This is a genomic window from Pseudomonas sp. FP2338, assembly GCF_030687515.1.
Taxonomy (GTDB): Bacteria; Pseudomonadota; Gammaproteobacteria; order Pseudomonadales; family Pseudomonadaceae; genus Aquipseudomonas; species Aquipseudomonas salomonii.
This window is the reverse complement of record NZ_CP117436.1, coordinates 4,881,774-4,993,242: the sequence shown is the minus strand read 5'-3', so window position 1 is coordinate 4,993,242 and position 111,469 is coordinate 4,881,774. Positions and strand designations below refer to the sequence as shown.

The following is a 111,469-nucleotide window of genomic DNA, read 5'->3' as shown; positions in this document are numbered from 1 at the left end:
ACCGCTGCCAAAGACTTCCTGGCGGACGCCAAATCCGGTGGCCTGCAGCCAAGTATGGCCCACAACATGGCCACTACCCTGGCGGTACAAGGTGCGTTCTTTGATGTCGTGACCAACTACATCAACGACCCGAAAGCCGACCCGGCCGACACCGCCAAGAAACTCGGCGCTGCGATCAAGTCTGCCAAGTAACGGTTAGCACGGCTGGTCCTTGTGAGGGGAAACCCCCTGACCCCTCACAAGGCTTGCTTCTGTAGTCTTTTTTCCCTGTACTGGATTTTCCCATGAGTTCTGTTGCTGTGTTCAGCAAGGCCTCGCCGTTCGATGCGCTACAGCGCTGGCTCCCTAAACTGGTGCTGGCACCGAGCATGTTCATCGTACTGGTGGGCTTCTACGGCTACATCCTGTGGACATTCGTGCTGTCGTTCACCACGTCCACGTTCCTGCCCAGCTACAAATGGGCCGGTCTTGCGCAATACGCGCGGTTGTTCGACAACGACCGTTGGTGGGTGGCGAGCAAGAACCTGGCGCTGTTCGGCGGGATGTTTATCGGCATCACTTTGGTGATCGGCGTGACGCTGGCGATTTTCCTCGACCAGAAGATCCGCCGCGAAGGTTTTATCCGCACCATTTACCTGTACCCGATGGCGCTCTCGATGATCGTGACCGGTACGGCCTGGAAATGGCTGCTCAACCCGGGCATGGGCCTGGACAAACTTCTGCGTGACTGGGGCTGGGAAGGCTTCCGTCTCGACTGGCTGATCGACCCTGAACGCGTGGTGTACTGCCTGGTGATTGCCGCTGTGTGGCAAGCCTCGGGCTTCATCATGGCGATGTTCCTGGCCGGCCTGCGTGGCGTTGATCAGTCGATCGTGCGCGCCGCCCAGATCGACGGTGCCAGCCTGCCGCGTATCTACTGGAGCGTGGTGCTGCCAAGCCTGCGCCCGGTGTTCTTCAGTGCGGTGATGATCCTGGCGCACATCGCGATCAAGAGCTTCGACCTGGTAGCGGCCATGACCGCCGGCGGCCCGGGCTACTCGTCCGACCTGCCGGCGATGTTCATGTACTCGTTCACCTTCAGCCGTGGCCAGATGGGCATGGGCTCGGCCAGTGCAATCCTGATGCTCGGCGCGATCCTCGCGATCATCGTGCCTTACCTGTATTCCGAGCTGAGGACCAAGCGCAATGACTAGTCTCGCCTCCAAACCTGCCATCAGCCTGAGTCGCATCGCGATCTACGCGGTGCTGATCCTCGCCGTGCTGCTGTACCTGGTGCCGCTGGTGGTGATGCTGCTGACCAGCTTCAAAACCCCGGAAGACATCAGCACCGGCAACCTGCTGAGCTGGCCGACCGTCGTCACCGGCATCGGCTGGGTCAAGGCCTGGGCCACTGTTGACGGCTACTTCTGGAACTCGATCAAGATCACCGTTCCGGCGGTACTGATCTCCACCGCCATCGGCGCGTTGAACGGCTATGTGCTGTCGTTCTGGCGCTTCAAAGGTTCGCAACTGTTCTTCGGCCTGCTGCTGTTCGGCTGCTTCCTGCCGTTCCAGACCGTGCTGCTGCCGGCGTCGTTCACCCTCGGCAAGATGGGCCTGGCCAGTACCACCACGGGCCTGGTGTTTGTGCACGTGGTCTACGGGTTGGCGTTTACTACACTGTTTTTCCGTAATTACTACGTGAGCATTCCTGACGCGCTGATCAAGGCGGCACGGCTGGACGGTGCAGGATTCTTCACCATCTTCCGTCAGATCATTCTGCCGATGTCGACGCCGATCATCATGGTCTGCCTGATCTGGCAGTTCACCCAGATCTGGAACGACTTCCTGTTTGGTGTGGTGTTCTCCAGCGGCGACTCGCAGCCCATTACCGTGGCGCTGAACAACCTGGTCAACACCAGCACCGGGGCCAAGGAATATAACGTGGATATGGCGGCGGCGATGATCGCCGGGCTGCCGACCCTGCTGGTCTATGTGATCGCAGGCAAGTATTTCGTGCGCGGCCTTACGGCCGGCGCGGTCAAGGGGTAATCATGGCTACGCTTGAACTTCGCAATGTAAACAAGACCTATGGCGCCGGCCTGCCCGACACCTTGAAGAACATCGAACTGTCGATCAAAGAGGGTGAGTTCCTGATTCTGGTCGGCCCTTCGGGTTGCGGTAAGTCGACCTTGATGAACTGCATCGCCGGCCTTGAGACCATCACCGGCGGCGCCATCATGATCGGCGACCAGGACGTGAGCGGCATGAGCCCCAAGGACCGTGACATCGCCATGGTGTTCCAGTCCTACGCGCTGTACCCGACCATGAGCGTGCGCGAGAACATCGAGTTCGGCCTCAAGATCCGCAAGATGCCCCAGGCCGATATCGATGCCGAAGTGGCGCGCGTGGCCAAGCTGCTGCAGATCGAGCACCTGCTTAATCGCAAGCCGGGCCAGCTTTCCGGTGGCCAGCAACAGCGTGTGGCCATGGGCCGCGCCCTGGCACGGCGGCCGAAGATCTACCTGTTCGACGAACCGCTGTCCAACCTCGACGCCAAACTGCGCGTCGAGATGCGCACCGAAATGAAACTGATGCACCAGCGTCTGAAAACCACCACTGTGTACGTCACCCACGACCAGATCGAAGCGATGACCCTGGGCGACAAAGTGGCGGTGATGAAGGATGGCATCATCCAGCAGTTCGGCACGCCCAAAGATATCTACACCAACCCGGCCAACCAGTTCGTGGCGAGCTTTATCGGCTCGCCGCCAATGAACTTCGTCCCACTGCGCCTGCAGCGCAAGGACGGGCGTCTGGTGGCGCTGCTCGACAGCGGCCAGGCGCGTTGCGAACTGGCACTTAACGTCAGCGATGCCGGCCTTGAAGACCGCGACGTGATCCTGGGCCTGCGCCCGGAGCAGATCATGTTGGCGACCAGCGACAGCGACAGTGCTTCGAGCATTCGTGCCGAAGTCCAGGTCACCGAGCCAACCGGCCCGGACACTCTGGTGTTCGTGCAGCTTAACGACACCAAAGTCTGCTGCCGCCTGGCGCCCGATGTGGCGCCGCAGGTGGGCGAGACGCTGACCCTGCAACTGGACCCGTCCAAGGTCTTGCTGTTCGACGCCAAAACCGGCGAACGCCTGGGCACTGCTGCCTCATTGCCTGCACACGGGCATGCCGACAATGTGGCCCAATTCAAAGGCCGCTGAAGCAGATAAGTTATTGTTTTAGATAAAAATGTAACCCGCGTTAGATAAAAACAGTTTAATAACAATAAAGACGAGGATGTAGGGATGAAAAAGCAACACAATAACACTCGGCTGATCTGCCAACTGTCAGCAGCAGCAGCCCTGGTATTGTCCGCCAATGCGATGGCGGCCGATGCATTCAGCGCCGATTCCAAGTGGATGACCGGCGATTGGGGTGGCGAGCGTACCAAGCTGATCGAGCAAGGTATCGACATCAAGGCTGACTACGTTGGGGAAGCTGGCGCTAACCTGCACGGTGGCTACAACGATGACAAAACCGGTCGCTACGCTGACCAGTTCGGTTTAGGCGTTGCGCTGGATCTGCAAAAGCTGTGGGGCTGGGATAACACTCAGGCCAAGATCCAACTGACCAACCGTAACGGTCAGAACATTTCCAATGATCGTATTGGCGACCCGCGTCCAAACTCCGGCACTTTGAGTTCGTCTCAAGAAGTGTATGGCCGTGGCCATATGGTGCGTTTGACCCAGTTCTGGATCCAGCACCAGATGTTCGACAACAAGTTGGACGTAAAACTCGGTTACTTCGGCGAAGGCGAAGACTTCAACACCTTCCCGTGCGACTTCCAGAACCTGTCGTTCTGTGGCTCGCAAGTGGGTAACTATGTAAACACCTGGTACAACTGGCCGGTCGCCCAGGCTGCTATCCGCGTGAAGTACAACATCACGCCTGAGCTGTATGCGCAAATCGGTGCGTACAACCAGAACCCGTCGCAGCTGGAGCATGGCAATAGCTTCAAGCTCAGCGGTAGTGGCACCAAAGGTACGGTCATCCCTGTGGAATTGGTGTGGTCGCCTAAGGTCAATGGCTTGCCGGGCGAATACCGTGTGGGTTTCTACAAGAGTGCGGCTGATGCCAGCGATGTCCGTGAAGACATTAATGGTAACGATGCAGCCACCACTGGCTTGCCTTACCGTACCCGCAGCAGCAAAACCGGTTATTGGGGCGTTGTGCAACAGCAACTCACCACCCATAACGGCGACGCTTCGCGCGGTTTGAACATTGCGGCCAACGTCACGTTCCACGACAAAGACACCAACGTCGTCGACAACTACCAGTCGCTGATGCTTGTGTATAAAGGGCCATTTGACGCACGTACCAAAGACGACGTCGGTATCGGTGTTTCGCGCATTCATGCCAACAGTGACGTGAAGAAAAACTCTGAATTGCTCAATGCCGCAGGCGGTTTTACCGATTACGACCAAGCGGGGTTCGCCCCGCTGCGTAACACCGAGTACAACGTCGAACTCAATTATGGCTTCCACGTCACCAACTGGCTGACCGTACGCCCGAACCTGCAATACGTCAAAAACCCGGGCGGTATCAAAGAAGTCGACAACGCGCTGGTAGCGGGCCTGAAAATTCAGTCTACGTTCTAACGCTGTTGCGATAAGCTCCTTCTCTCTGTGCGCATTTTGCGGGTAGCCATGGCTACCCGCTTTTTTTGGGCAGCACTGCACAACCTTTGTGGGAGCTGGCTTGCCTGCGATCGCATCGCCTCGGTCGCTCAGACAAACCGAGTCGCCCGCATCGCAGGCAAGCCAGCTCCCACAAGGGGAACCAAGGTTTGAGCAACATTGAATTCCAGGACCGTGGCACATGCATGAGCATCCGCTGCAACGTTTTTTCAAATCCTTGCGTGAACAACCGGTGTTCGCCTGGGAGCGCTTTCAGATGCGCGACGTGTTGGTGATCGACCATCCGCTGTGCCAGGCGGTGTTCAGTCGCCAGGGCGCGCAATTGCTGCACTTTCAGCCCACCGGCCAGAAACCCTGGCTGTGGTGCGCGGCCAAGTGGCCGCAGGTCGGCGCCATCCGGGGTGGCGTGCCGGTGTGCTGGCCTTGGTATGGGCGCCATCCGAGCGAGAACGCGTGGCCGTCCCATGGCTGGGCGCGGCTGATCGACTGGAAACTGCTCGACAGCAGCACCGACGACGACGGCGTGCGCCTGCACTGGCAATTGCAGCTGTGCGACTGGCAGGTCGACCTGCACGCGCACTTAGGCGAAACCCTTGAGTTGCGCTTGAGCACCGAGCACCAGGACGAGTTGCCGTGCCAGTTGAGCCATGCGTTGCACGCTTATTGGCGTATTGGTCACGTCGACGAGATAGCGCTGTCTGGGCTTGACGGTGCGCAAGGTTATGACCAGCTCAGCCGTCAGGTTTGCCAGCAGGAAGGCGAGCTGCGGGTAGACGGCGGCTGCCAGCGGGTGTTCCAGCATGAGGGTGAGTTGCAGCTCAAGGACCACGCCTGGCAACGCGAGCTGTGCATCGACACCGGCGACAGCGCTGACACCGTGGTATGGCATCCAGGCAGCCGGCCGTTGTTGGGCGTGAGCTTTAACGAGGCGTCGGGGTTTGTGTGTGTGGAGTCGGCGATGGCGGCAGCCAGCCTGGCGCCGGGGGAGCGGGCGCATTTGAGTTTGCAGGCGCGGGCCGGAGCCTGAGGGCCCTTGTGGCGAGGGAGCTTGCTCCCGCTGGGGCGCGAAGCGGCCCCAAAACAGGCCGCCGAGTTCTTTCTGAAGGAGTGCGATGACCTTGTTGGGGCCGCTGCGCAGCCCAGCGGGAGCAAGCTCCCTCGCCACAGGAGGCTGGTGTGGCCTTAGTTAAACTCATCCCCCACCGGATACCGGCTGTCATTCAAGCTCTCTTTGATCTTGCGCAGATGCGGCTGGAAATCCACCCCGCGGCGCAGGGTCATGCCGGTTGCCAGCACGTCCAGCACCGTTAGCTGAATGATCCGCGACGTCATCGGCATGTAGATGTCGGTGTCTTCCGGCAGCGGGATGTTCAGGCTCACAGTACTGGCCTTGGCCAACGGCGAATTCTCGGCAGTTACGCCCAGCACCGACGCGCCGTTTTCCCGGGCGATACGCGCCACTTCCACCAGCTCCCGGGTGCGCCCGGTGTAGGAAATGATCACAAACAGCTCGCCCGTATGCGCCACAGACGCGATCATGCGTTGCATCAGCACGTCGGCATGGGCAGTCACGGCCAGGTTGAAGCGGAAGAACTTGTGCAGCGCATCCATGGCCACCGGTGCCGAAGCGCCGAGGCCGAAGAAGTGGATCTGCCGCGCCTGGATCAACAAATCCACGGCCTTGCTGATCAGTGCCGGGTCGAGGGCCTGGCACGCACTGTCCAGGGAGGCAATGGCGCTGCCAAAGATCTTCTGGGTGTAGGCCTCAGGGTTATCATCGGCTTCCACGGCGCGGCTGACATACGCCGCACCACTGGCCAGGCTTTGCGCCAGTTGCAATTTAAGTTCAGGGTAACCGCTGACGCCGAACGAACGGCAGAAACGGTTGACCGTCGGTTCACTGACCGAAGCGGCTTGGGCGAGGGCGGCGATCGAGAAGCGGGTTGCCTGCTGTGGGTTTTGCAGGATGACCTCGGCGACTTTTTTCTCGGCCTTGTTCAATTCTTCGAGGCGGTTCCGGATCTGTTCCAGAAGATTTCGCACGCGGTCCATTCAGTCTTTCCTTCGGGCGACGATGCAAATAAAGGGCGGTAACCAATCGACGAGTGGCCCTTTGCGGTGGCCTATCCTACTGAGGGTAGCTGAACACCACCACTCGGAATGCGTATTTCGGGAAAATGTTGTGGTTATTACTACATTTTTCCTTGAGTGATGCCTTGAAAAAAGGTATTTGTAGCTTAACTTGATAAAAGAACAAACATCATGCCTTCGATAACCGTAGAACCCTGCACCTTTGCCCTGTTTGGCGCCTTGGGTGATCTGGCGCTGCGCAAGTTATTTCCTGCCCTCTACCAACTCGATGGCGCCGGGCTGCTGCACGACGATACGCGCATCCTGGGCCTGGCCCGTGAGGCCGGTTCCGAGCAGGAGCACCTGGCCCATATCGAAAAAGAACTGCGTAAATACGTCGGCAAGGAACTCGATGAGTCCGTGGCCGCGCGCTTCCTGGCGCGTCTGGCCTATGTGCACGTCGACTTCATGAACGCCGCCGATTATATCGCCCTGGCCGAAAAGGTCGGTGCCGAACAACGCCTGATCGCCTACTTCGCCACCCCGGCGGCGGTGTATGGCGCGATCTGCGAAAACCTCGCCAAGGTCGGCCTGGCGGACAACACCCGCGTGGTGCTGGAAAAACCCATCGGCTCGGACCTGGAATCCTCGCGCAAGGTCAACGACGCCGTGGCGCAGTTTTTCCCGGAAAACCGCACCTATCGCATCGACCACTACCTGGGCAAAGAAACCGTCCAGAACCTGATCGCGCTGCGTTTCGCCAACAGCCTGTTCGAAACCCAGTGGAACCAGCATTACATTTCCCACGTGGAAATCACCGTGGCCGAGCAGGTCGGTATCGAAGGCCGTTGGGGTTACTTCGACAAGGCCGGCCAACTGCGCGACATGATCCAGAACCACCTGCTGCAGCTGCTGTGCCTGATCGCCATGGACCCACCGGCCGACCTGTCCGCCGACAGCATCCGTGACGAGAAGGTCAAGGTGCTCAAGGCGCTGGCGCCGATCAGCCCGGAAGGCCTGACCACCCAGGTAGTACGCGGCCAGTACATCGCCGGCTACAGCGCCGGCAAGCCGGTGCCGGGCTACCTGGAAGAAGAAAATTCCAACACCCAGAGCGACACCGAGACGTTTGTCGCCCTGCGTGCCGATATCCGCAACTGGCGTTGGGCCGGCGTGCCGTTCTACCTGCGTACCGGTAAACGCATGCCGCAAAAGCTGTCGCAGATCGTCATCCACTTCAAGGAACCGTCCCACTACATCTTCGCCCCCGAGCAGCGCCTGCAGATCAGCAACAAACTGATCATCCGCCTGCAGCCGGACGAAGGTATTTCCTTGCGTGTGATGACCAAAGAGCAAGGCCTGGACAAGGGCATGCAACTGCGCAGCGGCCCGCTGCAACTGAATTTTTCCGACACCTATCGCAGCGCGCGGATTCCCGATGCCTACGAGCGGTTGTTGCTGGAAGTAATGCGCGGCAATCAGAACCTGTTTGTTCGCAAAGATGAAATCGAAGCCGCGTGGAAGTGGTGTGACCAGTTGATCGCCGGGTGGAAAAAATCCGGTGATGCGCCCAAGCCGTATGCGGCGGGGTCCTGGGGGCCGATGAGCTCGATTGCACTGATCACGCGGGATGGGAGGTCGTGGTATGGCGATATCTGAATTGAAACTGCCTCAGGGCGTGACAGCCCATGAGTACCGCACGCCGGTGTTGCTGGCCGATGGCCTGGCCAATGACGTGGCCGAGCAACTGCGCGCGGCCATCAGTGCCCGTGGCGAAGCGACCCTGGTAGTGTCCGGTGGCCGCAGCCCCGTGGCGTTTTTCCAGAACCTGGCCAAACAAGGCCTGGACTGGTCCAAGGTCACCATCACCCTGGCCGACGAGCGCTGGGTGCCGGTGGAACACGCCGACAGTAATGCCGGCCTGTTGAAAAAGTATTTGCTCCAGGGCCCGGCGGCCAAGGCCAAGTTCCTCAGCCTGTACAACGTTGCCGCGAACCTTGAAGACGCCGCCGAACTGGCCGATCGCCAGTTGGCAGAGCTGCCTGCTATTGATGTGCTGGTACTCGGCATGGGCGATGACGGCCACACCGCATCGCTGTTCCCCAACAGCCCCAACCTGGGCGAGGCGCTCAAGCCCGACGGCACGCGCCGTTGCTGGCCGATGCTGGCCCCGACCGTGCCGCACCAGCGCCTGACCATGAGTCGCGCGCTGCTGGCCACGGCCCATTACACCGTACTGTCGATTTCCGGCAGTTCGAAATTGACCACCTTGAGCGCCGCGCTGGCCAGTGATGACGTTGCTGCCATGCCGATTCGCGCGTTTTTGCAACCTACTTTAGAGATTTACTGGTGCCCATGAGCCAAGGATCAGCCGCTATGAAAAGCCCTCAACCGACCGTATCCATGGCGGACAAAGTTGCCCTGATCGACAACCTCTGCGCCAAGGCGCGGATCCTGCCGGTAATCACCATCGCCCGCGAACAGGACATCCTGCCGCTGGCCGATGCCCTGGCAGCCGGCGGTTTGACCGCATTGGAAGTGACCCTGCGCTCCGAATTCGGCCTCAAGGCCATTCAGGTGCTGCGCGAGCAACGCCCTGAACTGTGCACCGGTGCCGGCACCGTACTCGACCGCCACATGCTCGAAGCGGCCGAGGTGGCCGGTTCGCAATTTATCGTCACCCCCGGCATTACCCGCGACCTGCTGGAAGCCTCGGTGCACAGCCCGATCCCGCTGCTGCCCGGCATCAGCAATGCTTCCGGCATCATGGAAGGCTATGGCCTGGGTTATCGCCGCTTCAAGCTGTTCCCGGCTGAAGTCAGCGGCGGCGTGGCTGCAATCAAGGCCCTTGGCGGCCCGTTCGGCGAAGTCAAATTCTGCCCAACCGGCGGCGTTGGCCCGGCCAACATCAAAAACTACATGGCGTTGAAAAACGTGATGTGCGTGGGCGGTAGCTGGATGCTGGACCCTGAATGGGTCAAGAACGGCGACTGGGCCCGTATCCAGGAAGTCACCGCACAGGCGCTGGCGCTGCTGGACTGATCTGAATTTACCGAATCGTTGTTGCTGTGCTTAACGGCATTTTTGCGGTGCACTTGGTCGGTGTACCGCTTTTTTTTGCCTGCAAAAAACCTTGAGGTTCACACTGGTCCAAATGTGGGAGCTGGCTTGCCTGCGATGGCATCAACTCGGTGTGCCTGATGTACCGAGGTGTCTGCATCGCAGGCAAGCCAGCTCCCACAGAAAAGCAGCTCTTCAGTGCATGCAAATCCGCAGCCGACCTCATATTTAAAACTACATGCGGTCAACTGTGGGAGCGGGCTTGCTCGCGAATGCGGTGGGTCAGTGACAGATGAATCAACTGATACACCGCATTCGCGAGCAAGCCCGCTCCCACATTTAGACCGCATTGCATCAGGTAGATAGGCTTTTGCCTTGCACTTGATCTGGCTTTTGCTTCAACCACTCAGGTCGGCTTTCAGGCCGCCGTGCTCTGCTTTTGATCTTGATCTGCTTTTGATCTGAGGCGCCCCGTTAACCACGATGGCCGAACGCAGGCTTGAATCCGTGGGTAACCCGGCAGGACGCCGGGTTAGCCGCGCTGGGCCAAGGATGGCCCATCGCGGCGGCCCACGGATTCAAGCCGGAGTGAGGGCACACCGAGCCTAAGCGAGGTGCCGAGTGGTGGGGCGAAGACTTTTTGGTTACTTTTGGGGCGTTTGCCAAAAGTGACCCGCTGTAAGAGCGGAACCATACTCAGCCGTTACCCAAATAACGGATATACACACCCACTGCGACGATAACCCCCCCCAAAAAAACTATATGTGTAGATGCCTATGCTGCGATGGCGGTGGGTCAGGTTAGGATGTATTAACTGATACACCGCCATCGCAGGCAAGCCAGCTCCCACAATTTTAATCGGTGCTTAACTCAGTTATTGCATTAACCAGCACATCGATGTCTGCCGCCGACGTCACCAGCCCAGGCGTCACCCGAATACAGGTTCCAAACGCCGCACCCGTGCGCGTGGTGGTAAACAGGTCGTACTCCTTGAGCAGTCGATCCGCCATCTCCTGCTGATCCCGCCCAGTAAACTTGAACGCCGTAATCGCGCAATACAGCCGCGGATCATCCGGCGTCAGCACCTCAATCCCCGGCAACCCGCGCACCTGGCTCACCCAACGATCCCGCAGGTAATTGACCCGCGCGCCCTTGGCCACCGAGCCGCCCAGGTTGCGATGTTCCTCCAGCACCAACGGCAAGGTCATCAACGCTGGAAAATTCGGCGTGCTGTAGGACGTGCGCGCACGCACGTCGCTGGCGGGGTAGTGAAACTCGCCCATGTCCGGGTCGATATCGGCCAGGCGCTCCGGGGCGATATACAGAAAGCCCAGGGTCAGCGGCGCACCGATCCATTTATGCAGGTTGAATCCGGCGAACTGAATGCCCAGCTCGGCCAGGTTGAATTCAATCTGGCCCAACGCATGGGCGCCATCCAGAATCATGTCCACGCCATGCTCACGCGCTGCCTTGGCAATCGCTTCGACAGGCATCACCAGGCCGGTGCGGTGGGTGACATGGGTCAGCGCCATCAGCTTGAGGCGCGGGTACTGCACGAACGCATCGCGATAGGTCTGCACCAGGCTGTCGAAACTGGCCGGGTGGGCGTGGGCAAGTTCGACGACTTCCACACCGCGAACACCGGCCAACCAGCGCATGGCGCCTTTGACCGTGTCGTACTCCAGATCACTGATCAGCACCTGATCGCCCGGCCTCAGGCCGTTGTAGTTACGGATCAGCGACTGTAAAGCCTCGGTGGCGTTGCGGGTGAAGGCGATCGCGTCCGGGTCCGCATCGATCAGCGCGGCGAGTTGGCGACGGATCTCAACGTTTTCACCCTGCTCGAAGCGCTGGCGCACATACAGCGAGTTGCTGCGGTTGATGAACGCAACATGCTCCAGATACTGCGCCTGTACAGCACGGCTCATGCGCCCGAAGTAACCGTTTTCCAGGTTGATCGGGCCGGGCTCCAGCTCGTAGCGCTGGGCGATGGCGTGCCAGTGACGTTCGTTGTCTGCATTCCTTGGCATAGCGTGCGCTCTTTAATGACGGGGGGCAGGTTTGCCGTGTTTTACGCGCAGCGGTTCCAGCAGTTCGGACAGGCCGTTGTGGTCGATTTCCTGCATCAAGGCCAGCAAACCGCCCAGCTCGCCGTGAGGAAAGCCTTCACGGGCGAACCAATTCAGGTAAGGGCCGGGCAGGTCGGCGATGATGCGTCCCTTGTACTTGCCGAAGGGCATTTCGCGGGTGATCAGCAATTCGAGTTTTTCGGGGTTCATGGGCTTCAAGGGTTGGCGTCAGTCCTTGGAAAATACAGGCATTCTGCATGAAGGCCAAATGACAGATCATGCAAATAACGTAGATACAGATGGTTCAATATTTCGTAAGTTACTGAAATATATAAATAAAGTAATTTTTCAAAACCTGGCACGGGCGCTGCAATCATTAAGACAACCTTCTAACCCGCACAAGGAATTGAAAAATGACTGACATCAATAAAGAATCGATCTCCGTACTCAACGACCTGATCCAGACCAGCAAAGACGGTCAGGAAGGCTTCAAAACCTGCGCTGAAGATATCAAGCACCCAGAGTTGAAAGCGCTGTTCACCAAGCGTGCTGCTGACTGCGCCACCGCAGCAGCCGAGCTGCAAACAGCCGTACGTGCCCTGGGCGGCGATCCGGAAGAATCCGGTTCGGTTGCCGGTGCTTTGCACCGTGGCTGGGTCGACGTGAAGTCGATGGTCACTGGTAAAGATGAAGAGGCGGTGCTGAACGAAGCCGAGCGCGGTGAAGACCACGCCCTGAAGGCTTACAAGGAAGCGATCGAGAAGATCAACAAGCACAACCTGCTGGGTATTCGTGACCTGGTTGAGCGTCAGTTCCACGGCGCACAACGTAACCACGACCAGGTGAAAGCCCTGCGCAACCAGGCTCGCGCTCAGTCGTAAGCACATTGATGTAACTGCTTATGCTGTAACTGAATGTGGGAGCTGGCTTGCCTGCGATAGCATCACCCCGGTGTAACTGATACACCGAGGTGTTTGTATCGCAAGCTTGCCAGCTCCCACATTTTTTTGTATTAACGTTGAGGCTGCACTCAGCCAATGCTGATCGGCGGCAACTCGGTCAATGTCACCACCTGTTGCTTGCGCGGCGCGAGAATTTCCGCCTCGCCGTCCACCACCAGCTCATCGCGCTGGTTGAATACGCGGGTGGCGATGCGCACGCGAAACTTGGGCAATTTCTCCAGAATTTCCAGGCGCACGGTCAAGGTGTCGCCGATTTTCACCGGCTTCTGGAAGCTCATCTGCTGGCCAATGTAGATAGTGCCCGGCCCAGGCAGCTCGCAGGCTACCGCCGCACTGATCAGTGCGCCGCTGAACATGCCGTGGGCGATACGCTCTTTGAACATGGTCGCCTTGGCGTACTCCGCATCCAGGTGTACCGGGTTGTGGTCGCCGGACATCGCCGCGAACAGCTGGATATCGCGCTCTTCAACGGTCTTGCTGTAGCTGGCGGTCTGGCCGACTTCGAGGGCTTCGTATGGGGTGTTGGTAACCTGGGTCATCTAAAGGTGCATCCTGTGGCTAATCGGTAATTTAATAAGCTGATTTTAAAGGAAAAAGTTATTCGCAGCGCGCCGGCCTGCGTAACGTCAGGGCCTGCTCGAGCCACTTCAGCACATCCGCTGTCACTTCATCGCGGTTGGTTTCGTTGAACACTTCATGACGCGCCTGCGGGTAGATATTCAATTGCAGGTTCTGGCAACCGGCCTCACGCAGGGCATGGGCCAGGCTTTTGAGACGTTTGCCTTCACTCACCGGATCACATTCGCCGCCCATTACCATCATCGGCAGGCCCGGATCGATCTGTGCGAGGTTGGACGCTTTGCTGATCTGCTGCAAGCCACCCAGTAAGTCGATCCACAACTGGTTGGTGCAGCGAAAGCCGCACAACGGGTCGTTGATGTACGTGTCCACCTCCAGCGGGTCGCGGCTGAGCCAGTCAAACGCGGTGCGATTGGGCTTGAACGCCTTGTTGAATGAGCCGAATGACAGAAAGTCGATCAGCGCACTGCGTCCGCGCAGGCCTTGGCGCGCGCGCTCCAGGCGGGCAATGACGCCGGCGGCGCGGTACAGCGCCACCGGCTGGAAATTCGAACCGCTGAGAATCGCCCCATCCAGGCTCGCGCTGTGGTGCAACAGGTACGCCTGGGCGATATAGCTGCCCATGCTGTGGCCCAGCAAGATGATCGGCAGGCCCGGCTGCTGCTGGCCGATGTGCTGGTTCAGGCTGGCGAGGTCGCCCACCACTTTGTTCCAGCCATCCTTTTCGGCGTACAGCCCCAGCGTGCCTTCGTCGGCGGTGCGGCCATGGCCGCGCTGGTCAAGTGCGTACAGGCCGTAGCCGGCTGCGCACAGCGCTTCGGCCAGGCGTGCATAGCGCCCGCTGTGTTCGGCCATGCCGTGGGACAGCATGATCATGGCCTTGGCAGGCCCGTCCGGCAGCCATTGATTGACGTACAGGCGGCTGCGGTCATTCGCGGTCAGCCAGAAGGTGCTGTGGTTCATAGCGCTTCCTTTGCTCAGGGTCGTTGCAGTGTATAGCTCATCTGGCCAGGGCTGGTGTATCTGCCTACACGTTAGGGGCAAGATTCATACAATAAATGACACAGTTGCGCGTATTTGCCTGTTTGGCCATAGCTGCTAACGTCCCCAAAGCTCCGCTTTTTATATCAATGAGAAAGCGGCCGGACACACTCAGGTACGAGGACAAGAATAATGCAACCTGATTTCTGGAATGACAAACGCGCGGCGGGCGTTCCCAATGACATCGACCTCACTACCTACAAATCGGTGATCGAAGTCTTTGAACGCTCCTGCAAAGCCTTTGCCGACCGTCCGGCGTTCAGCAACATGGGCATCACCCTGACCTACGCCGAGCTTGAGCGCCAAAGTGCCGCGTTCGCCGGCTACCTGCAAAACCACACCGACCTCAAGCCTGGCGAGCGCATCGCGGTGCAGATGCCCAACGTGCTGCATTACCCGATTGCGGTGTTCGGCGCACTGCGCGCCGGGTTGATCGTGGTCAACACCAACCCGCTGTACACCCCGCGTGAGATGCGCCACCAGTTCAAGGACGCCGGCGTGCGCGCGCTGGTCTACCTCAACCTGTTCGGCTCGCGGGTGCAGGACGTGTGCACCGACACCGAGATCGACTACCTGATCGAAGCCAGGATGGGCGACTTCATGCCCGCCGCCAAAGGCTGGCTGGTCAATACCGTGGTCGACAAGGTCAAGAAAATGGTCCCGGCCTACAGCCTGCCACGTGCGGTGTCGTTCAAGCGCGCCTTGCGCATGGGCGCGGGCCAGGCGGTGGTTCGCCACCCGGTGACCCTGGAGGATATCGCCGTGCTGCAATACACCGGCGGCACCACCGGCCTGGCCAAGGGCGCGATGCTCACCCACGGCAACCTGGTGGCGAATATGCAGCAGGCGCGGGCGTGCATGTCCCAGGTCACCGACGATGGCCAGCCGCTGGTGAAGGAAGGGCAGGAGGTGATGATCGCGCCGCTGCCGCTGTACCACATCTATGCCTTCACCGCGAATTGCATGTGCATGATGGTCACCGGCAACCACAACGTGCTGATCACCAACCCGCGTGACATCGGCGGGTTTATCAAGGAACTGAAAAAGTGGCGGTTCTCCTGCCTGCTCGGGCTGAACACGCTGTTCGTGGCACTGATGGATCACCCCGACTTCAAGACCCTGGATTTCTCCCATCTCAAGATCACCAACTCCGGTGGCACCGCGCTGGTCAAGGCCACTGCCGAGCGCTGGAAGGCACTCACCGGTTGCTCCATCGGCGAAGGCTACGGCCTCACCGAAACCTCGCCGGTGGCCAGCACCAACCCCTACGGCAATCAGTCGCGGCTGGGCACCGTGGGCATTCCGGTGCCGGGCACGGCCATGAAAGTGATTGATGATGAAGGCCGCGAGCTGCCCTTGGGCGAGCGCGGAGAGCTGTGCATCAAAGGCCCGCAGGTGATGAAGGGTTACTGGCAGCAACCCGTGGCGACCGCCGAAACCCTGGACGCCGAAGGCTGGCTGAAAACCGGTGATATTGCGGTGATCGACACCGATGGTTTTGTCAGCATCGTCGATCGCAAGAAAGACCTGATCATCGTCTCGGGCTTCAATGTGTACCCCAACGAGATCGAAGACGTGGTGATGGCGCATCCAGCCGTGGCCAACTGCGCGGTAATCGGCGTACCGGACGAACGCACCGGCGAGGCGGTGAAGCTGTTTGTGGTGGCGCGCGCCCAAGGCGTGAGCGTTGACGAGTTGAAGGCGTACTGCAAAACCAACTTCACCGGGTACAAGGTGCCCAAGCACATTGTGTTGCGTGAGTCGCTGCCGATGACGCCGGTGGGCAAGATTTTGCGCAGGGAGCTGCGTGACATCGCCTGATGTGAAATGCAATAAAAAATGTGGGAGCTGGCTTGCCTGAGATAGCGATGTATCAGTCACCCGATTTATCGGCTGAATCACCGCTATCGCAGGCAAGCCAGCTCCCACATTGCTATTTATCGCTCTGTAAAGCCCATTCCAGAGCCATTTCTTTGTTTATAGAATCTTTGCTCTAAAAATGACCACTAGATATTCTTGAGTCATGTTTATGACTGTAGGGCCTTCTTTTGGCTCTAGGCGGCCCTTGGCAAAGCTGCTACTCTCGGCGCGCTTTGTGACTTCTCGGCCTGCTTGAAAGCGCCAGACTCACCTAAAAAAACATACACCAATAATAATCGCATCAAATGCGATGATGAATTCGCGTCGCTGAGGAGTGGGCTTCCATGAACGAAGACTTTTGGAAGGATAAGTACCCCGCCGGGATTGCTGCAGACATCAATCCAGACGAGTATCAGAATATTCAGGCGGTACTGAAACAGTCCTGCCAGCGCTTCGCCGACAAACCGGCTTTCAGCAACCTGGGCAAGACCATCACCTACGGTGAACTGTACGAATTGTCCGGCGCGTTCGCCGCCTACCTGCAACAGCATACCGACTTGAAGCCGGGCGATCGAATCGCCGTGCAACTGCCCAACGTCCTGCAATACCCGGTGGCCGTGTTCGGTGCCATCCGTGCCGGGCTGATCGTGGTCAACACCAACCCGCTGTACACCGCGCGGGAAATGGAACACCAATTCAATGATTCCGGGGCCAAGGCCCTGGTTTGCCTGGCGAACATGGCGCACCTGGCTGAAAAAGTTGTGCCCAAGACCGCCGTCAAGCACGTGATCGTCACCGAAGTCGCTGACTTGCTGTCGCCGTTCAAGCGCCTGCTGATCAACAGCGTCATCAAGTACGTGAAGAAAATGGTCCCGGCCTATCACTTGCCCAAGGCGATCAAGTTCAACGACGTGCTGGCCAAGGGGCACGGTCAACCGGTCAACGATGCCAGCCCCGCCAGCGGCGATGTGGCCGTGCTGCAATACACCGGCGGCACCACCGGCGTGGCCAAGGGTGCGATGCTCACCCACCGCAACCTCGTCGCCAACATGCTGCAGTGCAAGGCACTGATGGGCTCCAACCTCAACGAAGGCTGCGAGATCCTGATCACGCCGCTGCCGCTGTATCACATCTATGCGTTCACCTTTCATTGCATGGCGATGATGCTGATCGGCAACCACAACATCCTGATCAGCAACCCGCGCGACCTGCCGGCGATGGTCAAGGAACTGTCAAAGTGGAAGTTCAGCGGGTTTGTTGGCCTCAACACCTTGTTCGTGGCGCTGTGCAATAACGAAGCGTTCCGCAAGCTGGACTTCTCCGCGCTCAAAGTCACCTTGTCGGGCGGCATGGCCCTGCAACTGGCGGCGGCTGAGCGTTGGAAAGCCGTGACCGGCTGTGGCATCTGTGAAGGTTACGGCATGACCGAAACCAGCCCGGTGGCCACCGTCAACCCGATCCAGCATATCCAGATCGGCACCATCGGCATTCCGGTGCCTTCTACCCTGTGCAAAGTCATCGCCGACGACGGCACCGAGTTGGCACTGGGCGAAACCGGCGAGCTGTGTGTGAAAGGCCCGCAGGTGATGAAGGGCTACTGGTTGCGCGATGACTCCACCGCCGAAATGCTCGACAGCGAAGGCTGGTTGAAGACCGGTGACATCGCGATCATCCAGCAAGACGGCTACATCCGCATTGTCGACCGCAAGAAAGACATGATTCTGGTCTCCGGTTTCAACGTCTACCCCAACGAGCTGGAAGACGTGCTGACAACCTTGCCGGGCGTGCTGCAATGTGCGGCCATCGGTGTGCCGGATGAAAAATCCGGTGAGCACATCAAGATCTTTATCGTGGTCAAGCCAGGGGCGACCCTGACCAAGGACCAGGTGATGGAACACATGCGCGCCAACGTCACCGGCTACAAAGTGCCCAAGGCCGTGGAATTCCGCGATGCATTGCCGACCACCAACGTGGGCAAGATCCTGCGCCGTGAGTTGCGTGATGAAGAGCTGAAGAAGCTCGGCCTAAAAAAGTAACCGATAAAAAACCCCGCTGATGCGGGGTTTTTTATTACCTGGATTGGAATGCAATCCAAGGTGGGAGCTGGCTTGCCTGCGATAGCAGTGGATCAGCTAGCCCAACTGTGACGGGTATACCGCCATCGCAGGCAAGCCAGCTCCCACATTGTTTTAACCGCGTTCTTACAAGGCAAACTGCGCAAAACCCACACCAGCACCGGCCGGGCGTACATCCTTCAAGAACGAATCCTTATCCGCGCTCAGCTCCAGGGTAATCTCCGGCTTGCGCTTGCCCGCATTGCGCACCACCAGCCCTTCGATGTGTTCGCGCAGGAACGCCGTCGGCACCTTCAGGTGCAGCAACTGGTCAGTTTCAGCGTTGTGCATCAACAAGTGAACCCACTCGTACTGGCCCACACCAATGCGCACCAGCGGCAGGTCGAACCACCAGATGTTGCGTTTGCTGTCCAGGTCGGTGAAGTGGCAGTTGTTGACGCCGAGTACGGCACCGCCCAGTTCCTGGTTTCTACGGGCGATGGCCTGTGCTTTATTGAGTTTCATAACCTTCCTACGGGATCTGTTATTCAGCGTTATAGCCTGAATGTGCCGGGCATTCTCGTGGGTTGGCAGCAAAACATAAAGCCAAACCTGTTCGCTGCGATGAAATGCGCGCTGAAAAATAATTGAAACTCTGCCGAACGGCCGCCGGTCAATCTTTAGGTAATGACCAAAACCCTTGATTGTTCTTTCGGAGAAATACCATGAGCAGCACATCGGATAAGGCAAAAGGTTTGGCCAACGAAGCCGTTGGTAACGTCAAGCAAGGCGTTGGCAAGGTAACTGGCAACGACAAACTGCGCGCAGAAGGCGTGGTTCAGGAAAAGAAAGGCGAAGTGCAGAAAGCTGTCGGCGACACCAAAGATGCGGTAAAAAAAGCCGTCAAGTAAGACTCAATCGCCGGCTGGATTCATGCAGCCCGACGGCCATCCACGGATGGCCGTTTTTGTGTAAAACGTGCAACTAAAGTTTGGAAATTGTTTCAAAGTCGCCAAATGGGCTACTTTGATGTAGAAAACGGCCCCTGAGTCGCCCACGACCTCACCCTTTTGCGGCGAAAGGAGACGCTATGATTTTTCCGGTACTAGACGGCCTCAAGCTCCACAAAGTGCTGGTGCGCACCGTCAAGGAATTCGTCGATGACGAAATGCCCACCTACGCCTCGGCACTGGCCTACCAGATGCTGTTTTCGCTGTTTCCCTTCCTGCTGTTCCTTATTGCCCTGATCGGTTTCCTGCACCTGCCGGACTTTTTCACCTGGCTGCGCATGCAGTCGGAACTGGTGTTGCCGCCCCAGGCGCTGGAGCAGGTCAACCCGGTGATCGACCAGTTGCAGCAGTCCAAGGGCGGTTTGCTCTCGGTGGGTATCGTGATCGCGCTGTGGACCGCCTCGGCCGGTGTACGCCTGATGATGAGCGCAATGAACGCCGCCTACGACGTGGTCGAAGGCCGGCCGATCTGGAAGCGCTTCCCGCTGTCGATCTTCTACACCGTCGGCATTGCCGGCATGCTGCTTGCCGCCGCCGCGTTGATGGTGCTCGGGCCGCAGGTGATGGAATGGCTCGCCGGGCAGATCGGCATGCAGGAATTCGTGGTCACGCTGTGGACTATCCTGCGTTGGCCGCTGATCGTGATTCTGCTGATGTTCGCCGTGGCCCTTATGTACTACGTGATGCCCGATGTTGAGCAGAAATTCCGCTTTATCACCCCAGGCTCCGTACTGGCTGTGGTGGTGTGGATCATCGCCTCACTGGGCTTTGGCTATTACGTCAAAACCTTTGCCGACTACAACGCCATGTATGGCAGTATCGGTGCGATCATCGTCCTGCTCCTGTACTTCTATATTTCCGCTGCCGTGTTGTTGCTCGGCGCGGAGATGAATGCCGTGATCGAGCATATGTCGGCTGAAGGCAAGGACCCAGGGGAAAAGGAATTCGATGAAGACAGCCACACGGATGAAAAACAGCACGTCTCAGGCCTCGGCCGGGACCACTCCAAGCCCACTACCGATGAAGTCTGATCGATGATCCGTGAAATCCTGAAAATGGGCGACGAGCGCCTGCTGCGCATCGCGCCACCGGTTCCGCCGGAAATGTTCGACAGCCCTGAGCTGTGGCAATTGATTGATGACATGTTCCAGACCATGGAACACGTCGGCGGTGTCGGCCTGGCCGCCCCGCAGATTGGTGTGGACCTGCAGCTGGTGATCTTCGGTTTCGAGGCCAGCGAACGCTATCCGGACGCGCCGCCGGTGCCGCAGACCATCCTGATCAACCCGCTGATCACGCCGCTCAGCCCGGTGCTCGAAGAAGGTTACGAAGGTTGCCTGTCGGTACCCGGCTTGCGTGGTGCGGTGGATCGTTACCAGCAGATTCGCTACGAAGGTTTCGACCCCAAGGGCGAGCCGATTGTGCGCGTTGCCGACGGCTTCCATGCGCGGGTGGTGCAGCATGAGTGCGATCACCTGATCGGCCGTCTGTATCCCTCGCGAATTACCGACTTCAGCAAGTTCGGGTTTATCGAAGTGATGTTCCCGGATATGGACCCCGCGGCTGACGAGTAATTTTCAGACGCGCTCATATCTAAATGTAGGAACTGGGCTTGTGTGGGAGCTGGCTTGCCTGCGATAGCATCGCCTCGGTGACACTGATAAACCGAGGTGCCTGCGCAGGCAAGCGAGCTCCCACATAAGTCAGCTCCCACATTTGGATTGCATTCCAGACAGAATCATCGGGCGGGTTTAACGAACCGCAACGTCATCCGATCCGACTCCCCAATTGCCAGATACCTGGCCTTATCCTGCTCCCCATACCGCAACGATGGCGGCAACGTCCACACGCCGCCCGGGTAGTCCTTGGTGTCCTTGGGGTTGGCATTCACCTCGCTCTGGCCGGCCAGCTTGAACCCGGCGTCCGTCGCCAGCTTCACCACTTGCGCCGTGGTCAGGTAGCCGCTGTCCTTGATCGCTTCCAGGTCCGCGCCGTCCTTGGCCCGGTGATCTTCCACGCCCAGCACACCGCCGGGTTTGAGCACCGTGTAGAACGCGTTGAAGGTCGCCGGTGCGGTGCCTGCGTCGACCCAGTTATGCACATTGCGAAAGGTCAGCACGGCGTCCACCGAAGCCGGTTTGCCGAACACCGGGGCTTTGGGGTTGAACTCGACGACGTCGGCCTTGGCATAGCGCGCAGGGTCGGCGGCGAATTTGTTTTTCAGGTTCTGTTCGGACGTCGCAGCATAAGCGCTGCTGCTGGCGGCTTGCACGGCGGCGATGTAATGCCCGTGGTCCTTGAGCAGCGGCGCGAGTATTTCGCTGAACCAACCGCCACCCGGGGTGATTTCGATCACGCTCTGTTTGGCGCTGAGGCCAAAGAACTCCAGGGTTTGCTGCGGGTGGCGGTAACCGTCACGCGCGCTATTGGCCGGGTCGCGCCAACTGCCGGCCAGCACGCTGGCGTACTGCTCGGCGGTAATCGGCGCCTGCGCTGCCTGGCTTAAAGCCGGAGCGAGGAGGGCGGTAAGAGACAGCGCTGCAAGCGTGTTTTTCATGATCATCCTGTAAGGGGCCACTGTGCTGTCGAGGCTAGCACGGGCCTTGCACGGGGCGATCACACATTATCCGCAGTGGTCCTCACTAACGGTTCTAAGCCCATGGCGATCATTGGTTTGTTGCGTTTGTAGCGCACCAGGCGCTCACCCAGGGATTGAGGCAGGGTGGTTTCCTGGGTGAAACCCATACGCTGATACAAGCCCTCCAGCTCCGGATGACACAGCAGCCACACCCTACCTTCCACATCAGCCACTGCCGCAGCGATCAACCGCGCCGCCAGCCCGTGGCCGCGATAGGCCGGGTCGACAAACACGCCGGTCAACCATTGCCCACCCACCACAGGTGTCAGGCACAGCCCGGCGACAATCTCGCCGTCGCGCGCCACCCACAAGCGCCCGCCCTTGAGCGCCTTCATCGAGGAATTATGGCTGCGGTAAAACTTGTTCAGCAGCGGCCACAGTGGCTCTGCCAGCAGTTGGAGGTGCAGTTCGGGCATGGTGTTTGGGCAACGTAATCAAGGGCCGCCGATTATAAGCGCCTTCTGCCGGGCAATAGGTGGTATACCCAGTGTTACATCCCCTTCACGTGGAGCATGCATCATGGCCAAAGGTATGGATTCAAAGAAAGCCGCGAAGAAAAAACCGGCAAAGACCGCCGATGAAAAACGCGCCGAGAAAAAAACCAAGAAGTCCGAAGCCGGCCTGTTCGGGCACTGAGTTACAAGCTTAGAACCAAACGATCTGCAAGATTTTTGCGCCTCACTGCACAGAGCAGGAAACACCTGCTCTGAGCTGCCGATGGCCAACTACCTTGATCTGACCCACCGCCGGGAAATCGAAGCCCTGGCACGCAGTTTTACCGCAATGACCGAATGGCCGACCTGGCTGTTGCTGATCGGCGTGTACGCCGGCTGGTTCGCCGTGATCCTCGCCAGCCACTGGCTGGGCCTGTGGCTGAGCACGGTGCTGCTGGTCCCGCTAGTGACACTCTGGCTGTCGGTGCAACACGAATTGCTGCATGGCCATCCCACCCGTTCGCCCCTGATCAACAAACTGCTCGGCTACGCGCCTTTCGCCGTGTGGTATCCCTATACGCTCTACCGCGACAGTCACCTGTTGCACCACAACGACGAAGACCTGACCCTGCCGGGCATCGACCCGGAAAGCCGCTACCTTAATCAATACCAATGGGATAACAGCTCGTTATTCAAACGCGGGGTGCATTGGCTGACCAAAACCGTACTCGGACGTTTTCTGCTGGCATCGCCGCTGGCCATCGCGCGGTTGGCGCGTCATCAACTCCAGCGCCTGCCCCAGGTGTGGCCGATGTGGCTGGCCCACGGCGGCGTGACAATCCTGATGCTGAGCTTTATTGACCATTACAGCGCCATTGCGGTGTGGCATTACCTGCTGCTGGTGACCGCGCCGGCCTTGTCCCTGGCGTCGATCCGTTCCTACTATGAACACCGCCCACACCTGCAGCCGGAACAGCGCACGGTGCTCAACGAAGCGTCCTGGCCGTGGACCTGGCTGTTCCTCAATAACAACCTGCATCTGGTGCACCACGACTTGCCCAAGTTGCCCTGGTATCTGCTGCCCACGGTCTACCGGGCGCGACGTGAACAATGGGTGGCGCGCAGTGGCGGCTTTCTGGTGCAAGGTTATGGCCAGTTGATCAGCCGCCACGGCCTCAAGGCCATCGACAGCCCCCGGCACCCTTTTGCGTGAGAGACGACCATGAGTGACCACTACGCCGAGTTGTTGATGTACGTCGCGCCCGCAGCGGTGCAACAGGCCAACCAAGCGTGGCTGACGCGCATTTTCGAGCGCCTGAACCTGAACCGCCGCAACGCCGACCACCTCGACCTGCAAGGCCTGTGGCTCGCGCCCGAACTGCTGGTGACGCAAACCTGCGGCTACCCGTTGATGACCCAACTACTCGGCAAAGTGCGCGTGATCGGCCGCCCGCGCTATGAGCTGGCCCACAGCCGCCAGGGCGGACATTGCAGCCTGCTGCTGACCCGCGACGACAACCCGCGCACTCAGCTTGCGGACTTTTACGACAGCCGCGGCGTGATCAACGGCCACGACTCCAACAGCGGCATGAACCTGCTGCGCGAGCGCCTTGCACCGCTGCACCGCGAAGGCCGTTTCTTCGCCAGCGTCGGCATCAGCGGCGCCCATCGTGAAAGCCTGCGCTGGCTGCGCGAAGGCCGCGCCGACCTTGCGGCCATCGACAGCGTTACCTACGACTACCTCGCCCGTTTCGCCGCCGAAGAAGTGGCGGGGCTGCGCATCATCACCCACAGCGCGCCGAGCCCGACCTTGCCCTTCATCGGCCCGCTGCACTTGAACGATGAGCAAGCCGCGCACATTCGTGACGTGATGAATCAAGCGTTGCAGGATCTACCGCACGTGGTCGAAACCCTCGGCATCCAGGCAGTCCTGCCTGCCAGCGAAGACGACTACCAAGTCCTGCTGAACTATCAGCAATACGCCGCCACCGCCGGTTACCCGCACCTGCGCTGATCGTTCCCGCGCTCCGCGTGGGAGCGGTAAAGCTTTAATAAGGTTATATAAAAATACCTTTTAAATATTATTAAAGAATAAGTAGCCTTGCTAGGATCGCTCCACCGGAACACCGGACATAACGCGCAACCTCTCAGATGGAGCCACTATGTCCGGCGCCGACACTTCTCACCGCGATTACGTGGGCGGATTGTTCCGCAGTCATTACGACTGGCTGTGCAGTCGTTTGCACCGCCACCTCGATTCCCGTGCACACGCCGAAGACATCGCCGCCGACACCTTCGTGCAGCTGTTGACTTCACCCGGCGTGCTGCCGATTCGTCAGCCTCGCGCCTTGCTCACCACCATCGCCCAGCGTTTGATGTACCAACTGTGGCGGCGCCGTGACCTGGAACACGCTTATCTCGACGCCCTGGACAACGACGAAACCTCCAACGCACCGTCGCCCGAAGACCTCGCGCAAATGCTCGAGGCCCTGCAGGCCATCGACCAATTGCTCGACGGCTTGCCGGCCAAGGTCAAGGCGACCTTTTTGCTTTCGCAGCTCAATGGCCTGACCTATCCCGAGATCGCCGCCGAGCTGGGCATTTCCCCACGCTCGGTCAGCGACTACATGGCCCGTGCGCTCAACCGTTGCCTGCGCCAGACGCCAGGCCAGCCATACAGCTACCGGTCACCGACCGCGCCGGAAGGGGCGTTCTACTGCACGCGGCTCAGTTATGACTTTTAAACAACTTGAGTAGCACACCCATCCAGTGTGGGAGCTGGCTTGCCTGCGATAGCGATGTTGAAGCCACCATCGCCATCGCAGGCAAGCCAGCTCCCACCGTTGATCTCCTGTGTTCCGGAAAATGAGGTTCTGCATGAAAACAATTAAAAACCTGCTCGGTGGCTCGCTGCTGGCACTTGCTGTCCTGACGCAGCCAGCCCAGGCCGCCGACGCCATCAAACCTATCCACTTCGGTGACATCACCTGGGAAAGCGGCAGCCTGATCACCGAAGTGCTGCGCCTGATCGTCGAAAAAGGCTACGGCCTGCCTACCGACACCTTGCCCGGCAGTACCGTGAGCCTGGAAGCCGCCTTGGCCAAGGATGACATCCAGGTGATCGGCGAAGAATGGGCCGGGCGCAGTCCGGCGTGGGTCAAGGCCGAGGCCGAAGGCAAAGTATTCGGCCTGGGCGACACGGTCAAAGGCGCCACCGAGGGCTGGTGGGTGCCCGAATACGTGATCAAGGGTGATGCCGAGCGCGGCATCAAACCGCTGGCGCCGCAGCTTAAGTCGGTGGCCGACCTGGCGCGCTACAAAGACGTGTTCCGCGACCCGGAAGACCCGAGCAAAGGGCGCTTCCTCAACAGCCCCACCGGCTGGACCTCGGAAATCGTCAACAGCCAGAAGCTCAAGGCCTATGGCCTGACCGACACCTTCGTCAACTTCCGCACCGGCTCCGGCGCGGCACTGGATGCTGAAGTGGCCTCCTCGATCCGTCGTGGCAAACCGGTGTTGTTCTACTACTGGTCGCCGACGCCACTGCTCGGCCGCTTCAAGCTGATCAAGCTCGAAGAGCCGCCGTTTAACGCCGACGCCTGGAAAACCCTGGCCGACGCCAACAACCCGCACCCCATTGGCACGCGCTCGATGCCTGCGCATTTGGCGATTGGCGTGTCGGCGCCGTTCAAGGCGCAATACCCACAGTTAGTCACCTTCTTTGAAAAAGTCGACCTGCCAATCGACCTGCTCAACGGCATCCTCGCGCAGATGAGCGAGAAACGTGAACAGCCGCGCCAGGTCGCGCTGGCGTTCCTCAAAGAGCAGCCGCACGTGTGGCAGCAATGGGTGCCTGCGGATGTCGCGGCCAAGGTCAAGGGAGCGCTCTGATGTTCAAAATCCTCGCTGCTGTTGTTTTTTCGCTGGTGGCCGGCAACGTGCTCGCCACCGAACCGTCCACCTTGCGCATCGGCTACCAAAAAAGTTCGGTGAGCATGGTGCTGGCCCGTGAACACAAGTTGTTCGAAGAGGCGCTGCCCGGCACTCAGGTGCAATGGACCGAATTCCTCGGCGGCCCGCCGCTGATCGAGGCGCTGAACGCCGGCAGCCTGGACATCGGCAATATCGGCGACATCCCGCCGATCTTCGCCCAGGCCGCCGGCATCGACTTGCAGTACTTCGCCGTCGAGCCCAACGAAGGCAAGACCGAAGCGGTGCTGGTGCCCAAAGCCAGCAGCCTCCAAAGCGTGGCCGAACTCAAGGGTAAGCGCGTGGCGCTGCTCAAGGGCTCCAGCGCGCACAACCTGTTCCTCAAGAGCCTGCTGCGCGCGGGCTTGCAGTGGAAGGATGTGAACGTGGTGTACCTGTCGCCGTCCGACGGCCGCGCGGCGTTTGAGCAAGGTAAAGTCGACGCCTGGGTGGTGTGGGACCCGTACTATTCGGCGGCCGTGGTCGATGGCTCCGCCCGTGTATTGGGCGACGGCCAAGGCCTTAACCCGGCCGGCAGTTTCTTTGTGGTCAACAGCCCATTTGCCAAACAGTACCCGCACGCCGTCGCCACCATCATCAAGACGCTCGGCAAGGCCCAGCGCCTGTCCCTGGACCAGCCCGAAGAAAGCATCGCCTTGATGGCCAAGACCTTGGGCCTGCAACCGGCGGTGGTCAAAAGCTACTTCGAACACCGCTCGCCGGAGCCGATTCGCCCGCTGCAAGCCATCGACATCGCCAACCAGCAGCGCACCGCCGACCTGTTCTTCGCCAACGGCCTGATCCCGAAAAAGGTTGATGTGCAGCAAATCGTATTCAAAGCGCCATAAGCACCTATTTTTCTGTGGCGAGGGAGCTTGCTCCCGCTGGGTTGCGCAGCAGCCCCAGAACCATTCACCGCGTACCGCCTGCAAGAACGCGGTGGTCATGATTGGGGCCGCTGCGCAGCCCAGCGGGAGCAAGCTCCCTCGCCACAAAAACTAGCAGTGAACAGACCATGCAACCGATCTACATCGACTTTATCAACGGCCTGGGATTCATGCGTCGGTGCGCAGTCAGGTGGCGCATCTGGATCAGGATCGTTCGGGGTCGGTGGATGTGTTGGCACTGAGCACTTTCATCCTCGATGGCCACCTGAAACCCTTTCTCTAAACCAATGAAGATCAAATGTGGGAGCTGGCTTGCCTGCGATGGCGATAGCCCAGACAGCACATCATTGCCTGACACACCGCCATCGCAGGCAAGCCAGCTCCCACAGTGGAGTGCATTTCAGGTCATGCGGATTCGGCAGCCAGCGCCGCAGTCACGGCAGGCCGTGCGCCAACGCGTTGCATAAACGCCGTCAGCGCCGGCCACGGCTGCAGATCAATGTCATGAACCGCCGCCCAGCGCAGCAGCACAAACAAATACGCATCCGCTACCGAGTACTGCTCGCCCAGCAAATAATCCTGACGCTCCAGCGTCTGCACCAGAAACGCAAAGCGCTTGAACAACTTGGCCACGAACGTGGCTCGCACTTCGCCTTGAATCGCCGGGTTAAAGAAAATCCCCAGCCCGCCGTGAATCTCGCTGGCGATGAAATTCAGCCATTCCTGCAAACGCACACGCTCCCAGCTGCCATTGGCCGGGGCCAGTTGGGCAGCGGGTTTCAGGTCGGCCAGGTATTGCAGGATCGCACTGGCTTCGGTGAGTACCTGGCCGTTATCCAGTTGCAGCGCAGCCACATAGCCCTTGGGGTTTATTTGCAGGAAGTCTTCGCCATCGGCAGTGGTTTTGGCCTTGTTATCGACCCGCACCAGGTCGAACGGCAGCGCCAGTTCGCGCAGCACGATGTGGGGGGCGAGGGAACAGGCATTCGGGGAAAAATACAGTTTCATGCGGGGCTACTCGGTTGAATTTGCGCCAGTCTCGCGGGCATGGCACCTTGCGTAAAATTAAACCTTCAGACCCCATCCATAAGGACAGCTACTGCCATGATGAACCTGATGCACTGGCGCTTGCTGGTGGCCGTGGCCGATCACGGCAGCATTACGGCGGCCGCCGAGCAGGTGGGCATGACCCAGTCCGCGGCCAGCCAGGCCATGGCCAACATGGAAGCGACCTTGGGTGCGCAATTGTTCACGCGTGAGCCGCGCAAGACCTTGCCCACCGCGCTCGGGTTGAGTGTGATCGAACACGCGCGGGTGATGATGGGGGCGTTGCATGCGATTCGGACGACGGTCGACGACGCTCGGCCGCTGCTGCGTGGGAGTATTCGTATCGCCAGTTTCCCGATGGTGATGGCGGCTTTTCTGACGCCGCTGCTGCAGCGTTTTCGTCAGTTGAACCCCGGTATTGAAGTGACCGCGCTGGATGTCACGGACAGCGAAGTGCTCACCTTGCTCGACGCCGGCCTGATCGACCTGGGCGTGGTGCTCAACCCCAAGCCCGAGCGCAACGCCACCGTATTGGGGCGAGATTGCTGGATGGCCGTGTTGCCGACCCATCATCCCTTGGCGCAGCGCCCGGCCAACGCCGGCGTGTCGTTCGAGGAGCTGCTGGAACAACCTTTCGTGCTTGCCACCGGCGGTTGCACCGCCAGCGCCCGCAGCTTGGCCAACGCTGCGGGGCTGGCGCTGCGTGATATTCGCGTGGAAGTACGCGAATGGAACAGCGCCTACAGCCTGGTGCGCGAAGGCGTCGGCGTTACGCTGGTGCCTGAAATGGCGCTGCCGGTAAAGCGTAATGGCTTGCGCGTGATGCCGCTGACCGTCCCGCTGTATCGTGAGTTTGCGTTGGTTGCCTCAACTACCCGCCCGCTGTGCGCGGCTGCGCATGAATTGTTGAAAATGCTGGCTGACTAGTGGCCTTGCATAGCGCGAAGCCCTGTCTATGCTCACCCAGAACCGTTGATGACGTTTGGCATATAAAGCGTTTCAGATGGTTATTTCCCCATGAAGGTTTGCCAGCACTGTCCAGAAAATAAAAGGAATGCGCCTTTCGGGCGCCGGGAATCAAGGGTGATCTGACCATGTTCAACCGCCATCACAAATCCGACCTGCAAGAAATCGCGCGTTTCTCCTGCGCCCTCACCGAAGCCAACGCCAAACTCGCCGCCATCAGCCGTTCGATGGCGATGATCGAGTTCGACCGCAATGGCGTGATCCTCGATGCCAACCACAACTTCTGCACAGCCATGGGCTACAACGTGGAAGAGATCCGCGGCAAACATCACCGTATTTTCTGCGAAGAGGCCTACACCCATACTGAGGCCTACACCCAGCTATGGCGCGACCTGGCGCGCGGCGAAGCCCTCAGCGGCACCTTCATGCGCCTGAACAAGCGTGGCGAAGAAGTGTGGCTGGAAGCCAGTTATATGCCGGTGCTCGACAGTGGTAATCAGGTGCAGAGCGTGATCAAAGTAGCCTCGGATATTTCTGCGCGGGTCCACCATGAGCATGAGAACCAGAGCCTGATCGACGCCATTAGCCGTTCCATGGCGGTGATCGAGTTCACGCCCCAGGGCCAGATCCTCAACGCCAATGACAACTTCCTGCGCACCGTGCAGTACTCACGGGAAGAAATCATCGGCCAGCACCACAGCATGTTCTGCCACCGTGCCGAGGTTGAATCGCCGGCCTACAAGGCATTCTGGGCCTCGCTCAACCGGGGGGAATATCACTCCCATCGCTTCGAGCGCAAGAATAAATACGGCAAGACCCTGTTTCTGGAAGCGTCCTATAACCCGATTTTCGACACCAACGGGCGCCTCTACAAAGTGGTGAAGTTCGCCAGCGACATCACCGACCAGGTCACCACCCTGCGCACCGCCGCCGATTCGGCGCATGCCACCTCGGTGCAAAACGACGCCTGCGCGCGCAAAGGCTCGGAGGTGGTGCAGCAAACCGTGCAGATCATTGAAGAGATTTCCAGCGACTTGAACCAGGCGGCCCAGAGCATCGACGCGGTGAGCAAACAGTCGGACATCATCGGCTCCATCGTGCAGACCATCCGCAGCATTGCTGAACAGACCAATATGCTCGCGCTCAACGCGGCCATTGAAGCGGCGCGGGCCGGCGAGCACGGGCGTGGTTTTGCAGTGGTGGCCGATGAAGTGCGCAGCCTGGCCGCACGCACCAGTCAGGCGACGGTGGAGATTGTGGAGGTGGTGCGCAAGAACCACGACCTGTCGCTAAGCGCGGTGTCGAGCATGCAGTCGAGCCTGAGCCGCACAGGGCTGGGTGTGGAATTGGCGAATGAGGCGGGGCAGGTGATCCTGGAGATTCAGGAGGGCTCACAGCATGTGGTGGATGCGATCAGCCAGTTCAATTCGACGTTGCAGTTGCAGTAGACGTCTTGCGGCTCGCTGGCGGCGCAGGGGCGGCAGCCGGCTTGACCGCAAACGATGCCGTATAAAGGTGCCTGCCAAGAACCTGACCGAGGCCTTCAAACTGTTGGCCGAGAACGGTGGACACGACCCTGACGAACTTGATGGCCTCCGGGGAAGCCAGGGCACTGTATGCGAAGTGGTTTGAGTTGCCGATTGTGATCAAGACGCTGAATGTGAACGTGCCCTTTTCAGCGCAGATGGAGCAGATCTTCAGCGCCTCGACGGATCAGCCGGGTAAGGCGTTGTAAGGTTATTTGCGCAAGGAGGGGAGCCGCGCTGCTCCCCTCCTCAAAGCCTGCGTAGTCAGATCGCGGCCAAGGTTTCTTTCACTGTCTGTGCCTGCGGGTCAGCGGTCTTCGCCGCGACTTGCTGTTCTTGCTGCTGCTTCATGCGTTCGGCCACTTCCTTGGCGATCGCATCTTGTTTTTCCTTCGGCATGGCCTGCACTTCTTCTTCGGTCAAACCCTGCTCCTTGAGCAGTTGTTCGCGAATGCGCTCGGCCGGGGATTTGCTCATGTAGTCGGTGAAGTCGGCACGCGCGGTGCTGGTGCTTGAGCCGGTCGCTGGCACATCCGTCGACGCCGTAGGGGCTGCGGTGGTGGCTTGCAACTGCACGCGGGTCTTGGCGAAGGCTTCGTCGATACGGTCGTTGGCCTTGTCCAGGTCCTTCTGCGCGGCCGGCACGGTCACGCTCTGCTGGGCCGCTTGCACGGCACCGCTGTACAGCGCGCTGGCGGCGGCGTTGGCGGGGTCCATGTCGGGGCGCTTGAGCTGTTGCACGGTCGACACAGCTTGGGTGTTGTTGTTAACCAGCATGATCGGTCACCTGTGGATATGTTCGGTGCCACAGCTGGAGCAAATAGTGTGCCGACGACAAAACCCGCGTATCTGCGGGGCGTGGGTGGGTAAGGCGGCAATTGATGACCCCGTAAAGGCCAACTATTGCCGCTGCCATCGCCAGGTGTTGCCTTGTTTATACCAAGCGGATGTCAAATGTCCCATTGAACGATCGCACTGTGCCATCGACCTCTGCGTCGAAATTGAACCCCCCCACAGCGTATTGTCTATCCGCTTCATAGGAGGTCAAGAAGAGCTGGCCAGTTGTGGAAGGATAAGAAGTTCGCTGGCCATCGGCGGTTTGGCGAAAATAGCGTACTTCAACTACATTCGGCCACGGTTGAGGGAGTAGGATCTGGCCTGGGGTTGTGCCTTCGGGAAAAAGGATATGAATGCCGATAGAGCCGCCGTTACGGGTGGGCTGTAAACCATACAGATTCACATCTCTGGATTGGCGATATTCGACGTTGTCAGTACTGATATTCCCTTCGAAACTTGTCGATGTCAGACGCCCTTTCGATTTCGGACTGGCGTTTGCTTTTTTTCCTGTCATGTCCTGCTCCCTGTTGTTTGCCTGCGGCGGCCCTCGATGGGCGTGCCTATTCAGTAGTAGAGCGTCTTAAGCAAGGGCGGTCTACTGTCAGAACTAACAGGTAGTGGTCTAGGCAGATAATGGCCAGGGCGCTTCCTGAGCGTGATCAGTGGGCAATATTTTCCAGCGCCAGGTTACGCGTACGCGGCCCGAACCAACTGATGGTGATCATCACGATCAACATGCTGCTGGCGATAAACGCGAGCACCCCCGGCGTGCCCAGGTGTTCGAGGATAAAACCGATCAACAAGCTGCTGAACACCGTGGACAAGCGGCTGAACGAATAGCAGAACCCCACCGCCCGCGCGCGGATATTGGTCGGGAACAGTTCACTTTGGTACGAGTGATAACTGAAGCTCAGCCAGGCGTTGCAGAAGGTGATCATCACGCCGCAGATCACCAGCCCCACCGCCGTGGTTTGCAGGGCAAACAGGCTGCCGAAGATCATTGCGCCCATGGCCGAGCCAACGATCTGCCATTTGTTTTCAAAGCGGTTGGCCACTTTTACAAACAGCAACGGCCCCAGCGGGTAGGCGAGGGTGATGATAAAGGCGTACATCAGGCTGTGGGTCACGCTCACGCCCTGGCCCGACAGCAACGCCGGCAACCAATTGCCGAAGCCGAAAAAGCCGATGGCCTGGAACACATGAAACACAATCAGCATCAACGCACGGCGGCGGTACGGCGGTTGCCAGATATCGGCGAAACGGCCGCTGCCTTGCACGCTGACGGCCTGCGGTTCGGGTTCATCCAGCGGTTTGCCGTGATCCTTTTGGCAGCGCGCCTCCAGGCTGTCCATGATTTGCCCGGCCTCATCAAAGCGGCCTTTTTGCGCAAGCCAGCGCGGTGATTCCGGCAGGCGCTTGCGCAGTTGCCAGATAAACAGCGCAAACACTGCGCTGCTGAGCACCACCCAGCGCCAGCCGGACACCCCGAACGGCGCCTGGGGCACCAGCCACCACGACATCAACGCCACCGCCGGCACCGACAGAAACTGGATAAAAAACGCGAAGGCAAACGCCGAACTGCGCATGCGCTTGGGCACCAGTTCCGACAGGTAGGCGTCGATGGTCACCAGCTCGATCCCCAGGCCAATACCCACCAGAAAGCGCATGCCGATAATGCCCAGTGCCGAGGTTTGAATGCCCATCAACACCGTGGCCACGGTGTACCAGACGAGCGCAAAGGTAAAGATCGCCCGGCGCCCGAAACGGTCGGCGATGGGGCTGAGCAGGCTGGCGCCGAGGAACAGGCCCAGAAAGGTCGCCGAGGCGAACGCGGCCTGGTCCGAGAAGCCGAACACGCCCTCGCTGCCGGTGTGGAAGATCCCGTCGCTGATCAAACCGGGGCTGATATAGGCGGTCTGGAACAGGTCATACAGCTCGAAAAAACCACCGATCGACAGCAGCGCCACCAGGCGCCAGACGGTGGCGACGGCGGGCAGGCGGTCAATGCGCGCGCTGATGTGGGCAGCGCGGATCGGGTCGATGCCGTCGGCGGTGGAGAGTGCGGGCATGGGCAGAACTCAATAAGTAATCGGGATTTCAAATGCTTGGAATGCATCGTCGACCGGATGGTAACCCAACACTCGCGTGGTTTCGTCGAGGTCCAGGCGCTTGAAACGGTTATTGGAAATGCCATGGGCGATCAGGTGTTTCACGCCTTCTGCTTCCACCGAGCGTTGCAGCAATTGCACCGCGTCCCGTGGGCTGAGCCAGGCGCTGAGGTCGCGGGCGTTGTTGAGGTCGTGGGTTTCGGGGAATTCAAAGGCGCCGATGCGCAGGGCAATGGTCGACAGCGGCGTCTTGGCCGCGTAGTAGCCGCACAGCGCCTCGCCGTAGCATTTGCTCACGCCGTACAGGTTGGCGGGCATCACCTGCATGCCCGGCGTGATTTGCCGGTCCACCGGGTAGCCTTCGATGGTTTGTGCGCTGCTGGCGAACACCAAACGTTTCACGCCGGCGGCTACGGCGGCTTCGAACAGGTAAGTGGTGGCGAGGATATTGTTCGGCAGCACCTCGTCGAATGACGCGCTGGCGTTGGGGATGCCCGACAGGTGCACCACTACATCGATGCCGTCGAGCAGCGCGGCCAGGCTGGCTTTGTCACTCAGGTCGGCGTGGACGAAACGGTGCTCGCCCAGGTCAAACGCCGGCGCGATGCGGTCAGTGAGGGTGAAGCGGTAGCGGTCTTTCGAGGCTTCGAAAAACGTCTTGCCGATTCTGCCGCAGGCGCCGGTAAGCAGTACGTTGAGTCCGTTCACGGTGGAGTCCTTGTTTTAGTTATGGCCGTCGAGGGCGAAGGTCTTGAAGCCCTGGCGTTGGCTCAGGCGTTGGTAATACGCCGCGATGGCAGGGTAGGGCGGGCGCTGCATGGGCGTGTTCTGCCAGCGGTGCACCGAGAGGCCGATAAGAATATCGGCAAGGGTGAATTCATCTCCGGCCACATAGGCGCCGGTTTTAGCCAGCTGTTGTTCCAGCAGGCCCATCTTGTCATTCCACACCTGCACGGCGGCGGCAATCTGCGCCGCGTCGAGGTTGTCGGGGTTGTTGCGCACCAGCGCGGTGAAGGCATCGCCCCAGGCGCGGTTGAGTTCCACGGCTTGCCAGTCCACCCATTGCTCGACTCGCGCACGTGGCGCGGGTTCGGCGGGTAGCAGGTCGGTGCGTTGGTACAGGCCGATCAGGTAGCGGCAGATGGTGTTGGATTCCCACAACACGCCGTGGTCGTCGATCAGCACAGGTACTTGGGCGTTGGGGTTCAAGGCCAGGAATTCGGGTGACTGGGTGGGCTTGAAGCCGATGCCCCAGTCTTCGCGCACGTAGTCGATGCCCAGTTCCTGGCAGGTCCAGAGCACTTTGCGCACGTTGATGGAGGACGTGCGGCCGAGGATTTTCAGTGAGTGTCCCATGGTGCTTCCCTGACGATGGCGAGTGGTCAATCTAGCAGGGGCAGGACTTTACGGCGATATCTTAAGTGGGCACGGACAACATGTGGGAGCTGGCTTGCCTGCGATAGCGGTGTGTCAGCTACAAATGGGCTAACTGACCCTCTGCCATCGCAGGCAAGCCAGCTCCCACATGTTTAACCGAGTAAGGCTTTAGGCTCGGAGTGTTTGCTGGTCCATGGCTTTGCCTACCATCAGCACTGATAACTCGCTCAGTTGATGAATGGCGAGTGCCACGTCGCGGTGTTTGCCGCTGAGGTCATTGGACAGGTCGAGCAACAAGGTGCTGACGGAACACACGGTTTCGTAGCTGTTGATCAGTAGGGATTCGATGGGTGTGTCGGGTGTGAGAGTGAAGAGCGTAGTTGGGGGATTGACGCTTTGCATGGTTGAAGTACCTGGTTTGTGCCAACACCCGCATCGCTACTAAACAAGTTGGGTGGCAGCTGTGCGCAGGTTAGTAGACCGGTAATCCCACACAAACCCGGCGCGCCCGAAGGCGCCCTACGCACAGCCGCCATAATTGGCTTGTGCATATTGTGTTGGGAAGTTCGGGCTACTAAACCCGATCGCCGAGAAATTCAGCGACCGACCCACCTTAGTTTCCACCCACCCAAACGCACAAGCCGGCGGATTCTGACGTAAGCGTAGGCAACCGGGCAAGGCGCTTACGGCAATGTCAGCCGCGTCCTACAGGCGTCCCACATCTCAAGCGAGCACGGAAAAAAATGTGGGAGCTGGCTTGCCTGCGATAGCGGTGTGTCAGGCAATGATGTGCCGACAGGTCTACCGCCATCGCAGGCAAGCCAGCTCCCACAGGTTGATTGTGTTTGGGCTTTGAAAGGTCAGGTGCTCTCGCGCACCTGCAAGGCAAACCCCATGTCCACCACCGGCTTGGCAATCTTGTTGCCCGCCATGATCGTCAACAAATGCTCCGCCGAGCGCCGCCCGATCGCTTCCCGTGGCGTGCTGATGCTGCTCAAACGCGGCACCATAAAAGACGATGCCGGCAAATCGTTAAAGCCCAGCACCGCCACGCGCTCCGGCACGTTGATGCCGTGGCGCATGGCCTCCAGCAGCGCGCCCTGGGCCAGGTCGTCGTTACCGAAGAAAATCGCATCCACATCCGGATGCGCCGCCAGCAGCTGCAAAAACAATTCGCCACCCAAGCCCACGGAGGAGGGACGCGGCGTCAGCAGTTCCAGCGCCGGGTCGTACATACCCGCCTGCTGCAGGGCGCGGCGGAACCCTTCACCACGCAGCAACGTGCGTTGGTCCAGCTGCGCGCCGATATACGCCAGGCGCTTGCGCCCACGGGAGAGCAAATGCGCTGCCGCCGTTTCGCCTGCGCTCAATTGCGAAAAACCCACGCAATTCACGCCCGCGTTCGGGTCCAGATCCATCATGTACACACAGGGCACATTACTGGCCTCGACCATCCGCCGTGCGCTTTCGGTGCGGTCAAACCCGGTCAGCAGCAAACCGCGTGGCTGGTAAGCCATATAGTTGCGCAGCAGGTTTTCTTCTTCATCACGCGAATAGTGCGAGTTGCCGATCAGCACTTCAAAGCCCTTGGGCCGCAGCACTGCGTGGATGGCTTCGAGGGTTTCGATAAACAACAGGTTGGACAGCGACGGCACGATCACCACCACCGAATGGCTTTGCGCCGAGGCCAGGGCGCGGGCGGCGGGGTTGACGACGTAGTTGAGTTCGGCGGCGGCCCGTTGCACTTTTTCCACCAACTCGGTAGCAACCGTGCTCACCCCACGCAGTGCGCGGGAGGCGGTAATGGGGCTGACGCCCGCCAGGCGTGCCACTTCATTGAGGGTCGGGCGACCGGTGGTGCGTAATTTTTTATCGTTCTTGGAGGTCATCAGGCTGTTGCCAAACAAAAATCGAGGCACTAAGGTAGCGCTGTCTCCAAACAGCTGCAAATACTTGAACGTTGGGTTGCCTGATCCTGTTCAAACGGTTGGAGAGGATGCACGCGTCACTCCATAAAAATGACAAGTCGGCGCGGGAAAAGCCTGTTTTTGCACTAGCCTTACAGCGTGCAAAGGTAGCGCTATCTGCGTCCTGAGGTGTTTCATGAGTCAACCTGTTACCGCCCTGGTCATCATGGGTGTTTCCGGCTGTGGCAAGTCCAGCGTCAGCGAAGCCCTGTGCCGCCTGAACGGCGCCACCGCCATTGAAGGCGACAGCTTTCACCCTGCCGCCAACATCGAAAAGATGAGCGCCGGCCACCCCCTCAACGACGACGACCGCGCCGGCTGGCTCGACATCCTCTGCGATGAACTGCGCCGCTCGCTCAAAGCCGGCGAGCATCCGGTGCTCACCTGTTCAGCGCTTAAAAAGAAATACCGCGACCACCTGCGCGAAGCCGCACCGGGCCTGGGCTTTGTGTTCCTGGAGCTGACCCGCGCCGTGGCCGCCGACCGCGTGTCCCATCGCCCCGGCCATTTCATGCCGGCAAGCCTCATAGACAGCCAGTTCGCCACCCTTGAATCGCCCGTGGGCGAGCCGCTGACCCTGGCGCTCAACGCCAGCGAAGACAGCGTCGAGGACTTGGCCGAGCAAACCAATGCCTGGTGGCTGCAACACGGCTTTGAACCTACTCATTAATTTTTTGCCGGAAAAGGTAGCGCTACCCCCGGCGAAAGATTCAACACCGGCTTTAATAACAACAACAAACAGGAGAACCCCCCCATGTTTGGCATGTCCCACGAGTCCTACCTGCTGCTAGACGCAGTGGTCACAATCATCGGGTTGATCGTTCTGATCACCCAGTTCAAGGTGCACCCGTTCATTGCACTGATCATCGCGGCCGGCTTCCTCGGCCTGACCTCGGGCATGCCCGTGGACAAGATCATCAAGGCGTTCCAGGACGGTTTTGGCGGCGTGCTCGGTTTTGTCGGCATCATCCTCGCGCTGGGCACGATGCTCGGCAAGATGATGGCCGAATCCGGCGGTGCCGATCAGATCGCGCAGACGCTGATCCGCGCCTTCGGCAAAGAGAAAGTCCAGTGGGCCATGATGTTCGCCGCGTTTCTGGTGGGCATCCCGCTGTTCTTCGAGATCGGCTTTGTACTGCTGATTCCGCTGGTGTTTATCGTCGCGCGCCGTACCGGCGTATCGCTGATCAAGATCGGCATCCCGCTGCTCGCCGGCCTGTCGGCGGTACACGGCCTGGTGCCACCGCACCCTGGCCCGCTGCTGGCCATCGGCGTGTTTGGTGCCGATATTGGCAAGACCATCCTGTACGGCCTGATCGTCGCACTGCCGACCGCGATCATTGCCGGTCCGATCTTCGGTACGTTTATCGCCAAGTACATTCCGGGTAACCCGTCCCAGGAACTGGTCGACCAACTGGCCCGTGAGCCGGAATCCAAAAGCCTGCCGAGCTTCAGCATTACGCTGATCACCGTGCTGCTGCCGGTCTTCCTGATGCTGCTCAAAACCTTCGCCGACGTCGCGCTGCCGGACGGCCACGCCATCCGCAACTGGATGGACATGATCGGTCACCCGATCACCGCGTTGCTGCTGGCATTGCTGCTGTCGCTGTACACCTTTGGCCATCGCCAGGGCATTCATTCCAAGCAAATCCTTAAGCTGCTCGACGCCAGCCTTGCGCCGACCGCCGCGATCATCCTGATCATCGGCGCCGGTGGTGGTTTCAAGCAGATGCTGGTGACCAGCGGCGTGGGTGACGTGATCGGCCATATGGCGGTGAACGCGCAGATCAACCCGATTCTGCTGGCGTGGCTGGTGGCGGCGGTGATTCGTGTGGCCACAGGCTCTGCGACGGTCGCGACCATTACCGGCGCAGGCATTGTGGTGCCGGTGGTCGGGATGATTCCAGGGGTTAACCGTGAACTGCTGGTGTTGGCGACAGGGGCGGGTTCGTTGGTGTTGTCTCACGTCAACGATGCGGGGTTCTGGCTGGTGAAGCAGTACTTCAATATGACCGTGGTCGAGACGTTCAAGACCTGGACGGCGATGGAGACCATTCTGTCGGTGGTGGCGTTGATCTTTATCATGTTGCTGTCGTTGGTGGTGTAAGCCGCGCACCGCAAAATCAGGGGTGAAAACCCCATCCAAATGTGGGAGCGGGCTTGCTCGCGAATGCGGAGTATCAGTCAATTAAGATGTCGACTGATACTCCGCATTCGCGAGCAAGCCCGCTCCCACATTTTTGACCGCATTTTAATAGTTGGATTGGAGGTCAGGCTTTGCTGACCAACCCATCTGCGCGGAACATCCCGCGAATACCACGCACCGCCTGCCGAATCCGGTCCTGGTTCTCGATCAGCGCAAAGCGCACATGATCATCCCCATACTCACCAAAGCCAATCCCCGGCGACACACACACCTTGGCTTCCAGCAGCAGCTTCTTGGCAAATTCCAGCGAACCCATGGCGGCATACTGCTCAGGGATCTTGGCCCAGACGTACATCGACGCCTTCGGATTCTCGACCATCCAACCCAGCTCATGCAGGCCTTTGACCAGCACGTTACGACGCTGGCGATACTGTTCGGCAATGTCTTTCACGCACTGCTGATCGCCTTCCAGCGCGGCAATCGCCGCCACTTGCAGCGGGGTGAAGGTGCCGTAGTCGTGGTAACTCTTGATCCGCGCCAGGGCGTTGACCAGTTCCGGGTTGCCGACCATAAAACCAATGCGCCAGCCGGCCATGTTGTAGCTCTTGGACAGGGTGAAAAATTCCACCGCAATGTCCTTGGCGCCGGGTACTTGCATGATCGAGGGGGCTTTCCAGCCGTCGTAGACGATGTCGGCGTAGGCCAGGTCGTGCACCACCAGTACGTCGTACTGTTTGGCCAGGGCGATCACGCGCTCGAAGAAGTCCAGTTCCACGCACTGCGCGGTGGGGTTGGACGGGAAGCCGAGGATCATCATCTTCGGCTTGGGGATCGAGCCACGAATCGCCCGTTCCAGCTCGTCGAAGAAATCCACGCCCGGCACCAGCGGCACCGAACGCACCTGGGCGCCGGCAATCACGGCACCGTAGATGTGAATCGGGTAGCTCGGGTTGGGCACCAGCACGGTATCGCCCTGGTCCAGAGTGGCCAGCATCAAATGCGCCAGGCCTTCCTTGGAACCGATGGTTACGATGGCTTCCGTTTCCGGGTCGATATCCACTTCGTAGCGGTCTTTGTACCAGCGCGAAATCGCCCGACGCAGCCGCGGAATGCCTTTGGAAGTGGAGTAACCGTGGGTGTCTTCACGCTGGGCGACGGTGACCATTTTTTCCACAATGTGTGGAGGCGTGGCGCCGTCAGGGTTACCCATGCTCAAGTCGATGATGTCTTCGCCGCGCCGACGCGCAGCCATCTTCAGCTCGGCAGTGATATTAAAAACGTAAGGGGGGAGTCGATCTATGCGCGCAAAGCGGCGCGGCGAACCTTGGTCTGCCATTGTTGCCTCGAGGTACGTAAGCGCCCGGAACCGTCCGAGCGACGTCGGCCACTGCGGTGGCCTGCGGGGCAGACAATACGGTCGATGATGGCCAGTTGTCCAGATGCGTAGGAAAAATTTCTACTTGGAGTGAAGCGTGGATATGCCCCTATACTCGATGCGGGTTTGTTCCCTCATAAGAAGGAGACTGTTCGTATGGATCAGCAGACAAAACAACCGTTAGCGCCACGCATGGAAGCCGGTAAAGCCTTGGTAATCGCTGGGGTGCAAGGGCGTTATTCGAAGGCCACAGTGGGTGATATCCCAAAGCTGTGGGAATTGTTCGACACCTGCATCAAAGACATCAAACAACGTATTGGGGGCGTGACCTATGGCGTTTGCCATAATCCCAAGGATGGCGAATTCGACTACATGGCCGGGGTTGAAGTCCCGACTAAAAGCGACGTGCCGAGCAACTTCGAGTTCATCGAAATTGCGCCGCTCAACTATGCTGTGTTCCCGCATTACGGGCCGGTGCAGGCACTTGAGCAAACCTACGAGCGCATCATGTTCGAGTGGTTGCCGCACTCGGGCTACAAGGTGATGGGCGCGGATTTCGAACGCTACAGCGCCGATTTCGACGCGCGCAAGGGCACGGGGACGGTGGAGATCTGGCTGCCGGTTGGCGAAAAGGGCTGACGGCGGTACTGGCGGCGCCGACAAGACGGCGCCGCCAGAAGTATCAATACAGCGTATTTTTGACCCGCTCCGGCATCTCTCGGTCATAGGCCTCGGCATCAAACTGCCCCGCATTGAGCCGCTTGTGAAACGCCCCGGCCGACGGCAGTGCCGAGCGGTCCAGGTGCTTCTCGGGGTTCCAGCAATCCGAGCGCACAAAGGCTTTGGAGCAGTGGAAAAACGCCGACTCCACCTGCACCAGAATCACCGAACGCGCCGGTTTGCCATTTACCGCAAAACTCTCCAGCAGCTCGGGCTCGATGGAAATCTGCGCGCGGCCATTCACGCGCAACGTCTCGCCAATGCCCGGGATGATGAACAGCAAGGCAATGCGTGGGTCTTGCAGCAGATTGCGCAACGTATCGACCCGGTTATTGCCCGGCCGATCCGGGATCGCCAGAGTGCGCTCATCCACAATCCGCACAAACCCCGGCACATCACCGCGCGGCGAGCCGTCAATGCCGTCCGGCCCGGCTGAACTCACCACCACCAGGGGCGACGCCCGCACCATGGCCTGGTAATCCTCGTTGAGGAAAGCGATCTCCTTGCGCACCGCCCGTTCGTGGGGCAGGCCGTAGAGGGTTTCGAGTTGTTCGAGGGTTGTCAGCATGGATCACCTTTGCGAAAGGCACAGAGCCTAATCTTTGAAAATATCTGGGAGTTCATCAAGCGTTGGAAGGCGCGCTGCTACCAGTTCCATTTCGCTGCTCAGGGCTCCTATCACGCGTGTGTAGGCGCCCATTGATACGGACATACTGCCTTGCTCGATCTCGATGAGTTTTTGGCGTGTTACGCCCGCTAATGTGGCCAAATCTGATTGTTTGTAGCCTTTGCTGAGGCGCTTCGCCCGAATTTGCTTGGCGAGTCTTTGCGTGATGAGCGAAGCATCCATGTCGCGTTACCATTACATTATCTTTGGGATGTCATGTTTGTGTTACATCGGATGGGTGTCAACACCCATTAGGTAAATACCAAGCTCAACCTACGCTCATACCCAACCCGCCCCTTATACGCCTCCCCGCTGTCCACCCACCCAGCCGCCAGATACAACCCCATCGCCGCCACATTGTCCGTGTCCACCGACAACTCCAGCGCCTTGATCTGCGGCCACGCCTGCAATGCCACGGCCGGTAATCCCTGCAAACACGCTTTGCCAAACCCGCGCCCTTGCTGATGCCGGTCCACCTGCAACGCATGCAGCGTGGCGCTGTGTTCATCGGCCCAATGGGGCAGGCAGGGCGGGCGTTTGAGCAGCAGGAAGGCCACGGGCGTTTCGTCGGCCAGCAGGGCAAAGCCTTTGATTGCGCCGGGCGTGGGGTTGACCAGCAGGCTGTTGAGCGCGCAGTAGATATCGCCGGAATAGGCCAGTTGCTCGGGGTGCACTTGCAGGGTGTCGAGCTGCTGTTTTTGCACAAGGCTCAGCGTCTCATAGGCGACGAGGCGGGTTTCCATCGGGGGCGCATCCGAAATCCTACAAAGAGGTGGGATTCTAGCGGGTTTGCCGCAGGCGAAATTATTTTTCAGCGGCCTGTCGATTTGCGCTGAGGCCGTTCGACTAAGGGTGTCCTTTGTGATTTCCAACCCCCAGGAGTATCGCCATGAGCACCGCAATCAACACCCTGATCGAGCAATGGAAACAAGCCGTACTTGATCGTGATATCGACAAAATTGTCAGCTATTACGCCGACGATATCCTCTCGTTCGACGCCGTCACCGCACTGCAATTCAAAGGTAAAGCCGCCTACCGCGCCCATTGGGATGAATGCATGAAGCACTGCCCCGGCCCGGGCATTTTCGAGTTTCATGAGCTGCATATCGTCGAAGCACCCGACAGCGCGTTCGCCCACTGGCTGGCCCACTGCGGTGGCGCCGGGCCGGATGGCGTGGTGAAGGCGTGCTGGATGCGCGTGACCGCCGGTTACCAGCGCATCAACGGGCAGTGGAAGGTGGTGCATGAGCACTGGTCGGCGCCGTTCGACATGGAAAGCGGCACGGCACTGTTCGACCTGAAACCTTGACCGCCACGAACTATAGTCAGTAGTCCGAAAACGGAGAGCGCCATGAAATACCTCTGCCTGATCTACAGCAACGAAGAGGTGTTGCACACCTCGCCCGACAGCCCGGCGGACCCGGAGTGTTTTGCCTACGCCGAGGCCGTCCAGGCCAGCGGTCGGATGCTCGCCGCCGAGCCGCTGGAGTCGGTGAGCACCGCCACCACGGTGCGCATGCGCAATGGCAAGCTGTCGATCACCGACGGGCCGTTTGCCGAAACCAAGGAGCAGCTCGCCGGGTTTTACCTGATCGAGGCCAAGGACCTGAACGAAGCGCTCCAGGTCGCTGGCGGCATACCGGCGGCGCGGGTCGGCAGTGTGGAGGTGCGCCCGGTGCGTCAATTGAATCTCTGAACACAACAACCACAAGAAAGGAGGTTTACCCATGAATACCCAACCCGCTGAATTTGAACTGTCCATCAGCCGTCTGATCGACGCACCGCCAAGCAAGGTGTTTCGCGCCTGGACCACGCCCGAGCTGTTGCAGCAATGGTGGGGGCCACACGGCATGACCACGCCGGAGTGCGAAATGCACCTGTGGGTCGGTGGCCTGTTTCGCACCCTGATGCGCGCGCCGGATGGCGCCGAGTACCCGACCTCTGGCGTGTTCCTGGAAATCGAGGCGCCGAGCCGGCTGGTGTTTACCGATGCCTATGCACCGGGCTGGGTCCCGTCGGGCAAGCCGTTCATGACTGCCGAAGTGACCTTCGAAGCCGTCGACGGCAAAACCCGCTACACCGCCCGCGCCAGGCATTGGAGCGAAGCCGACAAACAGGCCCACGAAGCCATGGGTTTTCATGACGGCTGGGGCCAGAGCCTCGACCGCCTGGTGACGCTGGTGACCCAGGGCATGCCGGATTGACCCCGCAGGTCGAGGCGATTTACCGCAGCGAATCACGCCGCGTACTGGCGACGTTGATTCGCTTGCTGGGTGATTTCGACTTGGCTGAAGAGGCGCTGCACGAGGCGTTTTTAATTGCCATGCAGCGCTGGCCGCAAGACGGTGTGCCGGACAATTCCCGCGCCTGGCTGGTCTCCACCGGCCGCTTCAAAGCCATCGACCGCCTGCGCCGCCAGGCACGTTTCACCCCGTTATTACAGGAACAGGCCGACACGCTGGAAGCGGCTGACTGGAGTGAGGAAGACGTGGAAGACGACCGCCTGCGCCTGATCTTCACCTGCTGCCACCCGGCGCTGGCACCCGACGCCCAGGCGGCGCTGACCTTGCGTGAAATCTGCGACCTCACCACCGAAGAAATCGCCCGCGCCTTTCTGGCCACACCCACCACCATCGCCCAGCGCATCGTGCGCGCCAAGGGCAAGATCCGCGAAGCAAAAATCCCCTACCAGGTGCCAACCCTGGACGCGTTGCCCGAGCGTCTGGACAGCGTATTGCGCGTGGTCTACCTGGTGTTCAACGAGGGCTATTCGGCGTCCATGGGCGCTGACCTCACCCGCGAAGACCTGACCCGCGAAGCCATTCGTTTGGGGCGCCTGCTGCTGGAGTTGCTGCCAGAGCCGGAAGTCATGGGCCTGCTGGCGCTGATGCTGCTGCACGAGTCGCGCCGAGCAACGCGCACCTCCGCCGACGGTGAGTTGGTGTTATTGCATGAACAGAACCGCGCAGTGTGGGACGCGTCCTTGATTGCTGAGGGCTGCGCACTGGTGGAGCAGGCATTGAACACACGGCGTTTTGGCCCGTATTGCCTGCAAGCGGCGATTGCGGCGGTGCATGCTGAAGCGCCCGAGGCTGAGGGCACGGACTGGCTGCAAATTGTCGGGCTTTACGATGTGTTGCTGCGCGAAGTGCCGTCGCCGGTGATCGAGTTGAACCGGGCTGTGGCGGTGGCGATGGGGCAGGGGCCGTTGGCAGGGTTGCAGCTGGTAGAGGGCATTTTGCAGCGCGGGGAGTTGCTGGATTACCACCTGGCGCACTCGGCGCGTGGGGAGTTTTGCCGGCAGTTGGGGCGGGTGGAAGAGGCGCGGGAAGCCTACGAAAAAGCCCTCTCACTCACTCAACAAACTCCTGAGAAACGCTTCCTCGAACGCCGCCTGACCGAACTCAAATCTCCCATCCAATGAAAAGCAAAACTGTGGGAGCTGGCTTGCCTGCGATAGCGGTGTGTCAGTCGCCAAATTCTAGACTGGCTCACTGCCATCGCAGGCAAGCCAGCTCCCACCTGGAACCTCAGTGTCCGGACAGAATCACTCCAGCATCTTGCCCAGCAACCAACTCCCCGCCGGCCCCGGTGGATGGTGCCTTGACCACAGCGCATCCACCGCGACCGAGCGCGGCCAGCTGCGGGCCTTGAGTTCGACCAACTGGTCGCCGCCAAAACGCTCCACCAACCAGCGCGGAATCGGTGCCCAGCCAAACCCCAGCTGCGCCATCTCCATCAGCATCAAGTAACTGGGCGCCGACCATACCCGCCCGCTGGGGCGGGTTTCGGTCGGGTTGATGATGCTGGCCAGGCGCAATTCACGGTGTTGCTGCAAGGTCTGCGCGGGGATGTTCTTCAGCTTGGCCAACGGATGCGTAGGCGCCGCGAACAGGGCAATTTCGGTACGTTCTTCGACCGGCGCGCCGGTCAGGTCGGGCGGGTAAGTGTCTTGTTTTTCGATAAACGCAATCTGCGCCCGGCCGCTTTGCACCAGGGCGATCAGGTCTTCGCATTCGGCGATCAGGCATTCCAGCTCAAGGTCCGGGTGGCGCTGCTCAAAGGCCTTGAGGGCGACCTCAAACCGGTCGGACTGGTAAGTATCGGACATGGCGATGGTCAGCTTGGGTTCCAAACCCTGTGACAACTGGCTCGCCGCCAACTCCAGGCGGCTGCTGGCCTCCAGCACCTGCTCGGCGCGCAGCAACAATACATGCCCAGCGGGCGTGAGCGTCGGCTTGCGGCTGCTGCGGTCAAACAGCACCACATCCAGGTCAATCTCCAGGCTCGCCACGGCCGCGCTGACGGTGGACTGGCTTTTACCCAGCTTGCGCGCCGCCGCCGAAAACGAGCCTTGAGTAGCCGCCTGCACAAACGCCTGCAGCACTTCATTGGAGGCCATGACTATCGCCTTTATCGATGGTTATTGGTTATGAAGTATCGAGTCAAAGGGTAATCATGGCAACCATCGTCACTCAAGGAGCCGGGTCATGAACCCTACCAAGTCGATTACTGAACGTGTGTGCCAGGCCATTGGTTTTGAAGGGCTGGCCTTATTGATCTGTACACCGCTGCTGGTCTGGATCACCGGCCGGCCGGCCCTGGAAATGGGCGCGGTAACCCTGGGCATCAGCCTGTTGGCGCTGAGCTGGAACGTCATCTTCAACAGCCTGTTCGACCGCCTCAAAGCCCGCCTGCAATGGACCGACGGCGGCTGGACCCGCGTTGTGCATGCGCTGTTGTTCGAAGGCGGCCTGATCATCCTGGCGGTGCCATTGATTGCCGCGTTGATGAAAATCAGCCTGCTGGAAGCCTTCATCCTCGACATCGGCGTGCTGTTGTTCTTCCTGCCGTACACCTATGTGTACCACTGGGGTTATGACGTGCTGCGGGAAAAATTCGTACAGCCCCGTGTGCCTAGCCAAGCTTGAGCGAGGCGACAAACTCCAGAAATGCCCGCACCTTGGCGGCGGGCAAGTGCCGCGACGGGTAATAGGCGTACAACGGGAAACGCTCGTCCGGCCAGTCGGGAAACAGCTCCACCAGGCTGCCGGCCTTGATCGCTGACGCCAGGCCGAGGTCGAGCATCTGCGCCACGGCATGCCCGTGTTCACACACGCTGTATAAGGTACTGGCGTCATTGACCACCAAGCGACCGTTGGTGCGCACCATTACTTGCTCGCCGGGCCGGTGGAATTCCCAGGCAAACGGGCGACCGGTTTGCGAGTCGCGAAAATCCAGGCACATGTGCCCGGTTTCCAGGTCTTGCGGGATCGTGGGTCGGCCGTATTGCTCAAGGTAGGCAGGGGAGGCCACGGTGAGCACGCGCACTTCCATCAGCTTGCGTGCGATCAACGAAGAGGACTGTGGGATGCCGAAGCGAATGGCCAAGTCAAAACCGTCGGCCACCAGGTCACCGAGTTGGTCGCGGGTGTGCAGGTCAAGTTGCAGTTGCGGGTATTGGCGCATGAAGTCGCCGAGTACCGGGCCAAGGACCAGCCGCGAAAAATACGGGTCGATGTTGACCCGCAAACGCCCACGCACGGTGAGGGCGCTGTCGGCCGCCGAATCGGCGGCCTCCTCCAGCCCGGCCAACAGCGGGGCGATTTCCTGGTAGAAACGTCGCCCCTCGTCGGTCAATTGCACCGAGCGGGTGGTGCGGTCGAACAGGCGAATGCCGAGGCGCTTTTCCAGGCGGGAAATCGCCCGGCTGACCCCCGAAGGCGTCATCTCCAGGCTGTTGGCGGCGCGGGCAAAGCTGCCGCTGTCGACCACGGCGGCCAATACGCCCATACCGCCGGCCAAGCCTGGATCAAAACTCATCGGTGATTGCCCGTCAGTGATCTGAAGGCATTGATGCTAGCGCAGAATGCTTACAGAAACATGCCGCCCGAGGCTTCAATGCGTTGGCCGGTGATCCAGTTGCTGCCATCGGCCAGCAGGCTCGAAATCGCACCGCCAATATCGTCCGGCAAACCGGCACGGCCCAGGGCAGTGTTGTCGGCCACCATCGCATTCAGCTGTGGGTTATCGCGCACTGCGCCGCCGCTGAAATCGGTGGCAATCGCGCCGGGTGCCAGGGTGTTGACGGTGATGCCACGCGGGCCGAGTTCTTTGGCCTGATAACGCGACAGCACTTCCACGGCGCCTTTCATCGACGCATAGGCGGCGTAACCCGGCAGGCTGAACCGCGCCAGGCCGCTGGAGATGTTGATGATGCGCCCGCCATCGCTGATCAGCGGCAGCAGTTTCTGGGTGAGGAAAAACGGCGCCTTGAAGTGAATGGCCACCAGCTTGTCGAACTGCTCTTCGGTGGTTTCGGCAAAGCTTGCGTGAGCGCCGATGCCCGCGTTGTTGATCAGGAAATTGAAATGTTGCTGGGCGAAAACGTCCTTGAGCACCGCAGCGATTTGCCCGACAAAAGCCTCGAAGCTGCCGCTCTGGCTGACGTCCAGTTGCAGCATGGCGGCGCGGCCGCCCAGCGCTTCAACCTGCGCCACCACTGCTTGGGCCTCGGTGGCGGCGCTGTGGTAGGTGCCGATGATATCCACGCCTTGGGCGGCGAGGTGCAAAGCGGCGCTTTTGCCAAGGCCACGGCTGGCGCCGGTGATCAGTGCGATTTTACGAGTCATGCGGTAGTCCTCAGGGGTGATCAGTGGGACTGAGTGTATTTGTCCGCCCATAACGTGATAAACAGGCTGGTATCGGAATCACTGGCCGGATAAAGCGAACAATCCCATGAACAAACTTGAGCTGCTGCGCACCTTTGTGCGCGTTACCGAGCTGTCGAGTTTCACCCAGGCTGGCGAGAGCCTGGGCCTGCCGCGCTCCACCGTGTCCGAGCATGTGCAGGCGCTGGAAGCGTTGCTGGGCGCGCGCCTGTTGCAGCGCACCACGCGCACCGTGCAAGCCACCCAGGACGGCCGCGTGCTGTATGAGCGCAGCAAGGATTTGCTCGCGCACATGGAAGAGCTCGAAGGCCTGTTTCGCCAAGACGAAGCGCAATTGGCCGGGCGTATTCGGGTGGACATGCCCAATGCCATGGCGCGCGGCCTGGTGATGCCGCAGCTCCCTTCGTTTATGGCGCGCCACCCGCTGGTGGAGATGGAAATCAGCAGTTCGGATCGTCAGGTGGACGTGATTGCCGAAGGCTTTGATTGCGTGGTGCGCGTGGGCGCGCAGCCCGACCAAAGTGTGGTTGCACGCAAGGTCTGCAGCATGCCGATGGTCAACTGCGTAAGCCCTGCGTACCTGCAACGCTATGGCGTGCCCGCAACCCTTGCCGACCTCGCGCAACATCAACTGGTGCATTACGTGCGCCCGCTCGGTGCGCGCTCGGCCGGGTTCGAATACCTGCAGGGCAACAAGGTGCTGCGCGTGGCCATGGCCGGGCGCGTGACCGTCAGCAGCACCGATGCCTATCAGGCGGCGTGTCTCGGCGGTTTGGGGATTATCCAGGTGCCGCTGCTCGGCGTTCGCGATTTATTGGCCAGTGGCGAGTTGGTTTCGGTGTTGCCGGACCACCTCGCGCCGCCCTTGGACGTCTCCATGCTCTACGCCGGCCAGCGGCATTTGCCGTTGCGGGTGCGGGTGTTCATGGAGTGGCTGGCGGCGACCTTGCAGGCCCATATTTAACGCCGCGCCGACAACTGCTGCGGCGCCAGGAAGGCGTCGTGGAAGTAATCGCGGAACGCCTGCATCGCCGGGGTAAATGCGCGCTCGCGGTGCCAGGCCAGGCCGACGCTCATGGGCGTGACCGGGTCGGTGACGGTCAGGGTTTCGATACGCTTGCCTTCCAGCGACCACGGCCGGTGCACCAGGTCCGACAAAATCGCCACGCCGCTGCCATTGGCGACCATGCTGCGCACCGCCTCCACCGAACTGGTGCGCAGCCGCACGTTGGGCGTTTGCCCGGCTTGTTCCCAGTAGCGCATGGCACTGTGCTCGGCTTCGTCGACGGTCAGCAGGATGTAAGGCTCTTGCGCCACATCCGCCAGGCTCACGGCACCGCGCTCGCACAACGGGTGATGGCTGGGCAGCCACAGTCGGCGTTCGGAGTTGAACAGGATTTCCGAGATGATATCCGGGTGGGTGAGGTTGGCGGTGAGCACCACGGCCATGTCGAACTGGCCGTCGAGCAGGCCGTGTTCGATGGCCTGGCGTTCCTGCTCGAAGACGTCGATGGTCACGTCCGGGTGCCAGTGTTGCATGCGTTGCAAGTGATGCGGCAGGAAGTAACCGAGCACCGTGTAGCTGGCCGCTACGCGCAATACGCCGCTGGCACGGTAGTCGGGCAGGGGGCTGTTGAGGGCGTCATCCACGCTGCGCACGATCACATAGGCGCGGTTGAGAAAGTGCCGCCCGGCGTCAGTGAGGTTCATGCCCTGGGCCGAACGCACGAACAACTGCACGCCGAGCATCGCTTCCAGCTCCTTGATGGCGGTGGTCACCGCCGACTGGGAGATATTCAGGTGAATGGCCGCCTGGGAAATCTGGCCGATTTCGGCAGTGGCGACGAAGTAGCGGACTTGGCGCAAGGTCAGGGACATGGCTTTATCTGATTTTCAGAAGATGGGCCATCTGATAATAGATCTTCCCAAGGGGTCAAGCCCCGGCCTACTTTCAGCCATCACCTTTTGGCGGAGCGACCTCGATGCAGGCAGTGGATTTCAATTCGGACATGGGCGAAGGCTTCGGCCCCTGGACCATCGGCGATGGCGTCGACTTTGACCTGATGGCCTATATCAGCTCAGCCAATATCGCCACCGGCTTCCACGCCGGCGACCCCGGCACCATGCGCCGTACCGTCGAACGCGCCAAGCAACTGGGCGTGGGCATCGGCGCGCATCCGGGCTTTCGTGACCTGGTGGGGTTCGGCCGTCGGCACATCAATGCACCGGCCCAGGAACTGGTGGACGACATCCTCTACCAACTCGGCGCCCTGCGCGAAATCGCCCGCGCCCAAGGTTTGGTCTTGCAACATATAAAGCCCCACGGCGCGCTCTATATGCACTTGGCCCGCGACGAAGAAGCCGCGCGGCTGCTGGTGCAGAACCTGCAAATCATCGAACCGACGCTGTTGCTCTATTGCATGCCCAACTCGGTGATCTGGCGCGTGGCCAAGGAGTTGGGGCAACCGGTGGTGCGCGAGTTTTACGCTGACCGTGAGTACGATTTGAGCGGGTCCATTGTGTTTACCCGTCATGTGCGCGCACTTGACCCTGCAACCGTTGCGGCGCGCGTTCTGCGTGCTTGTCAGACGGGCCGGGTGCGAACCGTAGAAGGCGAAGACCTGTTGATCGAATTCGATTCCATCTGCCTGCACAGCGACACGCCCGGCGCGCTGGAGTTGGTGGAAGCCACCCGCGAAGCCTTGGACCAGGCTGGGATTGAAGTCAGATCACCTCAATAAGAACCCCAATAAAAATATCCAAACAGCACTTTTTGCCTGCCTTTCTACAATGATTCCAAGAGGAACAGACATGGCTCAAACGTCCCCCATCCGCTACAGCTTCGGCGGTGATGAACACCTGTTTGCCGAGGTCAGCGACAGCATGTCCCTGGAAGCCTTTTTCACAGGCATGGCCGTGACCCGCGCCGTGGAGCGCCTGGCGTTGGAGGGCGTGCTGGATGTGTGCCTGGCCAATGCGTCGTTCCAGATTCGCTTCGACCCCGACCGTATTGCGCCCCATGTGCTGCTCGACGCCGTGCAAAGCGCCGAAGCCCAGGCCGTGGCCGAACGCACCTTGCACACGCGCATCATCGAAATCCCGGTGCTCTACAACGACCCCTGGACCCACGAAACCCTGATGCGCTTTCGCGACCGCCATCAAGACCCCAGCGGCACCGACCTGGAATACGCCGCACGCATCAACGGCCTGGCCGATGTGGACGCGTTTATCGCCGCCCACAGTGGCGCGCCGTGGTTTGTGTCGATGGTCGGCTTTGTTGCGGGCCTGCCGTTCATGTTCCAGATGGTCGAGCGCGAGCGGCAATTGCAGGTGCCCAAGTACCTGCGCCCGCGCACCGACACGCCCAAACTGACCCTCGGCCATGGCGGCTGTTTCGGTTGCATTTACTCGGTACGCGGCGCCGGTGGCTACCAGATGTTTGGCGTAACCCCGGCGCCGATCTACGACCCGGCGCAGCAGTTGGCGTACCTCAAGGAACACATGGTGTTCTTCCGCCCCGGTGACATCGTGCAGTTCAAACCGATCGACCGCGACGCCTACGACCGGGCGGTGGCCGAAGTGGAGGCAGGGCGTTTCGACCTGCGTATCCGCCCGGTGGAGTTTTCCCTGGATGCGTTTCTCGCCGACCCCATCGGCTACCCGAAAACCCTGCAGGAGGCGCTGGCATGATCAAGGTGCTCAAACCCGGCCTCGCCACCTCCGTGCAGGACCTGGGCCGTGAAGGTTATTACCACCTGGGCATTCCGCCTTCGGGCGCCCTGGACCAGTACGCGTTGAGTGCGGCCAACCATTTGGTCGGCAACCCAGTCGGTGCTGCGGGCCTGGAGTGCACGCTGATCGGCCCGGAACTTGAGTTTCGCCAGGACGCATTGGTGGCGCTCAGTGGTGCGCTGATGTCGCCGCGTCTGGACGGTGAAGTGGTGCATCAAGACACCGCCTTTCAGGTCCGCGCCGGGCAGGTGCTGCGCTTTGAGTTTCCCAAGGCCGGTGCGCGCACGTACCTGGCGGTGGCCGGTGGCATCGACGTGCCGCGGGTGCTCGGCAGCCGCTCGACGTACACCCTTGGCGCGCTCGGTGGGTTTAAAGGGCGGCGCTTGCAGGAAGGCGACGAACTGCCGATCGGTGACGCCAGTGGAACAGGCCGCGCGGGCAATAGTTTGCCGATGGCCTTACGCCGTTCGGTCGGTGGCGATGTGACCCTGCGCGTGGTGCCAGGGCTGTATTACGAGCGCCTGACGGATGCGGCAAAAAGCAGCTTTTTCGCCGAGCCGTGGACGGTCGGCTCCGAGGCGGATCGCATCGGCTATCGCTTCAAGGGCGGCAGTGCCTTGAGTTTTCAGGCGCGCGAACAACCGTTTGGCGCAGGCTCGGATCCCTCGAATATCGTCGACAGTTGCTACCCGATCGGTTCGATCCAGGTGCCAGCGGGGTTGGAACCGATTGTGCTGCACCGCGATGCGGTGTCGGGTGGCGGCTACGCGATGATCGGCACAGTGATCAGTGCCGACCTGGACTTGATCGGGCAGATGCAGCCGAACCAGCGGGCGGGGTTTGTGGCGGTGACATTGGAGGAAGCGTTGGAGGCGCGGCGGATCTACAAAAAGCGCTTGAAGGCCATGGCTGGGCTGTTCAATCACTGACACGTAAAACTCATAGGGGAGCAGGTTTGTGTGGGAGCTGGCTTGCCTGCGATGGCATCACCTCGGTTCAACTGAAAGACCGAGGCGCTTGCATCGCAGGCAAGCCAGCTCCCACATAAGCCAGTTCCCACCCTTACACCGTTGGGTCAGAACAGTTGGGTGAACAGCCAGTACAGGCTGCCCGACAGCAAAATCGCCGCCGGCAACGTCAGCACCCAGGCCATCAGCAGATTGCGGATGGTCTTCATCTGCAAGCCACCGCCATTGGCCACCATGGTGCCTGCCACACCCGACGACAACACGTGGGTAGTCGACACCGGCAGCCCGAACATATCCGCCGCACCGATGGTCAGCATCGCCACCGTCTCGGCTGAAGCGCCTTGGGCGTAAGTCAGGTGCGTCTTGCCGATCTTCTCGCCCACCGTGACCACGATGCGCTTCCAGCCGACCATGGTGCCCAGCCCGAGCGCGATGGCCACGGCGATTTTCACCCACAGCGGGATAAAGCGCGTGGACGCGTCGATCTGGTCTTTGAACAGTTTGAGCTTGCCTTGGGTGTCGGCGTCGAAGTTGCCGACCTTGCCCTTGTCCATCAAGCGGATGCTTTCGCTGGTCAGGTACATGTCGTTTCGCACGTTACCGACAGCTTCGGCCGGCACGGCGGCGAGGGAGCCGTAGCCTTTTACTTCTGCGCCGATATGGCCGGTGATGGCGGCGAGTGCAGGCACCAGTTCCGGGGTCGCTTCCTTGGTGCGCACGTAGGTCGAGAGGACCGCGCGTGAATCGGCCGGGGCCGGTTGCGGCGCCGACTTGACCAGCGCGGCCTGGGTGACTTCCGCCACTGCCGCAAATTGCAGGGACTGGTCGGCGGGCATGGTGCGGTTCAGCGCGTACGCCATCGGCAGCGTACCCACCAGGATCAGCATGATCAGGCCCATGCCTTTTTGCCCGTCGTTGGAGCCGTGGGCGAACGACACACCGGTGCAGGTGGCGATCAACGCGCCGCGAATCCACCAAGGCGGCGGGGTGTCGCCCTTGGGCGCCTTGTACAGCGAGCGGTTTTTGACAAAGGCGCGCAGGGCCAGCAACAGCAGGGCGGCAAACGCAAAGCCGATCAGCGGCGACAGCAGCAGGGCATAACCGATCTTGGTGGCCTGGCTCCAGTCCACACCGCTGGTGCCATCACGCCCGTGCATCAGGGCATTGGCGACGCCGACGCCGATGATCGAGCCGATCAAGGTGTGCGACGACGAGGCCGGCAGGCCCAGCCACCAGGTGCCGAGGTTCCACAGGATCGCCGCGATCAGCAGTGCAAAGATCATGGCGAAGCCAGCCGAGGAACCGACCTGCAAAATCAGCTCGACCGGCAGCAAGGCGATGATGCCAAACGCCACCGCGCCGCTGGAGAGCAGCACGCCGAGGAAGTTGAAAAAGCCCGACCACACCACCGCAAAATGCGGCGGCAGCGAGTTGGTGTAGATCACCGTCGCCACGGCGTTGGCGGTGTCGTGGAAACCATTGACGAACTCAAAGCCCAGGGCGATCAACAGCGCCACGCCCAGCAGCAGGAACGGCGTCCAGGTGGTAACCACCGTGCCCAGTTCGTGCATGTCGTGCATCAGGCTGTAGGCGGTGAACAACAAGCCCATGGCGAGCACGGCGAAGAACATGATCACCGTGAGCAGGCCGGGTTTTTTATCCAGCCGGGGTTTGGGGTCTGCGGGTGAGACGACATCGGAAGCGGTCAGGGAAGGGGTGGCCATGCCGGAGCATCCAGTGTGGGGAGGATGGTCTAGATGATCATTGCAGAATGTTACAGAGATGCTGCGGCAGGTCAGTGTTTAAGGAATTGAGTTTGCCGCTGGTCCAATAAACACCGCAAAAACCAATGTGGGAGCGGGCTTGCTCGCGAATGCGGTGGATCAGTTAAAAATAAGCTGACTGACGCACCGCATTCGCGAGCAAGCCCGCTTCCACATTTTGACTGTGTTTCAATTCAATAGTCTTTGCGCTTACGGAACGCCCAGCGCCCGGCGATCAAGGTAAACGTCGCCACCAGCGCCACCAGGATCCAGAACCCTTCCGGGTCGGTGGAAAGCGGCACGCCGCCCACGTTCATGCCGAAAAAACCGGCGATGATATTGATCGGCAACGCCAGTACCGTCACCACCGTGAGGGTAAACAGCGTGCGGTTGCTTTGTTCGTTGAGGTTGGCGGCGATTTCTTCCTGCAACAGCTTGATGCGTTCGCCCAGGGCCGTGAGGTCGTTGATGATCAGCGCAAACTCCTCGGTGGATTTGCGCAACTCCTTCACGTCCTCTTTTTGCAGCCACTGCGGCGGGCGGTTGAGCAGGCGCAGCAGCGAGCCCGGCTCCAGTGCCAGCAGGCGTTGCAGGCGCACCAGCACCCGGCGCGCAGCACCGAGTTCGGCGCGGTTGGTGGACAGGCGTGAGGACAGTAACTGGTCTTCGATATGGTCGACGCTGATGCTGGTTTTACGCACGATCTGCGTGAGCACTTCGCCCTGGTCGCGCAACAGGTGCACCAACAGTTCCAGCGGCGAGCGAAAGCGTTCACCGGCCTTTACCGACGAGCGCAATTTATCCACCGAGTGCAACGGTTGCAGGCGCGCGCTCACCAGCAAACGGCTGCGTGCGCACACCCACAGCGTGGAGATATCCGACGAAACCATGCTGCTGAAGTTGAACACCACGTCGTTGACCACTGCCAGCAAGGCCGAGTCGACGTGTTCGATACGGGTGGAGCGCGAGCCTTCGTGCAGCGCTTCGAAAAACTCGTCGGGCAATGACAGGTTGGCCTGCATCCAGCGCTCGCAGGCGGCGTGGGCCAGGTTCAGGTGCAGCCACAGGAACTCATCCGGGTCTTGTGGTGCTTTTAACGCGGCCAGCGCGGTCGCTGAATCAATCTGCTCGCCCTTTTCACCGGGCCGAAAACGAAAACCGTAAAGCAAGCCAAACAGATCAGGATCCTGGTGGCTGTGGTCGATGCTGTGGTTCATGGCGGCTCGCAGAGAAAGCGCCTGTAGGACGTTTCACAGGTTCGCGTGGGCGAATCATTGCAAGGCGGGATGACGATTTTGTGACAGTTTGAAAACTTGCTCAGCGGATTTTCAAGCTGAAGGTGAACTGGGTGCCGGTTTGCTCGCAGGAGGACACCTTAAGCTGCCCGCCGTGGGCATCGGCAATCTGTTTGACGATATATAAACCCAGGCCCAGGCCGGCTTGCGGTGCGTCTTTAAGCGGTCGCGCGTAGGGCTCAAAGAGCCGGGGCAGGGCGAGTGCGTCGATCTGGCCGGGGTTTTTGACCGCCAAGGTGAAGTGGTCTTGCTCGATCTGCGCCGTGACCTGTACCGCACCGTCATGGCTGCCGTGGTGAATGGCGTTGGCCACCAGGTTGGAGAGCAATTGCGCCAGTCGATCGCGGTCACCATACACGCCACGCAGGTCGCCGATATCGGCCTGGATCAGCCGCTGCGGGTGAACACTTTGCACTTCGGACACCACATGCTGCAAAGCGGCTTGCAGGTCCTGGCAGTCTTTGAGGTGCAACGGGATGCCACTGCCCATGCGGCCACGGGCGAAGTCCAGCACATCCTCGACCAATTGCGCGGCGCGCCGGCCACTGCTGAGGATATGGCGTATGAGCGTGTCGGTCGCGGGGTCCGGGTGTTTGCGCAGCAAGCGTTCGGCGCCGAAATTGATGGCGAACAGCGGGTTGCGCAGGTCATGTCCCAGCACGGCGATAAATTGCTCGCGCAACTCGGCGGTGCTGCGTTCTTCCTGCAATTGCGCTTCGGTCTGCTGCAAGGCTTCCTCGGCTTCAATCTGCAACGACAATACGCGGGCAAACGACTCCATGGTCGATTGAATACTGCTGCTGCGTAGCGGGGCCGGCTTGGGGTCGAGGGCGCAGATGGTGCCGAAGAAACGCCCGTCGGTGCGAAATACCGGCACTGAGATGTAACTCTCAAAGTGGTAAATGCGCGGGGTGTGGTGGTCGTGGTAAAGCGGGTCTTCGCTGGCTTTGTCGATCACCACCGACACGTGGGAGCCACGAATTTCATGGCAGATGGTGGTGGTCAGGTCGAGTTCGCCGCCAACGCCGAGGCCGAACTCCAACTGGTCGAGCACGGCGCAGGCGGTCCAGGTGTCGTCGGTCACCCGGGCCACGGCGGCAAAGCGCAAGCCGGTCATGTCACTGATGACTTGGAGCATCGCGGGTACCGCGCTGATGCGGCCAATGGTGGCGATGTCGGCGGCTTTGTGCCCCATGCAGCGATCTCGATGCGAAAGGTGGTGAGCGTTCGGCTCAGGTCAATAATGGGGATTCTAGCGACCTTGTGCTTTGTAGGTGTAATTTCATGAACTATCTGGATACCTTTTCTGCATTTGGCGGACGAACAGGCATAAAAAAACCGCGCCACCCTGAGGTGGCGCGGTTTTTTTGGTTCAAGTAATCAAGTGTCCTGCTTGTCTTCCAGTACGGCGCCGGTCTTGGCGTCGAGCTTCACTTCAAACCGTTTGCCGGCGGTGTCGGTCAGGTCAACTTCGTACACCAGTACACCATTTTTGTGGTCCAGCTCGGTGTCAGTGATGTTGGCACCGGCGTGTTTGGCCACGGCGGCGGCGTTGAGTTTTTCGAACGGCATCACAGCGCCGGACTTGAGCAAACCTTCAATGTGGTCCGGGCGAACATCCGCCTGGGCCAACCCGGCAGTCAGGGTCAGGGCGGTGGCGGCGAACAGGGCGGTCAGGGTTTTCATAGTGTGTGTCCTTCTTCGGTGAGCTGTTTAAGTGACCTCAGGTTATCCAGCGCAACTTAATTCACCCTTAATTATTTCAAACGGTTGCGCCGTTTGTTCAATTCGCTGGGTGTGGAGGGTTTCATGCTGGGGGCTCACTGGAAGGGAGACTTGGATGAAACGTTTAGTGGCTTGGCTTTATGCGCCTGTATTTCTGGTGGGTTTTTTAGCCTGGGGGCTATGGAAGCCCGGTTGGCTGGTGGTGGTGTTTGCGACAGCCGTCGCCGTGTCATTTGTGATGGAGCAATGGCTGCCCTATCAGCCGCAATGGAATCGCAGCCTCGGGGACCGGCGCCGGGATACGCTCCACGCGTTGGTCAACGAGAGCCTGAATGCCCTGGGCCTGTTGATTTTGCCAGGGCTCACGGCCCTGCTGGCGTTCGAAGGCATTTGGCCGCGCGACTGGCCGGTGTGGGCGCAACTGTTGCTGTCGATCGTGTTGGCCGATGCCGGCATTACCCTGATGCATTACGCCAGCCACCGCGTTGCGCCCCTCTGGCGCCTGCATGCGGTGCACCACAGTGTGCAACGGCTGTATGGGTTCAATGGGCTGATGAAGCACCCTTTGCATCAGATGCTGGAGGCGACGGCCGGCTTGTTGCCGCTGGTGCTCTTGGGCATTCCCGTGGAGGTTGCGCAATTGCTGGCGCTGGCGATTGCGATCCAGTTGTTGTTGCAGCACTCCAACGTCGATATGCGTTTAGGGCCATTGCGTTGGGTGTTCGCCTGGGCGCCGGTGCATCGCTTCCATCACATGAAGTACGGGCGCGCCGGGGATGTGAATTTCGGTTTGTTCTTCAACCTGTGGGACTGGCTGTTGGGCACGGCGTTTTATCGCGAGCACTATCACATGGGCCCTGGCGACCTGGGCATTGGCAGCCGGCCGGATTTCCCGGTGGCGTATGCGGCGCAGTTACGTGACCCGTTCATGCCGACGCGTCTGAGCCAAGAACCAAAGTTGCCGGACGCACTACGTTAGCAGCCGCACGTCCAGCTGACGCAATGACGCGCCGGCCGTCACGCCAAACAACTGCTTCATGGTGCGCGAAAAGTGCGCCGAGTCGGCAAACCCCGCCGCGTGGGCGGCCTCGGTCAACGGGCTGCCGCCGAGGGCCAATTGCACCGCTACCCGCAAGCGCCGCCATAAGACCAGGCGGCGCACGGGCACGCCCAACTGATGCGTGAACAGGCGCTCCAACTGGCTCAATGACAGGTGCGCGGTTTCGGCCAATGCCTGGGCTGAAACCTTGCCGGCAAGCTGTTGATCCAGGGCCGACAGTGCCCTTTCCACGCGAGGGTCAATGAGGGCTCGCCGGGGTAGCTGGCCCAGTTGCGATTGCAGCGTCTCGAGGCACGGCTGCGCGTCGAGCAGCAGACGTTCCAGGGTCGGGGCGGCAAAGGCGGCGGGTTCGGCATACAGCATCAGCACGTCACCGTCGCTGGCGAGAATGGCGTGGGGGTGTTGCGAGGGGATAAACAGGCGATGGGCCGTGGTGACACGGCCATCAAGGCTCACCGTGACCGGCTTGCCGGGGCAGAACACCAGCTGATGGGCATAGTGCGCATGGGGCGCGGTACGCCCCAGGTCGCCGAAGATCAGGCCGTAGTCATGCCCCAACCACAGGCGACCTGACCATTCGGGTTTCACTCAGTAGCCGTTGTCCTTGAGCAGGTCCTGCACGCTCGACGAAGGCCAGCGCTTGTAGAACTTCAGCAGCTCGGCGGCGCGGTTGGTGAAGATGCCGTCAACGCCGGCCTTCATGACTTTTTCGAAGTCCACCGGCTCATCGACGGTGTAGACGTGCACCAGCAGGCCCTTGTCGTGGGTCAGTTTGTTCATCTCAGGCTTGACCAGGTCGGTGTAGCTCTGGTCGCCATGGTTGGTCAGCTCAGCCGACGGGCCGGTGCCGATGGCGCCGAGGCTCTTGGCTTCGTCCACCCATTTTTCGAACTCGGCGGCGTCTTTTGGCTCTTGCTTGGCGTAGTAGGCGGCCTTGGTGGTTTCGCCGGATTCGGCGAAGGTTTGTGCCGATTTAGGCTCGATGCTGCCTGGGCCGACCCACAACAGCAGGATTTTCGGGGTGTTGGGCATTTCTTTTTGCAGCTCTTTCAAGCTGTCTTTTTCAAACGTCTGCAGCACCACGCGGCCTCTTCCCTGGCCCACGCCGGTGTTGCTCTTGCCCAGCTTGGAACCGGCGGAGCTCAACCAGCCTTTATCCAGCAGCTTGTTTTTCAGATCGGCTTCGATGCCCGGGAACTGCTTGGGCTCCTTGGTCTCGATGTACAGGCCAGGTTTGTGCTGCGGGTTGCCTTCGGCGATCTTGATGATCTCGTCCAGGCTCTGGATTTTCAGGCCGACAAACGCCGGGCGGGCGCGGTCCGGGTAGGCGGCGTTGAACCAGCTGCCGGCGTCCAGGGTGCGCAGTTCGGCCCAGGTGAACTCGTTGGCCGGGGCGTCTTTACGCTCGGGGAACTTGGTGGCCACGTCGGTGGTGCGTTGCAGGTTGTTGTCGTGCAAAGCGAACAGCACGCCGTCTTTACTGCGTTGCAGGTCCATTTCCAGGTAGTCGGCACCCAGGTCGCGGGCGAGCTTGTAGGAAGCGGCGGTGGATTCGGGGGCGTCGTAGGATGCGCCACGGTGAGCAATGACAGCCGGGTACGGAATGCCTTCGTTTGTCGCCAATTCAGCCGGGCTGATCGGGTCGGCAGCCTGTGCCTGACCAAGGCCGAGCATCAGAGCGAGCAGCAGGGCGCTCTTGGTAAACGTAACAGGCATATGCGAAGTCCTTTCGTGGAGGTAACTTTGAGAAGGCGTCCTTTTTAACAATTGATTGCGAAAGGCGCTATCACCAAACCGACATTAAGGTACTCACGAGGCTATTTTTGGGCTTTTTTGTGCTGCGTTGCAGTATTCTTGGCCGAAGCTGCCCCGTCAGAGGGCAGTAATTTCTGCCACGCGTGTAAACCATCTTTCCAGTCCCTATGGGACTTTTCAGTGAGGTTTACCATGCGCATCACTTCCGAGCTTATCTGCCAGGCCGCCGACCAACTCCAGGGTTTCGTCGGCCTTAACCGCAAAACCGGCCACTACATCGTGCGTTTCAGCGAAGACGCCTTCGGCATGGACGTGGCCGATGACGGCATCATTCCCACTGCCGAATTTGTCTGGCTGCCGGCCGCCGACCACACCATGACCCTGTCGCGCGAGCGCCTGCAGTTGCTGCTGGACCAGAATATCGATGACCGTATCAACATCACCGAGCCGTTGCGCGTGTATATGCGCCGGGTGGAGATCCCGCAGATCAGCGCGTTGCGCAGTTTGGTGAGTTAGGTCCAGGCAAGTGGGTATCAACCTGTGGGAGCGGGCTTGCCTGCGATAGCGGTTGGGCGGGAGGTGTTTGGTCGGGGTACATATCCGTTGCTGCGGTGATGGCGGCTTAGGGTTCCGCCCTGACGGCGGGTCACTTTTGCAAGGACGCAAAAGTAACCAAAAGGTCCTCGCCCCAACACTCGGTGCCTCGCTATGGCTCGGCATGCCCGCAATCCGCCAGTGATTTGGGGGGCCGCCGCGATGGGCCATCCTTGGCCCAGCGCGGCTAAACCGGCATCCCTGCCGGTTTACCCCCCAAATCACTGTCAGATTCCGGCCATCGTGTTTGACGGGGCGATTTCAGATCAAGATCAAGATCAAAAGCGCAGATCAAAAGACCGCTGACCTCGTCATCGAAAAGGATGTAAGGGCCAGAGCAACAGCAACAGCAACAGCAACAGCAACAGCAACAGCAACATCAAAGCCATACTCGGTCAAAGGTGGGAGCTGGCTTGCCTGCGATGGCATCAACTCGGTGTGCTTGATACACCGAGGTGTCTGCATCGCAGGCAAGCCAGCTCCCACAGGGTTTTGCAGGGGGCTTGAGGCTGTGTTTCAACGCTGGAAAGTGTAAGCCCGCTCCACCTTGCACACGCGGGTATGAAACGCCGAGTACCAATGGGCGCGGCCTTGTTCGCGTACTTGGCTGTGTTCGGCTTGTTGCTTCCAGGCCAAAATCGCCGCTTCGCTTGCCCAGTAGGAAACGGTGATGCCCAAGCCGTCTTCCCGCGCTGACTCAACACCCAGAAACCCCGGTTGCTCGCGCGCCAGTTCCAGCATGCGCGTGGCGGCCTGGCCATAGCCTTGATCGCCTTCGGTACGCAACGAGCTGAAAATCACTGCGTAATAGGGTGGGGCGGGCGTGTTGGCGATCATACCGATTGCGCCTGGCAGGCGTTGAGCAGGGCAACCGCCAGTGGCGGCGTAAGCCCTTTAAGTGCCGCGCGTTCGGGCTGAAACAAGGTGGCGACGAAAAACGGGTGGTCCAGCAGTTCGACGGCGCGCAGATCACCCGTCGAATCGTGGCCGCTGGGGATCAGGTCGGCTTCGAGCAACGCATGGGCGAACGCGGGGTTGATGCCGTAGCTGCAACGGTAACCTTCGTGAGTGTCCAGGCTGGCGTAGGCCTGGGCGATGCGTGTGTAGGGCACCAAGCGGATGCTGTCGGTGGCCTCGACCGGGGAACACGCAAGCGGCGTGATAACCGCGCGCTTGGCGTCGGGCGCCAGTTCGCCATGCTCCGCATCCGTCCAGCCGAGCACGTTGCGGGCATATTCGATGACCGCGTGTTGAAAACCACCGCAGGTGCCCAGGAATGGGCGTTTTTGCTCGCGGGCAAAACGAATCGCCCGCAGTGCGCCGTCGGCATCACGGTAGGGGCTGGCGGGCACGCACCAGAAGCCGTCAAAGGCCTGCAGCTCGGTGGCCGGGGTGATCGAGTCGGTCGCCAGCCAGTGCAACTGCACGCTCAGCCCCAAGGTGTCGGCAGCCTGTTGCAGTGCCACGGGGATGGCCTGGTGGGCCGTTACGTCAGGGTTGTAATCACCGATCAGGGCGAGGTGCAGGGGGGTGGTTTTCATCGTGTACATCCCATGGCTTGTGGTGTCCTGAGGCGCACTATAGATTGGCGCTCACGCAATCAACATTGGCGTTTGCCCACATGCTCAATGCAGCCACGCACTATCAACTCGATTACCCGGACCTGTCGCTGATTCTCGCCCTGGTGCGTGGCGGCACCTTGGCGCGGGCGGCGGCGCTGCTGCGGGTGGATGTGTCCACGGTGTTCCGTGCCGTGCGCCGGCTGGAGGCGGCCCTGGGCCAGACCCTGTTCGAAAAAAGCCGCGCCGGCTACCTGCCCACCAGTTTGGCCGGCCACCTGGCGCAGCAGGCCGAACAGGCCGAGCAAGCGCTGGAAGCCGCGCGCATCGGGGTGGAGCAGGGCGGCGAAGTGATCAGCGGCACCGTGCGCCTGACCTGCACCGACTCGGTGTTGCAGGGTTTGCTGTTGCCGGCGCTGGCGCAGTTCATGCCGGCTTACCCGGCGTTGACCCTGGAATTGAGCACATCCAATGATTTTGCCAACCTCAGCCGCCGCGACGCGGACATTGCCCTGCGCCTGACCAAGACGCCGCCGGAGCACCTGGTGGGCCGCCGCCTGGGCAGCGTGGCTTATCAGGTGTGCGCCAGCGCTGGTTATGCCCGCCAAAACCAGGGGCGTGAGTTGGCCGAACTGGCGTGGATCGCGCCGGATGACTTCTTGCCCGATCACTCCACCGTGGCCTGGCGGCGTGAACACCTGCCGGGCGTGCGCCCCAGTTATCGCTGTAACAGCATGTTGTCGGTCGCCGAGCTGGTGCGGGCAGGGTTGGGTGTGGCGGCACTGCCGGACTTTTTGTTGGAGGACGGTTTGCAACCACTCGGCCCCACACTGGCAGGGCGTGAGACCGCGCTGTGGTTGCTGACACGCCCGGACTGCCGGGCACTGCGCTCGGTGGTGACCTTGTTTGATGAGTTGGGGCGGCATATTCGGTTGCCTTGAGCTGGGCTATCAACCAAGGGCGAGACGGCAACTGTGGCGAGGGAGCTTGCTCCCGCTGGGGCGCGCAGCGGCCCTGGTCTTGAGTTAAAAAAAGCGCCTGCTACGCAGTCCTGCGCGAGCAAGCTCCCTCGCCACAAGGGCTCTTTGGTCTGCTTTCAGGTTTTTCGCACAAACTGCTCGTGCATTTCGCACGTCAACGTCTCGATACGCTCGGTCAGTTGCTTGGTCATTTCCGTCAGTCGGGTGTTCTGCTCCAGCAACTCCAGCAACTGTTTGGTGGTTTGCGCGGCCTGGGCCTGGCGTTCGGTATTGGCGATGGCCAGGGCTTCGCGGTGCTGCGCATCGGCGTCGGACTGGGCTTTGTCGCGGGCGGCCTGGCGTGTCTGGGCCAGCAGGATCAGCGGCGCGGCGTAGGCTGACTGCAGGCTGAATGCCAGGTTGAGCAGGATGAACGGGTACACGTCAAAGTGCGTGACGCCGGTGATGTTCAGCACCACCCACAACACCACGATCGCCGTTTGCGCGCCGAGAAAGGTCGGCGTGCCAAAGAAGCGTGCGAAGGCTTCGGCCTTGAGGGCAAAGGTGTCGTTGCCAAAGGTCGGCGCCAGATGGGCGTGGCCGCGGTGGAAACGCAGGTGATCGACAGGTACGGCTTCTGGCTTGTCGGGGGTCATGGCGGGCTCGAATCCTAAGCGTTAAGACAAGCTAGCACTATAGACCGCGCCCCCCGACAGACACATGAAGAACCGGTCAGTTGTTGCCGCGCTCGTTGGCAAACGCGCTCACCGCCTGCACCGCCTCGGTGGTGCCTTCGCGAATCTGCAGGATCACCGTGCCCGCACGGTTGGCCAGGTCGACCCCGAGCGCCGCGCGGTCGCGGGTGCTGTCCATGCTCTCGATGGCTTGGCGGGTTTCGTCCTGGATCATCGCGATCATGCTGGAGATTTCCGCCGTCGAGCCGCTGGTGCGGGCTGCCAGTTGCCGCACTTCGTCAGCCACCACGGCAAAACCACGGCCTTGCTCACCCGCGCGTGCCGCCTCGATGGCGGCGTTGAGTGCCAGCAGGTTGGTCTGGTCGGCGATGCCGCGAATGGTGTTGACGATGGCGGTGATCTGCTGCGAACGCTCACCCAGCTTGGCGATCAGTTGCGAGGAGGTGTCGATGTCGGCGGCAATTTCGCGCATGCCGCTGGCAGTTTGCTGAATCACGTCGGCGCCTTTTTCCGCCACATCCCGGGTGTTCAGGGAAATATGATAAGCCTGAGCCGCGCTTGCAGCGTCGGCAGCATGCTGTTGCACCCTGGCAGTGACGTCCGAGGCGAACTTGACCACTTTGCACAGGCGCCCGCTGGCGTCGTATACCGGGTTGTAGTTGGCTTCGAGCCACAGGATCTGGCCGTGTTTATCGACACGCTCGAACTGGCCGTTGAACAGTTCACCCTGGTTCAGGCGTTTCCAGAACTCGCTATACGCCGTGCTGTTGGCCAGCTCCGGCGTGCAGAACAGGCGGTGATGTTTGCCCTGGATCTGCGCCAGGCTGTAGCCCATGCGCTGCAGGAAATTGTCATTGGCCGTGATGATAGTGCCGTCGAGGTTGAACTCGATGACTGCCATGGCGCGGTCGATGGCGCCCAGCTTGGCGTTGGCTTCGCTTTCGGCTTGCAGGCGTGGAGTGACGTCCATGGCGTACTTCACCACTTTGACCACTTGGCCGGCCTCGTCGCGCACCGGGTTGTAGCTGGCTTCCAGCCACACTGACTGGCCATTGCCGGCCACCCGCTCAAAGGTGCCGGACTGGAATTGGCCATTGCGCAAGTGCGTCCACAACTGGTTGTACTCGGCGCTGCGGGCGAACGCGGGTGTGCAGAACATCCGATGTGGCTGCCCCAGGATCTGCTCGGCGCGGTAGTCCATGGTCTTGAGGAAGTTGTCATTGGCGCGCAGCACGCTGCCTTGCAGGTCGAATTCAATCACGGCCATGGAGCGCTCAATCGCGTCGAGAAGGCTGGCCTGCTGGGCATTGGTGTGTTGCAGGGTACTGATGGTTTTTTTATGGGCGTTGAATAGCATGTTCGAGGGCTCGGGGAAGCACGCGTCAGAGGTATCCATGAATAGGCGCCTGACCCCGTATGGCCCTGGGCCTTACGGTTGACTTGCTCATTGTCAGCTTCCTGGTGCTGACAGAGGGGGCGGAACAAGGGGTTCAGAGTGATCAGCCTGCCAAGAAGTTCGCCGTTAGGGCAGGACCATTATTGGGTAGGCGACCAGTGGCGGCATTATGCTATCGCTGCGAGGCGCGGGCGGAAGATTCAGACGAGGTGTTATCAGACAACTCAGCCGGAATGGGCGACCACGTAATCGCTGACATTCACCCGGTTACGCCCGGTTTCCTTGGCGGTGTACAGCGCACGGTCCGCCGCGTTGAGCCACATCGCGGCATCGCTGAACAACCGTTGAAAATCGGCCAGGCCAATGCTCAGGCTCACGCGCAGCTCCGGGATCTGGGTATTGCGATAGTTGCCGAACGTTTCGCGCATGCGTTCCATGACTTGCGCGGCTTCTTCCAGCGGCATTTGCGGCAAAATCACACAGAACTCATCGCCGCCATAGCGGCCGGCCAAGTCGTTTTCCCGCAGGTGCCGGCGTAATTCCTGGCTGAGTTGGCGCAACACCGCATCACCGAAGATATGGCCGTAGGTGTCATTGATCTGCTTGAAGTGGTCGATGTCGATCAGCGCGATGGTGGCGTGGCTGCCTTGCTGCTGGCACTTATGGAACTTGAGGTGGAGCAGGTCTTTCCACGAGCCATGGTTGAGCAGGCCGGTGAGGCTGTCGATACGGCTCAGGGCGCTGAGGGCGCGTTTGTGTTCCGAGAGCTTGATTGCCAACTGATAGCAGACCATACCGATGGCCATCGGGTAGAGCGTCAGCATCGGCAGGCAGGTGTAGACCTGGCTGAGGCTGACAGTGGGGTTGAACTTGACCCCGAACAGGCCCCATGCCACCGCGATACCCGCCGCTTGCGCCAGCAGCCCGCGCAGAAACAGGCGCTTGCCGCCAGCGGCGACATTGTTCATGGTCATCATCGACAGCACGGTCACGGCCGTCAGAGGCGTGAACTGGGTGGCGGCGGCCCAGAAGCCGCCGAACAACGAGTCATAGAGCAGGTTGCGCTGTTCCGCCTGATAGGGAAATTGTGATCGGGCTGAAAGATGATACGCCACATGCGCCCAGGCAAAGCCATTGAACAGCATGAACGCCCACACCCAGCCCGGCATCGCCAGGGGGTAAAGGGCTCCGGCCACACTGATACTACCGATACCCAGGCCGATGATCCTTGGCTTGTAGATACGTCTGGCAAATGAAAGCCCTTTGCCTCGTCTGTTTTCCATAGTGTTCCGGGTCAGCTCTGTTTTGCGGGTACGACAGCGTGCGTCAGCGGGTAGAACCGTTGATCGGATATTAACGGTGAATATTGTCAGTTATTCGCGTGGGAATAATCAGTGTCCTTCCAGGCCATTTGCGCAGCACCGCGTGGGAATACGCCAAAAGCGACCTGGAATGTCGCGCCTGCAACAGGGTTTAGTGCGGCCCAGGTGCGCGCACTTCGTAACCGGCCAGGAATAGGTCGATGGCCGACTCGATCACGCTGGCCTGGCAGGCGGCGTCCAGCACAGGTTGGCCCAGGGTGATCTGCGGCCAGAACGCGAAGGCCTTGAGCAGGCTTTGTATCTGGTGGGCGGCGAAGGCGGGGTCGGTGCAGGACAGCCGGCCGTCTTCCTGCGCAGCGCGCACCCACTGGGTGAAGCCTTCTTCGCGCTTGCTCAGGCGGTTGACCATGTCTTGTGCGCGATCCGGCGAATGGATGGTGGCGGCAATCGCCACACGGGCCAGGTCGAGGAAGTTGGCGTCCGACATCATCAACATCTTGGCCTCCAGCAGCCCGCGCAATTGCTCGCGCAGCGGGCGGTCGCTGGCGTAGCTGACGTCCAGTTGGGCAACGCTGCTGGCCCACAACTGGTGGAGGATTTCGGCAAACAACTCTTCCTTGCTGGGGAAGTGGTTGTACACCGTGCGCTTGGAAACGCCGGCGGTGGCGGCGATTTTGTCCATGCTGGTGACCTCGAACCCATTCGCGCGAAACTCGGCGATAGCGGCTGCCACAATGGCTTCGCGTTTACGGTCGGTGAGGCGCAGAGGTGCAGTCATGGTCGGCTCTAAAAGGAAATTACACTCGGTAGTTTACTTGCTCAGGGTTTTGTTGCAATCTAGAAACTACACTGTGCAGTGTAATTGGTCTGCACGGTGTATTTTATGAGCCGACCCTGGAGCCACTCTGCAATGGCCACGATTTCAACCCGTCTCGACCCCGCGCCTGCTGCGCCAAAGTCTGCCGAGCAAGCGCCAGGGCATTTCAGCAACGATGCTCCGGTGCAGCACGGTGGCTTTGGCAAAACCTTGCGCATTTTCTGGAACATGCTGTTCAACAAGCCACGTAGCACGCGCCCGGTAGGCAAGATCCCGGTGCAACCGCTGACGCGTGAGCAACTGTTGGCGGCGCCCGATCACAGTGTGTATCGCCTGGGGCATTCCACCGTGCTGCTGAAAATGCGCGGCAAGTTCTGGGTCACCGACCCGGTGTTTGCCGAACGTGCCTCGCCTTTCAGTTGGGCCGGGCCAAAGCGCTTTCATCAGCCGCCGATCAGTCTTGAAGAGTTGCCGCCACTGGAGGCGGTGATCCTGTCCCACAATCACTACGACCACCTTGACCGCAACGCGGTGATGCAACTGGCCGACAAGACCCGCTATTTTCTCGCGCCGCTGGGCGTGGGCGACACGCTGGTCAAGTGGGGTGTGGATGCCGGCAAAGTCCGGCAACTGGATTGGTGGGCAGGCACCGAGGTCGAGGGCATCCGTTTTATTGCTACACCGGCCCAGCATTTTTCCGGGCGTGGCCTGTTTGATGGCAACCAGACCTTGTGGTGTTCCTGGGTGATGATCGACGGCGCGCGGCGGATCTTTTTCAGCGGTGACACCGGTTATTTCGACGGTTTCAAACGGATTGGCGAACAATACGGCCCGTTTGATCTGACGCTGATGGAAACAGGTGCTTACAACGTCGACTGGCCCCATGTGCATATGCAGCCTGAGCAAACCCTGCAAGCGCATATCGACCTCAAAGGCCGTTGGTTGCTGCCGATCCACAACGGCACCTTCGACCTGGCCTTCCATGCCTGGCACGAACCGTTCGACCGCATTATGGCCCTGGCCTGGGAGCGCAACGTGTCGATCACTACGCCGGCGATGGGGCAGGCGTTCAGCCTGAACCAGCCGGACCGCGGGCATGCGTGGTGGCTGGAGGTGGAAACTCAAGGTGTAAAAGAACACGTAACGGGTTGAAACGTTGCCGCCTGGAAAAAGGATTTTCAGGGTGTTTCAGGGCTGCGACAAACGCTTGATGAGAGTGCGATGATCCCGCCTGATCAATTACCGGGGGGCGGGTTCTGATGGAAAAAAACTGTAGTGAACATTGGCGGTTGGGGATGCCGTGTCGCCTGGATCTGTCCTTGCCTGTGACCGAGGAGGCGGGCAGCGCAGGGCACGCGGACGAGTCCGTTCATGCTAAACCCGAGAATCTGAGCCGCGCAGGTATCGTCTTTGGCGCGGCGCACGTGGTGGGCGCGGCGCCGATTCCCGGCTACAACGCGCCGGCCCTACCGGCAAGACCTGCGCGGGATCCCGCGTTATCACTCGCGGCTTTAAGTGGTATCGACCCCACTGGGCCGGTCATGGTTGAAGTCCCCCTGGTGCTGAATAACACCAGCTTTACGGCTACCCAGTTGCTATCGGGTTGGCGTATCGGGTTTGCCGACCGTTATGTGCAAGGTGATCATCGCGAAGCCGTCGAACACAGCGAAGCCTTGTGTGCAGCCTTCGATCTTCTGCGCCAGGCCGGTGCGCAACTGGTGCCGGTGGACGCGCGTCGCGAAGACCACTCCCTGCAATTTACCCTGCAAGGCAATGAAATAGATGAGCTGGTGACTGCACATCGCTTGGATGCGCTGGTGTCTGACAGCGAGAGCGTCGCCTTTCACCGTGCTTGCGTCAGCGGCTATCCCTCACTTTGCGAACCCTTGGGGGACGGGGCGAAGCTGTGGTTTTACGGCGCGCAGTGGTCGCGTGATGCATTGCCGCTATTGTCGCGTGCCTTTCGCCAGATCAGCGCCTGCGCGACAGGGCGCGCGTAACAGCTACGGAGTGCACAGAACGCTCCTACGATGTGCGTGGAGGTTGCCTGAAAGTCTTGAGCAGCTGGGGTTCTTAGAATGGCGGACTTTATCCCGCATGATTTTTGAACTCAGGAGAGACCTTTATGACGGTTGCTTACGGCGTGTATTCGATCATCCGACAGGCTGCGCAAACCGTGTCGGCGCAGCGCCTGGCTGAGGAACCGCCAGCGCCGAAACCCGTGGCGCCTGGGGTTGAATACGCCAGCGTTCTCGAATTGGGCGAACACATGGCTCGGCCGCAGGGGCTCACGTCGGTCGATCTGGTGAGTTTCCTGCAAGAGCGCATCCGCACGCTCGACCCTCAATTGCGCTCTGTCATCGAACTCAACCCTGAGGCACTCGAGGCCGCGCGCGAGCTGGACCGTGAACGCGCGAGTGGCAAGGTGCGCGGCCCGCTGCATGGCATACCCATTATGCTCAAGGACACCATCGAGACCACGGGCATGCAAACCAGCGCAGGCGCATTTGGTCTTGTGGGGGCGGCTGCTGGCAAGAATGCTCCTCTGGTCGATTACCTCATCAAGCAAGGGGCGGTGATCCTGGGTAAAACCAACATGACTGAACTGGCCGGCTTTCGCGGTGGCCCCGATGGCTGGAGCAGCCGGGGCGGGCAAACACTTAACCCTCACCGTGCGGGTGCTGACGTCGGCGGCTCCAGTTCGGGGTCTGCCGCAGCGGTAGCGGCCGGGCTGGCGCCCCTGGCGGCCGGGCTGGCGCCCCTGGCGGTCGGTGCGGAAACCAATGGTTCGATCATCGTACCGGCGGCGCTCAATGGGGTGGTGGGGCTCAAACCCAGCATTGGCTTGTTGGATCGCAACGGGATTATTCCCGTCAGCCGCCGACAAGACACACCCGGCCCCATGGCTCGCTCGGTGTATGACGTTGCGTTGATGCTCAATGCCATGTCCGGCAGTGACCCTGCCGATCCCGAAAGCATAGGCGCCCCTCAAGGTATCGACTATACCAAGCTGCTGGTGCCAGGTGCGTTGAAGGGCAAGCTTATCGGTTACCCCGCGACATTTACCTTCAGCGGTGAAAGTTTGCCGGTAGACAACAGCCCGCAATTTAGCAAGACACTGCAAGTACTTCGTGAGCAAGGCGCTACGTTGATACCGATCAACCTGCGGCTGGCAGATGCTTCACGCTATTACGAACTATTGTTCTCGGACGTGAAGGAAGAACTGAATGCCTACCTGGCCAAGCGTCCGGGCCTGCCGGTGACATCATTGGCCGAGTTGATAGCATTCAATGAAACCCGTGATGGTACTGAGACGGATCACCAATCTGTACTCAAGGAGGTCAACGCTGCCGCCCTCACGCCGCAGCAACGCAAAACGCTGTGGGACGAGCTTATTCAGGACTTTCGCAACAGCGTGGATGACCCGATCAAGGCGCAAAACCTGGATGCCATGGTGTCCGACTTCGATACCAACATCTACTTCGGGGTTGCCGCAGCGGGTTACCCAGGGATCACCGTGCCTTCTGGGAAGAATGAAGATGGCTTGCCGACCGGTGCCTATTTCTTCGGCACCCGCTGGGCCGAGCCCGCTTTGCTGGCAGTCGCTTACGGGTACGAGCAAGCAGCCCAAGCCGGTGTAAAACCCGAGCTGTAAATGATGCGCTGCGTGCTACCGCGCGTATTACACTCACTGCCATGGAGGGCAGGCATGGCTTACAAAGTTCACATTCTCGGCGCTGCTGGCGCTGGTACTTCAACCCTGGGCCAGGCCCTGGCCAAACGCCTGGGCGTCGCCTATTTCGACTCCGACTATTTCTACTGGCAACAAACATCAGAGCCTTTCACGGTCGCCCGGCCCAAGGATGAACGCATCCGCCTGTTGCAGGAACAGAGTGCCGGCCTTGAGGGCTGGGTACTTTCCGGTTCACTCTGTGGCTGGGGCGATGCCATGATCCCGCAGTTCACCCATGTAGTGTTCCTGCGCCTGGACCCACAGATACGGCTCAAACGCTTGCAACTGCGCGAAGTGCAACGCTACGGCGAGCAGATTCTGGAAGGCGGCAGCCGCCACGCCAACAGCGTCGCATTCCTGGCCTGGGCCGCTCGTTACGATGGCGGCAACCACAGCCTACGCAGCCTGCGTCGGCATGAAAGCTGGTTGAAACCGCTGACCTGCCCGGTGATCCGGTTGGACTCTACGCACCATTCGGCTGAGGCGTTGGTGAGTCATTTGATGCCGCTGCTGAGCCCATCAACCGCGAGATGAGGCCCGGTGCGGCGGGCTCGGCTGGGGCGGCCTCAAACCTGCGTGCGCTCATCCCCCAGCCCGGCGCAAACCCTGGAAAAAACACCAGGCCTTCAGCCTCCAGCCGGAACGCGAGGGCTAACCGAGCTTGATCCTCCACCTCACCCAGGCTTTCAAAACGCTGAACCACCTCCACCGCCAAACCGGCCTGACGGGCCAGGTCTTCACGGCTCCAGCCCAGCATCACGCGGGCCTGTGCACTGTGTTTGGCGGTGAATTGGTGCAGGACGATCTGCTGTTCTACGAAAGAGCTCATTGCCAGAGAGGACATGGGGTTTCTCCAGGTTCGACGGGGGAAGGCAAACTATACTGTGTTTTTGTACAGTTGTTTGCGCCGTTCATCAACTGGATTTTTTTTGATGGCTGCCAAGCGAGCCATTACTCCAACCCCGGTGCCTCACGAATGATCAAGTGGTCCAGGTTCTCGATATTGGCGCTGAACACCCCGAATGTCTGCTCGGGGTTCTTCTTGCTCGGCACCTGTTTAAGCGCTGGCGTCACGCCGTAAAAGAAGCAATACAAGGCCCGTTCGCTACTGGCGGCCGCCTTGATCTGCTCCAGGAACGCCGTGCGCTTGCGGTAGTTCTCGATGAGTTTTTTGCTCAGGTAGACATTGACTGAATAAGGCTTTTTGTCGAGCCACACCTTTTTTTCGAAGTCGATGCGAAAGCTGCTGGTGTAATCCTTGATCGCTTTGATCTTGCCCCAGTAGATCAGGCCTTTGTTGTCCTGCAGGTATTCGATCTTCTTGAAGAACGTCCAGTAGGTAGCGCAGTGCTCGCCAACCTTCAGCGGCATGGACTTGAGCTTGTCCTTGTCGTCGATATTCGACACATAGCACTCGACCGGGTGTGCGAAGACGCTGGTTTTGTCCGGGGTTGTGTCACTGGTGGCGTGGGATGAACGGGTACTTGTCGAAGGCGCCTTCGCTGAATCTTGTGGGACGCTTCCCTCGCTGCCGACAAGTGCAGTGTTGCGCTGGTACTGACGCCGGGTCAGTACAAATTCCGATGGGAAATTGTCTTCGCGTTCGTCGTCGCTTTCACCCGTTGCCGTCTTATGCGTGCTGGCATAGCGGCAGCCGTCGATATGCCGGGTGCTGGTTTTGTTTTTGAAGTGTGGCGTGCGCTGATAGTTGACGTTCTTCGCGTTGAAGGTGCTCAGCGTATTGCCCGTTTCGAATGCTGCGCGGCAGTCATCGTTGGGGCACAGGAAACTGTCCTTGTCGGAGTCGAAGTCGGCGGTTTCGTCGAAATTCAGGTCTCGAACGTCGTAGATCGACAGCTTGTCGTCGAGACTCAGGCTGTAGGCCGTGTCGAATTTCATGGGGCTCGGGTCCGTGAGATGAATAGCTGGATACTACGCAAATATCAGACATTACTGAGAGCAAAATGTGGGAGCAGGCAAGCCAGCTCCCACATTAGATAAGCGGCGTGCCAGCTACACGTCGGCCGCTCAAGAAACACAAAGTACCGCCCATCGCAGTGAGTGCACCCAACGCATAGAACATGCTGGTCGGCGCAGCGTTGATCAGCAAATAGCCGCAAATCACCGGGCTCATCGCTCCGCCAAATGCCGCCAGGTTTTGTGCGCCGTAGTAACTGCCGCGCAATGCGTCGGGGGCGATGGTGTCGATAAACAGGAATTCCGACGGGTAAATGATCATCTCGCCCAGGGTAAATACGAACATCGCCAGGCACCACGTGAGCAGGCTGTGTGCCTGGCTGAAACCGACCAGCCCGGCAATGAACAGCAACGTGCCCAGCACGATCCAGTAGCGCAACTGTTCGCGCTTGAGAAACCGGCCAATCTGGTACTGCATCACAATCACGGTGATGGCGTTGCAGGCCAGCACTGCCGACAAAATCTTCAGCGCCTCGGCGGGGTTGTAGGCCACCAGCAGAAACTGCGACAGATACAGGGTGTAGCGCCCGTGGACAATGGTGCTCAACAGGCTGCCACTGGTGAACAGGATCAGCGTGCGGTCACTGCGCAACGTGCGCAGGGTGCTGAGGAAGCTCAAGGGTTTGTGGCTGTCATCGCGTTGGGTCGGTGGGATGCCGATCATCAGGAACAGGCTGCCAAACGCAATGGCGCTGGCGATTAAAAACGGCGCCAGTGGCATATGCCCGGCAATCACTACGCCGACCATCGGCCCGGTGGCATAGCCGACGTTGGTCAGGGTGTAACGCAGGGAAAACACCTTGGCGCGATCACCCACCGGCAGGTTCTCGCTGATGATGGCTTTGGAGCCAATCAGGAACAGCGCCGAGGCGGCTTCAGTAATCACCAGGGTCAGGGTGGTGAGATAGAGGTTACTGGCAAACGTCAGCAACAGAAACCCGATGGAGCTGGAGAGCATGGCCAGGATCAACAGCTTGCGCTTTTCCAGGCGGTCGATGATGTAGCCGCCATACAGGCCCAGCAACGTGGCGATAAACACGGCAATGCCCATCAACAGGCCGATGTCCTGCTGGTTGAGGCCCAGCCGGGTACTCAAGAGCAAGGCCAGCAAGGGGCTGGTCATGGCGCGGCTGACCACAATGGTCACCGAGCAGATCATCAGGCGGCGGATTACCAGGGAGTAGGTGGCCACGGTGGGGGCGAGCGTCCTTGTTATTGCGTCAAGACAACACAGATCAACTGTGAAAACAGCTCAACTGTGAACACAGAGCTAATGTGGGAGCTGGCTTGCCTGCGATAGCGGTGGGTCAGCTTGAATATTGTTCACTGGCCCACCGCTATCGCAGGCAAGCCAGCTCCCACATTTTTAGATCGTGTGTTTACTGGCCGGCATTGATGGAGATTTTTTCCACCGCACCTTGCTCCAGATCCCACTTCTTCAGGATCTTGCCGTACGTACCATCATCCATCATGCCCTGCAGCGCCTCACTGATCGCCGTGACCAACTCAGTGTTGCTCTTCTCAATCCCCAGCCCCGTGAACTGCTTGGAAATCGCCAAACCCACCGGCTTGTACTTGCCCTTATCCAGCGACATCAAATAAGGAATCGTCTCGCTGCCCTGCATCGCCGCGTCCAGACGGTTCTGCTGCAACTGCGCCCGCGCATCTGCCGAGCCTTCGGTGCCGATTACCACAATGGCTGGCTTACCGGCCGCTTCGCAGTTTTCCTTGCTCCACGCGGCAATTTCCGACGGCCAGGTAGTACGGCGGCTGGTGCCGACTTTTTTACCGCACAGGTCAGTCAATGCCTGGAGGTCTTCACGCTTGGCCAGGGTGTACAGCTGCGGGCCGCTGGTGAAGTAGTCGATGAAGGTCACGGACTTCTGGCGTTCGGCGGTGTCGGACATGCCCGACAGCACAATGTCGACGCGCTTGGTGGTCAGGCCGCTGAGCATCTGCTCGAAGCCGGTTTCCTGCCACTTGATCTTCACGCCCAGGCGCTCGGCCAGGGCATTGCCCAGGTCGAAATCCAGGCCTGTGAGCTTGTTGGTGGCGGTGTCCTTGAAGTCCATCGGCGGGTAGTTCGGCACGATGGCCGCGCTGATCTCACCCTTTTCCTTGATTGCCGCCGGCAATGCCGCGAACACAAACGTGGAGGCCATCAGGCCTGCGAGCAACGTGGGGATAAACAATGTTTTCATGGGGGCGTTCTCGTTAGTTTTTTAGTTAAGTGCGAACGGCAGAAATAAAGCTTTGGGTACGCGGGTTTTGTGGGCTTATTAGAATTTCTTCAGGGCTGCCGGCTTCCACAATCTGGCCGGCATCCATAAACACCATGCGGTTGGAGACTTCGCGGGCGAAGCCCAGCTCATGGGTGACCACGATCATGGTCATGCCGGTGGTGGCCAAGTCGCGCATCACCGACAGCACTTCGCCTACCAGCTCCGGGTCGAGGGCTGACGTGGGTTCGTCAAACAGCATCAGCTTGGGGCGCATCGCCAAGGCGCGGGCAATAGCCACACGCTGTTGCTGGCCACCGGACAATTCCACCGGGTAAGCATTGCGCTTGTCCGCCAGCCCGACGCGGGCCAGCAACTCCAGCGCGTCTTCGATGGCTTCCTTGGGCGAGCGCTTGAGCACCTGCACCGGGCCTTCGATGATGTTCTGCAACACGGTCATATGCGGGAACAAATTGAAACGCTGGAACACCATGCCGGTGGCCAGGCGCTGGCGAGCAATCTGCGATTCATTCATCTCATGCAGTTTGTTGCCGACCACTCGGTAACCGACCAGCTCGCCGTCGACCCACAGGCCGCCCTTGTCGATTTTTTCCAACTGGTTGACGCAACGCAGCAGTGTGCTTTTGCCCGAGCCGGACGGGCCGATGATGCACATCACTTCGCCTTGCTCGACCTCGATATTGATGTCACGCAGCGCGTGATACTGGTCGTAATACTTGTTCAGGTTGACGGCCTTGACGATGCTTCTCATGGGGCAAATCTCCTCAACCCAAACTTACGAACGCTTGCCGGCGCCGCGGGCAAAACGACGCTCGAGGCGGCTTTGACCAAATGAAAGAACAGTCACCACCGCCAGGTACCAGATACCGGCCACAATCAGCAGCTCCATGACCCGCGCGTTGGCGTAGTAGATGTTTTGTGCGTTGTGCAGCAGCTCCGAGTACTGGATCACACTCGCCAGGCTGGTCATTTTCACCATGCTGATGAACTCGTTGCCTACAGGCGGAATGATCACCCGCATGGCCTGCGGCAGAATCACCCTACGCAGTGCTTGCAGGCTCGGCATGCCGATGGACTTGGCGGCTTCATACTGGCCCGTGTCGACCGAGAGCAAACCGGCGCGCACCACTTCGGCGGTGTACGCGCCCTGGTTGATGCTGAGGCCGAGCAGGGCGGCCACGAACGGCGTCATCAGGTCGACGGTGTCGATGCTGAACAAGCCGGGAATCGCGATCACCGGGAAAATCAGCGCCAGGTTGAACCACAGCAGCAATTGCAGAATCAGCGGCGTACCCCGGAACAGCCAGGTGTAGGTGATGGCCACATAGCGCAGGATCGGGTTGGCCGACATGCGCATGATCGCCGTGATCACGCCGATCACCACGCCCAGCGCCATCGCCAGGATCGACATGACGATGGTGTTGACCAGGCCCCAGAGGATGGCCTCAGACGTGAGGAACTGGCCTATGTAGGACCATTCGATCTGACCATTGGCAAACGCACGCAGCAACGCGGCCAGCGCGATCACGATCAACGTGGCAAAAAACATCCGTCCGTAATACCGACGCGGCACATGCTCGTACTGCGTGATATCGAACTGGTTCTCGGACAACTTGCGCTCGGCTTCCAAGCGCTCCGCCGGGGTTTGGTTCATGGTGCTACTCCACTGCTGTACTCGATCCAACTGTTAAAACACGGTCCAAATGTGGGAGCTGGCTTGCCTGCGAAAGCGCCAGCAAACTCATCACAACGGCCCAGGCTTAAATCCGAAACCCCTGATAACTCTCAGCCCATTGTTGCTGAGCCGCCAAGGCCACCTTCAACCGCCCAATCTGCTCCCGAACCCGCTCCGGCGCCGTCCCGCCCCAGCCACTGCGCGCCGCAATCGCCGCTTCCAGGGTCAAGCAGTCCCGCACCTCAGGCAGCAGCCGAGCATCCACCTCCGCCAGCATCGCCGGCGAGGCTTCCCACAACTCAATCTCATGCTTCTCACAGGCCTGCACCAAGGCGCCTGTAATCTCATGCGCCTCTTTAAACGGCACACCCCGGGTCGCCAACCAATCCGCTACCTCAGTCGCCAGGGTGAAGCCCATCGGCGCCTGACGCCGCAGCTCTTCCACCTGCACCTTCATGGTCGCAACCATCCCGGCCATCGCCGGCAGTACCAGCAGCAACGTATCCACGCTGTCCAACACGCTGTGTTTGTCTTCGCTCAAATCGCGGTTGTACGACAGCGGCAACGACTTGAGCGTTGACATCAACCCGGTCAGGTTGCCAATCAAGCGCCCAGCTTTGCCTCGCGCCAATTCGGCAATGTCCGGGTTCTTTTTCTGCGGCATGATCGAGCTGCCCGTCGCGTAGGCATCGTCCAGCACCACCCAACGAAACTGGCGCGACGACCATAGGCAAAACTCCTCGGATAGGCGCGAAATATTCACCCCGAGCATGCCCGCCACAAACAGAAACTCCGCCACATGGTCACGGCTGGCGACAGCATCAATGGAGTTTTCGCACGGCCCGGTGTAGCCCATTTCCTTGGCCGAATGTTCAGGCTGGCGTGCAATGGCAGAACCGGCCATCGCCGCCGCACCCAACGGCGACAACGCCGTGCGCGCATCCCAATCCATCAACCGTTGCACATCACGCAGCATCGACTGCGCATGAGCGAGCAAGTGGTGGGCGAACACAATCGGTTGCGCCTGCTGCAAGTGAGTGAAGCCTGGGCAGATGCTGTCGATGTGCTGCTCGGCCTGATCCACCAGCGCCTGCTGCAAACCCAACACCTCGGTGGTGAGGGTGCGCGCATGGTCGCGTAGGAACAGGCGCAGGTCGTTGGCCGTTTGGTCGTTACGCGAACGCCCGGCGCGCAACTTGCCGCCCAAGGCGCCCAGGCGCTCGGTCAATACGCGTTCGATAAAGGTGTGTACGTCCTCGTCGTCCAGGGTTGGATGCAGGCGCCCGGCGGCGAAATCATCACCGATACGGTCCAGGGCTTCGAGGGTGCGCAAGGTCTCCGACTCATCCAGCAAACCGGCGCGCTGCAACTCCCGGGCATGGGCGCGCGAACCAGCGAGGTCGTAGGGCGTCAGGCGGAAATAGCGCTCGGGGCAGCGGGACAACGCCGCCAAGGCAGCAGACGGACCGGTCTTGAAACGAGCGCCCCAAAGGCGATCGGTGGGCTGGGACATCGGTATTCCTCACGCTTGTTTTTAGAAGAGTCGGAGGCAGTAAAAATAATATTTCAACTAGACTGAACCAGCGTCTGACGCGCCGTATTCAAGGTTGCCAAGGGCGGATGTTTATGTTCATTATCGCCGCCTGGCTATGTTCAAGGATTGGGTTGAAGCCTGTTGAATATGGCACTTGAGGTCAACGCGTATTATGGAAACCCCACTTTCCACTTCTGGAAACATGCCGCCAAAACCCGGCACTCGGCCGCCGCTGCAACTGAGCGGGCTGGACTTCAAATTGTTGCGCGTGTTCATGGCCGTGGTCGAAGCCGGCGGCTTCAGCGCCGCGCAAAACGAGCTGAATGTGGGCCTGGCGGCCATCAGCAAACAGATCTCCGACCTTGAAATTCGCATCGGCATGCGCCTGTGCACACGGGGCCGCGAAGGGTTCGGCCTGACCGAAGAAGGCAAGTTGGTGTATCAAGCGTCCATCGAGTTATTTACCTCGGTAGACAGTTTTCGCGACAAGCTTAGTTCGGCGCAAAACGAGCTGATTGGCGACCTTAGTGTCGGCGTTATTGATAACACCGTGTCCGACGTTAATTCCCCGCTAATAACCGCGCTGGGGAAATTACACAGCGAGTCGCCGAAAATTAGATTGCGCCTGCATGCCTCGCAGTTGGACGAAGTTGAACGCGGCGTGGTGGAAGGGCGGCTGATCGTCGGCATCGTCCCGGTATACCAACGCCGTGAAGAATTCGACTACTTCCCCCTCTACGAAGAAAAAGCCCACGCCTACTGCGCCGTAGGACACCCGCTGTTCAACGCGAGCGACCTCACGCCAGAGGTGCTGCGCCAATACGAAGTGGTCAACCACCGGTACGCGATCCACCGCGACAAAGCCAACTTCGTCACCTACGACAGCCAGTCCGCCTCGGCCTCCCAGGTGGAAGCCGTCGCCATCCTGATCCTCACCGGCCGCTTCCTGGGCTTTTTGCCGGAACACTACGCCGCGCCACTGGTAAGGGAAGGGCGCCTGCGCGCACTGTGCCCGGAACAGGTTCACCTGAGCACCGCGTTCAACCTGATCCTGCGCCATAACGCGCCAAGAAGCCCGATGGTAAAAGCCTTTGCAACGGCGCTAGGCGTGGACCTCAAAGCCGCGACATAAACCCCGCCGAACACCGATCAACAGGCTGACAAAGCTCAAATGTGGGAGCTCTCGAGCCCCAGCGAGGCAGCGAAGGGATCACCTAGGTCCAGTTGCCGAACCCATCCATCTGCATCGCCCCCCAGCACCCCATGCTAGTGCGCTATCCATCTGGCACCGATCAGAATGTGGGAGCTCTCGAGCCCCAGCGAGGCAGCGATGGGATCGCCTCGGCCCACCCGCCGACCCCACCCACCCGCATCACCGCTGCAACTTGCGCTGCTTCTTCTTCGAATGAAAATGCCGAAAATGCGCATCCTGCGCCGCCGCCAGCAACTCCCGATCCCCACGCGTATCGCCCCAGGCCCTTAGCCGATACTCGCCCAAATCCCCATACACCGCCTCAAGGCGCAGCACCTTATTCTCACACCGGCAATTATTCCCCGTGAGCTTGCCCGTCAACACCCCGTCGACCACCTCAAGCTCAGTGCCAATCAACTTGATCCCCAGCCGATTCGCAAACGGCTGCAACACCAACGCCGGCGACGCCGAACACAGCGTCACCACCGCCCCGGATTTCACCTCATCTTCCACCGACTGCAAGCCCTTGGGGCGCATCAGCTTGGTCCAATAACGCTGGCAATACGCCTCAGCCTGCTGCTGCACCCACGCCTTCTCCACGCCCGTCATAAAGGTGCGGATCAACTGCGCCTTCAACTCATCCCGGCTGATCTGCTGCAGCAAAAAGCGCAGTCCAGGCACCGCTAGCTTGACCATCCGGCCATAAAACTCACCGGGGCCAAAGGCAAACTTGAGGAAGGGCACGAAACTGTCGTGGTGGGTGAGGGTGCCGTCGAAGTCAAAGACGGAAAGTACTTTGGCGTCGATGGGGCCGGCTTCGAGCATGTCTGGGTTCACGGGTTGGCCTCGGTCCTATCTAGTATTTTTTGAGCGTTCATCAGGTGTGACCACTGGAGTTTACTCCCGTGCCAATCTTCCGACTTTGGAGTAGAGCTCCTCAGTGAAAGCCTCCCGGTCACTTGACCGGTGACAACGCTGATGGCAATTGGGGCACAAGGCTACAGCATTGGTCGTGCGATCCGAACCCTTCTGGGCCAGGTGCTTGACGTGATGTACTTCAAGAAATGGCTGGCCATCAATCCCAGCGAAAGGCGCTGGCGAATCGCAACCTTCGCAGACCCCATTCGCAAACTGTCGAACCAGCATTCGTACATGCTCTGCGCGTGCGTAAGAAAGACTGACAGTAAACAACTGCCGTGGATTCAGAATGCCTTGTGGCTCAATTACAAGGAAGGGCTTCGAAAAAGTCGGGCGCTCGCCGGGCAGTGGCTTATCTACGGCTGCCAGACCAAGCTCAGCGTGCAGGCCAGGTTTTGTTGCTAGCACCTTGCGAATACGTTCACTCACTCCGGCACCGATGTTTTTCGCAGGCATATAGCCAGTGATACGTTGCAAACCCAGCTGTTCAAATACCGCAGAGATATTCTGCATTCGATATTCAATTGACGAAGCGCTGCGCAGGTTGAGTGGCCCCTCTCGCAGTAACCGGTTCTCATCTGACTTTTTGAAGGCTTGCCCACTTCGTTCAAGGGTCCACATTTTCAGGTAGCCATCGACGGACGCTTCAAGCTCCTGATCGCTCCATCCGGTATTACTTTTTTTCGTATCCATACAGCCGCCGAGGGTAGAAAACCCTCGGACGATACTGAGTAGCCATTATTGCGTCTACGAAATTTCCTACGAGTCGGCGGGACTTGCCGTTCGTTTACGTCAGCAAATTCGCTGCTTTATTCGGAAAAGTTGGGTGAGCTTTCGCCACCATGGAGTCTTTACGGACTCCCTCCGGTACGTCCGGTTAACCAGTAAGAACGGCATATCCCGAAGCCTTATCCAGCCTTCATCTTGCCAATGCAGCAGGTTCAACGACATCTCCGGCCAGTCCAGTAAGCTCAACAATGGGCGTTCCACCGTTCTTGGCTGGCGTTCGTCCCGCAACGTCGGAACTACTTCATGAGTCAGCCAGCTACGTAGCAGGCGATTTCCTGGTGTGTAGTGATAGACCAACAACGCGTAAGCACCGGATTCGCTAATCATCAGCATTTCTTCCGGTTGGCCATGAAATAGCAGCTTGACGGTTCTTCGTTGGTCTACATCGAGCTTGCGAGTCGTGCGCTCATCTAAATACCAGCCCATCAACCGCCCAAGATCGCGAGCGCAGAACCAGGGTTGGTTCTCTAAAAGGAGGGTGTGTAATTGAAGATTCTGGCGCGTGAAAACAACAGCAATAAAAGGCTCAGTCGTGAAAACCTTCTTTGCGGTAGGCAAATCGAGCAGATATTGGCTAGGCATTTCCTGTGATCTCTACATGATTGTCGCAAGGGCAGGAGCCCAACGTAGAGAGCGGAATTAAGAAACCCCAACTTGCGGCACCCCAACACAACATTAATCCCGCATGAAATACGACAGGCGGATTTTTGACTGTGAGTGAGGCTAGCTTCTACGTTGGGCGTTTCTTAGGCACCGATGGACGAGACTATGTAGCATCGAAAATTCTATCAACCCTTCTGTGGATGATCTTGGTGTAAGAAGGCTCCTAATCAGAGCACGGAACACAAAAAAAGCCCTGAACATGTCAGGGCTTCTTAATGATGCCGGCTTAGGGATTAATCCCAGCTCAGCGCACCACCAGTCTGGTACTCGATCACACGGGTTTCGAAGAAGTTCTTCTCTTTCTTCAAGTCCATGATCTCGCTCATCCACGGGAACGGGTTAGTCGTCCCTGGATACTCTTCCTTCAACCCAATCTGCGACAAACGACGGTTAGCGATGAACTTCAGATAGTCCTCCATCATCGCCGCATTCATCCCCAACACGCCGCGCGGCATGGTATCGCGCGCGTATTCAATCTCCAGCTGCGTCCCTTGCAGAATCATCTGGGTCGCTTCTTCCTTCATCTCGGCATCCCACAAATGCGGGTTTTCGATTTTGATCTGGTTGATCACATCGATACCGAAGTTCAGGTGCATCGACTCGTCACGCAGGATGTACTGGAACTGTTCTGCCACGCCGGTCATTTTGTTGCGGCGGCCCATGGACAGGATCTGGGTGAAGCCGCAGTAGAAGAAGATGCCTTCCAGGACGCAGTAGTAGGCGACCAGGTTGCGCAGCAGTTCTTTGTCGGTTTCGACGGTGCCGGTTTCGAACTTCGGATCGGAGATCGAACGGGTGTATTTGAGGCCCCAGGCCGCCTTTTTGGCGACCGATGGAATCTCGTGGTACATGTTGAAGATCTCGCCTTCATCCATGGCCAGCGATTCGATGCAGTACTGGTACGCGTGGGTGTGGATCGCTTCTTCGAAGGCCTGGCGCAGGATGTACTGGCGGCACTCCGGGTTGGTGATCAGGCGGTACACGGCCAGCACCAGGTTGTTGGCAACCAGGGAGTCGGCGGTGGAGAAGAAGCCGAGGTTGCGCATGACGATGCGGCGTTCGTCGTCGGTGAGGCCTTCGGGGTTTTTCCACAGGGCGATGTCGGCGGTCATGTTGACCTCTTGCGGCATCCAGTGGTTGGCGCAGCCGTCGAGGTACTTTTGCCAGGCCCAGTCGTACTTGAAGGGTACGAGTTGGTTGAGGTCGGCGCGGCAGTTGATCATGCGCTTTTCGTCGACGGCGACGCGGGCGGCGGAGCCTTCGAGTTCAGCGAGGCCTTCGGCGACGTCGAGTTTGTCCAGGGCGGCCTTGGCGCGCACGATGGCGGCGGAGTCACTGGCGGTGACGGCGCGGGCTTCGATGGCGGCGGCAGCGCCGGCACCGTCGAGGCGGTCCATGTTGGCTTCGGTGGCGTGGCCGGCGTTGGCGCCTTTGGCGGCTACTTCGCCTTCTTCTTCTTTGTCGAATTCGTCCCAGCTCAGCATGACGTGTCGTCTCCTGCGTGAGGGCTCAAAGGTGCCCGTGTGAAACCGGATGGTTGGGTGTTCACACGGCCCAGAGGCCGCGGTGGATCTTAAGGAATCGTTTGTTGCAACAGCTCGCGCAGGCAATTAAACGGAATAGGGTTACGGGTTCTGCTTGAGGCTTGAGGTGCGCAGCAACAGATGCAGGCTCGCGCGGAGGCCTCAGGTCTGGCTCTTCATCCCAGTGTAAAGGGATATTGCAGGCCCGATTTACCCGCGCATTATAGGGAAAAAATCGGCTTTGTGTTGCGGCGGATGGTCACGATAGAGGGCCAAAATGGTGTGGTTTTCGGCCAGAGCGTGTGTTTGCAAGGCTTTGCTGGGGTAGGAATTTTTTGACGGGCGGTGGGATAGTTTTCGTGGGGCTGTGGGAGGGGGAATTGAGGAGGGCTGTAGGGGATGTGTTTGGCTGGGATCGCCATTGCAGGCAAGCCAGCGCCCATATTGGGTTGGCGGTGGGCCAGAGGGCGGTTCTTGGCCGCAAGAACGATTTCTTGCGGCGACCAAGATCCGGGTTTAAATCTTACTGAAAAAGTTATTACCCGTTAGAGCAACCATTGCCCATCACTTGATAATTAAGAATATGCCGCTGACCTTGCGAGTCTTCATATTCCATTTGTACCGGTACAACGTTGCAGACATCCGGGATGTTGCTCATGGACAATACTTTGGCCACATCCAAGTGTGTGCTGTAAGTGTAGTCTTCAACGATCGGTGGGTTCTGTCCGGCCAGCTCAGTCGGGGCTTCGTCGGCTAGGGCGGCGGTGGCGCACAAGCTGCTGAGGGCCAAAACTACTAACGCTTTCATTTCTGTATTTACCTTCTTCAGGGCGAAAGGGGTCACGGGGCTCTTATGAGGCCACGTGTGTAACTTTAAAATTGGGAAGTTCGGATTAACGTTGCCTTGGTGGGGGCTGTTACGGTGTTAATCACGTTGCCTTGTTGGCGGAGTTGATTTTAGGCCTGCGGCTTATATTCATATACCCGTGCTTTTGATAAACACTATTGGCGGTTTTTGTAACAATCCCGTGGTAAAGGTTTTTTCATCAGGTGCCAAAGCCGCGCAGGCCGTGGGCCAGAGCGCTGAAAGGGCATAGCAGGGCATTTTGTAGGGGCTTGTTACTACCATCGTCGAATGGTTCTATGGGGGCGCCCCGGCTACAACAGGGGCCATACAACAACAACTATGTCACCGAGGTAAGAAAGATGAGTGCGGCTTCCCTGTACCCCGTTCGCCCCGAAGTAGCAGCCAACACGCTGACCGACGAGGCGACCTACAAGGCCATGTACCAGCAGTCGGTGGTCAACCCCGATGGCTTCTGGCGCGAGCAAGCCAAGCGCCTTGACTGGGTCAAGCCTTTCACTGCGGTCAAGCAGACCTCTTTCGACGACCACCATGTCGACATCAAATGGTTTGCCGACGGCACCCTCAACGTTTCCTACAACTGCCTGGACCGCCACCTCGCCGAGCGTGGTGATCAGGCTGCGATCATCTGGGAGGGCGATGACCCTTCCGAAAGCCGCACCATCACCTACCGCGAGCTGCATGAAGAAGTCTGCAAGTTCGCCAACGCCCTGCGCGGCCAGGATGTGCACCGCGGCGACGTGGTGACTATCTATATGCCGATGATCCCCGAAGCCGTGGTCGCCATGTTGGCCTGTACCCGCATCGGTGCGATTCACTCCGTGGTGTTTGGCGGTTTTTCGCCGGAGGCCCTGGCCGGTCGCATCATCGATTGTAAGTCGAAGGTGGTGATCACTGCCGACGAAGGCATCCGCGCCGGTAAGAAGATTCCGCTGAAGGCCAACGTCGACGACGCGCTGACCAACCCGGAAACCAGCAGCATCCAGAAAGTCATTGTGTGCAAGCGCACCAATGGCAACATCAAGTGGAACCAGCATCGCGACATCTGGTACGAAGACCTGATGAAAGTGGCGGGCACTGTGTGTGCGCCAAAAGAGATGGGCGCCGAAGAAGCGCTGTTCATCCTTTACACCTCGGGCTCCACCGGCAAGCCTAAAGGCGTGCAGCACACCACCGGCGGCTATTTGTTGTACGCAGCCCTGACCCACGAACGCGTGTTCGATTACCGCCCGGGCGAAATCTACTGGTGCACCGCCGACGTTGGTTGGGTCACCGGCCACACCTATATCGTCTACGGCCCGCTGGCCAATGGCGCGACCACGCTGCTGTTTGAAGGCGTGCCGAACTACCCGGACATCACGCGGGTCGGCAAGATCGTCGATAAGCACAAGGTCAATATCCTCTACACCGCGCCCACCGCGATCCGCGCGATGATGGCTTCGGGCACCGCCGCCTGTGAAGGCGTGGACGGCAGCAGCCTGCGCCTGCTCGGTTCGGTGGGTGAGCCGATCAACCCGGAAGCCTGGGACTGGTACTACAAGAACGTCGGCCAATCCCGTTGCCCGATCGTCGACACCTGGTGGCAGACCGAAACCGGCGCGACCTTGATGAGCCCGCTGCCGGGTGCCCACGCACTCAAGCCGGGCTCGGCGGCACGTCCGTTCTTTGGTGTGGTGCCGGCGCTGGTGGACAACCTCGGTAACATCATCGAGGGCGCTGCCGAAGGCAACCTGGTGATCCTCGATTCGTGGCCGGGCCAGGCACGCACGCTGTATGGCGACCATGACCGTTTCGTCGACACCTACTTCAAGACCTTCCGTGGCATGTACTTCACCGGCGACGGTGCGCGTCGCGATGAAGACGGCTACTGGTGGATCACTGGGCGCGTGGACGACGTGTTAAACGTCTCCGGCCACCGCATGGGCACCGCCGAGATTGAAAGCGCCATGGTTGCGCACCCGAAAGTCGCCGAAGCGGCGGTGGTGGGTGTGCCCCATGACATCAAGGGGCAGGGCATCTATGTGTATGTCACGCTCAAGAATGGCGAAGAGCCGAACGAAGCGTTGCGCCTGGAGCTGAAAAACTGGGTGCGCAAAGAGATCGGGCCGATTGCCTCGCCGGATGTGATCCAGTGGGCACCGGGCTTGCCGAAAACACGTTCGGGTAAAATCATGCGCCGGATTCTGCGCAAGATCGCCACAGCCGAGTATGACGGGTTGGGGGATATCTCCACCCTGGCCGACCCAGGTGTGGTGGCGCATTTGATTGAGACGCACAAGACCATGAACGTCGCGTAAGGCGGGCTGGGTAGGATAAAGCCCCATTCGGCGTGAGCCGGGTGGGGCTTTTTTTGTGGGGCTCGTGCCGGCCTTGATGACGAAACCGGGTCAATGTGGGAGCTGGCTTGAACTGGTCAAGTAATCTTGGACACCATTTAAGGTTCACGCCGCCAGTCTCTCCCTGACGACCGGCGACCGGTAATCGTTGTAACTGTGAGGCCTGGAGATGTTGTAGCGAGAGACATAGCGCTGCACATCTGCCCGGGCCTCATGCTCTGATTCATAGCCCGTCTCAGGCACCCATTCTGATTTCAAACTTCCGAAGAAGCGCTCCATCGGAGCGTTATCCCAGCATTCGCCTTTACGACTCATGCTTTGCCGTAGCTCATGTTCCAGCAGCTCATTCCTGAACTTATGGCTCGTGTACTGACAACCTTGGTCTGAGTGAAACAGCACGTCTTTAGGGCGGCCTCTAAGCTCAACTGCCATCCGCAAAGCCTCGCAGGTCAGCGTGGCATCGGAAATCATAGAAAACGACCAACCCACGACCCGACGAGCAAACAAATCCAGAACTGCGGCGAAATACAGCCACCGCTTCCCGACTTTGATGTACGTCACGTCTCCACACCACACCTGGTTAACCGCCGTCACATCAAACTTGCGCTTGAGCACATGCGGGGCCACTAACGCTTCCACGCCGGGCGATTTGTACTTGTGACGTCGGCGCTGACGGCTGGCGATCCCCGCTTCGCGCATCAAACTGCGAGCCAAGTACCGCCCGATGCGATGCCCTTTCTCTTGCAGCTCCTTCGCCAAAGTTCTCGCTCCCGCAGAAGCCCGCGATGCCTTGTGATGCCTGACCAGCGCGGCCTTGAGCTTCTCCCGCTCAGGATTTGCTCTGCCTTGGCGCTGACGCCAAGCGTAAAAGCTACTTCTGTTGACGCCGAACGCCCGGCAACACCTGTTGACGCCGTACTGCTCGTCCAGCTCATCGATCAGCGTGAATGATCTTTGGCGTCCAAAAGCAGGAGAGCACTGGCCTTTTTTAGGATTTCGATGTCCAGGTCTTTCTCCCGAAGCAACGCTTTGAGCCTCTGAATCTCTCGTTGATCGGCAGTAATCGCCTTGGCGCCTACCGGCGTCGAGCCTAATCGCTCTTTACGCACCTGATCCACCCAGCGGCGCAAGGCTGTAGGGCCAATATCCAAACTGGCGCACACCTCGGGAACCTGCAGCCCTTCATCCAGCACCATGCTGGCAGCTTTGAGCTTGAACTCACTCGAATAAGATTTGCGCATATCCAAACACCTCAGATTTGGGCGCCATCATAGCGCCCGATTGAAGTGTCCAAAATCATTAGGCCAGTTCAGCTTGCCTGCGATAGCGGCGTGTCAGGCAAAGGTGGGTTGGCTGGCAGGCCGCTATCGCAGGCAAGCCAGTTCCCACATTTGGAATGTGTTTCATGGCCGGAGTCTGATCACGCTCCGCGTGGGAACGATCTGCGTGTAGGCCAATAAATATCGGTTTCTTTCGTAGGAGGTTTCTGAATGTTACCGTCCAGCCTAAATGTGTAACCCCACGCCCAATCCTGAGGCAATGTGCTACGTCTGCGCCCTGAAAACCCGCGTTTTAGACACCCTCACAAATAAGATTAAACGCCAGACTTGCCGTGCTAGAAGGGTTTGCGAATAATAGGCCCGCAATTTGCAGCATCAACAGGTTTAATATCTTTTGTCTCTGCATAAAATTCAGAGGCTGTCAATGAGCTGGAACCGCTTTCTCGGTGCTTCTGTAAATTGTTGTCGCATTGAGGAAATATCGGCTTCCGGCCTGTCGTTAGAATGCCGATCACTCGCTCGTCGTCTCCTGTATCAATTCGGGGTAGGACGCAGCACCGCTATTCGGTTTCACTTAAGTCGCATCGTGGGCCACGGCTCATTCTGCTTTTTGCCCTATACCGATGGAGTCCCAAGATGAAGAAACTTGTGCTGTTGGGCGCCCTGGCGCTGTCCGTGCTGTCCATGCAGGCCTTCGCTGATGAAAAGCCTCTGAAAATTGGTATCGAAGCGGCTTACCCTCCGTTTGCCTCGAAGGCGCCGGATGGCAGCATCGTCGGTTTTGACTACGACATCGGTAACGCGCTGTGCGCAGAGATGAAGGTCAAGTGCGTATGGGTCGAGCAGGAATTCGACGGCCTGATCCCTGCGCTCAAAGTGCGCAAGATCGACGCGATCCTGTCGTCCATGTCCATCACTGAAGACCGCAAGAAGTCCGTGGACTTCACCAACCGCTACTACCTGAGCCCGGCGCAGTTGGTGATGAAGGAAGGCACCACCGTCAGCGACAGCCTGGATGAACTCAAAGGCAAGAAAATCGGCGTGCAACGCGGTTCGATTCATGATCGTTTCGCCAAGGAAGTCCTGGCCCCTAAAGGCGTCACGGTTGTGCCTTACAGCTCGCAGAACGAAATCTACCTGGACGTGGAAGCCGGTCGCCTCGATGGCACCGTGGCTGACGCTACCCTGCTGCAAGACGGCTTCCTGAAAACCCCGGCCGGTAAAGGCTACGCGTTCGTGGGCCCACAGTTCACCGACGCCAAGTACTTCGGTGACGGCATCGGCATCGCTGTACGCAAAGGCGACAAGGCCGAGCTGGACAAGTTCAACGCTGCGATTGCCGCGATCCGTGCCAACGGCGAATACAAGAAAATCCAGGACAAATACTTCGACTTCGATATTTACGGCGCTGAGCCTAAGTAACTCGTCGCAGCTGTCTGTCCTAAATGGCGCAAGCAACAGAAGATTCTGAAGTTTGCGCCATTTTTTCATCCCCCTTTTCGAGGACCTGAATCATGTTGAACGGCTACGGGGCTGTCATCCTCGATGGCGCATGGTTGACGCTTCAGCTCGCCTTGTCGTCCATGGCCTTGGCCATTGTTCTGGGTCTGATCGGGGTCGCGTTACGCCTGTCGCCGGTGCGCTGGTTGGCTTGGCTGGGTGACTTGTACTCCACGGTGATCCGCGGGATCCCCGACCTGGTGCTGATTCTGCTGATTTTCTACGGCGGCCAGGACTTGTTAAACCGCGTCGCGCCGATGCTTGGCTATGACGACTATATCGACTTGAACCCCTTGGCCGCCGGTATCGGCACTCTGGGTTTCATCTTTGGCGCCTACCTCTCGGAAACCTTCCGTGGCGCCTTCATGGCCATTCCCAAGGGCCAGGCCGAGGCCGGCCTTGCGTATGGCATGAGCAGTTTCCAGGTGTTTTTCCGGGTGATGGTGCCGCAGATGATTCGGTTGGCGATCCCTGGGTTCACCAACAACTGGCTGGTACTCACCAAGGCTACCGCGCTGATCTCGGTGGTGGGCCTGCAAGACATGATGTTCAAGGCCAAGCAGGCGGCAGACGCCACCCGTGAGCCTTTTACCTTCTTCCTCGCAGTGGCGGCGATGTACCTGGTGATCACCAGCGTGTCGTTGCTGGCCCTGCGTTATCTCGAGAAGCGCTACTCGGTAGGCGTAAGGGCGGCTGATCTATGATCTTCGACTACAACGTCATCTGGGAAGCCATGCCGCTGTACCTTGGCGGCCTGGCAACCACCCTGAAACTGCTGGCCATTTCGCTGTTCTTCGGCCTGCTCGCCGCCTTGCCCCTGGGCTTGATGCGCGTGTCCAAGCAGCCGGTCATCAACGGTGCGGCCTGGCTCTACACCTACGTGATCCGCGGCACGCCGATGCTGGTGCAGCTGTTTTTGATCTACTACGGCCTGGCGCAATTCGAAGCCGTGCGCGAAAGCTTCCTGTGGCCACTGCTGTCCAGCGCCACGTTCTGCGCGTGCCTGGCGTTTGCGATCAACACCAGCGCCTACACCGCCGAAATCATCGCCGGCAGCCTCAAGGCCACGCCGAACGGTGAGATCGAAGCGGCCAAGGCCATGGGTATGTCGCGCTACAAGCTGTACCGCCGCATCCTGCTGCCGTCGGCCCTGCGCCGGGCGCTGCCGCAGTACAGCAACGAAGTGATCATGATGCTGCAGACCACCAGCCTGGCGTCCATCGTCACCTTGATCGACATCACCGGTGCTGCACGCACCGTGAACGCCCAGTACTACTTGCCGTTCGAAGCCTATATCACCGCCGGCGTGTTCTACCTGTGCCTGACCTTTATCCTGGTGCGCCTGTTCAAGTTGGCCGAGCGCCGCTGGCTGAGCTACCTGGCTCCACGGAAGCACTGATATGGAACGTATCGATCACCTGTTGCCCTGGGGCCACCTGGGGTGTGAACGCCAACTGAGCGTATTTCGCTTCGGCACTGGCGAGCGCAAGGCCTATATCCAGGCCAGCCTGCACGCCGACGAATTGCCGGGCATGCGCGCCGCGTGGGAGCTGAAAAAGCGCCTCACCGAACTGGAACAGCAAGGCGCCCTCAACGGGGTGATCGAGCTGGTGCCGGTGGCCAACCCGATGGGCTTGGGCCAGTTGCTGCAAGGCAGCCACCAGGGGCGTTTCGAAGTCGGCAGCGGCAAGAATTTCAACCGTGATTTCGTCGAGCTGAGCGCGCCGGTTGCCGAGTTGCTCAAGGGCAAGCTGGGCGATGACCCGCACGCCAACGTGCGCATGATCCGCCAAGCGATGACCGACGCACTCAACGCACTGCCCGCGCCAGGCAGCCAGCTGCAAGGCATGCAGCGCATCTTGCTGAGCCACGCCTGCACCGCCGATATCGTCCTTGACCTGCATTGCGACGCCGAAGCCGCGTTGCACATGTATGCGTTGCCCCAGCACTGGCCGCAGTGGCGCTCGTTGTCGGCGCATTTGAATGTGAAGGTCGGCCTGCTGGCGGAAGATTCCGGTGGCAGTTCGTTTGATGAGGCCTGCTCGCTGCCGTGGTTGCGTCTGTCGCAGGCGTTCCCCGAGGCACAGGTTCCGCTGGCGTGCCTGGCGACTACCCTGGAATTGGGTGGCCAGGCCGACACCGGCCGTGATGAAGCGATTTTCCACGCCGAAGGCATCCTCGCGTTCCTGGCCGAGCAAGGCTTGATCAGCGGCCAATGGCCGGCGCCGCAATACGACGCGTGCGAAGGCCTGCCCTTCGAAGGCACCGAGTTGCTGTTTGCGCCCCATGCCGGTGTGATCAGTTACCTGCGTAAAGCCGGTGACCGGGTAGAAGCGGGCGATGAGATTTTTGAAGTGATTGACCCTCTGACCGACCGCGTCAGCATTGTCTGCGCGGGGACGTCCGGGGTGTTGTTTGCCGTTGAACGGCTACGTTATGCCCAAGCGGGTTTCTGGCTGGCCAAGGTGGCGGGGCGCGAAGCGCTGCGTCACGGGCGCTTGCTCAACGACTGACCACCTGTTTTTGTGAGAACCGACCGCATGTACAAACTTGAAGTCCAAGACCTGCATAAACGCTATGGCAGTCATGAAGTGCTCAAAGGCGTGTCCCTGGCCGCCGCGGCCGGTGATGTGATCAGCATCATCGGTTCCAGTGGTTCGGGCAAAAGTACCTTTTTGCGCTGCATCAACCTGCTGGAGCAACCCCACGCCGGCAAGATTCTGCTCAATAACGAAGAGCTGAAACTGGTGGCCAACAAGGACGGTGCCATGAAGGCCGCCGACCCTAAACAATTGCAGCGCATGCGTTCGCGCCTGTCCATGGTGTTCCAGCATTTCAACCTGTGGTCGCACATGACTGCGCTGGAAAACGTGATGGAAGCGCCGGTGCATGTGCTGGGCATGTCGAAAAAAGACGCGCGTGAGAAGGCCGAGCATTACCTGGCCAAGGTCGGTGTGGGCCATCGTAAGGATGCGTTTCCCGGCCACATGTCCGGTGGTGAGCAGCAGCGCGTGGCCATCGCCCGTGCCCTGGCGATGGAGCCGGAGGTGATGCTGTTCGACGAACCGACCTCGGCCCTCGACCCGGAGCTGGTGGGTGAAGTGCTCAAGGTGATGCAGGACCTGGCCCAGGAAGGCCGCACCATGGTGGTGGTGACCCACGAAATGGGCTTTGCCCGTGAAGTGTCGAACCAGTTGGTGTTTTTGCACAAAGGCATCGTCGAAGAACGGGGAAACCCGCGTGAAGTGCTGGTGAACCCGCAGTCCGAGCGGTTGCAGCAGTTCCTTTCGGGTAGCTTGAAATAATCAAGACTGCTTTTGTGCACTCAAATAGTGCATATTTCGCAGCTCGGAAGTTGACTTCCGTCCCTGTGGGAGCTGGCTTGTTGTGGCGAGGGAGCTTGCTCGCGCACGACAGCGCAGCTGGAGCCGGCTTTTGGGGGCGCTTCGCACCCCAGCGCAAGCAAGCTTGCTCGCCACAACAAGCCAGCTCCCACATTGGATCGCCATTTGTTTTGAGATTTGTGTTGGTTTCCGGGCTAGCATTGGCCCTTGTCTTCATTACTGTTACTCGCTTCGGATAGCCCCTAAATGACCGCCCATAAAATTGGTTTCCTGATTTGGCCCAGCACAAAAGCACTGACGCTTGCGCTGGCTGAGGAGGCTTTGCGCGTTGCTCAGCGGGTGCATCCGGACGTGGTGTACGAACTGTCGTTTTTGCAGGCCGAACCGCGCACCGAGGGCGACTGGCAATTGCCGGGCGAACCATGGGCCGGCAAGCTTGAAGGTTTCCAGAAGCTGTTCCTGCTGGCGGATGAGCCGCCGACCGTCATCGCCTCCCAGCTCAGCAGCGCGCTCAAGCAGCTTGTGCGGGCTGGCTGTGTGATTGGTGGCTTGTCGGCGGGCGTGTATCCCTTGGCTCAGTTGGGTCTGCTCGACGGCTACCGCGCCGCCGTGCATTGGCGCTGGCAGGATGACTTCGCCGAGCGCTTCCCCAAGGTCATCGCCACCAGCCACCTGTTTGACTGGGACCGCGACCGCCTGACCGCCTGTGGCGGCATGTCGGTACTCGACCTGCTGCTCGCGGTGCTGGCCCGTGACCACGGCGCCGAACTGGCCGGTGCGGTCTCCGAAGAACTGGTGGTGGAGCGCATCCGCGAAGGCGGCGAGCGCCAGCGCATTCCGCTGCAAAACCGCCTGGGTTCCAGCCATCCGAAGCTGACCCAGGCAGTGCTGCTGATGGAGGCCAACATCGAAGAGCCGTTGACCACCGACGAAATTGCCCAGCATGTGTGCGTGTCACGACGACAACTCGAGCGCATCTTCAAGCAATACCTCAACCGCGTTCCCAGCCAGTATTACCTGGAACTGCGCCTGAACAAGGCGCGCCAGATGCTGATGCAAACCAGCAAGTCGATCATCCAGATCGGCCTGTCGTGCGGCTTCTCCTCGGGGCCGCACTTCTCCAGCGCTTACCGCAACTTCTTTGGCGCCACCCCGCGTGAAGACCGCAACCAGCGGCGCAGCAGCAGCCCGTTTGAATTGTCGTCCGTGCCGTCCGAGCGCGGTTGAGTGGCCTTTATTGTTCGGTTTCTTCTTCTGAGGCGTCGGTTGACGACGTTGGGCTGAGTTGCGCGTGTTGCCTGACCTGCGGGATGCCAAAGTCCACTGCGGTGCGGTTGTAATACGGCACCAGCAGGGCGATCGTTTCAGGCGAGAACGTATTGCCGCCGAGAACGAAACCATCGGCCCTGTCCGCAGCCAACTCAAGCAGGTCGGTGGGAAGCTCGGTTATCCGGTTGTTTCTCAGGTCCAGTTGATCGAGGGATGGCAGGTTGAACGTTCCGTTGGGCACCTCGGTAAGGCCGGCATTTTCGATGATCAGGCTGGTTAACCCGGACATTTTGCTGACGTCGGGCGTGATGCCCAAGGGGTTGCCACTGAGGTCCAGGTACTCAAGGTTTTGCAGGTCGCTCAAGGCGTCGGCGCTGGTTGCCGTCAAGCGCATACGGCTATGGGACATGATCAGTGTCTTGAGCTTGGGCAGCTTGAACACATCGGCAGGAATGTCCGGCAGGGCATAACGATGGATGTGCAGGGTTGCCAGGTTGGGAAAACGCACAAGAAAGCCTTCGGGGATTGAGGTGGCTTGCTCTGCGCTCAGCTCCAGCTTCGTCACATGTTTAAAGTCCACATTCAGCACCGGTAAATCGCCGAGTAACGGTAGGTCCAGCGCCATTTCATGGTCGGTGGTCGGCGGCTCCTGGCTTGAATCCAGGCGGGTCTCCCGTCGCCAGCTTTCTTCCAGCAAGGCCTTGAGCTGGTGGCGAAGCAGTTGCTGTTGTGCTCGCACGCCTTCGTCCATGGGCGTGTCTATGAACGGGTAGCGGTCAGGTATATCCAGTGTCCACTGCTGCAAGTCTGTTTGCAGTCGTTGGTAGTCGGCTTTCAAGCGCACGAGTGCGGGCATTGAGTCATCCAGCCCACCGGGTAACCTGAAGATAAAATTATTTGCCTCGTCGTCAGTGAAGGTGGGGTAAAGCTCATTGACCAGGCGGCGCTCGAAGGGGTTGGCGTCTGCGCCGAAGTGTTCGCCGGTTCTCTGGCAATAGCGTTTGATCTTTTCCAGGGTGGCGCGTGAAAGGGGATTGCCCGACAAATCAAACGCTCTGGCTCGTTCGGCGGGCACGCTGAACAGGGCCTCCGGCAGCCTGCTCAGGTAGTTGCCGCTGAGGTCGGCGCTCGTGAGCTGAGGGCGATTGATAAGGTGTTCGGGGAATAGTGAAATATGCGTCTGGCTGAGGTTCAGCGTCTGCAGCTCAGGCATTTGCCCAAGGTTGGGGGAAAGTGACAGCTGGAAGTTGCGGGAAAGGTCCAGGCTTCTCAATTGGCTCAAAGTGGCCAGTTGTGCGCGGTTCTGTGTGGTCAGGTTCAGGTTGCAATTGCTCAGCGTCAGACGATTGAGTTGGGGGTACGCCATGACCTCGGGAGGCAGCGTATTGAGCGCTATATCGCTGATCTCCAGGGTGCGCAGATTGGGAAAGTGGGCCAAAAAGGCGGGAGCGCCCTGGGTGGTGTGATAACCCTTCAAACTCAGTTGGGAGATGTGATCGAAGTTGGCGTTGATGGTGGGCAGTTCGCCGTACAAGGGCGCGTGGAGTTGCAGTTGGCGGCCTGGGGCAAATTCGCTGTCCTGCGGAGTCTCGTGTCGCCAGGCACGGAGCAGTTGGTGGGTCCCGATCCAGCGATGGAGTTTCTCTTCGGCAACCGTTGAGGAAACAAGCGGAACGTCGGTGTTGAGGAACGTTTGGGACAGGTTGGAGCGCCAGCTCGCCAGGTCGGTTTCCAGCTGTGAGTATTCATTTTTCAAATAGTGCAGCGTCTGCAGGGGCGAGCCGGGGTGGGTTCGCATGACGCTCAGTGCATAGTTCACTTCTGCCGGGTCGAGGCTGGGGTACAGATCGTGTAATAACAGCGCCTCAGGGGTGCTGCTGTGATCAGCGGCGCTGGCGTTGTAACCCTCCATGCCGCCGGGCAAGCGCATCAGCCTGGGGTCGTAAAAGGGCTTGCGCACAGGCGCAGCTGCCAGCAGCTCCCCTAGCGGCTCACGGGCCAGCGCGTACTGGCGCAAGGTCTGTTTCAGCAGTGGGCCTTGGCCAATGTGGATACCCAGCGCGTCGCGTTGCGCGTCGGGCAGTGCCTGGAGCACGGCGGTATAGAGGTCGGTTTCGCCGAACAGGGCGCCCTTGCCGTCTTCGGGCACATAATCGCCGTCGATCGTGCGCACCAAGGTGCGCTGGATCGGTGCCTGCAGCGGGCCGATGGTGTCCCGTACCGTACCGGTGCGGCTGAAGTCGCGCACTTCAAGGCGCACCTGTGGCGACCAGCCCGGCAGTTTTTCCAGCGAGTGCAGCGCGAGTCGTTGCGTGTCGCTGCTTTCCAGGGCGTCCATGTACAAGCCTTCGTACGCTCGGCTGATCCTGGCCTGATGCGCCGCCCAGCGTGCGCGCTCCACCAGGTGCGCTGGCAGGTTGCCTTGATCCATGGCCAGCAGGTCTTGGCCGCTGGCGCCGAACAGCACCTCGTGCGCCGCACTGGTGGGCAGGCCGGGCGCACTGTCGATGAGTTTTTGCTGGCGCGGGTCATCGGTGGTTTCCAGCCCTCGGTAGCGCGAGTCAAACAATGAAGCGCGCTTGGCCTGGGCTTGACGTGCCAGTTGTTTACGCAGTTTGGCCGCGCGCACAGACAGGTGGGCGGCAGGCGTACCGAATGCTTCCTCAAGCAGGGTTTTGCGCTCCGATTCGTCCAGGGTTTCCAGCAGGGTTTTGAGCAAGTCACCGTTTTTCATCTGGGCTTCATGGACTTGCGCCACCGCCGAGTTTTCCTGGCCTTTATGCTCCCAGACGGTCTCACCTTTGGCGTTGAGAAAGCGCAAGGTCTTGGTCTCGGGCCACAGGCCAGTCTGGCTCAGCAGCCACAGTTGGGTTTGAGGGTCGGCTTTTTGGTACTGCACAGGGTCGTCGCTGCTCATCTGGTCGATAAAGTCTTGCAACTGCTGGTCAATAGCGACGCGCTTGAGGGTGTCAGCCAGCAGTGGCGGCGGGGGCTGACGGTCCATATGCAGCTTGCGCAGGGCGGCATCCTCGGAGCCGCTGATGCGATGCGCCCACTCCAGCCGCGCCTCACTGAGTGTGTCAGCGGGTGGGCCGAGTCGACGCAGCAAGGTGCTGCGATCCCAGGTCAACGGGCGATCTGCCGCTGTCAGCCAGGCGCCCTGGCCATTGCTGATGATGGGTGCGCGATAGGCGTGTGCACGGCTGGGATGGGTAAGAAAGGCGCTGCCCGATTCCTGCTGGATGGAGAAGTGTTGCCCATTGAGGGCCAGCACCTGTTTGTCCGCATGGGCATGCAGCCCCTCGTTATTGGGGCGCGATTCAGGCGGAAGTTGAATGTCATGGGCATAGGGCGCCAGGTCGGGCCTCCACAGGCGGGTCTTGCCGTCGGTTGTGACCGGGGTAAGCGCGTCAAAAAAGCTCCACAGCTGTTTGGGCAGTGCCTGTCGCAGCAACCCTTCGGCAATCGGTGCGCCGGTTGCGAACAGACCCAGTTGCACCATTTGCTCGAGGATCGACATCAAGTGCCCGAAGGCCTCGCGCTTGAGTCCTTCGGCCCAATCGACGATGCCCTCGAATGCGTCGTCGAGCAGTTGGTAGGCGGTGTAGCCCAGCATCAGCGCGCCCAGGGGCGGCAGAAAAGGGGTCACGATAAAGGCGGCGACTTCGAAAATGGCCTTAGCGACCTTCTGCACAGCGTCCCAGCGTTGCCAGCGTGCCTTGCTGTCGGCGTCTGCGGTGGGGACGGCGATCACCCGCGCGTCATTGAGCAGCTTGTCGAGCTTGGTCTCGTAGAGGTGTTCGTAAAGCCTACCGGTGATTTTTGTCGCATAAAACTGCAGGTTGGGGTGGGTCACAGGTTCATCGCGCCAGATGGGGCGCGGGTCGCCGGGCTGCGGCGAATGCCAGACGACCTTGGACAGTCGGCTGTTGAGGTCTGCAAAGAAGTAGCCACGCTGTTCATGGTTGACGAAACGGCTGAAAAACGCCTGGTAGTCGCTATCGCGCAGCTTGTCGGCCAGGTCGCGCATGAACACGGTGCCATCGGCGTAATACTTGAGGGGCGCCAGTGGGTCGCCCGGAATGTACGCCACCATGGGCACTGCGCTCTGGTGCAGTTCCAGGTCGGCGGCGAACAGTACGATGCCGGTCAGCGGTGCGCCCATCAGGCTCAAATCGTGGTTGAGCAGAATCTTGCCCTGGAGTGTCAAGCCGCTGATGCCGTCCAGTTGTGCCCGGAGTGTGCGCAGCGTCGATTCGCTCGCGTCTTTTTTCAGGCGCGCCATGTGCATGCAGGTTTGCGCCTCGGCTTTGAGATTGGCGATCACCTTGCTGCGCAGCGATGCCTGCAGCGTGGTGTTCTGGAAGCCGAAAAAGCCTTTGAGGTAGCGTTGGTACTGCGCGCCGATGTCCAGTTCGCGGCACAGTCCGACGAATTGCGCGATGCTGATTTTTTCAGTCACAGCGGGCAGGGTGTCGAATTGCCCAGCGGCTGAGGGTTGGGTGATGAAGGTGGAGTCGGTGGTGTAAGCGGCTTTTTCGCCTTCGGCGGCGTCGAAATTGTGCAGCGCTGCGTCCACCAGCGACACGGTCCAGGCCTTGACGCCTCCCGAGTCCACAGGGAACAACGGTATCGTCAAGGGTGCGTAGAGGCGCAGGTAAGTGGCGCTGACATCCAGCTCAAGGCCAAAGCGCGACTTGAGCCCCTCTTGCAGCAAGGGCGCCGCGAACGCTTGCGGCGTCTGCAGCGCCGCCAGGGCGGTGTCGAGCTGGTTTTGCGTGGCCCAGTGCTCGGCCATGGCTTGCCGCAGGGGCGCTTGTTGCTGGCGACGGGTGTCGGCCTGCCAATCGGCAAACTCAAGCGGGGTGCTTTTCAGGGTCTCGCGCCGTGCGCTTGAGGCGTTGCCCAACCATTGCGGCAGGCGGGTGTGAACCCCGGCGGGCACCCTGTCGGCGGCGCGGGTGAGGTGTCGGGTGAGGTGTGGGATGAGCGTGGTTTGAGTCAGGATGGTCACGGGGCTGATCCTTCAGTGAGTGGCGTCCCCGACATCACAGCAAGCCTGATCGGCGCCAGGGAGGCAGATAGTTAATGCAACCGGCTAAAATCAACCGGCAACGCCCCTGCCTCTGAAGCGACGCAGCGTTTAAACTGCGCCATTGCGACGCTATTTGTCGCATTGGCGTAAACCCGCCAAAAACGCGGGTTGGCGCTATAAGAAGTTGTCGCTTGGCGGCAAGGCCGCACTGAAAACTGTCCTTACAATCCCTGCATCGCCCGCCAGTTCCAGGCAGGCGTTCCTCTTCAGGAGACTCCGATGTCCGTTGAGCAAGCCCCGGTGCAACGTGCCGATTTCGACCAGGTGATGGTGCCCAACTACGCACCTGCCGCCTTTATCCCCGTGCGTGGCGCAGGTTCGCGCGTGTGGGACCAGGCCGGTCGCGAGCTGATCGACTTTGCCGGCGGCATCGCGGTTAACGTATTGGGCCACGCCCACCCGGCGCTGGTCGGTGCACTGACCGAACAGGCCAACAAGCTGTGGCATGTTTCCAACGTGTTCACCAATGAGCCGGCCCTGCGCCTGGCCCATAAGCTGATCGACGCCACCTTTGCCGAGCGCGTGTTCTTCTGCAACTCCGGCGCCGAAGCCAACGAGGCCGCGTTCAAGCTGGCCCGTCGTGTCGCGTTCGACCGTTTCGGCATCGAGAAGTACGAGATCATCGCCGCGCTGAACAGCTTCCACGGCCGTACCCTGTTCACCGTCAACGTCGGTGGGCAGTCCAAGTATTCCGATGGTTTCGGGCCTAAAATCACCGGCATCACCCACGTGCCTTATAACGACTTGGCCGCCCTCAAAGCCGCCGTGTCGGACAAGACCTGCGCTGTGGTGCTGGAGCCGATCCAGGGCGAAGGCGGTGTATTGCCGGCTGAGCTGGCTTACCTGCAAGGCGCCCGCGAACTGTGCGACGCCAATAACGCGCTGCTGGTGTTCGACGAAGTGCAAACCGGCATGGGCCGCAGCGGCCACCTGTTCGCCTACCAGCATTACGGCGTGACGCCGGACATCCTCACCAGCGCCAAGAGCCTGGGCGGTGGTTTCCCGATCGCAGCCATGCTGACCCGTGAAGACCTGGCCAAGCACCTGGTGGTGGGCACCCACGGCACCACTTACGGCGGCAACCCGCTGGCGTGTGCGGTGGCTGAAGCGGTGATCGACGTGATCAACACCCCAGAAGTGCTGGCTGGCGTGAATGCCAAGCACGACCTGTTCAAGGCGCGCCTGGAACAGATCGGTAAGCAATATGGCATTTTCACCGAAGTGCGCGGCATGGGCCTGCTGATCGGTTGCGTGCTGAGCGACGCGTTCAAAGGCAAAGCTAAGGACGTGTTCAACGCGGCCGAAAAAGAAAACCTGATGATCCTGCAAGCCGGCCCTGACGTGGTGCGTTTCGCCCCGAGTTTGGTGGTGGAAGAGGCGGACATCAACGAAGGCCTGGACCGCTTCGAACGTGCGGTGAAGACGCTGACGCAAGCGTGATGGACCGTTCGGTGCCTGGCGATCCGGGTGCCGAACAAAAATTCTAAAGGCCGGACCGGATCAAACGTGGGACCCGCTTGTGTGGCGAGGGAGCTTGCTCCCGCTGGAGTGCGAAGCGCTCCCAAAATCTTGGGGCCGCTGCGCAGCCCAGCGGGAGCAAGCTCCCTCGCCACACAAGCCCACTTACACGCTGTGTTGATTCAAAACCTGTCCGGCATTTTTCCCTCTGTGAGTTTTTCGAGTTAAGGAGTGACACCATGCTGGTGATGCGCCCCGCGCAAATGGCTGATCTGGGCGAGGTACAGCGTCTGGCTGCGGACAGCCCGATTGGTGTCACCTCCTTGCCGGACGATGTGGAACGCCTGAGCGATAAAATCGCCGCCAGCGAAGCGTCCTTCGCGGCCGAGGTGAGTTTCAACGGTGAAGAAAGCTATTTCTTCGTGCTCGAAGACACCGAGACCGGCAAGCTTGCCGGCTGCTCGGCCATCGTCGCCTCTGCCGGTTACTCGGAGCCGTTCTACAGCTTCCGTAACGAGACCTTCGTGCACGCTTCCCGCGAGCTGAAGATCCACAACAAGATCCACGTGCTTTCCCAGTGCCACGACCTCACCGGCAACAGCCTGCTCACCAGTTTCTACGTGCAGCCTGCGCTGGTCGGTTCGCCGTGGTCGGAACTCAATTCCCGTGGCCGCCTGCTGTTCGTCGCCAGCCACCCCGAGCGCTTTGCCGACTCGGTGGTGACCGAAATCGTCGGCTACAGCGACGAGAACGGTGACTCGCCGTTCTGGGACGCCATCGGTCGCAACTTCTTCGACCTCAACTACGCTGCCGCCGAGCGCCTGTGCGGGCTTAAAAGCCGCACCTTCCTCGCCGAACTGATGCCGCACTACCCGATCTACGTGCCGCTGTTGCCGGACGAAGCCCAGGAAGCCATGGGCCAAGTACATCCGCGTGCGCAGATCACCTTCGACATCCTCATGCGCGAAGGCTTCGAAACCGACCACTACATTGACATCTTCGACGGTGGCCCGACGTTGCACGCACGGGTCTCGGGCATTCGCTCGATCGCCCAGAGCCGTGTGGTGCCGGTAAAAATCGGCGAGATGGTCAAGGGTGTCGGTCGCCAGTACCTGGTGAGCAACGCGCAGTTGCAGGATTACCGTGCGGTGATGCTGGAGCTGGACTACGCGCCGGGCAAGCCAGTGACCCTGGACCTGGAAGCGGCCGAAGCCCTGGGCGTCGGCGAAGGCGCGAGTGTGCGCCTGGTGGCTGTTTAAGACTGAGTTTCGCGGGTGGCTGGTAACAGCGGCCCGTCTGAGGAGATAGCATGATCGTTCGTCCCGTACGCAGCAGCGATTTACCGGCCCTGATTGATCTGGCGCGCAGCACCGGCACCGGCCTCACCACCTTGCCGGCCAACGAAGAGCGCCTGACCCACCGGGTTGGCTGGGCGGAAAAAACCTTTCGCGGCGAAGCCGGGCGGGGTGATGCCGACTACCTGTTCGTGCTGGAAAACGACGAAGGCCGTGTGGTGGGTATTTCTGCCATTGCCGGTGCCGTCGGCTTGCGTGAGCCTTGGTACAACTTCCGGGTCGGCCTGACCGTCAGCGCCTCCCAGGAACTGAACATTTACCGCGAGATTCCGACGCTGTTTCTGGCCAACGACCTCACCGGCAATTCCGAATTGTGCTCGTTGTTCCTGCACGCCGATTACCGCACCGGCCTTAACGGCCGCATGCTGGCCAAGGCGCGCATGCTGTTTATCGCCGAGTTCCCGCAGCTGTTCGGCAACAAGATCATTGCCGAGATGCGTGGCGTGTCCAACGACGCCGGGCGCTCGCCGTTCTGGGAAAGCCTGGGCCGGCACTTCTTCAAGATGGAGTTCAGCCAGGCGGATTACCTCACCGGCGTGGGCAACAAGGCGTTTATCGCCGAGCTGATGCCCAAGTTTCCGCTGTACAGCTGCTTCCTGTCGGAAGACGCGCGCAATGTGATCGGCAAGGTCCACCCGGACACCGAGCCTGCATTGAGCATGCTCAAGAGTGAAGGCTTCAGCTACCAGGGCTATGTCGATATTTTCGACGCCGGCCCGGCGGTGGAGTGTGAGACCAGCAAAATCCGTGCGGTGCGCGACAGCCAGTCGCTGGTGTTGGCCATCGGCACGCCGGGGGACGACGCCACGCCGTTCCTGATCCATAACCGCAAGCGCGAGGAGTGCCGTATTACCGCCGCTCCGGCCCGGCTGGCGGCAGGCACTTTGGTGGTCGATCCGCAAACCGCCAAACGCCTGCAACTGGTGGTGGGTGATCAAGTGCGCGCTGTTGCGTTGTCTGCTGCTCGGGAGTCGAAATAATGAATTCGTTGTATATCGCAGGTAGCTGGCTGGCTGGCCAGGGTGAACTGTTTGAGTCGCGCAACCCGGTGACCCAGCAGGTGTTGTGGACTGGCAACGGCGCCACCGCCGAGCAGGTTGAGTCGGCCGTGCAAGCCGCGCGCCAGGCGTTTCCAGCGTGGGCCAGGCGCCCGCTGGAAGAACGCATCAGCGTGCTGGAAACCTTCGCCGCCACCTTGAAAAGCCGCGCCGATGAAATCGCCCGTTGCATCGGTGAAGAAACCGGCAAGCCCCTGTGGGAGTCGGCCACCGAAGTCACCAGCATGGCCAACAAGATTGCCATCTCGGTGCAAAGCTACCGCGAGCGTACCGGCGAAAAGAGCGGCCCATTGGGCGATGCCACGGCCGTATTGCGTCACAAGCCCCACGGTGTGGTGGCGGTGTTCGGCCCGTACAACTTCCCTGGCCACTTGCCGAACGGGCATATCGTCCCGGCCTTGTTGGCGGGTAACACGGTATTGTTCAAGCCGAGCGAGTTGACCCCAAAAGTCGCCGAGCTGACCGTGCAATGCTGGGTCGAAGCCGGTTTGCCGGCGGGCGTGTTGAACCTGCTGCAAGGCGCGCGGGAAACCGGTATGGCCCTGGCGGCCAACCCAGGCATTGACGGGTTGTTCTTCACCGGCTCCAGCCGTACCGGCAATCATCTGCACCAGCAGTTCTCCGGGCGCCCGGACAAGATCCTGGCCCTGGAAATGGGCGGCAACAACCCACTGGTGGTCGACGAAGTGGCCGACGTGGACGCGGCGGTCTACACCATTATTCAGTCGGCGTTTATTTCGGCTGGCCAGCGTTGCACCTGTGCCCGTCGTTTGCTGGTGCCGCAAGGCGCCTGGGGCGATGCGTTGCTGGCGCGTCTGGTGGCGGTCAGCGCGACGATTGCAGTCGGTGCATTCGATCAACAGCCGGCGCCGTTCATGGGCTCGGTGATTTCCCTCGGCGCGGCCAAAGCCTTGATGGACGCCCAGGAGCGGATGCTGGCCAATGGCGCCGTGGCCCTGCTGGAAATGACTCAGCCGCAGGCGCAGGCCGCCTTGCTGACACCCGGCATCATCGACGTGACTGGCGTGAGCGAGCGCGAGGATGAAGAACTGTTCGGCCCCTTGCTGCAAGTGATCCGCTACGCTGATTTTGCCGGTGCGATTGCCGAGGCCAACAACACTCAATATGGCCTGGCGGCGGGGCTGTTGTCGGATTCCGAAGCGCGCTACCAGCAGTTCTGGCTGGAAAGCCGTGCCGGTATCGTCAACTGGAACAAACAGCTGACCGGCGCTGCCAGTACTGCGCCGTTCGGCGGTGTGGGCGCCTCGGGCAACCACCGCGCCAGTGCCTATTACGCGGCGGATTATTGCGCGTACCCGGTGGCTTCGCTGGAGACCCCGAGTTTGGTGTTGCCAGCGACACTGACGCCGGGCATTACACTGATCTAAAGGTGGGAGCAGGCTTGTGTGGGAGCTGGCTTGCCTGCGATGCAGGCGACTCGGTCTTTCAGTCAAACCGAGGTGATGCCATCGCAGGCAAGCCAGCTCCCACACAAGGTCAGTGGTGCGTTCAAGTAACCAGATGCCTATAAAAACAGATGTTCGTGGAGCCTCGCCGATGAAATCCTGTGAAGTCAATTTTGACGGTCTAGTGGGGCCGACCCATAACTACGGCGGTTTGTCCTACGGCAACGTCGCGTCCCAGAGCAACAGCCAGCAGTCCTCGAACCCCAAGGAAGCGGCGTTGCAGGGCCTGCAGAAAATGAAAGCCCTGATGGACATGGGCTTTGTGCAAGGCGTGCTGGCGCCGCAAGAGCGCCCGGATGTGGCTGCCTTGCGCAACCTCGGTTTTGGCGGCACCGACGCCCAAGTTATCCAGCAAGCCGCCAAGCACGCCATGCCTTTGTTGGTTGCAAGCTGCTCGGCGTCAAGCATGTGGGTGGCCAACGCCGCCACGGTCAGCCCGAGCGCCGACACCGCGGATGGCCGCGTGCATTTCACCGCCGCCAACCTCAACTGCAAATACCACCGCAGCATCGAGCACCCGACCACCAGCCGTGTGCTGGGGGCGATGTTTGCCGATGGCAAGCACTTCGCCCATCACGCCGCGTTGCCGGCGGTGGCGCAGTTCGGCGATGAGGGCGCCGCCAACCACACGCGTTTTTGCCGTGAATACGGCGAGGCCGGGGTTGAGTTTTTCGTGTTCGGCCGCAGTGCGTTCGACACCCGTTACCCGGCCCCGCAAAAATACCCGGCGCGCCAGACCCTTGAAGCGTCCCAGGCGGTTGCACGCCTGCACGGCTTGAAAGATGACGGCGTGGTGTACGGCCAGCAGAACCCGGCGGTGATCGATGCCGGTGTGTTCCACAATGACGTGATCGCGGTGGGCAACGGCGAAGTACTGTTCTATCACGAGGACGCGTTCCTCAATACCGAGCAGATGCTCGCCGAACTGCAAGGCAAGTTGGGCAAGCTGGGGGGCAACTTCCAGTCGGTGTGTGTGCCGCGTGCCCAGGTCAGCGTCGAGGACGCGGTGCGTTCCTACCTGTTCAACAGCCAGTTGCTGACCCGCGCCGACGGCTCGATGCTGCTGATCGTGCCGGAAGAGTGCCGCGCCAATGAGCGTGTCTGGCAGTACCTGCAAGGCCTGACCGCGTCCGGTGGGCTGATCCGTGAAGTGAAAGTGTTCGACCTCAAGCAAAGCATGCAGAACGGCGGTGGCCCGGCGTGCCTGCGCTTGCGCGTGGCCTTGAATGAAACGGAACTGGCGGCGGTGAACCCAGGCGTTATCATGACCGCGCCGTTGTACGAAACCCTGACCCAATGGGTCGACAAGCACTACCGCGACAGCCTGCGTGAAAGCGACCTGGCTGACCCGCAATTGCTGCTTGAGTGCCGGACGGCACTGGATGAACTGACGCAAATCCTTAAACTGGGCTCGGTTTATCCTTTCCAGATCAATTAAATCTGCCTCTTTTTACACCCTATGCTGAGAACAATTTATGACCACCGACACCCTGAAACTGATCCTTGAAGACACCGACGGCACCCAGCTGGAAACCTCCTGCACCCGCGTCGCCGTGGTGTGGCAGGGCAAGGAAATCTGGATCCAGCACGACGGCCGTGGCCAACTGCTGATCGGCGTGGACGTGGAAGAGGGTGACGCCGAATACGCCAACCTGCTGATGCGCCCGCTGGCCACCAACCTGATGAGCCTGCAATTGGAAATGGAACCGGCCGACGTTGAAGGTGATGACGACGATCACGTTCACGGCCCAGGCTGCAACCACTAAGGAAGCTGCTTATGCTCGCCCTCGGCAAACTGCTTGAACTGACCCTCGCCGGTCGCGAACCGGCGCAAAAAATTCAACTGACTGTCGACGGCGTGCAGATGCGCTGGCTCAGCGAAGGCGCGCTTGAAGTGCGCCCTCCGCTGGCATTGGACAACGGCGGCGACCTGCTGCTGTCGTCCGGCATCCATGGCAACGAAACCGCGCCGATCGAATTGCTCGACCGCCTGTTGCATGGCATCGCCCGTGGGGAGATCAAACCCCGCCATCGTATTTTGTTCCTGTTCGGTAACCCCGAGGCCATGCGCCGCGGCGAGCGTTACCTGGAGCTGGACGTCAACCGGCTGTTCAATGGCCGTCACGAACAAAACATCGGCCCGGAGGCCATGCGCGCTGCCGAGCTTGAGCAGTTGGCTCGCAGCTTCTTCAGCCTGCCAGGCCGTTCGCGCCTGCATTACGACCTGCACACGGCCATTCGCGGTTCGAAGATCGAACAGTTCGCGCTGTACCCGTGGAAAGAAGGGCGCCAGCATTCGCGCCATGAACTGGCGCGCCTGAACGCTGCCGGTATGCAGGCGGTGTTGCTGCAGAACAAAACCTCGATCACCTTCACCGCGTTTACCTACGAGCAACTGGACGCTGAGGCCTTTACCCTGGAATTGGGCAAGGCCCGGCCGTTCGGGCAGAACCAGGGCGTGGATGTGTCACGCCTGGAAACGCGCCTCAAGCAGATCATCGAGGGCAATGAACCCGAAACCGAGAGCCTCGATGGCCTGCAACTGTTTGCCGTCTCCCGCGAAGTGATCAAGCACAGTGATGCCTTCGTGCTGCACCTGCCGGCGGAGGTGGAAAACTTCTCGCCGTTGGCCAAGGGTTACCTGTTGGCCGAGGACGTGGCCAAGACCCGCTGGGTGATCGAGGAGGAGGGCGCGCGTATCATTTTCCCGAACCCGAAGGTCAAGAATGGTTTGCGAGCGGGGATATTGATTGTGCCGACCACGGATGCTGGCCTGGCATAGGTCTCAAGACTGGCTCGGTCAAATGTGGGAGCTGGCTTGCCTGCGATGGCGGCGGCACAGGCAACAGTGATGTTGACTGACCTGCCGCTATCGCAGGCAAGCCAGCTCCCACACAAGCAAGCGCCCAAAGAAAACCCGGCTCTGAGGCCGGGTTTTGCAGTGTTGCTTAGACCGCTACAGCACGCGGCTCGCTGCGACGGATCGCACGCACCTTGTGCAGGGTGTCGGCGCAGGTGCGCGCGGCTTCCTGGCCTTTGTGCACGAAGTGCTCATAGAAGAAGGTGTGGTGCTCGCTGCCCGCGTGGAAGTGGTGCGGGGTCAGGGACACGGAGAATACCGGCACTTCGGTTTCCAGCTGAACCTGCATCAGGCCGCTGACCACCGATTGGGCGACGAATTCATGGCGGTAGATGCCACCGTCCACCACCAGCGCGGCGGCGACGATGCCGGCGTAACGGCCGGTCTTGGCCAGCAGCTTGGCGTGCAGGGGCATTTCAAAGGCGCCGCCGACTTCGAAGAAATCGATGTCCGATTCCTGGTAGCCCTGGGCGATCATTTCGGCGAGGAAGCCTTTGCGCGATTGGTCGACAATATCCTTGTGCCAGCAGGCCTGGATAAACGCGACGCGCTCGCCGTGGTGGTTTTTGCTTTTGCTGTCGATTGCGGTGGGTTGCATGTTCTGACTCCTGTTTAAGAAAAAAACAGGGCGTTATGAATCGAATGGGATTTCAAGGGTACGAACAGCGGCGTCATGCAGGCATGAGTTCAGCGCGCGGCCCTTGGGTGCCAATCCCGTTCTCTCTTCATCCGGACTATGACCGTCGGCCCCGGGATCACACCGGGTCTGCTGACCTTGTCGCCGTCCTGCGTGAGCAGTTCGAGGCGCCAAGCGCTCGCGGGCTATGCACATTGCGTGCAATTACCGCCGGTGGGGAATTACACCCCGCCCTGAGAACGTTGCCACCAGAACCCTGGCGGCGGAGAGTTTTTAACATGGTTTTTCAGAAAATGCACGATCGCCGTATCGATAACCTATATCGGTTTGTTTGGTTGGTATTCGATTGCACGCACGTGGGGCTTGATATTGCGTGGCTTTGCCCGCAGTAATCATCAATACGACAACAATGTTCAGAGGCCCCCGGATGACCGTCATAGACCTGCGCAGCGACACCGTGACCCAACCCACCGCCGGCATGCTCGATGCGATGGCCACTGCCGTCAGCGGTGATGACGTCTACGGTGAAGACCCGAGCGTCAACCTCCTGGAGGCCGAGCTGGCCAAGCGCCTGGGCTTCGCTGCGGCGTTGTTTGTGCCAACGGGCACCATGAGCAACCTGCTCGCCTTGATGGCTCACTGTGAGCGCGGCGAGGAATACATCGTCGGCCAGCAGGCCCACACCTACAAATACGAAGGCGGTGGCGCGGCGGTGCTCGGCTCGATCCAGCCGCAGCCGCTGGAGGTGCAAGCCGACGGTTCGCTGGACCTGGACCACGTACTGGCGGCGATCAAGCCGGATGACTTCCACTTTGCCCGCACCCGCCTGTTGGCGTTGGAGAACACCATGCAGGGCAAGGTGCTGCCGCTGGCGTACCTGGCCAAAGCGCGGGCGTTTACCCGTGAACACGGCCTGGCGTTGCACTTGGACGGCGCGCGGCTCTACAACGCGGCGGTCAAGCTCGGCGTGGATGCGCGGGAGATAGCCCAGCATTTCGACTCGGTATCGGTGTGCCTGTCCAAAGGCCTCGGCGCGCCGATCGGCTCGGTGCTGTGCGGCTCCATGGCGTTGATCGCCAAGGCGCGGCGCCTGCGCAAGATGGTCGGTGGCGGCATGCGCCAGGCCGGCTCGCTGGCGGCGGCGGGCTTGTATGCCCTGGATCATCAGGTGCAGCGTCTGGCGGATGACCATGCCAACGCCCAATGGCTGGGGGATGCGCTGCGCGACGCCGGCTTTGAGGTGGAGCCGGTACAAACCAATATGGTGTACGTGCAGATTGGTGATCAGGCCCAGGCGCTGAAGGCCTTTGCCGCCGAACGCGGGATCAAGTTGAGCGCCGCGCCGCGTCTGCGCATGGTCACTCACCTGGATGTCAGCCGGGCGCAGATGGAGCACGTGGTGCAGACATTTGTCGAGTTTTCCCGAAAATGATCGTGCAGACCGTCTAATTGACTGTTTCTATCACATAAACACGCTGTACCACCGGCAAAGGGCCGATATAATGCGGCCCTTTGCCGTCGCTCCGTCTGATGATGTTGCGCACTGGCCTTTGGCCGCAGACTCCGTGGAAGAACCTAATGAAAAGCGCAGAAATCCGTGAAGCCTTCCTTCGCTTCTTCGAAGAGCAAGGCCACACCCGTGTAGCCTCCAGCTCCTTGATCCCAGGCAATGACCCAACCCTGCTGTTCACCAACGCGGGGATGAACCAGTTCAAGGACTGCTTCCTGGGCCAGGAAAAGCGCGCTTACACCCGCGCCACCAGCAGCCAGAAGTGCGTACGCGCCGGCGGCAAGAACAGCGACCTGGAAAACGTCGGCTACACCGCCCGTCACCACACCTTCTTCGAGATGCTGGGTAACTTCAGCTTCGGCGACTATTTCAAGAAAGATGCGATTACGTTCGCCTGGACCTTCCTGACCGGCGTGTTGAAGCTGCCCAAGGAAAAGCTCTGGGTTACGGTCTACGCGACCGACGACGAAGCCTATGACATCTGGACCCAGCAAATCGGTGTGCCCGTCGAGCGCATGATTCGCATCGGCGACAACAAGGGCGCGCCTTACGCTTCCGACAACTTCTGGACCATGGGCGATACCGGCCCGTGCGGCCCGTGCACCGAGATTTTCTATGACCACGGCGCCGACATCTGGGGCGGCCCACCGGGCTCGCCGGAAGAAGACGGCGACCGTTACATCGAGATCTGGAACAACGTCTTCATGCAGTTCAACCGCACCGCCGATGGCGTGTTGCATCCGCTGCCGGCGCCGTCGGTGGACACCGGCATGGGCCTGGAGCGGATCAGTGCGGTGATGCAGCACGTGCATTCCAACTACGAAATCGACCTGTTCACCCAC

109 protein-coding genes, 3 pseudogenes and 1 riboswitch (2 of these 113 only partly in view) are annotated in these 111,469 nt (G+C 60.0%); of the genes and pseudogenes, 60 read left to right on the top strand and 52 right to left on the bottom strand.

Features of this window, described 5'->3' with window-relative positions:
• The 6 genes from PSH96_RS22600 to PSH96_RS22575 all read left to right on the top strand — a co-directional run.
• Positions 1 to 192: the 3' end of an ABC transporter substrate-binding protein gene (locus PSH96_RS22600; protein WP_056858626.1), read on the top strand. 1,095 nt of this gene lie to the left of the window's left edge; 192 of the gene's 1,287 nt are visible here — the last part of the coding sequence; its start codon lies off the left edge, out of view; it ends in the stop codon at positions 190 to 192.
• Between the two features lie 92 nt (positions 193 to 284).
• Positions 285 to 1,193 (top strand): carbohydrate ABC transporter permease, encoded by a 909-nt coding sequence (locus PSH96_RS22595; protein ID WP_305455189.1) that lies wholly within the window; start codon positions 285 to 287, stop codon positions 1,191 to 1,193.
• Entirely contained in the window at positions 1,186 to 2,031 is an 846-nt protein-coding gene (locus PSH96_RS22590) for a carbohydrate ABC transporter permease (RefSeq protein WP_058421424.1), read from the top strand. Before PSH96_RS22595 ends, PSH96_RS22590 begins: the two co-directional genes overlap by 8 nt.
• Before the next feature lie 2 nt (positions 2,032 to 2,033).
• Entirely contained in the window at positions 2,034 to 3,194 is a 1,161-nt protein-coding gene (locus tag PSH96_RS22585; RefSeq protein ID WP_305455187.1) for an ABC transporter ATP-binding protein, read from the top strand.
• A gap of 84 nt (positions 3,195 to 3,278) precedes the next feature.
• A complete protein-coding gene (locus tag PSH96_RS22580) occupies positions 3,279 to 4,631 on the top strand; it encodes a carbohydrate porin (protein WP_305455186.1) in 1,353 nt (450 codons plus the stop codon).
• Between the two features lie 220 nt (positions 4,632 to 4,851).
• Entirely contained in the window at positions 4,852 to 5,697 is an 846-nt protein-coding gene (locus PSH96_RS22575; protein ID WP_305455184.1) for a D-hexose-6-phosphate mutarotase, read from the top strand.
• A gap of 155 nt (positions 5,698 to 5,852) precedes the next feature.
• On the opposite strand, the gene PSH96_RS22570 is transcribed toward PSH96_RS22575, so the two are convergent.
• On the bottom strand, positions 5,853 to 6,713 hold the full coding sequence (locus PSH96_RS22570) for a MurR/RpiR family transcriptional regulator (RefSeq protein ID WP_169985276.1): 861 nt from the start codon (positions 6,711 to 6,713) through the stop codon (positions 5,853 to 5,855).
• 219 nt (positions 6,714 to 6,932) lie between these two features.
• On the opposite strand from PSH96_RS22570, the gene zwf reads away from it, so the two are divergent.
• The 3 genes from zwf to PSH96_RS22555 are packed head-to-tail and all read left to right on the top strand — an operon-like array spanning position 6,933 to position 9,782.
• A complete protein-coding gene (gene zwf, locus PSH96_RS22565; protein WP_305455182.1) occupies positions 6,933 to 8,399 on the top strand; it encodes a glucose-6-phosphate dehydrogenase in 1,467 nt (488 codons plus the stop codon).
• Positions 8,386 to 9,099, top strand: a complete 714-nt coding sequence (gene pgl / locus PSH96_RS22560; RefSeq protein WP_200434275.1) for a 6-phosphogluconolactonase — start codon at positions 8,386 to 8,388, stop codon at positions 9,097 to 9,099. Before zwf ends, pgl begins: the two co-directional genes overlap by 14 nt.
• A gap of 17 nt (positions 9,100 to 9,116) precedes the next feature.
• Entirely contained in the window at positions 9,117 to 9,782 is a 666-nt protein-coding gene (locus PSH96_RS22555) for a bifunctional 4-hydroxy-2-oxoglutarate aldolase/2-dehydro-3-deoxy-phosphogluconate aldolase (RefSeq protein WP_305455178.1), read from the top strand.
• Between the two features lie 872 nt (positions 9,783 to 10,654).
• Here PSH96_RS22555 and PSH96_RS22550 read toward each other — a convergent pair.
• Positions 10,655 to 11,830: an aminotransferase class V-fold PLP-dependent enzyme gene (locus PSH96_RS22550; protein WP_305455175.1), complete on the bottom strand. Its 1,176-nt coding sequence runs from the start codon at positions 11,828 to 11,830 to the stop codon at positions 10,655 to 10,657.
• Between the two features lie 12 nt (positions 11,831 to 11,842).
• The gene (locus tag PSH96_RS22545) at positions 11,843 to 12,079 is read right to left on the bottom strand and encodes a DUF3820 family protein (RefSeq protein ID WP_017139191.1); all 237 of its coding nucleotides are present in this window, start codon (positions 12,077 to 12,079) and stop codon (positions 11,843 to 11,845) included.
• A 203-nt stretch (positions 12,080 to 12,282) separates the two neighbouring features.
• Here PSH96_RS22545 and PSH96_RS22540 point away from each other — a divergent pair, with 203 nt between their 5' ends.
• Positions 12,283 to 12,750, top strand: coding sequence for a PA2169 family four-helix-bundle protein (locus tag PSH96_RS22540; RefSeq protein WP_305455173.1), 468 nt, complete (start codon positions 12,283 to 12,285; stop codon positions 12,748 to 12,750).
• 149 nt (positions 12,751 to 12,899) lie between these two features.
• Here PSH96_RS22540 and PSH96_RS22535 read toward each other — a convergent pair whose 3' ends face one another.
• Positions 12,900 to 13,370: a MaoC family dehydratase gene (locus tag PSH96_RS22535; RefSeq protein WP_003175719.1), complete on the bottom strand. Its 471-nt coding sequence runs from the start codon at positions 13,368 to 13,370 to the stop codon at positions 12,900 to 12,902.
• Positions 13,371 to 13,428: 58 nt separating this feature from the next.
• Positions 13,429 to 14,373, bottom strand: a complete 945-nt coding sequence (locus PSH96_RS22530; RefSeq protein WP_305455171.1) for an alpha/beta hydrolase — start codon at positions 14,371 to 14,373, stop codon at positions 13,429 to 13,431.
• Positions 14,374 to 14,583: 210 nt separating this feature from the next.
• Between PSH96_RS22530 and fadD2 the strand changes: the two genes are divergently transcribed.
• A complete protein-coding gene (gene fadD2 / locus PSH96_RS22525) occupies positions 14,584 to 16,272 on the top strand; it encodes a long-chain-fatty-acid--CoA ligase FadD2 (protein WP_305455169.1) in 1,689 nt (562 codons plus the stop codon).
• A 383-nt stretch (positions 16,273 to 16,655) separates the two neighbouring features.
• The gene (gene fadD1, locus PSH96_RS22520) at positions 16,656 to 18,347 is read left to right on the top strand and encodes a long-chain-fatty-acid--CoA ligase FadD1 (RefSeq protein WP_305455167.1); all 1,692 of its coding nucleotides are present in this window, start codon (positions 16,656 to 16,658) and stop codon (positions 18,345 to 18,347) included.
• Between the two features lie 165 nt (positions 18,348 to 18,512).
• On the opposite strand, the gene PSH96_RS22515 is transcribed toward fadD1, so the two are convergent.
• On the bottom strand, positions 18,513 to 18,890 hold the full coding sequence (locus tag PSH96_RS22515) for a hypothetical protein (protein WP_017139196.1): 378 nt from the start codon (positions 18,888 to 18,890) through the stop codon (positions 18,513 to 18,515).
• 200 nt (positions 18,891 to 19,090) lie between these two features.
• On the opposite strand from PSH96_RS22515, the gene PSH96_RS22510 reads away from it, so the two are divergent.
• The 3 genes from PSH96_RS22510 (at position 19,091) to def (ending at position 20,949) form a co-directional block, all read left to right on the top strand.
• Positions 19,091 to 19,276, top strand: a complete 186-nt coding sequence (locus tag PSH96_RS22510) for a CsbD family protein (RefSeq protein WP_305455164.1) — start codon at positions 19,091 to 19,093, stop codon at positions 19,274 to 19,276.
• A 179-nt stretch (positions 19,277 to 19,455) separates the two neighbouring features.
• Positions 19,456 to 20,406 carry a YihY/virulence factor BrkB family protein gene (locus tag PSH96_RS22505; protein WP_056858638.1) on the top strand — a complete coding sequence of 317 codons (951 nt, stop codon included), beginning with the start codon at positions 19,456 to 19,458 and terminating at the stop codon, positions 20,404 to 20,406.
• A 3-nt stretch (positions 20,407 to 20,409) separates the two neighbouring features.
• Positions 20,410 to 20,949, top strand: a complete 540-nt coding sequence (def, locus tag PSH96_RS22500) for a peptide deformylase (RefSeq protein WP_305455162.1) — start codon at positions 20,410 to 20,412, stop codon at positions 20,947 to 20,949.
• Positions 20,950 to 21,113: 164 nt separating this feature from the next.
• Here def and PSH96_RS22495 read toward each other — a convergent pair whose 3' ends face one another.
• Entirely contained in the window at positions 21,114 to 21,932 is an 819-nt protein-coding gene (locus tag PSH96_RS22495; RefSeq protein WP_305455160.1) for a class I SAM-dependent methyltransferase, read from the bottom strand.
• 59 nt (positions 21,933 to 21,991) lie between these two features.
• The gene (locus PSH96_RS22490) at positions 21,992 to 22,429 is read right to left on the bottom strand and encodes a GNAT family N-acetyltransferase (protein ID WP_056858641.1); all 438 of its coding nucleotides are present in this window, start codon (positions 22,427 to 22,429) and stop codon (positions 21,992 to 21,994) included.
• Between the two features lie 301 nt (positions 22,430 to 22,730).
• Between PSH96_RS22490 and PSH96_RS22485 the strand changes: the two genes are divergently transcribed.
• The 5 genes from PSH96_RS22485 (at position 22,731) to PSH96_RS22465 (ending at position 27,264) form a co-directional block, all read left to right on the top strand.
• The gene (locus PSH96_RS22485) at positions 22,731 to 23,660 is read left to right on the top strand and encodes a fatty acid desaturase (protein ID WP_305455157.1); all 930 of its coding nucleotides are present in this window, start codon (positions 22,731 to 22,733) and stop codon (positions 23,658 to 23,660) included.
• 9 nt (positions 23,661 to 23,669) lie between these two features.
• Positions 23,670 to 24,461, top strand: a complete 792-nt coding sequence (locus PSH96_RS22480) for a phosphate/phosphite/phosphonate ABC transporter substrate-binding protein (protein WP_305455155.1) — start codon at positions 23,670 to 23,672, stop codon at positions 24,459 to 24,461.
• A gap of 148 nt (positions 24,462 to 24,609) precedes the next feature.
• Positions 24,610 to 25,191: a sigma-70 family RNA polymerase sigma factor gene (locus PSH96_RS22475; RefSeq protein ID WP_305455154.1), complete on the top strand. Its 582-nt coding sequence runs from the start codon at positions 24,610 to 24,612 to the stop codon at positions 25,189 to 25,191.
• Between the two features lie 133 nt (positions 25,192 to 25,324).
• Entirely contained in the window at positions 25,325 to 26,338 is a 1,014-nt protein-coding gene (locus PSH96_RS22470) for an ABC transporter substrate-binding protein (RefSeq protein WP_305455152.1), read from the top strand.
• The gene (locus tag PSH96_RS22465; RefSeq protein ID WP_305455149.1) at positions 26,338 to 27,264 is read left to right on the top strand and encodes an aliphatic sulfonate ABC transporter substrate-binding protein; all 927 of its coding nucleotides are present in this window, start codon (positions 26,338 to 26,340) and stop codon (positions 27,262 to 27,264) included. Before PSH96_RS22470 ends, PSH96_RS22465 begins: the two co-directional genes overlap by 1 nt.
• Before the next feature lie 444 nt (positions 27,265 to 27,708).
• Here PSH96_RS22465 and gstA read toward each other — a convergent pair whose 3' ends face one another.
• Positions 27,709 to 28,311: a glutathione transferase GstA gene (gene gstA, locus PSH96_RS22460; RefSeq protein ID WP_305455147.1), complete on the bottom strand. Its 603-nt coding sequence runs from the start codon at positions 28,309 to 28,311 to the stop codon at positions 27,709 to 27,711.
• Positions 28,312 to 28,407: 96 nt separating this feature from the next.
• Here gstA and PSH96_RS22455 point away from each other — a divergent pair, with 96 nt between their 5' ends.
• The 4 genes and pseudogenes from PSH96_RS22455 (at position 28,408) to PSH96_RS22445 (ending at position 31,051) form a co-directional block, all read left to right on the top strand.
• Entirely contained in the window at positions 28,408 to 29,277 is an 870-nt protein-coding gene (locus PSH96_RS22455) for a LysR family transcriptional regulator (RefSeq protein WP_305455145.1), read from the top strand.
• A 167-nt stretch (positions 29,278 to 29,444) separates the two neighbouring features.
• Positions 29,445 to 30,173, top strand: a pseudogene (locus tag PSH96_RS29660) (PAS domain-containing protein); the annotation flags it as partial.
• Positions 30,174 to 30,191: 18 nt separating this feature from the next.
• Complete coding sequence (locus tag PSH96_RS29655) at positions 30,192 to 30,764, top strand: methyl-accepting chemotaxis protein (protein ID WP_370694376.1); 573 nt, start codon at positions 30,192 to 30,194, stop codon at positions 30,762 to 30,764.
• A 116-nt stretch (positions 30,765 to 30,880) separates the two neighbouring features.
• Positions 30,881 to 31,051: a hypothetical protein gene (locus tag PSH96_RS22445; protein ID WP_305455141.1), complete on the top strand. Its 171-nt coding sequence runs from the start codon at positions 30,881 to 30,883 to the stop codon at positions 31,049 to 31,051.
• A 55-nt stretch (positions 31,052 to 31,106) separates the two neighbouring features.
• On the opposite strand, the gene PSH96_RS22440 is transcribed toward PSH96_RS22445, so the two are convergent.
• The 7 genes from PSH96_RS22440 to PSH96_RS22410 all read right to left on the bottom strand — a co-directional run bounded on the left by PSH96_RS22440 (position 31,107) and on the right by PSH96_RS22410 (position 37,056).
• Positions 31,107 to 31,619 (bottom strand): hypothetical protein, encoded by a 513-nt coding sequence (locus tag PSH96_RS22440; protein WP_305455138.1) that lies wholly within the window; start codon positions 31,617 to 31,619, stop codon positions 31,107 to 31,109.
• A 157-nt stretch (positions 31,620 to 31,776) separates the two neighbouring features.
• Positions 31,777 to 32,193 carry a hypothetical protein gene (locus PSH96_RS22435; RefSeq protein ID WP_305455136.1) on the bottom strand — a complete coding sequence of 139 codons (417 nt, stop codon included), beginning with the start codon at positions 32,191 to 32,193 and terminating at the stop codon, positions 31,777 to 31,779.
• A gap of 145 nt (positions 32,194 to 32,338) precedes the next feature.
• Positions 32,339 to 33,748 carry an MFS transporter gene (locus PSH96_RS22430; protein WP_305455134.1) on the bottom strand — a complete coding sequence of 470 codons (1,410 nt, stop codon included), beginning with the start codon at positions 33,746 to 33,748 and terminating at the stop codon, positions 32,339 to 32,341.
• 9 nt (positions 33,749 to 33,757) lie between these two features.
• Complete coding sequence (locus PSH96_RS22425) at positions 33,758 to 34,495, bottom strand: NAD(P)-dependent oxidoreductase (RefSeq protein ID WP_305455131.1); 738 nt, start codon at positions 34,493 to 34,495, stop codon at positions 33,758 to 33,760.
• Positions 34,496 to 34,510: 15 nt separating this feature from the next.
• On the bottom strand, positions 34,511 to 35,143 hold the full coding sequence (locus tag PSH96_RS22420) for a glutathione S-transferase family protein (RefSeq protein ID WP_305455128.1): 633 nt from the start codon (positions 35,141 to 35,143) through the stop codon (positions 34,511 to 34,513).
• 189 nt (positions 35,144 to 35,332) lie between these two features.
• Positions 35,333 to 35,566, bottom strand: coding sequence for a DUF6124 family protein (locus tag PSH96_RS22415; RefSeq protein WP_305455126.1), 234 nt, complete (start codon positions 35,564 to 35,566; stop codon positions 35,333 to 35,335).
• A 458-nt stretch (positions 35,567 to 36,024) separates the two neighbouring features.
• Positions 36,025 to 37,056: a LacI family DNA-binding transcriptional regulator gene (locus PSH96_RS22410; protein WP_178076247.1), complete on the bottom strand. Its 1,032-nt coding sequence runs from the start codon at positions 37,054 to 37,056 to the stop codon at positions 36,025 to 36,027.
• 211 nt (positions 37,057 to 37,267) lie between these two features.
• Here PSH96_RS22410 and PSH96_RS22405 point away from each other — a divergent pair, with 211 nt between their 5' ends.
• Positions 37,268 to 37,801: a gluconokinase gene (locus PSH96_RS22405; RefSeq protein WP_017139216.1), complete on the top strand. Its 534-nt coding sequence runs from the start codon at positions 37,268 to 37,270 to the stop codon at positions 37,799 to 37,801.
• 84 nt (positions 37,802 to 37,885) lie between these two features.
• Entirely contained in the window at positions 37,886 to 39,238 is a 1,353-nt protein-coding gene (locus tag PSH96_RS22400) for a GntP family permease (RefSeq protein ID WP_058421449.1), read from the top strand.
• Between the two features lie 163 nt (positions 39,239 to 39,401).
• Here PSH96_RS22400 and alaC read toward each other — a convergent pair whose 3' ends face one another.
• Positions 39,402 to 40,613, bottom strand: coding sequence for an alanine transaminase (alaC, locus tag PSH96_RS22395; protein WP_305455122.1), 1,212 nt, complete (start codon positions 40,611 to 40,613; stop codon positions 39,402 to 39,404).
• A gap of 195 nt (positions 40,614 to 40,808) precedes the next feature.
• On the opposite strand from alaC, the gene PSH96_RS22390 reads away from it, so the two are divergent.
• Positions 40,809 to 41,291, top strand: a complete 483-nt coding sequence (locus tag PSH96_RS22390) for a GyrI-like domain-containing protein (protein WP_305455121.1) — start codon at positions 40,809 to 40,811, stop codon at positions 41,289 to 41,291.
• A gap of 43 nt (positions 41,292 to 41,334) precedes the next feature.
• Here PSH96_RS22390 and PSH96_RS22385 read toward each other — a convergent pair whose 3' ends face one another.
• The 3 genes from PSH96_RS22385 to PSH96_RS22375 all read right to left on the bottom strand — a co-directional run bounded on the left by PSH96_RS22385 (position 41,335) and on the right by PSH96_RS22375 (position 42,782).
• Complete coding sequence (locus PSH96_RS22385) at positions 41,335 to 41,940, bottom strand: pyridoxamine 5'-phosphate oxidase family protein (RefSeq protein WP_305455120.1); 606 nt, start codon at positions 41,938 to 41,940, stop codon at positions 41,335 to 41,337.
• A gap of 27 nt (positions 41,941 to 41,967) precedes the next feature.
• Positions 41,968 to 42,222, bottom strand: coding sequence for a helix-turn-helix domain-containing protein (locus PSH96_RS22380; RefSeq protein ID WP_305455117.1), 255 nt, complete (start codon positions 42,220 to 42,222; stop codon positions 41,968 to 41,970).
• A gap of 68 nt (positions 42,223 to 42,290) precedes the next feature.
• Positions 42,291 to 42,782 (bottom strand): N-acetyltransferase, encoded by a 492-nt coding sequence (locus PSH96_RS22375; protein ID WP_305455114.1) that lies wholly within the window; start codon positions 42,780 to 42,782, stop codon positions 42,291 to 42,293.
• Between the two features lie 146 nt (positions 42,783 to 42,928).
• Here PSH96_RS22375 and PSH96_RS22370 point away from each other — a divergent pair, with 146 nt between their 5' ends.
• Genes PSH96_RS22370 through PSH96_RS22355 form a run of 4 tightly spaced genes read left to right on the top strand, consistent with a single transcriptional unit; the run spans position 42,929 to position 45,463 of the window.
• Complete coding sequence (locus tag PSH96_RS22370; protein ID WP_305455112.1) at positions 42,929 to 43,348, top strand: nuclear transport factor 2 family protein; 420 nt, start codon at positions 42,929 to 42,931, stop codon at positions 43,346 to 43,348.
• A 42-nt stretch (positions 43,349 to 43,390) separates the two neighbouring features.
• Positions 43,391 to 43,735: a YciI family protein gene (locus tag PSH96_RS22365; RefSeq protein WP_305455110.1), complete on the top strand. Its 345-nt coding sequence runs from the start codon at positions 43,391 to 43,393 to the stop codon at positions 43,733 to 43,735.
• 31 nt (positions 43,736 to 43,766) lie between these two features.
• The gene (locus tag PSH96_RS22360) at positions 43,767 to 44,243 is read left to right on the top strand and encodes an SRPBCC family protein (RefSeq protein WP_305455108.1); all 477 of its coding nucleotides are present in this window, start codon (positions 43,767 to 43,769) and stop codon (positions 44,241 to 44,243) included.
• Positions 44,240 to 45,463 carry an RNA polymerase sigma factor gene (locus PSH96_RS22355; RefSeq protein ID WP_305455105.1) on the top strand — a complete coding sequence of 408 codons (1,224 nt, stop codon included), beginning with the start codon at positions 44,240 to 44,242 and terminating at the stop codon, positions 45,461 to 45,463. The genes PSH96_RS22360 and PSH96_RS22355 overlap by 4 nt, the downstream gene beginning before the upstream one ends.
• 123 nt (positions 45,464 to 45,586) lie before the next feature.
• Here the strand turns inward: PSH96_RS22355 and PSH96_RS22350 are convergent, their stop codons facing one another.
• Complete coding sequence (locus tag PSH96_RS22350; RefSeq protein WP_305455103.1) at positions 45,587 to 46,441, bottom strand: LysR family transcriptional regulator; 855 nt, start codon at positions 46,439 to 46,441, stop codon at positions 45,587 to 45,589.
• Positions 46,442 to 46,529: 88 nt separating this feature from the next.
• On the opposite strand from PSH96_RS22350, the gene PSH96_RS22345 reads away from it, so the two are divergent.
• Positions 46,530 to 46,970, top strand: a complete 441-nt coding sequence (locus PSH96_RS22345; RefSeq protein ID WP_200434539.1) for a multidrug/biocide efflux PACE transporter — start codon at positions 46,530 to 46,532, stop codon at positions 46,968 to 46,970.
• Here the strand turns inward: PSH96_RS22345 and PSH96_RS22340 are convergent.
• Both PSH96_RS22340 and PSH96_RS22335 read right to left on the bottom strand, forming a co-directional pair.
• Complete coding sequence (locus PSH96_RS22340) at positions 46,957 to 47,862, bottom strand: LysR family transcriptional regulator (protein ID WP_305455098.1); 906 nt, start codon at positions 47,860 to 47,862, stop codon at positions 46,957 to 46,959. The two genes, PSH96_RS22345 and PSH96_RS22340, sit on opposite strands and share 14 nt — an antisense overlap.
• Positions 47,863 to 47,912: 50 nt before the next feature.
• Positions 47,913 to 48,671, bottom strand: coding sequence for an SDR family NAD(P)-dependent oxidoreductase (locus PSH96_RS22335; RefSeq protein WP_305455096.1), 759 nt, complete (start codon positions 48,669 to 48,671; stop codon positions 47,913 to 47,915).
• 106 nt (positions 48,672 to 48,777) lie between these two features.
• Here PSH96_RS22335 and PSH96_RS22330 point away from each other — a divergent pair, with 106 nt between their 5' ends.
• Positions 48,778 to 49,674 (top strand): LysR family transcriptional regulator, encoded by an 897-nt coding sequence (locus PSH96_RS22330; RefSeq protein WP_305455094.1) that lies wholly within the window; start codon positions 48,778 to 48,780, stop codon positions 49,672 to 49,674.
• Here PSH96_RS22330 and PSH96_RS22325 read toward each other — a convergent pair.
• Positions 49,671 to 50,588 (bottom strand): LysR family transcriptional regulator, encoded by a 918-nt coding sequence (locus tag PSH96_RS22325; protein ID WP_138814152.1) that lies wholly within the window; start codon positions 50,586 to 50,588, stop codon positions 49,671 to 49,673. The genes PSH96_RS22330 and PSH96_RS22325 overlap by 4 nt on opposite strands.
• Positions 50,589 to 50,692: 104 nt before the next feature.
• Between PSH96_RS22325 and PSH96_RS22320 the strand changes: the two genes are divergently transcribed.
• From PSH96_RS22320 to PSH96_RS22310, 3 genes are all read left to right on the top strand, one after another.
• Positions 50,693 to 51,451 (top strand): 5-oxoprolinase subunit PxpA, encoded by a 759-nt coding sequence (locus tag PSH96_RS22320; RefSeq protein ID WP_305455089.1) that lies wholly within the window; start codon positions 50,693 to 50,695, stop codon positions 51,449 to 51,451.
• A gap of 70 nt (positions 51,452 to 51,521) precedes the next feature.
• Positions 51,522 to 52,400 (top strand): allophanate hydrolase subunit 1, encoded by an 879-nt coding sequence (locus tag PSH96_RS22315; RefSeq protein ID WP_305455087.1) that lies wholly within the window; start codon positions 51,522 to 51,524, stop codon positions 52,398 to 52,400.
• Complete coding sequence (locus PSH96_RS22310) at positions 52,397 to 53,371, top strand: biotin-dependent carboxyltransferase family protein (RefSeq protein WP_305455084.1); 975 nt, start codon at positions 52,397 to 52,399, stop codon at positions 53,369 to 53,371. The genes PSH96_RS22315 and PSH96_RS22310 overlap by 4 nt, the downstream gene beginning before the upstream one ends.
• Positions 53,372 to 53,517: 146 nt before the next feature.
• Here PSH96_RS22310 and PSH96_RS22305 read toward each other — a convergent pair whose 3' ends face one another.
• From PSH96_RS22305 to PSH96_RS22290, 4 genes are all read right to left on the bottom strand, one after another.
• Positions 53,518 to 55,134, bottom strand: coding sequence for an inorganic phosphate transporter (locus tag PSH96_RS22305; RefSeq protein WP_305455082.1), 1,617 nt, complete (start codon positions 55,132 to 55,134; stop codon positions 53,518 to 53,520).
• Positions 55,135 to 55,367: 233 nt separating this feature from the next.
• On the bottom strand, positions 55,368 to 56,390 hold the full coding sequence (locus tag PSH96_RS22300; RefSeq protein ID WP_305455081.1) for a transporter: 1,023 nt from the start codon (positions 56,388 to 56,390) through the stop codon (positions 55,368 to 55,370).
• Between the two features lie 100 nt (positions 56,391 to 56,490).
• Complete coding sequence (locus PSH96_RS22295) at positions 56,491 to 57,663, bottom strand: GAF domain-containing sensor histidine kinase (protein ID WP_305455079.1); 1,173 nt, start codon at positions 57,661 to 57,663, stop codon at positions 56,491 to 56,493.
• Between the two features lie 185 nt (positions 57,664 to 57,848).
• On the bottom strand, positions 57,849 to 58,154 hold the full coding sequence (locus PSH96_RS22290) for a PepSY domain-containing protein (protein WP_305455076.1): 306 nt from the start codon (positions 58,152 to 58,154) through the stop codon (positions 57,849 to 57,851).
• A 154-nt stretch (positions 58,155 to 58,308) separates the two neighbouring features.
• Between PSH96_RS22290 and PSH96_RS22285 the strand changes: the two genes are divergently transcribed.
• Positions 58,309 to 59,172, top strand: a complete 864-nt coding sequence (locus PSH96_RS22285; protein WP_305455074.1) for a sterol desaturase family protein — start codon at positions 58,309 to 58,311, stop codon at positions 59,170 to 59,172.
• Here PSH96_RS22285 and PSH96_RS22280 read toward each other — a convergent pair.
• Both PSH96_RS22280 and PSH96_RS22275 read right to left on the bottom strand, forming a co-directional pair.
• Positions 59,164 to 59,841: a helix-turn-helix domain-containing protein gene (locus PSH96_RS22280; protein WP_305455073.1), complete on the bottom strand. Its 678-nt coding sequence runs from the start codon at positions 59,839 to 59,841 to the stop codon at positions 59,164 to 59,166. The genes PSH96_RS22285 and PSH96_RS22280 overlap by 9 nt on opposite strands.
• Positions 59,842 to 60,969, bottom strand: a complete 1,128-nt coding sequence (locus tag PSH96_RS22275) for a glycerophosphodiester phosphodiesterase (protein ID WP_056859596.1) — start codon at positions 60,967 to 60,969, stop codon at positions 59,842 to 59,844. It abuts the gene before it with no gap.
• 231 nt (positions 60,970 to 61,200) lie between these two features.
• Between PSH96_RS22275 and PSH96_RS22270 the strand changes: the two genes are divergently transcribed.
• Positions 61,201 to 61,524, top strand: a complete 324-nt coding sequence (locus PSH96_RS22270) for a DUF2025 family protein (protein WP_056859595.1) — start codon at positions 61,201 to 61,203, stop codon at positions 61,522 to 61,524.
• Positions 61,525 to 62,118: 594 nt separating this feature from the next.
• On the opposite strand, the gene PSH96_RS22265 is transcribed toward PSH96_RS22270, so the two are convergent.
• Together PSH96_RS22265 and PSH96_RS22260 are read right to left on the bottom strand one after the other, a co-directional pair.
• Positions 62,119 to 62,439 carry an antibiotic biosynthesis monooxygenase gene (locus PSH96_RS22265; RefSeq protein ID WP_305455070.1) on the bottom strand — a complete coding sequence of 107 codons (321 nt, stop codon included), beginning with the start codon at positions 62,437 to 62,439 and terminating at the stop codon, positions 62,119 to 62,121.
• Positions 62,436 to 63,143: a CTP synthase gene (locus tag PSH96_RS22260; RefSeq protein ID WP_305455068.1), complete on the bottom strand. Its 708-nt coding sequence runs from the start codon at positions 63,141 to 63,143 to the stop codon at positions 62,436 to 62,438. The genes PSH96_RS22265 and PSH96_RS22260 overlap by 4 nt, the downstream gene beginning before the upstream one ends.
• A gap of 80 nt (positions 63,144 to 63,223) precedes the next feature.
• Between PSH96_RS22260 and PSH96_RS22255 the strand changes: the two genes are divergently transcribed.
• A complete protein-coding gene (locus tag PSH96_RS22255; RefSeq protein WP_305455066.1) occupies positions 63,224 to 64,102 on the top strand; it encodes a LysR family transcriptional regulator in 879 nt (292 codons plus the stop codon).
• A gap of 155 nt (positions 64,103 to 64,257) precedes the next feature.
• Here PSH96_RS22255 and PSH96_RS22250 read toward each other — a convergent pair whose 3' ends face one another.
• The 5 genes and pseudogenes from PSH96_RS22250 to PSH96_RS22235 all read right to left on the bottom strand — a co-directional run bounded on the left by PSH96_RS22250 (position 64,258) and on the right by PSH96_RS22235 (position 68,311).
• Entirely contained in the window at positions 64,258 to 64,776 is a 519-nt protein-coding gene (locus PSH96_RS22250) for a DUF1003 domain-containing protein (RefSeq protein WP_056859591.1), read from the bottom strand.
• A gap of 76 nt (positions 64,777 to 64,852) precedes the next feature.
• Positions 64,853 to 65,287, bottom strand: a pseudogene (locus tag PSH96_RS29650) (methyl-accepting chemotaxis protein); the annotation flags it as partial.
• A gap of 162 nt (positions 65,288 to 65,449) precedes the next feature.
• Positions 65,450 to 66,082: pseudogene (locus tag PSH96_RS29645) on the bottom strand (PAS domain-containing protein); the annotation flags it as partial.
• A gap of 353 nt (positions 66,083 to 66,435) precedes the next feature.
• Positions 66,436 to 67,494 (bottom strand): diguanylate cyclase, encoded by a 1,059-nt coding sequence (locus tag PSH96_RS22240; RefSeq protein ID WP_305455062.1) that lies wholly within the window; start codon positions 67,492 to 67,494, stop codon positions 66,436 to 66,438.
• A gap of 190 nt (positions 67,495 to 67,684) precedes the next feature.
• Positions 67,685 to 68,311 (bottom strand): TetR/AcrR family transcriptional regulator, encoded by a 627-nt coding sequence (locus PSH96_RS22235; RefSeq protein ID WP_236370589.1) that lies wholly within the window; start codon positions 68,309 to 68,311, stop codon positions 67,685 to 67,687.
• 132 nt (positions 68,312 to 68,443) lie between these two features.
• On the opposite strand from PSH96_RS22235, the gene PSH96_RS22230 reads away from it, so the two are divergent.
• The 4 genes from PSH96_RS22230 (at position 68,444) to PSH96_RS22215 (ending at position 72,617) form a co-directional block, all read left to right on the top strand.
• Positions 68,444 to 69,502 (top strand): MBL fold metallo-hydrolase, encoded by a 1,059-nt coding sequence (locus PSH96_RS22230; protein ID WP_305455058.1) that lies wholly within the window; start codon positions 68,444 to 68,446, stop codon positions 69,500 to 69,502.
• A 173-nt stretch (positions 69,503 to 69,675) separates the two neighbouring features.
• Positions 69,676 to 70,350 carry a hypothetical protein gene (locus tag PSH96_RS22225; RefSeq protein ID WP_370694375.1) on the top strand — a complete coding sequence of 225 codons (675 nt, stop codon included), beginning with the start codon at positions 69,676 to 69,678 and terminating at the stop codon, positions 70,348 to 70,350.
• Between the two features lie 125 nt (positions 70,351 to 70,475).
• Positions 70,476 to 72,005, top strand: a complete 1,530-nt coding sequence (locus PSH96_RS22220; protein ID WP_305455054.1) for an amidase family protein — start codon at positions 70,476 to 70,478, stop codon at positions 72,003 to 72,005.
• Between the two features lie 54 nt (positions 72,006 to 72,059).
• Positions 72,060 to 72,617, top strand: a complete 558-nt coding sequence (locus tag PSH96_RS22215) for an AAA family ATPase (RefSeq protein ID WP_305455051.1) — start codon at positions 72,060 to 72,062, stop codon at positions 72,615 to 72,617.
• On the opposite strand, the gene PSH96_RS22210 is transcribed toward PSH96_RS22215, so the two are convergent.
• The 7 genes from PSH96_RS22210 to argH form a co-directional block, all read right to left on the bottom strand.
• Entirely contained in the window at positions 72,547 to 72,927 is a 381-nt protein-coding gene (locus tag PSH96_RS22210; protein WP_081321533.1) for a transcriptional regulator, read from the bottom strand. The two genes, PSH96_RS22215 and PSH96_RS22210, sit on opposite strands and share 71 nt — an antisense overlap.
• Before the next feature lie 107 nt (positions 72,928 to 73,034).
• Positions 73,035 to 73,982 carry a hypothetical protein gene (locus tag PSH96_RS22205; RefSeq protein ID WP_305455048.1) on the bottom strand — a complete coding sequence of 316 codons (948 nt, stop codon included), beginning with the start codon at positions 73,980 to 73,982 and terminating at the stop codon, positions 73,035 to 73,037.
• Between the two features lie 94 nt (positions 73,983 to 74,076).
• A complete protein-coding gene (locus PSH96_RS22200; protein WP_305455046.1) occupies positions 74,077 to 75,252 on the bottom strand; it encodes an MFS transporter in 1,176 nt (391 codons plus the stop codon).
• 187 nt (positions 75,253 to 75,439) lie between these two features.
• Positions 75,440 to 76,261: an ABC transporter substrate-binding protein gene (locus PSH96_RS22195; RefSeq protein ID WP_305455045.1), complete on the bottom strand. Its 822-nt coding sequence runs from the start codon at positions 76,259 to 76,261 to the stop codon at positions 75,440 to 75,442.
• 25 nt (positions 76,262 to 76,286) lie between these two features.
• Positions 76,287 to 77,051, bottom strand: coding sequence for an amino acid ABC transporter ATP-binding protein (locus tag PSH96_RS22190; RefSeq protein ID WP_017134648.1), 765 nt, complete (start codon positions 77,049 to 77,051; stop codon positions 76,287 to 76,289).
• Positions 77,052 to 77,075: 24 nt separating this feature from the next.
• A complete protein-coding gene (locus PSH96_RS22185; RefSeq protein WP_017134649.1) occupies positions 77,076 to 77,954 on the bottom strand; it encodes an amino acid ABC transporter permease in 879 nt (292 codons plus the stop codon).
• Positions 77,955 to 78,060: 106 nt separating this feature from the next.
• The gene (argH, locus tag PSH96_RS22180) at positions 78,061 to 79,488 is read right to left on the bottom strand and encodes an argininosuccinate lyase (RefSeq protein WP_305455044.1); all 1,428 of its coding nucleotides are present in this window, start codon (positions 79,486 to 79,488) and stop codon (positions 78,061 to 78,063) included.
• 193 nt (positions 79,489 to 79,681) lie between these two features.
• On the opposite strand from argH, the gene PSH96_RS22175 reads away from it, so the two are divergent.
• Positions 79,682 to 80,641 (top strand): LysR family transcriptional regulator, encoded by a 960-nt coding sequence (locus PSH96_RS22175; protein ID WP_305455043.1) that lies wholly within the window; start codon positions 79,682 to 79,684, stop codon positions 80,639 to 80,641.
• A 240-nt stretch (positions 80,642 to 80,881) separates the two neighbouring features.
• Here PSH96_RS22175 and PSH96_RS22170 read toward each other — a convergent pair whose 3' ends face one another.
• From PSH96_RS22170 to PSH96_RS22150, 5 genes are all read right to left on the bottom strand, one after another.
• The gene (locus tag PSH96_RS22170; RefSeq protein WP_305460141.1) at positions 80,882 to 81,526 is read right to left on the bottom strand and encodes an HAD-IB family hydrolase; all 645 of its coding nucleotides are present in this window, start codon (positions 81,524 to 81,526) and stop codon (positions 80,882 to 80,884) included.
• Positions 81,527 to 81,598: 72 nt separating this feature from the next.
• A complete protein-coding gene (locus tag PSH96_RS22165) occupies positions 81,599 to 82,312 on the bottom strand; it encodes an HNH endonuclease signature motif containing protein (protein WP_305455040.1) in 714 nt (237 codons plus the stop codon).
• 99 nt (positions 82,313 to 82,411) lie between these two features.
• Positions 82,412 to 82,990 (bottom strand): Bro-N domain-containing protein, encoded by a 579-nt coding sequence (locus tag PSH96_RS22160; protein ID WP_305455038.1) that lies wholly within the window; start codon positions 82,988 to 82,990, stop codon positions 82,412 to 82,414.
• 314 nt (positions 82,991 to 83,304) lie between these two features.
• Complete coding sequence (locus PSH96_RS22155; protein WP_032879817.1) at positions 83,305 to 84,555, bottom strand: ribonucleotide-diphosphate reductase subunit beta; 1,251 nt, start codon at positions 84,553 to 84,555, stop codon at positions 83,305 to 83,307.
• 577 nt (positions 84,556 to 85,132) lie between these two features.
• Positions 85,133 to 85,402 (bottom strand): DUF2790 domain-containing protein, encoded by a 270-nt coding sequence (locus PSH96_RS22150; protein WP_058422476.1) that lies wholly within the window; start codon positions 85,400 to 85,402, stop codon positions 85,133 to 85,135.
• Between the two features lie 398 nt (positions 85,403 to 85,800).
• Between PSH96_RS22150 and acs the strand changes: the two genes are divergently transcribed.
• Entirely contained in the window at positions 85,801 to 87,756 is a 1,956-nt protein-coding gene (acs, locus tag PSH96_RS22145; protein ID WP_056861684.1) for an acetate--CoA ligase, read from the top strand.
• Positions 87,757 to 87,900: 144 nt separating this feature from the next.
• On the opposite strand, the gene PSH96_RS22140 is transcribed toward acs, so the two are convergent.
• A protein-coding gene (locus tag PSH96_RS22140) for an IS3 family transposase (protein ID WP_370694308.1) occupies positions 87,901 to 89,036 on the bottom strand; the annotation gives its coding sequence in 2 pieces (ribosomal slippage) (positions 87,901 to 88,787 and positions 88,787 to 89,036; 1,137 coding nt in all).
• A gap of 675 nt (positions 89,037 to 89,711) precedes the next feature.
• Here PSH96_RS22140 and PSH96_RS22135 point away from each other — a divergent pair.
• From PSH96_RS22135 to PSH96_RS22110, 6 genes are all read left to right on the top strand, one after another.
• The gene (locus tag PSH96_RS22135; protein WP_305455036.1) at positions 89,712 to 90,497 is read left to right on the top strand and encodes an ABC transporter substrate-binding protein; all 786 of its coding nucleotides are present in this window, start codon (positions 89,712 to 89,714) and stop codon (positions 90,495 to 90,497) included.
• 92 nt (positions 90,498 to 90,589) lie between these two features.
• The gene (locus PSH96_RS22130) at positions 90,590 to 91,279 is read left to right on the top strand and encodes an ABC transporter permease (RefSeq protein ID WP_017138431.1); all 690 of its coding nucleotides are present in this window, start codon (positions 90,590 to 90,592) and stop codon (positions 91,277 to 91,279) included.
• Positions 91,276 to 91,974 carry an ABC transporter permease gene (locus PSH96_RS22125; RefSeq protein WP_058422264.1) on the top strand — a complete coding sequence of 233 codons (699 nt, stop codon included), beginning with the start codon at positions 91,276 to 91,278 and terminating at the stop codon, positions 91,972 to 91,974. The genes PSH96_RS22130 and PSH96_RS22125 overlap by 4 nt, the downstream gene beginning before the upstream one ends.
• Before the next feature lies 1 nt (position 91,975).
• Positions 91,976 to 93,088: a succinylglutamate desuccinylase/aspartoacylase family protein gene (locus PSH96_RS22120; RefSeq protein ID WP_305455032.1), complete on the top strand. Its 1,113-nt coding sequence runs from the start codon at positions 91,976 to 91,978 to the stop codon at positions 93,086 to 93,088.
• A 27-nt stretch (positions 93,089 to 93,115) separates the two neighbouring features.
• Positions 93,116 to 93,880, top strand: a complete 765-nt coding sequence (locus tag PSH96_RS22115) for an ABC transporter ATP-binding protein (RefSeq protein WP_003214336.1) — start codon at positions 93,116 to 93,118, stop codon at positions 93,878 to 93,880.
• 285 nt (positions 93,881 to 94,165) lie between these two features.
• On the top strand, positions 94,166 to 95,146 hold the full coding sequence (locus PSH96_RS22110) for a GlxA family transcriptional regulator (RefSeq protein ID WP_056861681.1): 981 nt from the start codon (positions 94,166 to 94,168) through the stop codon (positions 95,144 to 95,146).
• Positions 95,147 to 95,153: 7 nt separating this feature from the next.
• Here PSH96_RS22110 and PSH96_RS22105 read toward each other — a convergent pair whose 3' ends face one another.
• Positions 95,154 to 100,202 (bottom strand): leucine-rich repeat domain-containing protein, encoded by a 5,049-nt coding sequence (locus tag PSH96_RS22105; protein ID WP_305455030.1) that lies wholly within the window; start codon positions 100,200 to 100,202, stop codon positions 95,154 to 95,156.
• A gap of 300 nt (positions 100,203 to 100,502) precedes the next feature.
• Here PSH96_RS22105 and PSH96_RS22100 point away from each other — a divergent pair, with 300 nt between their 5' ends.
• The 7 genes from PSH96_RS22100 (at position 100,503) to astE (ending at position 108,402) form a co-directional block, all read left to right on the top strand.
• The gene (locus tag PSH96_RS22100) at positions 100,503 to 101,723 is read left to right on the top strand and encodes an aspartate aminotransferase family protein (protein ID WP_305455029.1); all 1,221 of its coding nucleotides are present in this window, start codon (positions 100,503 to 100,505) and stop codon (positions 101,721 to 101,723) included.
• Between the two features lie 257 nt (positions 101,724 to 101,980).
• Positions 101,981 to 103,000, top strand: a complete 1,020-nt coding sequence (aruF, locus tag PSH96_RS22095) for an arginine/ornithine succinyltransferase subunit alpha (protein WP_017138424.1) — start codon at positions 101,981 to 101,983, stop codon at positions 102,998 to 103,000.
• 50 nt (positions 103,001 to 103,050) lie between these two features.
• A complete protein-coding gene (gene astA, locus PSH96_RS22090) occupies positions 103,051 to 104,076 on the top strand; it encodes an arginine N-succinyltransferase (protein ID WP_305455028.1) in 1,026 nt (341 codons plus the stop codon).
• A complete protein-coding gene (astD, locus tag PSH96_RS22085; protein WP_305460138.1) occupies positions 104,073 to 105,542 on the top strand; it encodes a succinylglutamate-semialdehyde dehydrogenase in 1,470 nt (489 codons plus the stop codon). The genes astA and astD overlap by 4 nt, the downstream gene beginning before the upstream one ends.
• Positions 105,543 to 105,711: 169 nt before the next feature.
• Complete coding sequence (gene astB, locus PSH96_RS22080; protein WP_305455027.1) at positions 105,712 to 107,058, top strand: N-succinylarginine dihydrolase; 1,347 nt, start codon at positions 105,712 to 105,714, stop codon at positions 107,056 to 107,058.
• A gap of 37 nt (positions 107,059 to 107,095) precedes the next feature.
• On the top strand, positions 107,096 to 107,386 hold the full coding sequence (locus tag PSH96_RS22075; protein ID WP_003214319.1) for a hypothetical protein: 291 nt from the start codon (positions 107,096 to 107,098) through the stop codon (positions 107,384 to 107,386).
• A gap of 11 nt (positions 107,387 to 107,397) precedes the next feature.
• Positions 107,398 to 108,402: a succinylglutamate desuccinylase gene (gene astE, locus PSH96_RS22070; protein WP_305455026.1), complete on the top strand. Its 1,005-nt coding sequence runs from the start codon at positions 107,398 to 107,400 to the stop codon at positions 108,400 to 108,402.
• A gap of 166 nt (positions 108,403 to 108,568) precedes the next feature.
• Here the strand turns inward: astE and PSH96_RS22065 are convergent, their stop codons facing one another.
• Positions 108,569 to 109,078: a 6,7-dimethyl-8-ribityllumazine synthase gene (locus PSH96_RS22065; RefSeq protein ID WP_003233516.1), complete on the bottom strand. Its 510-nt coding sequence runs from the start codon at positions 109,076 to 109,078 to the stop codon at positions 108,569 to 108,571.
• A gap of 114 nt (positions 109,079 to 109,192) precedes the next feature.
• A riboswitch (FMN riboswitch) is annotated at positions 109,193 to 109,362 on the bottom strand.
• 182 nt (positions 109,363 to 109,544) lie between these two features.
• Between PSH96_RS22065 and ltaE the strand changes: the two genes are divergently transcribed.
• A complete protein-coding gene (gene ltaE, locus PSH96_RS22060; RefSeq protein WP_305455024.1) occupies positions 109,545 to 110,549 on the top strand; it encodes a low-specificity L-threonine aldolase in 1,005 nt (334 codons plus the stop codon).
• Positions 110,550 to 110,695: 146 nt separating this feature from the next.
• Positions 110,696 to 111,469 carry the 5' portion of an alanine--tRNA ligase gene (gene alaS / locus PSH96_RS22055; protein ID WP_069787951.1) on the top strand. It continues 1,845 nt past the right edge of the window, so 774 of the gene's 2,619 nt are visible here — the first part of the coding sequence; it begins with the start codon at positions 110,696 to 110,698; its stop codon lies beyond the right edge, outside the window.

What these genes read in the sequence shown, in the direction of transcription:
- PSH96_RS22595 (WP_305455189.1), top strand. Translation starts at nt 285, where the DNA reads ATGAGTTCTGTTGCTGTGTTCAGCAAGGCCTCGCCGTTCGATGCGCTA.
- PSH96_RS22590 (WP_058421424.1), top strand. Translation starts at nt 1,186, where the DNA reads ATGACTAGTCTCGCCTCCAAACCTGCCATCAGCCTGAGTCGCATCGCG.
- PSH96_RS22585 (WP_305455187.1), top strand. Translation starts at nt 2,034, where the DNA reads ATGGCTACGCTTGAACTTCGCAATGTAAACAAGACCTATGGCGCCGGC.
- PSH96_RS22580 (WP_305455186.1), top strand. Translation starts at nt 3,279, where the DNA reads ATGAAAAAGCAACACAATAACACTCGGCTGATCTGCCAACTGTCAGCA.
- PSH96_RS22575 (WP_305455184.1), top strand. Translation starts at nt 4,852, where the DNA reads ATGCATGAGCATCCGCTGCAACGTTTTTTCAAATCCTTGCGTGAACAA.
- zwf (WP_305455182.1), top strand. Translation starts at nt 6,933, where the DNA reads ATGCCTTCGATAACCGTAGAACCCTGCACCTTTGCCCTGTTTGGCGCC.
- pgl (WP_200434275.1), top strand. Translation starts at nt 8,386, where the DNA reads ATGGCGATATCTGAATTGAAACTGCCTCAGGGCGTGACAGCCCATGAG.
- PSH96_RS22555 (WP_305455178.1), top strand. Translation starts at nt 9,117, where the DNA reads ATGAAAAGCCCTCAACCGACCGTATCCATGGCGGACAAAGTTGCCCTG.
- PSH96_RS22550 (WP_305455175.1), bottom strand. Translation starts at nt 11,830, where the DNA reads ATGCCAAGGAATGCAGACAACGAACGTCACTGGCACGCCATCGCCCAG.
- PSH96_RS22545 (WP_017139191.1), bottom strand. Translation starts at nt 12,079, where the DNA reads ATGAACCCCGAAAAACTCGAATTGCTGATCACCCGCGAAATGCCCTTC.
- PSH96_RS22540 (WP_305455173.1), top strand. Translation starts at nt 12,283, where the DNA reads ATGACTGACATCAATAAAGAATCGATCTCCGTACTCAACGACCTGATC.
- PSH96_RS22535 (WP_003175719.1), bottom strand. Translation starts at nt 13,370, where the DNA reads ATGACCCAGGTTACCAACACCCCATACGAAGCCCTCGAAGTCGGCCAG.
- PSH96_RS22530 (WP_305455171.1), bottom strand. Translation starts at nt 14,373, where the DNA reads ATGAACCACAGCACCTTCTGGCTGACCGCGAATGACCGCAGCCGCCTG.
- fadD2 (WP_305455169.1), top strand. Translation starts at nt 14,584, where the DNA reads ATGCAACCTGATTTCTGGAATGACAAACGCGCGGCGGGCGTTCCCAAT.
- fadD1 (WP_305455167.1), top strand. Translation starts at nt 16,656, where the DNA reads ATGAACGAAGACTTTTGGAAGGATAAGTACCCCGCCGGGATTGCTGCA.
- PSH96_RS22515 (WP_017139196.1), bottom strand. Translation starts at nt 18,890, where the DNA reads ATGAAACTCAATAAAGCACAGGCCATCGCCCGTAGAAACCAGGAACTG.
- PSH96_RS22510 (WP_305455164.1), top strand. Translation starts at nt 19,091, where the DNA reads ATGAGCAGCACATCGGATAAGGCAAAAGGTTTGGCCAACGAAGCCGTT.
- PSH96_RS22505 (WP_056858638.1), top strand. Translation starts at nt 19,456, where the DNA reads ATGATTTTTCCGGTACTAGACGGCCTCAAGCTCCACAAAGTGCTGGTG.
- def (WP_305455162.1), top strand. Translation starts at nt 20,410, where the DNA reads ATGATCCGTGAAATCCTGAAAATGGGCGACGAGCGCCTGCTGCGCATC.
- PSH96_RS22495 (WP_305455160.1), bottom strand. Translation starts at nt 21,932, where the DNA reads ATGAAAAACACGCTTGCAGCGCTGTCTCTTACCGCCCTCCTCGCTCCG.
- PSH96_RS22490 (WP_056858641.1), bottom strand. Translation starts at nt 22,429, where the DNA reads ATGCCCGAACTGCACCTCCAACTGCTGGCAGAGCCACTGTGGCCGCTG.
- PSH96_RS22485 (WP_305455157.1), top strand. Translation starts at nt 22,731, where the DNA reads ATGGCCAACTACCTTGATCTGACCCACCGCCGGGAAATCGAAGCCCTG.
- PSH96_RS22480 (WP_305455155.1), top strand. Translation starts at nt 23,670, where the DNA reads ATGAGTGACCACTACGCCGAGTTGTTGATGTACGTCGCGCCCGCAGCG.
- PSH96_RS22475 (WP_305455154.1), top strand. Translation starts at nt 24,610, where the DNA reads ATGTCCGGCGCCGACACTTCTCACCGCGATTACGTGGGCGGATTGTTC.
- PSH96_RS22470 (WP_305455152.1), top strand. Translation starts at nt 25,325, where the DNA reads ATGAAAACAATTAAAAACCTGCTCGGTGGCTCGCTGCTGGCACTTGCT.
- PSH96_RS22465 (WP_305455149.1), top strand. Translation starts at nt 26,338, where the DNA reads ATGTTCAAAATCCTCGCTGCTGTTGTTTTTTCGCTGGTGGCCGGCAAC.
- gstA (WP_305455147.1), bottom strand. Translation starts at nt 28,311, where the DNA reads ATGAAACTGTATTTTTCCCCGAATGCCTGTTCCCTCGCCCCCCACATC.
- PSH96_RS22455 (WP_305455145.1), top strand. Translation starts at nt 28,408, where the DNA reads ATGATGAACCTGATGCACTGGCGCTTGCTGGTGGCCGTGGCCGATCAC.
- PSH96_RS22440 (WP_305455138.1), bottom strand. Translation starts at nt 31,619, where the DNA reads ATGCTGGTTAACAACAACACCCAAGCTGTGTCGACCGTGCAACAGCTC.
- PSH96_RS22435 (WP_305455136.1), bottom strand. Translation starts at nt 32,193, where the DNA reads ATGACAGGAAAAAAAGCAAACGCCAGTCCGAAATCGAAAGGGCGTCTG.
- PSH96_RS22430 (WP_305455134.1), bottom strand. Translation starts at nt 33,748, where the DNA reads ATGCCCGCACTCTCCACCGCCGACGGCATCGACCCGATCCGCGCTGCC.
- PSH96_RS22420 (WP_305455128.1), bottom strand. Translation starts at nt 35,143, where the DNA reads ATGGGACACTCACTGAAAATCCTCGGCCGCACGTCCTCCATCAACGTG.
- PSH96_RS22415 (WP_305455126.1), bottom strand. Translation starts at nt 35,566, where the DNA reads ATGCAAAGCGTCAATCCCCCAACTACGCTCTTCACTCTCACACCCGAC.
- PSH96_RS22405 (WP_017139216.1), top strand. Translation starts at nt 37,268, where the DNA reads ATGAGTCAACCTGTTACCGCCCTGGTCATCATGGGTGTTTCCGGCTGT.
- PSH96_RS22400 (WP_058421449.1), top strand. Translation starts at nt 37,886, where the DNA reads ATGTTTGGCATGTCCCACGAGTCCTACCTGCTGCTAGACGCAGTGGTC.
- alaC (WP_305455122.1), bottom strand. Translation starts at nt 40,613, where the DNA reads ATGGCAGACCAAGGTTCGCCGCGCCGCTTTGCGCGCATAGATCGACTC.
- PSH96_RS22390 (WP_305455121.1), top strand. Translation starts at nt 40,809, where the DNA reads ATGGATCAGCAGACAAAACAACCGTTAGCGCCACGCATGGAAGCCGGT.
- PSH96_RS22385 (WP_305455120.1), bottom strand. Translation starts at nt 41,940, where the DNA reads ATGCTGACAACCCTCGAACAACTCGAAACCCTCTACGGCCTGCCCCAC.
- PSH96_RS22380 (WP_305455117.1), bottom strand. Translation starts at nt 42,222, where the DNA reads ATGGATGCTTCGCTCATCACGCAAAGACTCGCCAAGCAAATTCGGGCG.
- PSH96_RS22375 (WP_305455114.1), bottom strand. Translation starts at nt 42,782, where the DNA reads ATGGAAACCCGCCTCGTCGCCTATGAGACGCTGAGCCTTGTGCAAAAA.
- PSH96_RS22370 (WP_305455112.1), top strand. Translation starts at nt 42,929, where the DNA reads ATGAGCACCGCAATCAACACCCTGATCGAGCAATGGAAACAAGCCGTA.
- PSH96_RS22365 (WP_305455110.1), top strand. Translation starts at nt 43,391, where the DNA reads ATGAAATACCTCTGCCTGATCTACAGCAACGAAGAGGTGTTGCACACC.
- PSH96_RS22360 (WP_305455108.1), top strand. Translation starts at nt 43,767, where the DNA reads ATGAATACCCAACCCGCTGAATTTGAACTGTCCATCAGCCGTCTGATC.
- PSH96_RS22350 (WP_305455103.1), bottom strand. Translation starts at nt 46,441, where the DNA reads ATGGCCTCCAATGAAGTGCTGCAGGCGTTTGTGCAGGCGGCTACTCAA.
- PSH96_RS22345 (WP_200434539.1), top strand. Translation starts at nt 46,530, where the DNA reads ATGAACCCTACCAAGTCGATTACTGAACGTGTGTGCCAGGCCATTGGT.
- PSH96_RS22340 (WP_305455098.1), bottom strand. Translation starts at nt 47,862, where the DNA reads ATGAGTTTTGATCCAGGCTTGGCCGGCGGTATGGGCGTATTGGCCGCC.
- PSH96_RS22335 (WP_305455096.1), bottom strand. Translation starts at nt 48,671, where the DNA reads ATGACTCGTAAAATCGCACTGATCACCGGCGCCAGCCGTGGCCTTGGC.
- PSH96_RS22330 (WP_305455094.1), top strand. Translation starts at nt 48,778, where the DNA reads ATGAACAAACTTGAGCTGCTGCGCACCTTTGTGCGCGTTACCGAGCTG.
- PSH96_RS22325 (WP_138814152.1), bottom strand. Translation starts at nt 50,588, where the DNA reads ATGTCCCTGACCTTGCGCCAAGTCCGCTACTTCGTCGCCACTGCCGAA.
- PSH96_RS22320 (WP_305455089.1), top strand. Translation starts at nt 50,693, where the DNA reads ATGCAGGCAGTGGATTTCAATTCGGACATGGGCGAAGGCTTCGGCCCC.
- PSH96_RS22315 (WP_305455087.1), top strand. Translation starts at nt 51,522, where the DNA reads ATGGCTCAAACGTCCCCCATCCGCTACAGCTTCGGCGGTGATGAACAC.
- PSH96_RS22310 (WP_305455084.1), top strand. Translation starts at nt 52,397, where the DNA reads ATGATCAAGGTGCTCAAACCCGGCCTCGCCACCTCCGTGCAGGACCTG.
- PSH96_RS22305 (WP_305455082.1), bottom strand. Translation starts at nt 55,134, where the DNA reads ATGGCCACCCCTTCCCTGACCGCTTCCGATGTCGTCTCACCCGCAGAC.
- PSH96_RS22300 (WP_305455081.1), bottom strand. Translation starts at nt 56,390, where the DNA reads ATGAACCACAGCATCGACCACAGCCACCAGGATCCTGATCTGTTTGGC.
- PSH96_RS22295 (WP_305455079.1), bottom strand. Translation starts at nt 57,663, where the DNA reads ATGGGGCACAAAGCCGCCGACATCGCCACCATTGGCCGCATCAGCGCG.
- PSH96_RS22290 (WP_305455076.1), bottom strand. Translation starts at nt 58,154, where the DNA reads ATGAAAACCCTGACCGCCCTGTTCGCCGCCACCGCCCTGACCCTGACT.
- PSH96_RS22285 (WP_305455074.1), top strand. Translation starts at nt 58,309, where the DNA reads ATGAAACGTTTAGTGGCTTGGCTTTATGCGCCTGTATTTCTGGTGGGT.
- PSH96_RS22275 (WP_056859596.1), bottom strand. Translation starts at nt 60,969, where the DNA reads ATGCCTGTTACGTTTACCAAGAGCGCCCTGCTGCTCGCTCTGATGCTC.
- PSH96_RS22270 (WP_056859595.1), top strand. Translation starts at nt 61,201, where the DNA reads ATGCGCATCACTTCCGAGCTTATCTGCCAGGCCGCCGACCAACTCCAG.
- PSH96_RS22265 (WP_305455070.1), bottom strand. Translation starts at nt 62,439, where the DNA reads ATGATCGCCAACACGCCCGCCCCACCCTATTACGCAGTGATTTTCAGC.
- PSH96_RS22260 (WP_305455068.1), bottom strand. Translation starts at nt 63,143, where the DNA reads ATGAAAACCACCCCCCTGCACCTCGCCCTGATCGGTGATTACAACCCT.
- PSH96_RS22255 (WP_305455066.1), top strand. Translation starts at nt 63,224, where the DNA reads ATGCTCAATGCAGCCACGCACTATCAACTCGATTACCCGGACCTGTCG.
- PSH96_RS22250 (WP_056859591.1), bottom strand. Translation starts at nt 64,776, where the DNA reads ATGACCCCCGACAAGCCAGAAGCCGTACCTGTCGATCACCTGCGTTTC.
- PSH96_RS22240 (WP_305455062.1), bottom strand. Translation starts at nt 67,494, where the DNA reads ATGGAAAACAGACGAGGCAAAGGGCTTTCATTTGCCAGACGTATCTAC.
- PSH96_RS22235 (WP_236370589.1), bottom strand. Translation starts at nt 68,311, where the DNA reads ATGACTGCACCTCTGCGCCTCACCGACCGTAAACGCGAAGCCATTGTG.
- PSH96_RS22230 (WP_305455058.1), top strand. Translation starts at nt 68,444, where the DNA reads ATGGCCACGATTTCAACCCGTCTCGACCCCGCGCCTGCTGCGCCAAAG.
- PSH96_RS22220 (WP_305455054.1), top strand. Translation starts at nt 70,476, where the DNA reads ATGACGGTTGCTTACGGCGTGTATTCGATCATCCGACAGGCTGCGCAA.
- PSH96_RS22215 (WP_305455051.1), top strand. Translation starts at nt 72,060, where the DNA reads ATGGCTTACAAAGTTCACATTCTCGGCGCTGCTGGCGCTGGTACTTCA.
- PSH96_RS22210 (WP_081321533.1), bottom strand. Translation starts at nt 72,927, where the DNA reads ATGTCCTCTCTGGCAATGAGCTCTTTCGTAGAACAGCAGATCGTCCTG.
- PSH96_RS22205 (WP_305455048.1), bottom strand. Translation starts at nt 73,982, where the DNA reads ATGAAATTCGACACGGCCTACAGCCTGAGTCTCGACGACAAGCTGTCG.
- PSH96_RS22195 (WP_305455045.1), bottom strand. Translation starts at nt 76,261, where the DNA reads ATGAAAACATTGTTTATCCCCACGTTGCTCGCAGGCCTGATGGCCTCC.
- PSH96_RS22190 (WP_017134648.1), bottom strand. Translation starts at nt 77,051, where the DNA reads ATGAGAAGCATCGTCAAGGCCGTCAACCTGAACAAGTATTACGACCAG.
- PSH96_RS22185 (WP_017134649.1), bottom strand. Translation starts at nt 77,954, where the DNA reads ATGAACCAAACCCCGGCGGAGCGCTTGGAAGCCGAGCGCAAGTTGTCC.
- argH (WP_305455044.1), bottom strand. Translation starts at nt 79,488, where the DNA reads ATGTCCCAGCCCACCGATCGCCTTTGGGGCGCTCGTTTCAAGACCGGT.
- PSH96_RS22175 (WP_305455043.1), top strand. Translation starts at nt 79,682, where the DNA reads ATGGAAACCCCACTTTCCACTTCTGGAAACATGCCGCCAAAACCCGGC.
- PSH96_RS22170 (WP_305460141.1), bottom strand. Translation starts at nt 81,526, where the DNA reads ATGCTCGAAGCCGGCCCCATCGACGCCAAAGTACTTTCCGTCTTTGAC.
- PSH96_RS22165 (WP_305455040.1), bottom strand. Translation starts at nt 82,312, where the DNA reads ATGGATACGAAAAAAAGTAATACCGGATGGAGCGATCAGGAGCTTGAA.
- PSH96_RS22160 (WP_305455038.1), bottom strand. Translation starts at nt 82,990, where the DNA reads ATGCCTAGCCAATATCTGCTCGATTTGCCTACCGCAAAGAAGGTTTTC.
- PSH96_RS22155 (WP_032879817.1), bottom strand. Translation starts at nt 84,555, where the DNA reads ATGCTGAGCTGGGACGAATTCGACAAAGAAGAAGAAGGCGAAGTAGCC.
- PSH96_RS22150 (WP_058422476.1), bottom strand. Translation starts at nt 85,402, where the DNA reads ATGAAAGCGTTAGTAGTTTTGGCCCTCAGCAGCTTGTGCGCCACCGCC.
- acs (WP_056861684.1), top strand. Translation starts at nt 85,801, where the DNA reads ATGAGTGCGGCTTCCCTGTACCCCGTTCGCCCCGAAGTAGCAGCCAAC.
- PSH96_RS22135 (WP_305455036.1), top strand. Translation starts at nt 89,712, where the DNA reads ATGAAGAAACTTGTGCTGTTGGGCGCCCTGGCGCTGTCCGTGCTGTCC.
- PSH96_RS22130 (WP_017138431.1), top strand. Translation starts at nt 90,590, where the DNA reads ATGTTGAACGGCTACGGGGCTGTCATCCTCGATGGCGCATGGTTGACG.
- PSH96_RS22125 (WP_058422264.1), top strand. Translation starts at nt 91,276, where the DNA reads ATGATCTTCGACTACAACGTCATCTGGGAAGCCATGCCGCTGTACCTT.
- PSH96_RS22120 (WP_305455032.1), top strand. Translation starts at nt 91,976, where the DNA reads ATGGAACGTATCGATCACCTGTTGCCCTGGGGCCACCTGGGGTGTGAA.
- PSH96_RS22115 (WP_003214336.1), top strand. Translation starts at nt 93,116, where the DNA reads ATGTACAAACTTGAAGTCCAAGACCTGCATAAACGCTATGGCAGTCAT.
- PSH96_RS22110 (WP_056861681.1), top strand. Translation starts at nt 94,166, where the DNA reads ATGACCGCCCATAAAATTGGTTTCCTGATTTGGCCCAGCACAAAAGCA.
- PSH96_RS22100 (WP_305455029.1), top strand. Translation starts at nt 100,503, where the DNA reads ATGTCCGTTGAGCAAGCCCCGGTGCAACGTGCCGATTTCGACCAGGTG.
- aruF (WP_017138424.1), top strand. Translation starts at nt 101,981, where the DNA reads ATGCTGGTGATGCGCCCCGCGCAAATGGCTGATCTGGGCGAGGTACAG.
- astA (WP_305455028.1), top strand. Translation starts at nt 103,051, where the DNA reads ATGATCGTTCGTCCCGTACGCAGCAGCGATTTACCGGCCCTGATTGAT.
- astB (WP_305455027.1), top strand. Translation starts at nt 105,712, where the DNA reads ATGAAATCCTGTGAAGTCAATTTTGACGGTCTAGTGGGGCCGACCCAT.
- PSH96_RS22075 (WP_003214319.1), top strand. Translation starts at nt 107,096, where the DNA reads ATGACCACCGACACCCTGAAACTGATCCTTGAAGACACCGACGGCACC.
- astE (WP_305455026.1), top strand. Translation starts at nt 107,398, where the DNA reads ATGCTCGCCCTCGGCAAACTGCTTGAACTGACCCTCGCCGGTCGCGAA.
- PSH96_RS22065 (WP_003233516.1), bottom strand. Translation starts at nt 109,078, where the DNA reads ATGCAACCCACCGCAATCGACAGCAAAAGCAAAAACCACCACGGCGAG.
- ltaE (WP_305455024.1), top strand. Translation starts at nt 109,545, where the DNA reads ATGACCGTCATAGACCTGCGCAGCGACACCGTGACCCAACCCACCGCC.